General features: G+C 51.0%; 101 protein-coding genes, 1 riboswitch and 1 other annotated feature (1 of these 103 cut by a window edge). Of the genes, 43 read left to right on the top strand and 58 right to left on the bottom strand.

The annotated features are described in order from the left end of the window. Window positions 1–115: 115 nt before the first annotated feature. A complete protein-coding gene (locus KQI79_RS05660) occupies window positions 116–823 on the top strand; it encodes an MFS transporter (protein WP_367398140.1) in 708 nt (235 codons plus the stop codon). 66 nt (window positions 824–889) lie between these two features. Here the strand turns inward: KQI79_RS05660 and trxA are convergent, their stop codons facing one another. Continuing rightward, entirely contained in the window at window positions 890–1,207 is a 318-nt protein-coding gene (gene trxA / locus KQI79_RS05655) for a thioredoxin (RefSeq protein ID WP_216537238.1), read from the bottom strand. 271 nt (window positions 1,208–1,478) lie between these two features. Between trxA and KQI79_RS05650 the strand changes: the two genes are divergently transcribed. The 3 genes from KQI79_RS05650 (at window position 1,479) to KQI79_RS05640 (ending at window position 2,266) form a co-directional block, all read left to right on the top strand. Next, complete coding sequence (locus tag KQI79_RS05650) at window positions 1,479–1,640, top strand: YqzM family protein (protein ID WP_216537237.1); 162 nt, start codon at window positions 1,479–1,481, stop codon at window positions 1,638–1,640. A gap of 124 nt (window positions 1,641–1,764) precedes the next feature. Then, window positions 1,765–1,914 (top strand): hypothetical protein, encoded by a 150-nt coding sequence (locus tag KQI79_RS05645; RefSeq protein ID WP_216537236.1) that lies wholly within the window; start codon window positions 1,765–1,767, stop codon window positions 1,912–1,914. 19 nt (window positions 1,915–1,933) lie between these two features. Further along, complete coding sequence (locus KQI79_RS05640; RefSeq protein ID WP_216537235.1) at window positions 1,934–2,266, top strand: hypothetical protein; 333 nt, start codon at window positions 1,934–1,936, stop codon at window positions 2,264–2,266. Between the two features lie 4 nt (window positions 2,267–2,270). Here the strand turns inward: KQI79_RS05640 and dnaI are convergent, their stop codons facing one another. Further along, window positions 2,271–3,224: a primosomal protein DnaI gene (gene dnaI, locus KQI79_RS05635; protein WP_216537234.1), complete on the bottom strand. Its 954-nt coding sequence runs from the start codon at window positions 3,222–3,224 to the stop codon at window positions 2,271–2,273. A gap of 39 nt (window positions 3,225–3,263) precedes the next feature. After that, on the bottom strand, window positions 3,264–4,793 hold the full coding sequence (locus tag KQI79_RS05630) for a DnaD domain protein (protein ID WP_216537251.1): 1,530 nt from the start codon (window positions 4,791–4,793) through the stop codon (window positions 3,264–3,266). 217 nt (window positions 4,794–5,010) lie between these two features. On the opposite strand from KQI79_RS05630, the gene KQI79_RS05625 reads away from it, so the two are divergent. The 5 genes from KQI79_RS05625 (at window position 5,011) to KQI79_RS05605 (ending at window position 7,739) form a co-directional block, all read left to right on the top strand. Further along, window positions 5,011–5,856, top strand: a complete 846-nt coding sequence (locus KQI79_RS05625) for an SPFH domain-containing protein (RefSeq protein ID WP_216537233.1) — start codon at window positions 5,011–5,013, stop codon at window positions 5,854–5,856. Between the two features lie 21 nt (window positions 5,857–5,877). Next, window positions 5,878–6,084 carry a type II toxin-antitoxin system antitoxin gene (locus KQI79_RS05620; RefSeq protein WP_216537232.1) on the top strand — a complete coding sequence of 69 codons (207 nt, stop codon included), beginning with the start codon at window positions 5,878–5,880 and terminating at the stop codon, window positions 6,082–6,084. 74 nt (window positions 6,085–6,158) lie between these two features. Continuing rightward, window positions 6,159–6,482, top strand: coding sequence for a YbjQ family protein (locus KQI79_RS05615; protein ID WP_216537231.1), 324 nt, complete (start codon window positions 6,159–6,161; stop codon window positions 6,480–6,482). Further along, window positions 6,479–6,721 (top strand): HD family phosphohydrolase, encoded by a 243-nt coding sequence (locus tag KQI79_RS05610; RefSeq protein WP_216537230.1) that lies wholly within the window; start codon window positions 6,479–6,481, stop codon window positions 6,719–6,721. The genes KQI79_RS05615 and KQI79_RS05610 overlap by 4 nt, the downstream gene beginning before the upstream one ends. Before the next feature lie 127 nt (window positions 6,722–6,848). Continuing rightward, window positions 6,849–7,739: an aldo/keto reductase gene (locus KQI79_RS05605; RefSeq protein WP_216537229.1), complete on the top strand. Its 891-nt coding sequence runs from the start codon at window positions 6,849–6,851 to the stop codon at window positions 7,737–7,739. Window positions 7,740–7,819: 80 nt separating this feature from the next. Here KQI79_RS05605 and KQI79_RS05600 read toward each other — a convergent pair whose 3' ends face one another. The 9 genes from KQI79_RS05600 to KQI79_RS05560 all read right to left on the bottom strand — a co-directional run bounded on the left by KQI79_RS05600 (window position 7,820) and on the right by KQI79_RS05560 (window position 18,683). Next, entirely contained in the window at window positions 7,820–9,841 is a 2,022-nt protein-coding gene (locus KQI79_RS05600) for a leucine-rich repeat domain-containing protein (protein ID WP_216537228.1), read from the bottom strand. A gap of 75 nt (window positions 9,842–9,916) precedes the next feature. Further along, complete coding sequence (locus KQI79_RS05595; protein ID WP_216537227.1) at window positions 9,917–10,576, bottom strand: transaldolase family protein; 660 nt, start codon at window positions 10,574–10,576, stop codon at window positions 9,917–9,919. Window position 10,577: 1 nt separating this feature from the next. Further along, the gene (xylB, locus tag KQI79_RS05590; RefSeq protein ID WP_216537226.1) at window positions 10,578–12,113 is read right to left on the bottom strand and encodes a xylulokinase; all 1,536 of its coding nucleotides are present in this window, start codon (window positions 12,111–12,113) and stop codon (window positions 10,578–10,580) included. Window positions 12,114–12,142: 29 nt separating this feature from the next. Beyond that, a complete protein-coding gene (locus KQI79_RS05585) occupies window positions 12,143–12,904 on the bottom strand; it encodes a GntR family transcriptional regulator (RefSeq protein WP_216537225.1) in 762 nt (253 codons plus the stop codon). A gap of 227 nt (window positions 12,905–13,131) precedes the next feature. After that, complete coding sequence (locus KQI79_RS05580) at window positions 13,132–13,500, bottom strand: LPP leucine zipper domain-containing protein (protein ID WP_216537224.1); 369 nt, start codon at window positions 13,498–13,500, stop codon at window positions 13,132–13,134. 198 nt (window positions 13,501–13,698) lie between these two features. Then, window positions 13,699–14,916: an S-methyl-5-thioribose kinase gene (mtnK, locus tag KQI79_RS05575; RefSeq protein WP_216537223.1), complete on the bottom strand. Its 1,218-nt coding sequence runs from the start codon at window positions 14,914–14,916 to the stop codon at window positions 13,699–13,701. 26 nt (window positions 14,917–14,942) lie between these two features. Then, complete coding sequence (locus KQI79_RS05570; protein WP_216537222.1) at window positions 14,943–15,947, bottom strand: ABC transporter permease; 1,005 nt, start codon at window positions 15,945–15,947, stop codon at window positions 14,943–14,945. Next, entirely contained in the window at window positions 15,944–17,464 is a 1,521-nt protein-coding gene (locus KQI79_RS05565) for a sugar ABC transporter ATP-binding protein (RefSeq protein WP_253297955.1), read from the bottom strand. Before KQI79_RS05565 ends, KQI79_RS05570 begins: the two co-directional genes overlap by 4 nt. 82 nt (window positions 17,465–17,546) lie before the next feature. Next, the gene (locus KQI79_RS05560; RefSeq protein ID WP_230191026.1) at window positions 17,547–18,683 is read right to left on the bottom strand and encodes a sugar ABC transporter substrate-binding protein; all 1,137 of its coding nucleotides are present in this window, start codon (window positions 18,681–18,683) and stop codon (window positions 17,547–17,549) included. 202 nt (window positions 18,684–18,885) lie between these two features. Between KQI79_RS05560 and KQI79_RS05555 the strand changes: the two genes are divergently transcribed. Further along, window positions 18,886–19,536, top strand: coding sequence for a metal-dependent hydrolase (locus KQI79_RS05555; protein ID WP_216537221.1), 651 nt, complete (start codon window positions 18,886–18,888; stop codon window positions 19,534–19,536). An 89-nt stretch (window positions 19,537–19,625) separates the two neighbouring features. Here KQI79_RS05555 and KQI79_RS05550 read toward each other — a convergent pair whose 3' ends face one another. Genes KQI79_RS05550 through KQI79_RS05540 form a run of 3 tightly spaced genes read right to left on the bottom strand, consistent with a single transcriptional unit; the run spans window position 19,626 to window position 22,433 of the window. Further along, window positions 19,626–20,381, bottom strand: a complete 756-nt coding sequence (locus KQI79_RS05550) for an SDR family NAD(P)-dependent oxidoreductase (RefSeq protein ID WP_216537220.1) — start codon at window positions 20,379–20,381, stop codon at window positions 19,626–19,628. Between the two features lie 53 nt (window positions 20,382–20,434). Beyond that, window positions 20,435–22,090, bottom strand: coding sequence for an alpha/beta fold hydrolase (locus KQI79_RS05545; RefSeq protein ID WP_216537219.1), 1,656 nt, complete (start codon window positions 22,088–22,090; stop codon window positions 20,435–20,437). A 52-nt stretch (window positions 22,091–22,142) separates the two neighbouring features. After that, a complete protein-coding gene (locus KQI79_RS05540; protein WP_216537218.1) occupies window positions 22,143–22,433 on the bottom strand; it encodes a YuiB family protein in 291 nt (96 codons plus the stop codon). A 227-nt stretch (window positions 22,434–22,660) separates the two neighbouring features. Here KQI79_RS05540 and hemQ point away from each other — a divergent pair, with 227 nt between their 5' ends. Both hemQ and KQI79_RS05530 read left to right on the top strand, forming a co-directional pair. Beyond that, window positions 22,661–23,410 (top strand): hydrogen peroxide-dependent heme synthase, encoded by a 750-nt coding sequence (gene hemQ / locus KQI79_RS05535; RefSeq protein ID WP_216537217.1) that lies wholly within the window; start codon window positions 22,661–22,663, stop codon window positions 23,408–23,410. 233 nt (window positions 23,411–23,643) lie between these two features. Further along, the gene (locus KQI79_RS05530; RefSeq protein WP_216537216.1) at window positions 23,644–24,573 is read left to right on the top strand and encodes a polysaccharide deacetylase family protein; all 930 of its coding nucleotides are present in this window, start codon (window positions 23,644–23,646) and stop codon (window positions 24,571–24,573) included. Between the two features lie 851 nt (window positions 24,574–25,424). Here the strand turns inward: KQI79_RS05530 and KQI79_RS05525 are convergent. Together KQI79_RS05525 and KQI79_RS05520 are read right to left on the bottom strand one after the other, a co-directional pair. Then, a complete protein-coding gene (locus tag KQI79_RS05525; protein ID WP_216537215.1) occupies window positions 25,425–25,679 on the bottom strand; it encodes a hypothetical protein in 255 nt (84 codons plus the stop codon). Continuing rightward, window positions 25,680–26,876 (bottom strand): NAD(P)/FAD-dependent oxidoreductase, encoded by a 1,197-nt coding sequence (locus tag KQI79_RS05520; RefSeq protein ID WP_216537214.1) that lies wholly within the window; start codon window positions 26,874–26,876, stop codon window positions 25,680–25,682. A 415-nt stretch (window positions 26,877–27,291) separates the two neighbouring features. On the opposite strand from KQI79_RS05520, the gene KQI79_RS05515 reads away from it, so the two are divergent. Both KQI79_RS05515 and KQI79_RS05510 read left to right on the top strand, forming a co-directional pair. After that, the gene (locus KQI79_RS05515) at window positions 27,292–28,296 is read left to right on the top strand and encodes an NAD(P)/FAD-dependent oxidoreductase (protein WP_216537213.1); all 1,005 of its coding nucleotides are present in this window, start codon (window positions 27,292–27,294) and stop codon (window positions 28,294–28,296) included. Between the two features lie 94 nt (window positions 28,297–28,390). Beyond that, window positions 28,391–28,660 (top strand): hypothetical protein, encoded by a 270-nt coding sequence (locus tag KQI79_RS05510; RefSeq protein WP_216537212.1) that lies wholly within the window; start codon window positions 28,391–28,393, stop codon window positions 28,658–28,660. Window positions 28,661–28,676: 16 nt separating this feature from the next. Here the strand turns inward: KQI79_RS05510 and sda are convergent, their stop codons facing one another. From sda to KQI79_RS05495, 3 genes are all read right to left on the bottom strand, one after another. Beyond that, window positions 28,677–28,808 carry a sporulation histidine kinase inhibitor Sda gene (gene sda / locus KQI79_RS05505; RefSeq protein ID WP_216537211.1) on the bottom strand — a complete coding sequence of 44 codons (132 nt, stop codon included), beginning with the start codon at window positions 28,806–28,808 and terminating at the stop codon, window positions 28,677–28,679. Window positions 28,809–29,082: 274 nt separating this feature from the next. Next, the gene (locus tag KQI79_RS05500) at window positions 29,083–29,745 is read right to left on the bottom strand and encodes a YheC/YheD family protein (protein ID WP_216537210.1); all 663 of its coding nucleotides are present in this window, start codon (window positions 29,743–29,745) and stop codon (window positions 29,083–29,085) included. Window positions 29,746–30,081: 336 nt separating this feature from the next. Next, a complete protein-coding gene (locus tag KQI79_RS05495) occupies window positions 30,082–30,435 on the bottom strand; it encodes a HesB/IscA family protein (RefSeq protein WP_216537209.1) in 354 nt (117 codons plus the stop codon). Between the two features lie 368 nt (window positions 30,436–30,803). Between KQI79_RS05495 and mqnE the strand changes: the two genes are divergently transcribed. Both mqnE and KQI79_RS05485 read left to right on the top strand, forming a co-directional pair. Next, window positions 30,804–31,910, top strand: a complete 1,107-nt coding sequence (gene mqnE, locus KQI79_RS05490; RefSeq protein WP_216537208.1) for an aminofutalosine synthase MqnE — start codon at window positions 30,804–30,806, stop codon at window positions 31,908–31,910. A gap of 39 nt (window positions 31,911–31,949) precedes the next feature. Continuing rightward, window positions 31,950–33,011 carry an NAD(P)/FAD-dependent oxidoreductase gene (locus KQI79_RS05485; protein WP_216537207.1) on the top strand — a complete coding sequence of 354 codons (1,062 nt, stop codon included), beginning with the start codon at window positions 31,950–31,952 and terminating at the stop codon, window positions 33,009–33,011. A gap of 11 nt (window positions 33,012–33,022) precedes the next feature. Here KQI79_RS05485 and KQI79_RS05480 read toward each other — a convergent pair whose 3' ends face one another. Then, on the bottom strand, window positions 33,023–33,277 hold the full coding sequence (locus tag KQI79_RS05480; protein WP_216537206.1) for a YuzB family protein: 255 nt from the start codon (window positions 33,275–33,277) through the stop codon (window positions 33,023–33,025). 81 nt (window positions 33,278–33,358) lie between these two features. Here KQI79_RS05480 and KQI79_RS05475 point away from each other — a divergent pair, with 81 nt between their 5' ends. Further along, window positions 33,359–33,604 (top strand): NifU family protein, encoded by a 246-nt coding sequence (locus KQI79_RS05475; protein ID WP_216537205.1) that lies wholly within the window; start codon window positions 33,359–33,361, stop codon window positions 33,602–33,604. Window positions 33,605–33,669: 65 nt separating this feature from the next. Here KQI79_RS05475 and KQI79_RS05470 read toward each other — a convergent pair whose 3' ends face one another. The 11 genes from KQI79_RS05470 to KQI79_RS05420 all read right to left on the bottom strand — a co-directional run bounded on the left by KQI79_RS05470 (window position 33,670) and on the right by KQI79_RS05420 (window position 44,714). Next, entirely contained in the window at window positions 33,670–34,443 is a 774-nt protein-coding gene (locus KQI79_RS05470) for an SDR family oxidoreductase (RefSeq protein WP_216537204.1), read from the bottom strand. 172 nt (window positions 34,444–34,615) lie between these two features. Beyond that, window positions 34,616–35,470: a MetQ/NlpA family ABC transporter substrate-binding protein gene (locus KQI79_RS05465; RefSeq protein WP_216537203.1), complete on the bottom strand. Its 855-nt coding sequence runs from the start codon at window positions 35,468–35,470 to the stop codon at window positions 34,616–34,618. A gap of 245 nt (window positions 35,471–35,715) precedes the next feature. Continuing rightward, window positions 35,716–36,387: a methionine ABC transporter permease gene (locus tag KQI79_RS05460; protein WP_216537202.1), complete on the bottom strand. Its 672-nt coding sequence runs from the start codon at window positions 36,385–36,387 to the stop codon at window positions 35,716–35,718. Then, window positions 36,384–37,400, bottom strand: coding sequence for a methionine ABC transporter ATP-binding protein (locus tag KQI79_RS05455; protein ID WP_216537201.1), 1,017 nt, complete (start codon window positions 37,398–37,400; stop codon window positions 36,384–36,386). Before KQI79_RS05455 ends, KQI79_RS05460 begins: the two co-directional genes overlap by 4 nt. A gap of 113 nt (window positions 37,401–37,513) precedes the next feature. Continuing rightward, a riboswitch (SAM riboswitch) is annotated at window positions 37,514–37,640 on the bottom strand. 96 nt (window positions 37,641–37,736) lie between these two features. After that, entirely contained in the window at window positions 37,737–38,465 is a 729-nt protein-coding gene (locus KQI79_RS05450) for a Cthe_2314 family HEPN domain-containing protein (RefSeq protein WP_367398141.1), read from the bottom strand. Beyond that, a complete protein-coding gene (locus KQI79_RS05445) occupies window positions 38,455–40,227 on the bottom strand; it encodes a UbiD family decarboxylase (protein ID WP_216537200.1) in 1,773 nt (590 codons plus the stop codon). The genes KQI79_RS05450 and KQI79_RS05445 overlap by 11 nt, the downstream gene beginning before the upstream one ends. Beyond that, a complete protein-coding gene (locus KQI79_RS05440) occupies window positions 40,224–41,159 on the bottom strand; it encodes a COX15/CtaA family protein (RefSeq protein ID WP_253297954.1) in 936 nt (311 codons plus the stop codon). Before KQI79_RS05440 ends, KQI79_RS05445 begins: the two co-directional genes overlap by 4 nt. 192 nt (window positions 41,160–41,351) lie before the next feature. Beyond that, window positions 41,352–41,699 carry a thioredoxin family protein gene (locus KQI79_RS05435; RefSeq protein ID WP_216537199.1) on the bottom strand — a complete coding sequence of 116 codons (348 nt, stop codon included), beginning with the start codon at window positions 41,697–41,699 and terminating at the stop codon, window positions 41,352–41,354. Window positions 41,700–41,779: 80 nt separating this feature from the next. Continuing rightward, window positions 41,780–43,405 (bottom strand): putative polysaccharide biosynthesis protein, encoded by a 1,626-nt coding sequence (locus tag KQI79_RS05430; protein WP_216537198.1) that lies wholly within the window; start codon window positions 43,403–43,405, stop codon window positions 41,780–41,782. A gap of 53 nt (window positions 43,406–43,458) precedes the next feature. Further along, the gene (locus tag KQI79_RS05425) at window positions 43,459–43,944 is read right to left on the bottom strand and encodes a DUF456 domain-containing protein (RefSeq protein ID WP_216537246.1); all 486 of its coding nucleotides are present in this window, start codon (window positions 43,942–43,944) and stop codon (window positions 43,459–43,461) included. Window positions 43,945–43,976: 32 nt separating this feature from the next. Then, window positions 43,977–44,714: a Cof-type HAD-IIB family hydrolase gene (locus KQI79_RS05420; protein ID WP_216537197.1), complete on the bottom strand. Its 738-nt coding sequence runs from the start codon at window positions 44,712–44,714 to the stop codon at window positions 43,977–43,979. 741 nt (window positions 44,715–45,455) lie between these two features. Here KQI79_RS05420 and KQI79_RS05415 point away from each other — a divergent pair. The 3 genes from KQI79_RS05415 (at window position 45,456) to KQI79_RS05405 (ending at window position 48,068) form a co-directional block, all read left to right on the top strand. Further along, window positions 45,456–46,202 (top strand): metal ABC transporter ATP-binding protein, encoded by a 747-nt coding sequence (locus KQI79_RS05415; RefSeq protein WP_216537196.1) that lies wholly within the window; start codon window positions 45,456–45,458, stop codon window positions 46,200–46,202. Further along, window positions 46,199–47,059 (top strand): metal ABC transporter permease, encoded by an 861-nt coding sequence (locus KQI79_RS05410; RefSeq protein ID WP_216537195.1) that lies wholly within the window; start codon window positions 46,199–46,201, stop codon window positions 47,057–47,059. Before KQI79_RS05415 ends, KQI79_RS05410 begins: the two co-directional genes overlap by 4 nt. Window positions 47,060–47,126: 67 nt before the next feature. Then, entirely contained in the window at window positions 47,127–48,068 is a 942-nt protein-coding gene (locus tag KQI79_RS05405; protein ID WP_216537194.1) for a metal ABC transporter substrate-binding protein, read from the top strand. A 76-nt stretch (window positions 48,069–48,144) separates the two neighbouring features. Here KQI79_RS05405 and KQI79_RS05400 read toward each other — a convergent pair whose 3' ends face one another. The 4 genes from KQI79_RS05400 to KQI79_RS05385 all read right to left on the bottom strand — a co-directional run bounded on the left by KQI79_RS05400 (window position 48,145) and on the right by KQI79_RS05385 (window position 54,769). Then, on the bottom strand, window positions 48,145–50,250 hold the full coding sequence (locus KQI79_RS05400; protein WP_216537193.1) for a peptidoglycan D,D-transpeptidase FtsI family protein: 2,106 nt from the start codon (window positions 50,248–50,250) through the stop codon (window positions 48,145–48,147). Between the two features lie 174 nt (window positions 50,251–50,424). Further along, window positions 50,425–52,836 (bottom strand): peptidoglycan D,D-transpeptidase FtsI family protein, encoded by a 2,412-nt coding sequence (locus KQI79_RS05395; protein WP_216537192.1) that lies wholly within the window; start codon window positions 52,834–52,836, stop codon window positions 50,425–50,427. A gap of 354 nt (window positions 52,837–53,190) precedes the next feature. Next, a complete protein-coding gene (locus tag KQI79_RS05390) occupies window positions 53,191–54,339 on the bottom strand; it encodes a transglutaminase domain-containing protein (protein WP_216537191.1) in 1,149 nt (382 codons plus the stop codon). A gap of 1 nt (window position 54,340) precedes the next feature. Continuing rightward, a complete protein-coding gene (locus KQI79_RS05385; RefSeq protein ID WP_216537190.1) occupies window positions 54,341–54,769 on the bottom strand; it encodes a hypothetical protein in 429 nt (142 codons plus the stop codon). 205 nt (window positions 54,770–54,974) lie between these two features. On the opposite strand from KQI79_RS05385, the gene KQI79_RS05380 reads away from it, so the two are divergent. The 3 genes from KQI79_RS05380 (at window position 54,975) to KQI79_RS05370 (ending at window position 56,994) form a co-directional block, all read left to right on the top strand. Continuing rightward, window positions 54,975–56,171, top strand: a complete 1,197-nt coding sequence (locus KQI79_RS05380; RefSeq protein WP_216537189.1) for an MFS transporter — start codon at window positions 54,975–54,977, stop codon at window positions 56,169–56,171. 257 nt (window positions 56,172–56,428) lie between these two features. Next, window positions 56,429–56,527: a YjcZ family sporulation protein gene (locus tag KQI79_RS05375; RefSeq protein WP_216537245.1), complete on the top strand. Its 99-nt coding sequence runs from the start codon at window positions 56,429–56,431 to the stop codon at window positions 56,525–56,527. A 119-nt stretch (window positions 56,528–56,646) separates the two neighbouring features. Beyond that, the gene (locus tag KQI79_RS05370; protein WP_216537188.1) at window positions 56,647–56,994 is read left to right on the top strand and encodes a toprim domain-containing protein; all 348 of its coding nucleotides are present in this window, start codon (window positions 56,647–56,649) and stop codon (window positions 56,992–56,994) included. Window positions 56,995–57,008: 14 nt separating this feature from the next. Here KQI79_RS05370 and cyoE read toward each other — a convergent pair whose 3' ends face one another. Continuing rightward, window positions 57,009–57,944 (bottom strand): heme o synthase, encoded by a 936-nt coding sequence (cyoE, locus tag KQI79_RS05365; protein ID WP_216537187.1) that lies wholly within the window; start codon window positions 57,942–57,944, stop codon window positions 57,009–57,011. A 201-nt stretch (window positions 57,945–58,145) separates the two neighbouring features. Beyond that, the gene (locus KQI79_RS05360; RefSeq protein WP_216537186.1) at window positions 58,146–58,442 is read right to left on the bottom strand and encodes an MFS transporter; all 297 of its coding nucleotides are present in this window, start codon (window positions 58,440–58,442) and stop codon (window positions 58,146–58,148) included. Window positions 58,443–58,551: 109 nt separating this feature from the next. Between KQI79_RS05360 and KQI79_RS05355 the strand changes: the two genes are divergently transcribed. Next, on the top strand, window positions 58,552–59,535 hold the full coding sequence (locus tag KQI79_RS05355; protein ID WP_216537185.1) for a metal-dependent hydrolase: 984 nt from the start codon (window positions 58,552–58,554) through the stop codon (window positions 59,533–59,535). A gap of 95 nt (window positions 59,536–59,630) precedes the next feature. Here the strand turns inward: KQI79_RS05355 and KQI79_RS05350 are convergent, their stop codons facing one another. Beyond that, window positions 59,631–59,852: an alpha/beta-type small acid-soluble spore protein gene (locus KQI79_RS05350; RefSeq protein WP_216537184.1), complete on the bottom strand. Its 222-nt coding sequence runs from the start codon at window positions 59,850–59,852 to the stop codon at window positions 59,631–59,633. Between the two features lie 133 nt (window positions 59,853–59,985). Here KQI79_RS05350 and KQI79_RS05345 point away from each other — a divergent pair, with 133 nt between their 5' ends. After that, entirely contained in the window at window positions 59,986–60,174 is a 189-nt protein-coding gene (locus tag KQI79_RS05345) for a DUF5325 family protein (RefSeq protein ID WP_216537183.1), read from the top strand. 12 nt (window positions 60,175–60,186) lie between these two features. On the opposite strand, the gene trpS is transcribed toward KQI79_RS05345, so the two are convergent. Next, on the bottom strand, window positions 60,187–61,179 hold the full coding sequence (gene trpS, locus KQI79_RS05340) for a tryptophan--tRNA ligase (protein WP_216537182.1): 993 nt from the start codon (window positions 61,177–61,179) through the stop codon (window positions 60,187–60,189). Window positions 61,180–61,235: 56 nt separating this feature from the next. Continuing rightward, window positions 61,236–61,540 (bottom strand) — a binding site (T-box leader). 424 nt (window positions 61,541–61,964) lie between these two features. Here trpS and KQI79_RS05335 point away from each other — a divergent pair. Beyond that, entirely contained in the window at window positions 61,965–62,930 is a 966-nt protein-coding gene (locus KQI79_RS05335; protein WP_216537181.1) for an aldose 1-epimerase, read from the top strand. 53 nt (window positions 62,931–62,983) lie between these two features. Here KQI79_RS05335 and KQI79_RS05330 read toward each other — a convergent pair whose 3' ends face one another. Further along, on the bottom strand, window positions 62,984–63,769 hold the full coding sequence (locus KQI79_RS05330) for a DeoR/GlpR family DNA-binding transcription regulator (RefSeq protein WP_216537180.1): 786 nt from the start codon (window positions 63,767–63,769) through the stop codon (window positions 62,984–62,986). 274 nt (window positions 63,770–64,043) lie between these two features. On the opposite strand from KQI79_RS05330, the gene KQI79_RS05325 reads away from it, so the two are divergent. Both KQI79_RS05325 and pfkB read left to right on the top strand, forming a co-directional pair. Further along, complete coding sequence (locus tag KQI79_RS05325; RefSeq protein WP_216537179.1) at window positions 64,044–64,916, top strand: class II fructose-bisphosphate aldolase; 873 nt, start codon at window positions 64,044–64,046, stop codon at window positions 64,914–64,916. 16 nt (window positions 64,917–64,932) lie between these two features. Continuing rightward, a complete protein-coding gene (gene pfkB / locus KQI79_RS05320; protein WP_216537178.1) occupies window positions 64,933–65,874 on the top strand; it encodes a 1-phosphofructokinase in 942 nt (313 codons plus the stop codon). Window positions 65,875–66,484: 610 nt separating this feature from the next. Here the strand turns inward: pfkB and KQI79_RS05315 are convergent. Continuing rightward, a complete protein-coding gene (locus KQI79_RS05315; RefSeq protein WP_216537177.1) occupies window positions 66,485–66,892 on the bottom strand; it encodes an O-methyltransferase in 408 nt (135 codons plus the stop codon). 193 nt (window positions 66,893–67,085) lie between these two features. Here KQI79_RS05315 and KQI79_RS05310 point away from each other — a divergent pair, with 193 nt between their 5' ends. Continuing rightward, entirely contained in the window at window positions 67,086–68,345 is a 1,260-nt protein-coding gene (locus KQI79_RS05310; RefSeq protein ID WP_216537176.1) for a methyl-accepting chemotaxis protein, read from the top strand. 75 nt (window positions 68,346–68,420) lie between these two features. Here the strand turns inward: KQI79_RS05310 and KQI79_RS05305 are convergent, their stop codons facing one another. Further along, window positions 68,421–70,211, bottom strand: coding sequence for a M3 family oligoendopeptidase (locus KQI79_RS05305; protein WP_216537175.1), 1,791 nt, complete (start codon window positions 70,209–70,211; stop codon window positions 68,421–68,423). Between the two features lie 60 nt (window positions 70,212–70,271). On the opposite strand from KQI79_RS05305, the gene KQI79_RS05300 reads away from it, so the two are divergent. Both KQI79_RS05300 and KQI79_RS05295 read left to right on the top strand, forming a co-directional pair. Then, complete coding sequence (locus KQI79_RS05300; protein WP_216537174.1) at window positions 70,272–70,436, top strand: YycC family protein; 165 nt, start codon at window positions 70,272–70,274, stop codon at window positions 70,434–70,436. After that, window positions 70,433–70,699, top strand: a complete 267-nt coding sequence (locus KQI79_RS05295; protein ID WP_216537173.1) for a hypothetical protein — start codon at window positions 70,433–70,435, stop codon at window positions 70,697–70,699. Before KQI79_RS05300 ends, KQI79_RS05295 begins: the two co-directional genes overlap by 4 nt. A gap of 20 nt (window positions 70,700–70,719) precedes the next feature. Here the strand turns inward: KQI79_RS05295 and KQI79_RS05290 are convergent, their stop codons facing one another. Together KQI79_RS05290 and KQI79_RS05285 are read right to left on the bottom strand one after the other, a co-directional pair. Further along, a complete protein-coding gene (locus KQI79_RS05290) occupies window positions 70,720–71,433 on the bottom strand; it encodes a DUF2225 domain-containing protein (RefSeq protein WP_216537172.1) in 714 nt (237 codons plus the stop codon). Between the two features lie 23 nt (window positions 71,434–71,456). Next, entirely contained in the window at window positions 71,457–71,834 is a 378-nt protein-coding gene (locus KQI79_RS05285) for a globin domain-containing protein (protein WP_216537171.1), read from the bottom strand. A gap of 221 nt (window positions 71,835–72,055) precedes the next feature. Here KQI79_RS05285 and KQI79_RS05280 point away from each other — a divergent pair, with 221 nt between their 5' ends. The 3 genes from KQI79_RS05280 to KQI79_RS05275 are packed head-to-tail and all read left to right on the top strand — an operon-like array spanning window position 72,056 to window position 74,225. Continuing rightward, a complete protein-coding gene (locus KQI79_RS05280; RefSeq protein ID WP_216537170.1) occupies window positions 72,056–72,745 on the top strand; it encodes a response regulator transcription factor in 690 nt (229 codons plus the stop codon). Beyond that, on the top strand, window positions 72,742–73,311 hold the full coding sequence (locus tag KQI79_RS27455) for a hypothetical protein (RefSeq protein WP_230191007.1): 570 nt from the start codon (window positions 72,742–72,744) through the stop codon (window positions 73,309–73,311). The genes KQI79_RS05280 and KQI79_RS27455 overlap by 4 nt, the downstream gene beginning before the upstream one ends. Then, window positions 73,236–74,225, top strand: a complete 990-nt coding sequence (locus KQI79_RS05275; RefSeq protein WP_253297953.1) for a sensor histidine kinase — start codon at window positions 73,236–73,238, stop codon at window positions 74,223–74,225. The genes KQI79_RS27455 and KQI79_RS05275 overlap by 76 nt, the downstream gene beginning before the upstream one ends. On the opposite strand, the gene KQI79_RS05270 is transcribed toward KQI79_RS05275, so the two are convergent. After that, window positions 74,164–75,381 carry a DUF418 domain-containing protein gene (locus KQI79_RS05270; protein WP_216537169.1) on the bottom strand — a complete coding sequence of 406 codons (1,218 nt, stop codon included), beginning with the start codon at window positions 75,379–75,381 and terminating at the stop codon, window positions 74,164–74,166. The two genes, KQI79_RS05275 and KQI79_RS05270, sit on opposite strands and share 62 nt — an antisense overlap. A gap of 420 nt (window positions 75,382–75,801) precedes the next feature. On the opposite strand from KQI79_RS05270, the gene ylbJ reads away from it, so the two are divergent. Together ylbJ and KQI79_RS05260 are read left to right on the top strand one after the other, a co-directional pair. Further along, window positions 75,802–76,857, top strand: coding sequence for a sporulation integral membrane protein YlbJ (gene ylbJ, locus KQI79_RS05265; RefSeq protein ID WP_216537168.1), 1,056 nt, complete (start codon window positions 75,802–75,804; stop codon window positions 76,855–76,857). Between the two features lie 98 nt (window positions 76,858–76,955). Then, window positions 76,956–77,777, top strand: coding sequence for an NAD kinase (locus KQI79_RS05260; protein ID WP_216537167.1), 822 nt, complete (start codon window positions 76,956–76,958; stop codon window positions 77,775–77,777). Window positions 77,778–77,841: 64 nt separating this feature from the next. Here KQI79_RS05260 and KQI79_RS05255 read toward each other — a convergent pair whose 3' ends face one another. From KQI79_RS05255 to KQI79_RS05245, 3 genes are read right to left on the bottom strand one after another with little or no spacing between them, the layout of a single operon-like run. After that, a complete protein-coding gene (locus KQI79_RS05255) occupies window positions 77,842–78,720 on the bottom strand; it encodes a glycine betaine ABC transporter substrate-binding protein (RefSeq protein ID WP_230191004.1) in 879 nt (292 codons plus the stop codon). A 7-nt stretch (window positions 78,721–78,727) separates the two neighbouring features. Further along, window positions 78,728–79,558: an ABC transporter permease gene (locus KQI79_RS05250; RefSeq protein ID WP_216537166.1), complete on the bottom strand. Its 831-nt coding sequence runs from the start codon at window positions 79,556–79,558 to the stop codon at window positions 78,728–78,730. Beyond that, window positions 79,551–80,759: a quaternary amine ABC transporter ATP-binding protein gene (locus KQI79_RS05245; RefSeq protein ID WP_216537165.1), complete on the bottom strand. Its 1,209-nt coding sequence runs from the start codon at window positions 80,757–80,759 to the stop codon at window positions 79,551–79,553. The genes KQI79_RS05250 and KQI79_RS05245 overlap by 8 nt, the downstream gene beginning before the upstream one ends. Window positions 80,760–81,018: 259 nt before the next feature. On the opposite strand from KQI79_RS05245, the gene KQI79_RS05240 reads away from it, so the two are divergent. Next, a complete protein-coding gene (locus tag KQI79_RS05240) occupies window positions 81,019–81,588 on the top strand; it encodes a GbsR/MarR family transcriptional regulator (RefSeq protein ID WP_216537164.1) in 570 nt (189 codons plus the stop codon). Window positions 81,589–81,653: 65 nt separating this feature from the next. On the opposite strand, the gene KQI79_RS05235 is transcribed toward KQI79_RS05240, so the two are convergent. The 4 genes from KQI79_RS05235 to KQI79_RS05220 all read right to left on the bottom strand — a co-directional run bounded on the left by KQI79_RS05235 (window position 81,654) and on the right by KQI79_RS05220 (window position 84,771). Beyond that, entirely contained in the window at window positions 81,654–81,953 is a 300-nt protein-coding gene (locus tag KQI79_RS05235; protein WP_230191003.1) for a YutD family protein, read from the bottom strand. Window positions 81,954–82,085: 132 nt separating this feature from the next. Further along, window positions 82,086–82,997, bottom strand: a complete 912-nt coding sequence (gene lipA / locus KQI79_RS05230) for a lipoyl synthase (RefSeq protein WP_367398139.1) — start codon at window positions 82,995–82,997, stop codon at window positions 82,086–82,088. Between the two features lie 113 nt (window positions 82,998–83,110). Beyond that, the gene (locus tag KQI79_RS05225) at window positions 83,111–84,166 is read right to left on the bottom strand and encodes a CotH kinase family protein (protein WP_216537162.1); all 1,056 of its coding nucleotides are present in this window, start codon (window positions 84,164–84,166) and stop codon (window positions 83,111–83,113) included. A gap of 389 nt (window positions 84,167–84,555) precedes the next feature. Next, window positions 84,556–84,771: a hypothetical protein gene (locus tag KQI79_RS05220; protein ID WP_216537161.1), complete on the bottom strand. Its 216-nt coding sequence runs from the start codon at window positions 84,769–84,771 to the stop codon at window positions 84,556–84,558. 25 nt (window positions 84,772–84,796) lie between these two features. On the opposite strand from KQI79_RS05220, the gene KQI79_RS05215 reads away from it, so the two are divergent. The 4 genes from KQI79_RS05215 (at window position 84,797) to KQI79_RS05200 (ending at window position 88,011) form a co-directional block, all read left to right on the top strand. Continuing rightward, the gene (locus KQI79_RS05215; RefSeq protein WP_216537160.1) at window positions 84,797–85,522 is read left to right on the top strand and encodes a hypothetical protein; all 726 of its coding nucleotides are present in this window, start codon (window positions 84,797–84,799) and stop codon (window positions 85,520–85,522) included. 221 nt (window positions 85,523–85,743) lie between these two features. Further along, window positions 85,744–86,418, top strand: coding sequence for a DUF2642 domain-containing protein (locus KQI79_RS05210; RefSeq protein ID WP_216537159.1), 675 nt, complete (start codon window positions 85,744–85,746; stop codon window positions 86,416–86,418). Window positions 86,419–86,472: 54 nt separating this feature from the next. Continuing rightward, complete coding sequence (locus KQI79_RS05205; RefSeq protein WP_216537158.1) at window positions 86,473–86,631, top strand: hypothetical protein; 159 nt, start codon at window positions 86,473–86,475, stop codon at window positions 86,629–86,631. A gap of 27 nt (window positions 86,632–86,658) precedes the next feature. Further along, on the top strand, window positions 86,659–88,011 hold the full coding sequence (locus tag KQI79_RS05200) for an arsenic transporter (protein WP_216537157.1): 1,353 nt from the start codon (window positions 86,659–86,661) through the stop codon (window positions 88,009–88,011). A gap of 54 nt (window positions 88,012–88,065) precedes the next feature. On the opposite strand, the gene KQI79_RS05195 is transcribed toward KQI79_RS05200, so the two are convergent. From KQI79_RS05195 to KQI79_RS05180, 4 genes are all read right to left on the bottom strand, one after another. Next, a complete protein-coding gene (locus KQI79_RS05195; RefSeq protein ID WP_216537156.1) occupies window positions 88,066–89,121 on the bottom strand; it encodes a CotH kinase family protein in 1,056 nt (351 codons plus the stop codon). Between the two features lie 1,976 nt (window positions 89,122–91,097). Next, window positions 91,098–92,138, bottom strand: coding sequence for an ABC transporter permease (locus tag KQI79_RS05190; protein ID WP_216537155.1), 1,041 nt, complete (start codon window positions 92,136–92,138; stop codon window positions 91,098–91,100). Then, entirely contained in the window at window positions 92,107–93,108 is a 1,002-nt protein-coding gene (locus tag KQI79_RS05185; RefSeq protein ID WP_216537242.1) for an ABC transporter ATP-binding protein, read from the bottom strand. The genes KQI79_RS05190 and KQI79_RS05185 overlap by 32 nt, the downstream gene beginning before the upstream one ends. Window positions 93,109–93,140: 32 nt before the next feature. Beyond that, complete coding sequence (locus KQI79_RS05180; RefSeq protein ID WP_216537154.1) at window positions 93,141–94,289, bottom strand: COG1470 family protein; 1,149 nt, start codon at window positions 94,287–94,289, stop codon at window positions 93,141–93,143. Between the two features lie 232 nt (window positions 94,290–94,521). Here KQI79_RS05180 and KQI79_RS05175 point away from each other — a divergent pair, with 232 nt between their 5' ends. Both KQI79_RS05175 and KQI79_RS05170 read left to right on the top strand, forming a co-directional pair. Further along, window positions 94,522–95,106: an RNA polymerase sigma factor gene (locus KQI79_RS05175; RefSeq protein WP_216537153.1), complete on the top strand. Its 585-nt coding sequence runs from the start codon at window positions 94,522–94,524 to the stop codon at window positions 95,104–95,106. Beyond that, a complete protein-coding gene (locus KQI79_RS05170) occupies window positions 95,099–95,863 on the top strand; it encodes an anti-sigma factor (protein ID WP_216537241.1) in 765 nt (254 codons plus the stop codon). The genes KQI79_RS05175 and KQI79_RS05170 overlap by 8 nt, the downstream gene beginning before the upstream one ends. Before the next feature lie 74 nt (window positions 95,864–95,937). Here KQI79_RS05170 and KQI79_RS05165 read toward each other — a convergent pair whose 3' ends face one another. Then, a protein-coding gene (locus tag KQI79_RS05165) for a GAP1-N2 domain-containing protein (protein WP_216537152.1) crosses the window boundary here: on the bottom strand, window positions 95,938–96,222 show its 3' portion. Its footprint extends 2,703 nt past the window's final position; only the last 285 of its 2,988 coding nucleotides appear in the window; the start codon falls outside the window, past its right edge; its stop codon occupies window positions 95,938–95,940.

Below are 96,222 nucleotides of genomic sequence, written 5' to 3'. Positions count from 1 at the left end.
GTCCATGTTCATCAAAGAAGATTCGTTTTAGCACGTTCGTCTCCATATCCTAACCTTACCAAAAACAAAAACGAGGCGGAAGCCCTGCCCACCCCAAAATTTTATAAATTCTATAATGTCAAGCAAAACTTCCGTACCGTTCGTCTTTACGTGCGTTGCGGCGATCGGGCTTCTACTCGCCCTCCTGTCCGCCGTTTTTCTGCGCAAGTACAACATGGCGAAAAAAGAAAAGGACGTTGCCGCCGCGCAAGCATCGGGTTCGTTCTTCAACGCAGGGGTGGCAAAAGCTTATGGCGGCGCTTTTTTCTTAATGTTCTCGCAAGGCGCAATCGCCTATCTGCTGCCTTTGCATGTTCAAACGCTGGGACATGATTCGAAATTAAGCGGCACCTTGATGAGCGCATTCGGAATCATTGCGGTCCTTATATTTGTACTTCCTACGAACCGTATTTTCGACCGTGTCGCCCCATCGGGAACAATGGCGGCAGGCATCGGTTTGATGGGATTGAGCCAACTGCTCATAAGCCAATCAACGACGGTATGGGCGCTTTACATCGTGTTAGGTCTGTATGGGGTAGGCTTTGCCTTCCTGTTCCCGTCTATTAATACGATGCTTATAAGAGCGACGCCCGCCAAGCTGCGCGGGAAAGCATACGGTTATTTCTACGCCTTCTTCTCGTTAGGCGTCGTCGCCGGATCTTCCGTATTGGGCTGGCTGCCCTTCCCTATTGCCGGAGGGTTTCTGTTCACAGGATCGATCCTCCTGCTCTATGCTGCAATCGTCGCCTTCGACAAGCAAAGCGATTACGCGTTGAACCATTAGCGGACCTCGCTTCAGGCAACAAATAAGCAAGCCCTCCAACCGGAGGGCTTGCTTATTCATCGTCAATTATTGATGTTTGCTCAACATATTTTTCAACGCGTCTTTGGAATTCAAGCCGACCACTTTATCGACCGGTTGACCGTCCTTAAACACGATTAATGTCGGAATGCTCATCACGCCAAACCGGGATGCCGATTCCGGATTGTCATCCACGTTCAATTTCGCAATTTTCACTTGATCACCAACTTCGGAGTCAAGCTCTTCTAAGATCGGAGCGAGCATTTTGCACGGTCCGCACCATGGCGCCCAAAAATCGACCAATACCGTACCTTGGCTTTCCACTTCCGTTTTAAAAGATTGATCCGACACATTGACAATTGCCATGACAATTCCTCCTAAAAGTTTTGCAAGCGACACATTCGATAGCCGGCTGCCGGCTTCGATGACATACGCTTACGAATTATTCTTATGTTCTTAATTATCATGTAAAGTATACCACAATGTTTTTCTTTTTGCGAAGATGACTCATATTTGTCACTTTCGGTTACTTTACAAATGAACGAGTAGTTCTGTATACTTGAAGTAAACATTTGGATTCCAATTTTGTGATGAGATTCATTGCACAAATCGGTGTCGAACGTTCAGGAGGTCAGTAATGAAAGCTAATGCGAATGTAAACATGGCGGATCCGCGGGAGCATGTGAACGAGAACCCGACCGACGATTTCGGCGATTTGATGAAAGGCTTCACTTACATGTTCGGGTTTATGTTTGTCATATTCTTTGCGATGGTTGCGATTAAGTATATGATCAGCTAATCCGAACGGCTTCATGGGCAAAACGGGAAAAAGTCTGACTCGACGTCTAACGGCGCGAATCAGACTTTTTTATTTGGACAAACTATTCACGTCAACTACATACCGAAGCAAAGGAGCGGTCGTTGTGAAAGAAGAGGAAAAGGATATGATGAACGAACAAAACTACGCCAACATGAAGAAGAATCCGATACTGAAAAACCCGGCGATTATTCCTTATTTCGTTCTCATCGCGATTGTCATTGTCGCGGTCGTCTATTATTCGATCAAATATTAAGCTTGCACCGGAGGTCCCCATGGAGAAACAAACATATTACGTATCCGTCCAATCGAGCTCGATCTTGACCGAGCAAGGCGCCACGCCTTACGAATTCGAAATACAGGCTACTCAAGAGGAAGTCGACAAATTGCAATCGCTGTTCGATTTCAAATCGGAAGCCGACCAGAAGACGTTCTATCGCGCGCATATTCCCGCTTATCCGTACCACGTCGATCCGGATAACGACATGTACGATTCGTATTTGAACCGGATATACGAACTGATCTACAAGCTTGGCACCGACGAAACGAAACAGGCGATACGGCAATCCCGTCTCATGCAACGTTTGGAAGGCCTTGGGGAACCGTAGAACGTTAGGAAGTTCCGCGCTTGTTCTCCCCGTTCACGACGACGACATCGACGAACGGGCGGACGCGGTCCATCAGCCGTTGTCCCTTGTACGCCTCTTCCCCGTCTTTGCTCGTAAAGCTGAAATGCTTCTCAAGCGCATCCAATTCATAATTGGAAGTATAGAAGGTAGGCTTGCGGTTCATCCGGTAATTCAATATTGCGCCCATCACATGATCGCGCACCCACGGATTCAAGTTCTCCGCGCCGATATCGTCAAAAATGAGCAGGTCGGTTTCCTTCATCAGTTCGACCGTTTCTTTCAGCTTCGCCCCGTCCGTCATCATGGACTTCAAATCTTCGACAAACTCCGGCATATAGACGATCACGCCCGAGTATCCCGCTTTGGCCAATTCATACAGCAAATAGCACATTAAAAACGTTTTGCCCGTGCCGAATTTGCCTACCAGATACAGTCCCTTTTTCTGCAGCCCTTGTTCCTTTGTTTGCAAAATATAGGTCAGCACTTCGCCGGCCGCCGGCGCGCGCTCCAAATCCCGAACTAATATTTCGTCGGCGGAATAACCTTGGTTCAACGCCGTTTCATCGACATAGAAGCTGCGCACGCGATTGCGTATTTGTTCCTGGGATCTGCGCGCGTTAAATTTTTTGCATGATACTTTCCGGTCGTATAACTGCACCGAATCGTTCACCGTTTCGGCCGACAGCAGCGTATAATGCCCTTGAAAATCGTTCGGACATGCGTCCAGACCGGGACAATTCGAACAATGGTAATATTCCGATACGTATTGATACAACCGGTTCATATTCGCTTTCAGCGCCGATTCGTCCAGTTCGGGATACTTCGCGCGCAGCTTGACGATAAGCGGGTCGTTCAGCAGCTTCGCCGCTTTCTCCTCCGCTCTTTCCCACATTTCGCGGCTTGGTATTTGTTTCAGAAGTTGCCCTAACGATTCCATTTGACATGCACCTTTCTCGTTCGGATTCCTAGTTTGCGGCTATTCGTTTTTTTGATCCAGCTTGCGGGCGACTTTACGCATTTCCTCCAGCTGTTCCGGCGTTACGGCCCGGCCTTGCGGGACGTTCTGGATAATCGGAATATTCGGCTTTTGCTTGCCAGTTTTATCGTATCCGGTTCGTCCGCGCCGCGTCGTTCCGCCGCTTTTCTTCGCGGATTCCGCGTTCTGCCCTATTTTCTCCTGGTCGCGAATATGCCGCACCGCTTTCTCGTACGTATCGATTTGCTTCATCAGCATGTTCGATGCGATCGCATCGACGAAATTGCGGTTGATGCGTTGATTGGTCCCGCCAATCAGCAAAGACATCAAATAATGAATCAATACGTTGATCACTTCTTCGGGCAATTTATAATTTAAATCGATTTTCTCGAACATGTCCAGCAAGTTATCGGGAACCGAGCCGGGGAAAAATTTTTTGAGCATTTCCGTGTACGGTTCGTTGCGCATCATCATGTTATATTGATGAATGTCGCATTTGCCTTGAAATTGCACCGGCACGTCCAAGTAATACTCCATTTCCACCGCATGCTCGACGGATAAGCGCTCGGCCGCGGCGGCCGCTTCTTCCTCCCGGCGCATGCCCGCAACTTTATGTACGAGCCTTTCGGTTTCCTCAGCCCGCCTCTTCCCTTGGCGGTATTGCAAATTCGCCCGCCGCTGCAGTTCGTCGAGCCGAACCTCGCCTTGCTCGTCGAACATGCCGTCCTCGTCCAGTAGACTGCAAATATCTTGCAGCGTCAGCTTATATTTTTTCACCACATAATTGATGATTCCGAGCTGTTCCGGTTCGTAGCGCAATCGTTCGACATAGACGCGATTGGCGGATATGCGCGGAAAACGGGAAATAATATCCGCATAATTGAGCCCGGAATCGGCCAAACCCGAACCCATTCGAAAGGCGGCCTGCCGCGGCGGGGATACTTCCGTGAGCGCTTGCTCCAACTCATAATCGATCACATGCGTGTTGAGCGTAAACAATTCGTAGAACGGAATCGATAAATCTTCCTTATGCAAGGCGATATGCGTCAATTCCTCGGGCTCTTCCGCGCAAAATTGCTCCCGCAGCGCGAGTACGGAAAACTTGCCGACTTTGTCGCGCAGGAGAAGCGTCAAATGCTGTGTCTTGAAAAATTCGTTCGGCGAAAGCGGGGCATGCAGCTCATACTCGTAGATCGCATCGTCCGTTTCGGGAACGTAAATGCGGGACGTCTGCAGCAAGCCGACCGCTTCCAGCTTCGACGCTTGCTCGATCAAATATTTCCGTCCCTTCTCGCTCGGGTCGACCCCCAGCGTCAGAAACAAACGGCGCTGCTGCTCCATGCGGGAATATCCGACGCGTTCGCCGGGCACATGCTGATAGAGCAGTTGATAGAAGCCGATCGCAAAGGCTCCTACAAGCGGTTGATATATGAAGTTGAGCATTTTGTAATCGAGCGCGCTCAACGAAAAATCCCGGTATGTACAGTATCTGTGATTCTCAGTAAAATGCAGCAAATTCGTAATGCGCATCGTCCGTGTCACCTCATTGTCGTTCACGAATCCGTATCTATCCTATTCTATCATAAAAGGGATGTCGAACATACTAGAATGAAGGGGGTTAGCAAAGGAAATTGGCGGAATTGGATTTATTTACATTTTACATTTTTATGTAAAAGTGATATCATATGAATATCAAATGAGTATCAATATAATATATATCATAATGAACAGTAAAGGAGCATGTACGATGAAAGAGAAAAAAGCTTTTCGGGTGAATGGATTTTTGGCGGCTTTGTTTACGCTTGCTTGCGTAGTATTGGGAGCGTATCTTCTCTTGATGACGCAACTGGAGTTAGTCGGAATCGTCATTGCATTGATCGGAGCCGCCTCTTTCACGGCGCCGGTCGTCGTCCAGCCGAATCAGGCCGCGGTCGTCACGTTCTTCGGCCGGTATATGGGGACGATTCGCGAGAGCGGATTCTGGATTACCGTTCCTTTCTCCACCTACCGCAAGGTATCGCTGCGCGTCCGCAACTTTAACAGCGCGAAACTGAAGGTGAACGATATCGAAGGCAATCCGATCGAAATCGCCGCGGTGATCGTATTCAAGGTCGTCGATACGGCCAAAGCCACCTTCGATGTCGACAATTACGAACAATTCGTCGAAATCCAAAGCGAGACGGGCTTGCGCCATGTAGCCAGCAAATACCCGTACGATACATTCGAAGACGGCGGTTACTCCTTGCGCGGCAACGCCGAGGAAGTAGCGCTTGAATTAAGCCAGGAACTGCAAGCGCGGCTTGCCGTCGCCGGCGTGGAAGTGATCGAGGCGCGGTTGACGCATCTGGCCTATTCGACGGAAATCGCCGGCGCGATGCTGCAGCGCCAACAGGCGATGGCCATCGTGTCCGCCCGGCAAAAAATCGTCGAAGGCGCCGTCAGCATGGTTGCGCTCGCGATCGCCCAACTGCAGGCCGAAGGCGGGGTTGAACTGGACGAGGAACGCAAAGCGGCAATGATTAACAATTTGATGGTGGCCATTGTGTCGGATCGCGGCGCTTCGCCTGTAATCAATACGGGCAGCCTTTACTAACAAAGGCCAAGGGTAACCGCAATGCCAGCCAAAAAAAATTTCCCGCTGCGAATCGATCCGAAACTGTACGAGGCGCTGGAGCGCTGGGCCGCGGACGAATTCCGCAGCGTAAACGGCCATATCGAATTTCTGCTGCGCGAGGCCGCTTCGCGGGCGGGAAGAATCGGCGGAAGCGCAGGCAAGCGGGATAATGCGCCGCCGCAGCCGGATACGTCCGATCGTAAATGAATAATGATGAAAGTCACTTGAAACCGTAATATAAGGCAAGCGATCATTTCATGTAAAAAGGAGCGAACAGGATCATGCTAATTACGACAACGGAAAACATTAAAAATTACGAAATCACGGAAGTGTACGGAACGGCGTTCGGCGTCGTTGTGCGGGCGCGGGGGCTCGGCGGAGATATTATGGCGTCGCTGAAAGGGCTCGTTGGCGGCGAAGTGACGCAATATACGCAAATGATCGAAGACGCCCGCCGGCAAGCGATCGACCGGATGATTCAAAACGCGCATGCGATGGGAGCCAACGCAGTTGTTATGATGCGCTTCGACAGCGGCGATATCGGCAGCAACATGAGCGAGATCGTCGCCTACGGAACGGCTGTGCAAGCGAGGCCGCTGACGTGATTTGGGGAATCGCGTGGATCGTTCTGCAAGTCGCGGGCTTCCTGCTTATCCTATGGATCAGTTGGCGCTATTTCGATAAAAGGTACCGGAGCAATGGCCGCGATCCGAAGCAATCGTTGTACGGCGGCGATTTCGTCAAAACCAAGGAAATATTTTTCGATCCGAAAGACGGACAAAAATATCAAGTATACTACCATCCAAAGACCGGCGAGCGCGAATACGTTCGGGTCGAGGAATAACATAATCCCCGGAGCTTATACATCCGTATCGCCCCGGGGATTCGTTATTGGCGCCAGCGCCGTTTTTTATATATGATAGAAGTATCCAAAACATAGACGTAAAAACGAGGAAAGGTGTGCATCGCATATGAAATACCGCAAACTCGGCAAGACGGATCTGAACGTATCCGTAATCGGCATCGGAACGTGGCAGTTCGGCGGAGAATGGGGCCGCGACTATACGCAGCGGGAAGCGGACGAAATATTGGGCAGAGCGAAGGAATTGGGCATCAACTTGATCGACACTGCGGAATGCTACGGCGATCATTTGTCGGAATCGTTAATCGGCGAATTCGTGCGCAAAGACCGGCGCGAAGATTGGATTATCGCCACCAAATTCGGGCACAAGTTCCATTCCCACCTGAACCGTACCCCGCAATACGGGGCGCAGGAAGTGCTTCGCCAATTGGACGATTCGCTGCGGGCGCTGCAGACGGATTATATCGACTTGTACCAATTCCACTCCGGCGACGACAAAGCGTTTGATAACGACGATCTATGGACGGCCTTGGACAAGCAGGTGCAAGCGGGGAAAGTGCGCCATCTAGGACTGTCGCTGAATAAGAGCAACAGCATGCATCAGACCGAATCGGCGGCCCGCGTTGGCGCCGGCGCCATACAGTTGGTGTACAACCGGCTGGAACGGGAACCGGAAGAGCGGGTATTCCCCTCGTGCCGGGAGCAAAATCTCGGCGTGTTGGCCCGGGTGCCGCTGGCCAGCGGATATTTGAGCGGCAAGTACAAGCCGGGGGCGACATTCGCCGCCAACGACGTGCGGCAAAATCACGATCCCGCGGAAGTGAAGCGGAAGCTCGAGCAAGCGGAGGAAATCCGGCGGAACGAGGTTCCGCCGGGCGTCCCGATGGCGGAGTGGGCGCTTGCATGGTGTCTGCGCAACGATGCCGTCACTTGCGTCATACCGGGCTGCAAAAATGTAGAACAGGTCGAGAGCAACGCGCGCGCGGCCGAACTGGTGTAAACAAGCGCATAGATAAGAGAAAACACGCAGAGCGGCAACGGAACACCGTCTTGCGTGTTTTCTCTTATTGGGGCCAGCCGTCAAGATTGCGGCTGGTCTTCGAAGTAAACGCCCCGTTCTCTCAATTCCACAGCAATATCCGCTGCGGCTTTGCTTGCTCCGGCGTCCATCCCGTTGTAAGAAACGTTAACCGTGTTTAAATGTTTCAATTGCTTTAATACGGATATGTCTTTAATCCGGTTTTGGACCGCATACAATTCGGCTAAATTCGGCAGAGCGGCCAATGGCGACAAATCGCTTATCCGGTTGCCCGAAATGTCCAGCGACATTAATCCCGGCAAGGAGGACGCAAACGACAGATCATTGATTCCCGAGTAACTGACGCGCAGAACGTTCAAACGTTTCTGCTTGGCGATATGAGCGGAAACGTCTTTCATTTTGGCCGACTCCAGACGCAATTCCTGCAATTGAAAGCGGTCGAGCGCCGAGATATCGGTTAAATTCTCGCCGTTGACCGTAAGCCGTTTCAACTGCCGATGCAGCGGAAGGAGCGGCTGCAAGCTGTCGATATCTCCGCTCTCCAATGTAAGCGTGCGGACATTGGGAATATGGGAGATAAGCTTGTCGATCGAGCCGATTCGAACCGGAGTGTAGATTTGGAAATTGTCCATGTAGGGTAACGGCGTCGTTTCGACGGCGTCTATCAATCCGGATTTTTCGCTCGTCCACGATTGATACTCCACCCTTTGCAAATATTTCGTTTGTTTTAGAAAGCTGTAGTCCGACAAATCATCGAACAGGAACAACGTTCGCAAATGGGTCAGTTTCGCCAGCAGAGCGGCATCTTTCCCCGGATCGTCCATCAGCTCCAGGAAGCGGATTCTGGCCATTTCGGCTTCCGTTACGTCGTCTTCCGGCTTATTCAGCATGAGCCTTATTGCGGCTTCAAACTCTTTGTTCGCGAAACGCACTTTGCGGTCGGATCCGGCAGGCTTTCCGGAGCGAGACTTCCAATCCGCGATATACTCTTTGGTCATTCCGTCCGGCGGAAGATCGAAGAAACGGACTTCGTAGGAAATCGTCTTCTCGCTTCCTCCATTGTCCCGAATGCCGGAAATATGTACCTTGTACACATCGTAATCGTTAAGAAACATCAACTGGTCCGGACGAAATGTGATGCTGCCGGAGGCGGAATCGACGGCAAAAAATTTGGAAGCCCGGTCCCCCTGCTTTCCTTGATCCGCGGCGCTGAAGGACCATGTCTTGTTGTCGTTGATCCGCTGCAACGTTACTTTCACTTGGCTTGCGGATAAATTCCCATACTTATTCGGATTCAGGCGCACGGTCCAACCGTCGTATTCCGACATTTCGCTCAGCGGAAACGCTCCGGCTCCCGGCCAGGCGATATAATCGTAATCGGCCGCGCCCGAATCGGCAGGGGTGTTGAACGCGATGCTCCGGTAGTGAAGCGAAGGCGTAAATGCAAAGCCAAAGCCGAACCGCGTTCTCTCAGGCGCCAGAAACGTATTCCGTTTGCCGGAGAGCCGCTCAAGGGAAGAGGTATCTCTTATCGTTCCGCTCACCGCTTCTTGCAAAGACGGCAATCCCAACATCGGATTGGTGACATTAAATGTCAAATATCCGATATTGCCCGATCCGGCTTGTTGACCGAGCGCTGCGGGCAAATCGGGCATCGATTGCCCGGCGGATTTCAGATCGGCGACGGCGTTTCGAATGACGGATTGCATGGCTTGATCGTTCAGCGCTTCGTCCAACATCGCGTTTTCCGGCATCCCCGCCAAGAAACGCATAAAGTTGATGGTATGAATCCCGTCCTGCAAATAATCAGAGTCCAGCTTGCCCGTTCGATACGGGGGATACAAGCCGGGCTGTTCCGCATAAGGATTGCCGGCGTAGGCAGGGCGGTATTGCCGCCATTTCTCGACGACTTGTTCAATGGAATGGCCTGTCCGGCTCTCTTCGGACGAGGCATGGACACCGGCGGGATGCATGGCATAACCCGCGAGCAAAGCCAGCATCGAGGCAGCAACGATCCAATAGGCGCGCGGATGGAATCTAACGATAGATGCAAATCTTGGCACGATTGATAACTTCCTTTCCGTCAAATACTAGAATGATAGAATAGAACCATTTTATTATAGCTTAATTTTGGAAATTCAAATAGTGCCGGATTCGCCAAGCAAGGCTTCCCAATCGTCCGCGAATTGCCTGCTTCCTTTTTCCGTTAACGGATGTACCGCCAAATCCCGGAACACCTCGTACGACATCGTCATCGCGTCCACCCCGAGCTTGGCGGCGTCGACGACATGCTGCGTGCCGCGAATGCTGGCGGCGATAATTTTCGTCTCAAATCCGAGCGTCCGGTACATTTCCCGAACTTCTCGAACAAAGGCGAGGCCCGATGCGCCGACATCGTCGATCCGGCCCAGATACGGACTGATATAAACCGCCCCCGCCTTCGCCGCCAGAACGGCCTGCCCCGGTGTGTAGACAAGCGTCATATTCGTTTCGATTCCGTCCTTGGAAATGGCATGCAGCGCCTGCAAGCTGTCCATGCTCATCGGAAATTTGATGACCGGACGTTTGCATAGGCTCGCCGCTTCCCGCGCCTCCCGAATCATATCCGCCGCCGTCCGTCCCGTCACCTGGTACCATACTTTCCCGGGAACGATTCGGTCGATTTCCTTCAGCAATTCCATCGGCGCCTTTTTTTCTTTCGCCAAAATGCTCGGATTCGTCGTAATTCCATCCAAAAAGCCCAACTCCATGCCCGATCGTATATGCTCCAAATTTCCCGTATCGAGATAAAGTTCCATATTACCCCTCCGTTTTTCCGTTTACTTGTTTCAAAGATTGATAGATAGGCAGCAATTGGCGATAACTTTGTTCGAATATGTCGAACATCTCGTCATAGATTTGCCGATATTCCCGCGCCGGTTGATGCGTCGATACTTCCTTGATCCATCGTTTCGCCGCGGAGAAGGACGGAATCAAGCCGGCTCCGACCGCGCCGGCCATCGCCGCTCCCATCGAAGTAGCTTCTTCCAGATCGGCGGGAACCGATATTTCCGTATCGTAAATGTCTGCGAGAATTTGGCGCCATAACGGGCTTTTCGCACCGCCACCCAATACCCGCATCCGATCGATCGATACGCCTTGTCCGCGGAACGTATCGAGCACGATTTTCAGGTTATAGCCTACTCCTTCCATCACCGCCCTCGCCAAATCGCCCCGGTCATGCTTCATATGCAGGCCGATAAAGGCTCCCCGCGCATCGGGATTCCAGCGCGGAGCCCTCTCCCCCAGCAAATAGGGGAGATACAGCAGCCGATTCGCGCCGGCGGGAGAAGCGGCCGCTTCCGCATTCAACAGGTCATAAACGTTTGAAGCGCTTGCAGACTCCGCCGCGTAAAAGCGGTTTTTCAGCCATTGCAGCGAAGCGCCTCCGCATTGCATCGTTCCGGTAGGCACATATTGGGCCGGGTCCAAATGAACGAACGTAAAGGTTCTCATGGCAGGATCGAAAAGAGGTTCGTTCGTCGCAATCGAAATCCACGAAGACGTGCCGATGCAATTGAAAGACTCTCCTTCGTTCATGACACCCGCGCCGGCGGCGGCGCAGCATCCGTCTCCGCCCCCGATGACGACGCTCGTTCCTTGTTTCAAGCCGGTTGCGGCGGCGGCTTCCGCCGTCACTTCGCCAATGACGGTCGCTGACGGATAAGGGGCGGGCAATAGATTCATATCGAAACCGCATGCTTCGATGATGCGCTCCGACCAGCGCTTCGCGGACAAATCGAATAGATTGGTCGCGGAAGCGTCGGAATAATCGGTCGCGAATGCCCCCGTCATTTTGTATGCCAAATAATCTTTCGCTTGAAGCATTTTCGCCGCTTGCCCGTAAATGTCCGGACGACGCCGCTTGATCCATAGCAGTTTCGGCCCGGGGTAGGAAGAACTGATGCGATGCCCTGTCATCCGATACGCATATTCCATCCCAAGCCGGTTCAGCATCCAGTCCGCTTCCGCCTCGGCCCGCATATCCGCCCAAATGATCGAGCGTTCAAGCGGCACGCCCCGCTTATCCACCAACAAACAGCCCATCATTTGCCCGCTGAACGAGACGCAGCCGATATGGTCTTGTCCCGTTTGCGTCGTTTGCAGCAGCTTGCGGGTGGAGACGCATACCGCCTCCCACCAATCGTCGGGATTTTGCTCGGCCCAGCCGACTTGCGGATAATGCGTTTCATATCCGTAGAAGGCGCTCCCGATCTTTTCCCCGCCGCTTGTGTACAATGTCGCTTTGTTGCCTGTCGTGCCGATGTCATGAGCCAATATATATTTGGTCGACATCCCGCATCCATCCTCCTCCGATTTCATTGTTAAGGCCGCCGGTAAGGAACGGTAACCGTGAAATTGCTGACATCTCCCCGATATCGTCCGATCGTATATTCGAACGGCATATCCGAATCCAAATAGCCGACGGTGCTGATTTTCTGAATCGCGTCCCGGTGTTTGATCCGAAGCATCGCAGCCAGTTCCGGGGTTGCATGCTCGGATTCGATCGTTCGGCGAGCATAACCGATTCGGTAATGATATCTGTCCTCCATAAGCCGATATAACGATACTTGCTCGAAATCTTCGCCCTCAATGCCCGGCGCGAGCGCCAGCGGAACGTAAGTCGTTGCGACAACGTACGGCTCGTTCTTCACAACGCGCAGCCGCTCCAGCAATAGGTACGATTCGTATCGATTCGCGAAAATTTCTTGCGGCGCTTGATCGGCAGGCACGATCTTCTGTTGTACGACGACGGTTGCGAACGGCAGCCCTTGCAGTTCCATTTCATGTTGAAAGCTCCCCAACGTTTCTAGAAACCGTCCCGTAATTTTCGGACTGGCCACGAACGTCCCTCTGCCGTGCTCTTTGCGCAGCAGCCCTTCGTTTACAAGCTCCGCGACCGCCTGTCTTACGGTCGGACGGCTAATATCGTAGCGTTCCATCAGTTCCCGCTCCGACGGAATCAGATCGCCTGGCCGCCATTCCTGCCGTTCGATCGCCCGTTTCAAAATCTCCTTTAATTGATAGTACAAAGGAACCGGGGCTTGCTTCGATATTTCGTTGCCGTTCTTGCCGATTGAGTTCAACGCTGTTTGCCACCTCGTTTCGCATATTTTCATCGATCGATCCTTCTCAACTCATCAGGTCGTCATTACCAGTTACAGTCTATTACATCATACGATGCCGTATTCGTCAATCGCGAATCTTACCGATGATTGGATTGCTATCGATGATGCGGCTTTATGCGCGACCGAATAAAAACGGACCGGGAGTTGCGGATATTACGAATCCGCTTCCCGGTCCATCTACAGGGTCACACTTGTCTAATCAGCCTTTGTTGCAAAACATGAATATCATGGTCGTGTTTATTCGATTTATCCATTAGATAAGTGATCGTATCGTGAAAAGAGGCGTTTTGCTTCTCTATGCGATCCAGCCGCTGATTCACGACGCTCATCTCCTCTTTTAACGCGCTCACGTCGCTCTTCAACGTGGCAACATCGCTCTTTAGCGTTCCAACGTCGCTCTTCAACGTGGCAACATCGCCTTTTAGCGTTCCAACATCGCTCTTCAACGTTGCGATATCGCTCTTCATCGATTGCTGTTCATTTAATACATTGCCTACCATACCGATCAGTTGCGTCATCATCCCTTCCAGACGATTAAAACGTTCTTCTGACATTTACGCTCATCCTCCTTAACATGTAATCGAAATCGAATCTCGTCGATATCCCGCTTCGGAAACATACACTTCGTTTCGTGAGACGATAGATGCAGGAAAACGCCTTGTCCGACTATTGCGATGACCACGATATAAAGCCGGTATGGAAGCCTACGATGATACGAGATAAAACTATTGTACCCAATGGATCTATGGGATTCAATATCGGATTTCGTTCCGTATTGCTCTCACATAATCGGCGCCGGTTGTATAATGCCCGCGCTCCATAATAAATTTCTTGCCGAGAATGAGACAAGCTCTCTCCGCCTTTTCTCTGGCTGTCGAATCGGCGATAGAGACGATATCCTTGACATGCGCGATGCCGAGCGTTCTGCGGCATAGCTCCAAACCGGCGGCGGCTGCCGTGTCACGCAAAATCGCACCCAAATAATATTCCCGGAAGCCTTTGTAGCCCGCTGTCCGTTCGGTTGCATGCTCTTGCCAGGCTTGCGCGAATTTCTCCTGGAACGTATCCACGATGTCTTCAATCGTCGCAAGCAGCCATTCCATATGAACGTCGCGCCGCTCGCCTTCTTCCAACGTCGCATCCGCGTACAGATAGGCGAAGACGAGATTGGCAATTACATTGCCGACATCGTAGCCGGCCGGACCGTAGAAAGCAAACTCGGGATCGATCATTTTCGTCGAGTCGGGCTTAATGAAGATCGAGCCTGTATGAAGATCGCCGTGCAGCAGCGATTGGGCATTGCTCATAAATTCGAATTTCAGCTTCGCCGTTTCCAATTGCAGCGCCTCGTCCTCCCATAAATGCCGCTTCGCGAACGCGCGCGTAGCCGGGAAAATATCGTTGCGCGGACAATCGTAGAACGGCTCGGTATATACCAGATCTTCGGTGATTTCGCATAAATCCGGATTGACGAAACGTTTAACGAGTTCTTTCTTTTCTTTATGATGCAGCACGACATCGCTGGTCAAAAGCAGCGTATTGACCAGAAATGTCGTAATATGGTCGGCAAACAGCGGAAATTGCTTATATTCCATCAGCGCTTTTCGCATAATTTCGTGATCGGACAAATCCTCCATCGCGCAGCAGTTCATTACGACATCGTACTTATACACTTGCGGCACCAAGCCGGGAGCCAGTTTATATTGCATTTGCAAAATTTCGCTCTCGATCCGGTTGCGATCCGTCGATACTTTGAATTCGTCGGAAATTCTCGCGACAGGTCCGGCCTGTTTAATAATAACGGATTTCCCCGTGTTTTCGTCGACAATTCGGAACACATAGTTCAAATTGCCGTCGCCGATTTCCTCGCATGTCAGCTTGGCGCCTTCCGCGAAAAAATCCAATTTTGTCCGCGCATACTCGATCGCATCCGGTTCTTTCATCGTAAAGTAAGCTTGAAAGTCGCTCATGCCCCATTTTTCCCCTCTCGTTTCCACTAATTTCTCCTATAATAGGTGATCGCCAAAGCAAAAGCAAGAACGGCGCCCTTCACAATATCCATCGCATAGTAAGGGACGGACAACATGACGAGCCCATTCTGCAGAATACCGATCAACACGGCGCCGACGAACGTTCCGATCGCATTCGGCTTCCCCGCCCCGAGAACGGAAAATCCGATAAATGCGGCCGCCACGGCGTCCATCAAGTAAGGCGCTCCGGCATTCACTTCCGCGGTCATGACGCGCGCGCCGAGTATAATGCCGCCGATCGCGGCGAATAGAGCCGACAGCAAATAAGCGAGCACGCGGTAGCGATTGACGGGAATTCCCGACAGCTTCGCCGCCTCCATATTGCCGCCGATAACATACATGAAGCGTCCGTGTTTCGTATAGGTCAGGAACAGATGCACGAGAACGACGATTGTCAGCATAATGACAATAATCCACGGCACCTGGCCGATTTTGCCGAATAAAGCCGGAATTTGCCCTGTTGCGAAATTGCCGTCAGGCATAATCATATTTTGCGATATCGTCGCCCCGCGGGTATACGTCAAAGCGATCCCTTGAAAGACGAACATCATGGCGAGCGTAATCAGCATATCTTGAATTTTGAATTTGACGATGAAAAAGGAGTTAACAACGCCCACGGCAAGGCAGACGAGCAGCGTCAAGACGATGCCGGCCGGGACGTTCAGCCCATGCCACACGAACATCGAGATGACGAACGCGTTGGCGATCGAGGCCGTCGATCCGACGGAAAGATCGAATCCGCCGACGGTTAACGATATCGTAATTCCGGTTGCGATAATCGTTACAATCGAAATAGAGCGCAATATGTTAATAATGTTGGTCGGTTGCAAAAAGCTGCTGGACATTGCGCCGAACACGGCAATGAGCAGCAAGATAGTGAGGATCGTTCCGTATTTGTATAGAAACCCGATAAGATGAAATGAAGCGTTCATCGATCCGGATTTCGTTCGGACGGGCTTTGGCGAATTCATGCCGGCATGCCTCCTGTCGAATAGAACAGCAATTCTTCTTCGTTCGTATTTTTCGTTTCCAGCTCTTTTACAATTTTGCCGTCGTACAGCACATAGGTTCGATCGGTGATGCCCATCAGCTCGGACAGCTCGCATGTCGCATAAATAACGCACTTCCCGCGTTTGGCGAGCTCGGCGATAAGCGTAAATATATCTTTTTTCGCCCCCACGTCGACGCCTTTCGTCGGTTCGTCAAAAATGTAGACTTCGGCATCCGCAATCAACCATTTGCCGATAGCCACTTTTTGCTGATTGCCGCCCGACAAGTTGCGCACGACGGTCTGCCCATGCGGCGTTTTAATTCCCAAGTCGCCGATCATTTGGGCCGCCGCCGTCCTTTCCCGCTTGCCGCTGACGATCTGTCCCCATGTGCAAAACTGCGCAAGGCTCGCCGCCGTCAAGTTCGCAACGACCGATTCGCCGACGAGAACCCCTTCTTTTCTCCGCTCCTCCGGAACGAGGGCGATCCCTTGCCTCACCGCATCGTACGGCGTTCTCACGCGAATGTCGGCGCCGTGCAGAAGGCGCTCCCCGGAAGCGGATTCGGACGCTCCGAACAACGCTTTGCATAGCTCCGTCTTGCCGGCTCCGACGAGCCCGGCCAAGCCGACGATTTCCCCTTTGCGAACATACAAATCGATATGATCGATTTTGCCGGGATCGGTAAATCGGCGCGCTTCAAAACCGATCTCCCCGATGACGCGCTCTTCCCTCGGAAACTGCTGTTCCAGCTTGCGTCCGAGCATATGCTCGACGACCTCATGCTGCGCGATATCGGCCATATTCGCTTTGGCGACGAATTTCCCGTCGCGCATGACGGTAATTTCGTCGCATATTTCGTATAATTCCGGAAGCCGGTGGGAGATGAAAATAACGCCGACATTGTCCCGCTTCAGTTCGCGGACGATGCGGAACAATTGATCGGTTTCCGAACGGCTGAGCGGCGCCGTTGGCTCGTCCAAAATAAGAAACCTGCAAGATTTGGAGATCGCCCGGGCGATTAGCACCATTTGCTTTTCGGCCAACGACAGCTCGCTAACCGTTGTTTTCGAAGAAACCCGCACATTAATTTTGTTCAATATATCCTGCGCGCTGCGATGCAGCCCGCGCCAACGGATCAACTGCTTCTTCCCCATGCCCGCAACCATGTCGTCCAGCATAATGTTCTCGCCGACCGTCAAGTACGGGATCAACGCCGTATCGACTTCCTGATAGACGATTTGAATACCCAAATCTTTCGCATCTTTAGGCGAGCGGATATTCACTTCCCGTCCGCCGATTCGTATTTCGCCCGTATAATGGCCGTACGCGCCGGAGAGCACTTTCATCAACGTCGATTTGCCCGCGCCGTTCGCGCCGATCAGCGCATGGGAACTTCCGGTCGCCGTCCGGAAGTCGACGCCAGCCAGCGCCTGAACGCCGGGAAAAGCAATGGATATATGATTCATCTCCAGTTCGATTTGCTCCGATTGTTTCATCCACTTCTCACCTCCAACGGGAAATAACCATTAGCAAGCGCTCTTACATGCATAAGAGCGCTTGGCGATAACATATTTTCTATTACTTTTTGTTCGCTTCCTTCAAAGCTTTCATCCAATCCGTCTCGAAAGCGTCCGTAGTGCCCCAACCCGGGATAATGTCGGCCAAGTTAACCATGTTTACAGCTTCGCTTGCCTGTTTCAATTTATCCTGTGTAATAAGAGCGGCTTCCAGGTCATATTTTTGCGGCGTTTCTTCGCCGGCAATTTTGCCGGCGAGAATTCTTACATTCACCGCTCCGATCATTTTCGGATCGACCGCGGCTGTCGCCGCCCACGGGCTGCCTTCTTCCTGCATCGCTTGCAGATCCGCATTGGACACGTCGATGCCGTAAATTTTGATTTCATCTCGGCCCGCTTCCTTGATCGCGCGGGTAGCGCCGATCGCAAATGCGTCCCAAGCCGCGAAGATCGCGTCGATCTCGCCTTTCGGATGCTTGGTCAGCATGGCCGCTACCGCATTTTGCGTTTGCACCGAAGTGTCGGCCGAGGCGATGCCGAATCTTTCAACTTCCTTGATGCCGGGGTTTTGCTGCAGCGTCTCTTGATAGACGTGATTGCGTCTGACCATCGGCGGGAAGCCGTCGACCCATAAATAGACGATCTTCGCATCATTTCCTTGTTCTTGAATCAATTGATCCAAAGCGAATTTCGCCAGAGCCTCGTCGTCCTGGGACGTGAGAGTCACGCCTTCGATCTGCTCCAAATCCGGCGTCGAGTCGAATGTAACGACCGGAATGCCTTTTCCGGTTATTTTCTTGACATCTTCCACCGTAGCCGCATCGTCGCCATGCGAAATGATGAAGCCGTCATAGTCTTTCTCCAGCGCTTGCGCGATGGCGTCATGGAATTTGGCCGTGTCGCCGTTAGCCGAGAACGAATCTACGGTGAAGCCGAGCGATTCGCCCTCTTGCTTTGCCCCGGCCAAAAATTGCGCCGTATGGTCGTCCCCGCCGATTTTGCGGACCACCATAATTTTCACCTTATCTTTTTGCGCTATTTTGTCCGGCAAGTTCTCTACCTTTTCATTAACCGCCGGAGTTTCTCCTTCGGAAGCAGTCGGCGCAGCTTCCCCGCCTCCGCCGTTCGAGCATGCTGTAGCGATCAACATAACCGCCAGCACCAAGATGATCCATTTGTTCTGTTTCCATTTGTGCATCCACTATACACCCCTTCAGTCATCACTTGTAACACAAAAATATAATTACTAGTAATCCTATCGGATATAAATTTAATAGTCAATAGTTTTTTCATTTTTATCCAAGGTTGTATGGACAAGAGCTGGCGTGTATAATGGATAAGCAAACATATGTTTGTCATGTGTTCGCGATCTACCGACATCTTCAGTCATAGGAGGAAGCATGAAAGGAACAACACATCTCGCAATCGGCGCAACCATCGGCTTGGCGGCCGCCGCCTACTACCCGTTCAGCTTCAATCATGCCGTCTTGTACATATCGATCGCGGCCTTCTCGGCTTTGAGCGCGGATCTGGACGGACCGAGCATGCTTAGCAGCAAGCTCGGCAAATTATCGAAGATGCTTCATGAACTTATCCTTTGGTCCGGCGTCCTCTCTTTCGCGGGCGTCATTTATATGTATTTCGTACATCAATCGATAGACAGGGCATTCGCAACCGTCACGGTCGTCCTGTTCCTGCTCGGCTGCGTCGCGAAAGCCGGCGTCATTCGCAATGCGCTGATCAGCCTGATCGGCGCCGGATTGATAGCGGCGGGATGGATCGCCTCTGCAAGCTGGCTGATCGGTTTAGGCTTGTTTATCGCTTGCGCGCCATGGCTGAAGCATAGAGGCATGACCCATACCGTATGGGCTGTTATCCTATGGACGGCGATCGGATCAGGCATGGAGCGCGACTTGCAAATCGAAGGGATCGCAACCGTTGCGGCAGCCGGCTATTTGTCCCATCTGCTGGCCGATACGCTGACGCCGAGCGGCGTCAAATGGCTATACCCCTTATACAAGAAAGCGATCAAAGTTCCTTTGAAGCGATAGTCCTGTCAGGAACAGCTTTAGACCATGGCGGCCAAACGGCGAAATCCCGTTCTCCTATGCGAAGAACGGGATTTCGTTCATGAAGCCTATTATTGTGCCGAATAACCGCCATCGACCGGCAGTTCAATGCCTGTGATGAACGAGGAGGCGTCGGATGCCAGGAACAGCACGCCTTCCGCCACATCGATCGCTTTGCCGAGACGCGGCAACGGTGTTTGGGACAGGAACCATTGCATCATCCGCTCATCCGCGAACAATCCGGTCGTCATTGGCGTTTCGATATATCCCGGATGAACCGAATTGACGCGAATGTTGTCTTTCGCATAGTCGACCGCCGCCGCTTTAGTTAACAGACGCACCGCTCCTTTGGATGCCGTATAGGGTCCCGCTCCGCTGCCGCCCGTCAAACCGGCGATCGAAGAAATGTTCACGATGGACCCGCCCTTATTTGCCAGCATGTGAGGAATGACGTATTTCATGCCGAGGAACGTGCCCGTCAAATTGATGTCCATAATTTTATTCCACGTTTCCAGCGTAATTTCATGCATCCGCGTCGCATCGCCGGAAACGCCGGCGTTGTTAACGAGAATATCCACCTTGCCGTATTTTGCGATCGTCTCTTTCACAATCTGAGCCCATTGATCTTCCGAAGCGACGTTATGGGAGAAGCCGGCCGCTTCGCCGCCGTTTTCTTGAATGAGGGCGACAACTTCGCGAACAGTCTCCTCCCGGATGTCGGTGGCTACGACTTTGGCACCTTCCCTCGCGAACAGCAGCGCTTCTTCTCTTCCCATCCCGCTGCCTGCGCCTGTTACGATCGCTACTTTATTTTCTAAACGAGCCATCTCTGTTGACCCCCTATTTATATGAAGAAATTTGTGGTCTTTTCATTGTTGCCCTATTTTGTTTCTTTCACCCATTTCGCCAAGTCCTCGATGACTGTCTCGGGCACATTGGCGGGAATGCCATATTCTTCGCCGGTCGACGGTTTGTCGTACGGCGTGAAGAAATGGTTCAATTTCTGATAAAGCTTATACGTCACGTTCTTTCGTTCCGCCAGAGCCGATTTCCAGCCGTCCAAGTGGGTTTTGTCGACCTGCACGTCATTGTCGCCTTGGGCGATGAATAACGGTACGCTTTGAGATTTGGCGATTTCGCCGCCTTTGTAATTGCGGAAATCGAACCACCAGTATGCGTTCGGCATCGGGAACGACGGTGGAAGATTTGCCGCGGAATAAGCCGGATTATTCAATAGCGCCAGCACTCCGTCCCATTGCTTCGCTTGCGCTTCCAGTTGAGCAATCGTCTCTTGGGGCGCCCCGGCTTGTTTCGCCCGGTCGACCATGCCTTTAAATTGCACCGCCATCACATCTTCGATCGAACCGGCCGGGCCGGCCATAATCATCGCGCCCGCAATGGCCTTGTCTTGGTCCTGCTCGATCATTCTCGGCACCAGCATGCCGCCTTGGCTATGTCCCAACACAAAAAGCCGCTTCGGATCGATTTGCTTTTTCGTTTTCAACACTTGAATCGCCGCAATTGCATCGTCGATCGTTTCGTCCCGCACCGAAAATTTCGGATGCTGCGATTTGAACGGATGCTCGCGCGTGCGTTTCTCGTAACGCAGCACGGCGATTCCGTGATTCGCCAAGCCGCCCGCCAAGTCGCGGAACATTTTGCTGCCGCCCATCGATTCGTCCCGGTCATTAGGCCCCGATCCTTGCACGAGCACGACGGCCGGGAACGGCCCCTCGCCGACCGGGATCGTCAGCGTTCCCGGCAACGCCAATTTGCCTGTGCCGACAACGACTTCCTGCTCCGTAAATTTGGCCGGATTGTAATACGATGGCGATTTATATGTATCTGCCGCCATGGAATACGGGATATACATATCGTTCAGCTTGTTGTCCGCGTCGAACCGCAGTTCCAGGCTAACATGCATGCCTTGGCCGTTCTGGTACAACAGCCGTACGTTCTGGTGAACGGCCGTGATTTCCTCCGAGCGTTCCTTCAGCGCGGTCAATGTGCCGAACATCGCTCCAAGCTGCTGCCACGTCGCTTTCAGCATGCTTTCCGGCAGCGCTTTTTTCAGATCGTCGCTCATCATGCTGCGCGCTTGCGCCGTTTGCCCCGATTCAAGCAATTTCACGAAACGGCTCGCTTTCGTCTTCACATCCGTCGGGCGGATGATCGGTTCGCCCTTGGCGCTCCAATCGATCTTCACGTCGAGCGCTCTATTGAAATCGTCGACCGGAACGAGCAGCACCGCCTTATCGTCGTAGCTTGCGGCAGCGCTCAATTCGAACGGATCCCCGTCGATTTCCGACTGCGCTTCGCCCGGACGAACGGCCCATTGATGCCTGTCGTACTCAACGGTAACCCGCTTCTGCTGATTGTCCCACTTCACCTTGGCCCCGATCGATTCGGCAGCTTGACGAAGCGGCAGCATCGGCGCATGCGCGGAGGCGTCATGCATTTCCACCGCATACGATGCGGGCGCGGCCGAGAACATGGATATTGCGGCGAATAAAGCGATAACCAGTTTTTTGTTCATCTGAATTCTCCCTTCTTGTTTGTCGCGAAGATAACATTCTTATTTGCTGCTGTCAGAACATTTTGAATCCGGCTCGGCGCAGCTTGCGAATGGCGGCGCCGCTGGCCCAAGCGCCCACAAGTCCGCCAACGGCCGTCAAATAGTCGACGACGGAATAGGCGGCTAAATTGTCAAGCAGCGAGCCTTCTTTCCAAAACGAGAAAAACACGATCGGCAAAATGACGATAACAAACAAATAAGACGGGAACCAAGTCGTTTTCATCAACATATTTAAAATGAAACCGATACCGAACATCATGACGAAAAATAGTACAAACAAGACGAATACGGGAATAAAACCCATTTTGACGACACTCTCCTTCTGCTGTCAGACCATATCATGCATATACAATGATTTCCTAAGATGTAGTGTACTAAAAAAAAATTGGCGAAGCAACGAACATTCCGTGACTTTTCGTCACACTTCTGCCATATTTGCCCTTGTTTCGCGAATTGGCTACAATGAAGGCAGCGTCTATAATGAAATCGTTCATAGACAAATGCAAACAAGCATATGGAGGAGTGAATGGAATGAGCGAAGCGTTGCTAACTTTGGAAGGCTGGTATGCGTTGCACGATTTTCGCGCGGTCGATTGGCATGCCTGGAAAAAAAGCAGTGCGGAGGAGCGGCGCCAGGCGCTTGCGGAGCTGAAAGCGTTCATGCGGGACTGGGCGGGCGTCGAAGCGGATAACCGCGGCAGCACCGCCATCTATTCGATTGTGGGGCAAAAGGCCGATTTCGTCTTTATGCATTTGCGGGAAACGTTGGAAGAATTGAACGAGCTCGAGAACGAGTTCAACAAAACTTCGTTCGCGCAATACACGATCCCCGTCTATTCTTACGTCAGCGTCGTCGAATTAAGCAATTATATGGCCAAGCCCGGTTCCGATCCGATGGAAAATCCGGAGGTCGTCAAACGTCTGAAGCCGATTTTGCCGAAGAGCAAACATATTTGCTTCTATCCGATGAACAAAAAACGCGATCTGTCCGACAACTGGTACATGCTGTCGATGGACGAGCGCCGCGAAATGATGCGCAGCCACGGATTGATCGGCCGCTCCTACGCCGGGAAAGTGAAGCAGATCATTACCGGATCGGTCGGTCTCGACGATTGGGAATGGGGCGTGACGCTGTTCTCCGACGACGCCCTTCAATTCAAGAAACTCGTCTATGAAATGCGGTTCGACGAAGTAAGCGCGCGTTTTGGCGAGTTCGGATCCTTCTACGTCGGGAATTTGTTAACGGAAGAGAAGTTCGATCAAATGCTGCATGTGAAATAGATCCAAGGCAAGCCGCCGAATCTTGATTCGGCGGTTTTGTTTGCGGATTGACGCCGCCGCCAAATCGGCATATGCTTACTATAACGCGGACAACCGCAGCAACAGAACGTACAGGCATAGAAGCGCCGCTACACCCCGTATAAATAAATAAAGAACATCTTTCATGTAAACGGTGTCATCATGGCGGCTTGTTCGCCAAGCGCAAGTTTCTCTTGAAAGGAGACCGATACGGTATGACGAAACAGCAGGTGAAAATGGGTTATGGCGAGAATGAGCGGTTATTGCTCATAAACGCCGACGATTTCGGCATGTGTCACGCATTTAACAAAGCGACGAAGCGGCTTCTGCTCGAGCGGGCGATCTCGTCCGCTACTTTGATGGTTCCCTGTCCTTGGGCGAAGGAAGCGGCCTCCTTCAGCCGCGATCATCCCGAATTGGATGTCGGCGTCCATCTGACGTTTACAAGCGAATGGCCGCTGTACAAGTGGGAACCGACAACCCGCAGCAGCGGCGTAGAATCGCTCCGTACGGAAGAAGGGTGGATGTATCCGGATTGCGAAACGTTCGAAAAAAACGCATCCGCTGAAGATGTAGCGGCAGAAATATCGAGCCAAATCGAGCGCGCAATCGCTTGGGGAGTCGATCCGACCCATTTGGACATTCACATGGGAAGTTTGTACGGTCTGGCGACAGGGCGCGATTTCTTGGACAGCGTGTTCGACGCATGTCTCCGTTTCGGCCTTCCGCTCCGGCTTCCGCGCGCATACGCCGAGCATCCCGATCTGCCGCCGCCGCTGCTTGATGTGGCCAAACAGCGCATTCAAGACGCCGAGCGGAAAGGGATTATGATCATCGACGATTTGCTCGGCCTGACCTTCCAATACGATGGTACGGAAACGTACGACACCGAGAAAGCCAAAATGGTCCAAATACTGCGCGGCTTGAAGCCCGGCATTTCGGAAATAATTATACATCCGGGATTCGATACGGAGGAGCTCCGCTCCATTATGCCGCATGCCCCGAAACGGGACATCGAAGCGAGATTGTTTCTTGACGAGGATATCCGGGCGCTGATCGCCGCGGAAGGCATCCGCATGATCACATGGCGGGAACTGCGCGACTTTCAACGGGGAGCCGGCGGGCAAGTTTCGACGGCGGAGTAAACATTCGGGACACTTGGCAGGCGCATGCGATATATTGCGCCGATTAGCAGGTAAAAACCGGAGGTAATTTCCCATAGTCGACCGAATGATACATACTAGCGGACATTTCTACATCTAAGTTACATCCGTACGATCAATAACGGCGATAACGGCGAACTAACGCCAGTTTCTCCATGTAATGAGGGCAAGGAGCCATTAGCGGTGCATCGAGCGTATTGCTGCTCTTCAAGCCCGAGGAAGCCGAAGCTGTATAGCGTGCTGGCAAGCGATTCCCGTGGGGTAAAAAGGTAAAGCCTGCGATCAGAGTCCACTTCATCATACCGCCGGCGGCTGACGATCCGCCCGAGCGGGCTAACGAAACTTAAACACGCTAATCGCCTGTAAATCATCATGTTGCAATGTCTAACGAAACTCAAACACGCTAATGAGGGGAAAAAGGCGGTGCAATCGCCGATTTCCAATGAATAACGATGCGTACTTTCGCTAGAATGGGGACGTCTTCATTTTGAGTCGAATAAGAATTTCCAGTTTCGTTTAGCGCCAAACAAGGAGCGTAGGTCCGCGCGATCGCCTTCGAAATGTAGGAGATATCCCCTTCTAAATGCGCGATAAAGCCAGTACATCAACGGTGGCGAATGATGAAGCAGACTCCATTGCGGGTTTTCGAAGCTATCAACTTCTCGATGCAACGCTAGTGGCAAGGAGCCGAATTACATTCATTTAGCGCCTATTTTTCCATTTAATAATGTCTAGCGACACTTGACGCATGCGCCCCGTCTAATCGGACGCATCCGCCAGCCGCTATATATAAAAGGGTTGAAGATACGATTCTTCAACCCTTTTGCACTCTTTTATTGATCGTCTTCTGCCCGTTCCTGCCTCATCGACTGCATGAACTCTGCCGTAGCTCGGTCGCGGGCGCGTCCTTTTTCTTTCAGCCTTTCAATCGCCGGCATGATCAACAGATCGACTTCCCTCTGCACGGTGTAGGCGAGATCGTACCGATTTTGCGATTCCAGGAACGAGCCGACCTCCATCAACGCATTGTAGCGGTCCAGTTCCTCACGGGTTAATAGACCTCTAACTTGTACGCTGCAGTGGCGCATTTAGAAGAACTTCCCTTTTTTGAGCACTAACGGAATGCCTCCGATAATGAACAAATATCGAATATCCACCGCTTTTTTCAGTTGGGCGGCGATAAATCCTTTAAATTTGCGGTTGCCGACGACGCCGATCGCTTCGCCTTTCCCTAAGGAAGCAACCGTTCCTTTATTGCTGAAAACGAATTTTTTCGGCTGCTGATTCCGGATCGAAGCGACGATGTTATGCGCGCATGTGACGCCTTGCTGCATCGCGATTTGCGCTGTCGGCGGATACGGACGCCCTTCCGGATTGAACATGAGCGAGTTGTCTCCAATAATATAGATGTTATCATGGCCCGGCGCGCGCAAATATTCATCGACCTTCACCCGTCCGCGCATCGTCTCGAAACCGGCTTCTTCGATCATATGGTTGCCGCGGATTCCGCCCGTCCAAACGACCGTACCGGCTTTAATAAATTCATTTTCTCCGACAATGACGCCATCCGGCGTGCATTCTTTAATCGCGGTGCCGATTTTGAACGTAACGCCTTTCTTTTTCAGCACATCCATGGCGTACTCCACCAATTCCGGATCGAATCCCGGCAAGGCGCTCGGAGCCGCTTCGATATTATATATTTTCACCAACTCAGGGTCGACGTCATATTCTTTGCAAAGCTTCGGAATGCGGTCCGCGAGCTCCGCGACGAACTCGATGCCCGTAAAACCGGCGCCGCCAACGACGAAGGTCAGGCATTCCGTACGCGATTGATCGCGCTTATAGCGGGCGAATTGAAACTCGATATGTTGACGGATAAAGCGAACAGAGTTGATGCTCCGAATGTTCATCGCATGCTCGGCCATTCCCGGAATTCCGAACGTTTCAGGCTCTCCGCCCATTGCGATGATTAAATAATCGAAAGACAACGCGCTGCCGTCTTCAAGCAGCACTTTTTTGTCCTGGAGACGAATTTGTTGAACCGTCGCTTTGACGAAATCGATTTTGAATTCGTCAATCAGCTTGGATATCGAAACGCGGGCGTTTTCCATTTTATCCGTACCGGCCGCGGGCATATGAAGATGCGTCGTAAAATAATGATAATCATGCTTATTGACCAACGTAACGTCGGCCTCGTTATAATTCAGTTCTTTTTGCAACCGCTGTGCAGTCAGTATCCCTCCGTATCCGGCTCCGAGGATGACGATTTTCGGTATGTTACTCATCAACAATCCCTTCCATTTCGTAAAATTTGTGATTTTCTCTAATTTTTTTATAAAAGTTTGTGAAAAATTACACAATAATAACCAAAAGTTTTGTTTTCCATCTTGGAAATAGGATCAACATTTTGTGAACAATTTATGAATAAACCGTTACAAAATATCGCAAATTACGACACCTAATTTTTATAATTCAAATGAAATCATATCATTTTTCAAAATAATATCAAGTCTTTTTTCAAAATCAATGATCAATTTATCATATCGGCATTTGAAGTTTGATATTTATTAACAATTGGCACGCCAAATGAGGTTTTCTTTCCCTTCCCACTAAGCTTATAATAAGAGAGGTTGTTCAAAAAGCTCCCTTTTTGAACAAGCGGAAAGAAACCTATTTTATAAGAACTTCGGAGGTGCTTTTGTGGATCAGCAACAACATACATCTCACGATATCGTAGACATCGTCATTATCGGCGGCGGACCCGCCGGAATGTTTGCCGCATTTTACGGCGGCATGCGACAAGCGTCCGTCAAAATGATTGAAAATATGCCGCAGTTAGGCGGTCAATTATCCGCTCTCTACCCGGAAAAATACATTTACGATGTAGCCGGCTTTCCGAAAATTACGGCACAGGAGCTTGTCGACAATTTGAAACAGCAAATGGCGCTCTTCGATCCGCAAATCTGTTTGGACGAAAGAGTTCTGAACGTTGCAAAAAAGGACGAGCGTTTGTTTGAGATTACGACCAATAAAGGGGTACATAAAGCGAAGGCGGTTATTATTACGGCAGGAGTCGGGGCTTTCGAGCCGCGCCGTCTCGAATTGCCCGAAGCCGCTTCGTTTGAGAATAAAAATTTGCACTATTTCGTCAACGATTTGGGGCAGTTCTCCGGCCAGAACGTCCTGATCAGCGGCGGCGGCGATTCGGCCGTCGATTGGGCCCTCATGCTGGAGCCAATCGCGAAGCAAGTTACGCTCGTACATCGCCGCGACAAGTTCCGGGCGCATGAACATAGCGTGGAACGGCTGATGGCGTCCAAAGTGAATGTCGTCACATTCGCCGAAATTACGGCGTTGCACGGCGGCGACCGGATCGAGAAGGTAACGCTCACCGACATGAAAACGAAGCAAACGCAGCAAATCGACGCGGACGCGGTCATTGTCAATTTCGGCTTCGTCTCTTCTCTCGGACCGATTGCGGAATGGGGGCTGCAAATCGAGAACAACTCGATCGTCGTCGATTCCCGCATGGCGACGAATATTCCCGGCATTTTCGCCGCAGGCGACATTACGACGTATCCCGGCAAGCTCAAACTGATTGCCGTCGGATTCGGCGAGGCGCCTACGGCGGTTAACAATGCCAAAGTGTATATCGATCCGAACGCCCGGCTTTCCCCGGGCCATAGCAGCAATATGAAGTTGTAGATCTCCGATCGTTGTAAAAACGGCTGTATTGGGTATCCTACTCCTTAACAATCGACGCATCGCATGATGCCGGAATGTAAGGAGAGGATACCTTTTGTTTCATTTGTGCCCATTATGTAATGGTCTCACTTCGTTAGAGGTTGCTTGCCCGGTCTGTACGCATCAGACGATCGATTACGGGAAATTGGACGATTTCGCCGGCCCGTACAGCCCGTACGAACCGTTGCATCAAGCCGCGGCAATGTCCCAAATTTTGCTCGCCGAAACCGACCGCGAACATTACTGCGTGCATGTGCTGTATTGCGCGAATTGCAACAGGGATTATCGCTGTAAAATTCAAGAATGGGGATCGATTGTTACGTGAAATGAAGGGGGAATCGTTACGAAAGAATAACCGGCAATTTTCTTCGATCAATTTCATTGAATAAAATTTGTATGAATTCTTTGTCCAGTTGCAATTCAACCGCTTTGTAATAAGATTCGAGCAACATGGTGTCGGAAAGCAACGCCATAGATTTTCACACCCTTTCCTAATATTTCCTACGAATCTATCATAACATGCCCAACTTTAACAGAACAAGCGTTCCGGTTATCCACAATTCGCTGTGGAAATCCTGTGAATACTTTGTGAGCAAGTAATGAAATCCCTTTGTTATTCGGGTGGATAATGTGGATAGACTTATTCACAATCGATAACCGGAACGTTAATAATAAAAAACTTCTATTAATCTATCATCCGACAACAACCGAAAACTATCGACCAACCCGCCCCCACCGACCGACCGATCATTGCGGCCGCGTGTTAACTTCGATAATCCAAACTTTCCCGCTTCGATCAATGCCATAATCGAATCCCAATTCGCCGATCCCCGGAAAACGCGCTTCCAGAATCTCAGTACATTTTCGCGTTAAGATCCGCATCTCGTTTCGTTTCGGTTTGACCATCGCTTTCGAGAAAGAATGGCGGACCGCCGGCGCGAAACGGATCATCGTCCCGCCTTTGCACAAATTGGTGACGAACAAGCCTTTGCGGGCGAGACGTCCCAACATCGAGCGAAACACCCATCTCCCTTCGGTTTTGACATATTTCACGCGGTAATCGATCGGCCGGCCTTGGATCGTCGCCAAATGGATTCCTTGCTGGATGATGTAGCCCCGTTTTTTCTTCACCCGTGCCAATGAGTGGAACAACCTTTCAAAACCTTGAAACGATCTTTTATGGGAAAGATACGTATAGGAATACATGTCGCCTTTCTTACTGACCTTAATCACGCCGTAACCGCCGCCACCTACGACCGGCTTTATAACTACCATTCCGTAAACGGATAACATGTGCCGCAAATTGTCCGCATTGAATTTTTTCGTCTGAGGAATATGGCCAGCTACCATTGCATCGGAAAGCAACGCTTCCGTTTTTAGCCATTTATTGGCTAACTGTCTTCCTGGCATATGCGTCTCTCCTCTCTGGTGGTATACTTATTCATACTCAAACGGGACGTGCACCTCTTGTATGTTTATCCAAGGCTAGCGCCTTATTTTAATAGAAAACTAGACTAAGAGCCTAGAAGAGAGGGCGGTTGTCGGCAGAACGCAGGACTTTCGTCGATTTAATTGAAAGAATCGTGATACTCTGAAGGAAGGGGATAGCGGCAAAAGGAAGGGAATTAAACGAGGCAAAAAAAAAACGCCGCGTAACGCGGCGCTCTCTTCCTAACGAGACATTCGTCTGCTTGCTTATAAAGTTTATATTGCAGTTTCCCGGAATTTCCCGTGCACGAGAGGGAGTTAACATTCGCTTGGCGTTCCCGCTTCTTCGCGCGTGCGGAACGACGATCCGCAGCCGCATGTCGCGATGGCGTTCGGATTATGAATAGTAAACCCTCCGCCCATGCCTGATTCTTTATAATCGATTTCAACGCCGTACAAATATTTCGCGCTGTCTTCGTCGACAACGACTTTCATCCCTTTAATATCAAGAACTTTATCGTTATAATTCTGCTCGTTGTCCAGACCCATGCCGTAGGAGAAACCGCTGCATCCCCCCGCTTGCACCGCAATCCGCAGAAATAAATTCGGCGTTTCTTCCGCTGCAAGCATTTCTTGTATTTTCTCAATCGCCGTATCGCTGATTGTAATCACGGCAACTACCTCCTCCTAAACCGTCTTATTAACAGTATACCGAACTATTCATTCTCTCTCAAGTGACATTCGCTAAGTTGGAAATATACTCGCTTTTTTATGGTAACCGTATTGCCCCTCTCCTATGTGAGGTTTATAATAGAAATCAGATTCACGAACCCAACCCTATGGCACAGCCGCGGTTAGCGGTTGTTTTTGCGCGAGTCGGCGCGCTTTTTTTATGCAAGCCGTACAGGCGCTGTTTTATTGCATTATTTTTAACCAGCGGTTTATTTTCCAATGGCAGCTTATTAAGTATTTTTTTTCACATGCCTGATCACTTGTTGTGATAGGCTGTAATCAAAACACCCGCAAAAGGAGGAGCCGAAATGTCGACAATCGTGACAAGCAATACCGACAATCAAATGGCTGAAATTATTGAAAAAGTAAGACATGGACAACGTTTAAGTCTTGAGGACGGCGTTTATTTGTACCAAACGGACGATTTGCTTACGCTTGGCCAGCTAGCCAACGAAGCGAACTTGAAGAAAAACGGGAAGAAAGTCTATTTTATCGAAAATATGAGCTTGTACTTTACGAATGTCTGCGAAGCGCATTGCGCATTCTGCAACTTCCGCAAAGACGAGGGCGACGAAGGCGCTTATACGCTCAGCGGCGAGCAAATGATCGAATATATCGAGCAGCATTATCATCCCGGCATCCGGGAATTCCATATTGTCGGCGGCCACAATCCGCATGTCCCTTTTCAATATTACGTCGATTCGCTTAAAGCGTTGCACGAACGGTATCCCGATGTAACATTGAAGGCATACACTGCGGCGGAAATCGAATTTTTCACCCGCATTAGCGGATTAAGCACGAAGGAAGTGCTTCAAGAATTGATGAAAGCCGGCCTGAAGTCGCTGACCGGAGGCGGGGCCGAAATATTATCGGATCAATACCGGAAAAAAATGCGTGTCGAAAAAGCGAATGTAGAACAATATTTGGAAGTGCACCGGACAGCCCATCAATTGGGATTGCGCACGCATACGACGATGCTGTACGGTTCGATCGAATCGCATGAGGATCGCGTGCGCCACATGCTCCATATTCGCGAACTGCAGGATGAAACGAACGGTTTCATGGTATTCATTCCGCTGTCAATGCAGCCGAGAAGCCCGAAAGCCGACATCCGCCGCAGAAATTCCGCGTACGAGGATATGAGAACAATCGCGATCAGCCGACTGATGCTGGACAATATTCAACATATTAAAGCCTACTTCATTAATATCGGCACGCAATTAACTCAAATGGCGCTCACGTTCGGCGCATCCGACGCGCACGGCACGATCGTGAAGGAACGCATCAGCCACGCCGCGGGCGCTTTGACGCCGGAAGGTTTGACGCGGGATGAATTGATTTGGCTAATTAAAGGCGCAGGACGCATTCCGGTCGAGCGCGATACGTTCTATAACGAAATGAAAGTATACGAATAGGGCATCCTAATCACTGACAAACTAGAAAGGAAGCAATTCATGAAGAAATTCGTCATACTTGGAGGGGGATACGGCGGGCTTGCCATCGCGAACCGGTTGCTGGAAGGCGATATTCCGTCCGATACGATCATCACGTTGGTCGACAGAATGCCTTACCAAGGATTAAAAACGGAATTTTACGCGCTGGCGGCGGGTACGATATCCGATCTTGACGTTCGCGTCGCCTTTCCTTCCGATCCGCGTATCGAATATAAATACGGCGCCGTAACCGGGATCGATCTGGAGAGCCGAACCGTTACCATGGATCAGGAAGAAACGATCGAATATGAATGGCTTGCCATTGCTTTGGGTTGCACCGACAAACATCACGGCATCCCCGGAGCCGATCAATATACGGCGAGCATTCAATCCTTGGCGAACACGAGAAAAACGTATGCCATCTTAAACGATGTGAAGCCTTACGGCGAAGTTAATATTATTGGCGGAGGGCTAAGCGGAGTGGAAATTGCGGCCGAGCTGCGCGAAAGCCGTCCCGATCTGAACATTCGGATTTTGGATCGCGGCCCGCGGGTGTTGTCCGCTTTTCCGGAGAAGCTTTCGCAGTTCGTTTCATCCTGGTTTGTCGAACACGATATCGCGCTCTGCTCTCATATATCCGTAAGCAAAATCGAGCCCGGCGTCATCTACGATCAGGAGAGACCTATATACGGAGACGTCGCGGTATGGACGGCCGGCATTCAACCGTCGGAAGTCGTGCAGAAGCTGAACGTGCCGAAAGATGCGCAAGGCCGCATCTTGCTGAACGAGTATTATCAAATACCGTCCTACCCGGAAGTATACGTGGCCGGAGACTGCGCGAGCCTCGCCTTCTCCCCCAGCGCGCAAGTTGCGGGCGTGCAAGGGGATCAGATCGCGCAAGTCGTGCAGGCGATATGGCAAGGCCAGACGCCGCGCCTGGACAAAATCCGCTTGAAAGGCGTGCTCGGTTCGTTAGGCAAAAAATCCGGATTCGGTTATATGGGCAAAAGAACGTTTATCGGACGGGTGCCGCGCCTGCTCAAAATGGGCGTGCTGTGGAAATCGAAGCATCACTTCGGGTAAGCTAAACCCGCTCATCCGATATGATCGTCGGGCCAAGCTTCGATTTCTTTCACCTTTTCCATGATGGCGTCGTACAGCTTCTCCGCCGATTCGGCCGCGACGATTTCGCCGTTCACATAGGCGTAAGGAAACAAATAACACTCGCCGCAATTGCCGAGGCAACCGTACTCGATGACGTCGTATTCGGGGTTTCGTTCCAATCTGCGCATCGTTTGATCCGTTCCGTGATGCATATTGCCGGCGCAAAACTCGATCACAGGGCGCATGCTTTCGTCCCCCTTCTTCGTTCGGGCATTTTATTTTACAATACTTTATAATATAATATATAGAGAAAGGAGTTGAAAGATATGAGCCAAGAAGTACAAAACAACATGTACGATGAAGTGCTTGAAGTTCTTGATAAACTTCGTCCGTTCTTGCAGCGCGACGGCGGCGACGTTGAGCTGGTTGACGTCGAAGACGGCATCGTCAAATTGAAACTGATGGGTGCATGCGGCAGCTGCCCAAGCTCGACCATCACGCTGAAAGCGGGAATCGAGCGCGCTTTGATCGAAGAAGTTGACGGTGTGCAAGAAGTCGTACAAGTATTCTAATTTTCATAAATTTGAAAGGGCCTTGCTTCGGCAAGGCTCTTTTTCCGTTCCGGCGCCAATCCGCCTCAAGCCCGCTTGACGACGGCGCGGATCGGATCAAGCCCCCCGGAGACATCCAAGATGTTGCCGGTAATAAAATCCGACTGCGGCTGGCATAAAAACCGGATCACCCTGGCGACATCCTCGCCCGTGCCCGGCCTGCCGCGCGGCGACTCGTCGTCCCTGACATGTTCCGCTTCGGCAATTGTCTTCTCCTTATTGTCGCCCCGAATATCGCCCGGGCAGATCATATTGACCGTAATGCCGTAAGGGGCCTCTTCGACCGCCAGCGATTTCGTGAAGGACACCAGGCCGACTTTGGCAGCGGCATATACGGCCCGATGCGGCCATGCCCTCGCTTCGGCAGCATGCCCGAACCCGAAATGGATAATCCGGCCCCATTGGTTCCGGCGCATTCCAGGCAATACGAGATGATCGAGCATCATCGTGCCGACGAAATTGCCATTCAGCAAATAAGCGATCTCATCCGGCGTATATTCCGCAAAGGTTCGCCGTTCGCGAATAAAAGGTCCCGCATTGTTTACCAATATATCGATCGCGCCGAATTGCGAATAAGCCGTTTCGACCAGCTTCTCGATATGTTCCTGCTTGGAAACGTCGCCATGAACCGCCGCGCATCGGACGCCTTTCGCTTCGATATCCGCCTTAAGCGCCATCGCTTCGCGCTCGCTATGCACATAATTGACGACCGTATCGCAGCCTTGATCGGCCAACGCAAGGGCGGCCATCTTGCCGAGCCCTTTGGCGCTCCCCGTAATGAGGGCCACTTTTCTACTCAACGTCTTACCTCCTTCAAAGTTGTACAACATAACCGCTGCGGACAGAACATGCGCGTCCGGAGCCGGTACATGTTCAAGTATAAAAGATTGTCCGGTAAACGGCAAATCCCGCAGAGGGCCTGCCTCTGCGGGATGATGTTTTCGCTATGCAATTGATTGCTGTCTTTGTTCCTTAGAATGCCGGAACGATCGATCCTTCATAAGTCTCTTCGATAAATTTCTTCATATCGTCGGAAGTAAGCGCCGCTGCCAGCTTCTTCATTGCGTCGGAATCTTTGTTATCCGGACGGGCGACCAAAATGTTGGCGTATGGAGATTCTTGATCCTCGATAAAGAGGGCGTCCTTCGTCGGAACAAGTCCCGCTTCCAACGCATAGTTCGTATTGATCAGCGCTACGTCCACTTCATCCAGTTGGCGAGGCAGCATAGCCGCTTCCAGTTCGATAATTTGCAGATTTTTCGGATTTTCGGTAATGTCGGCAACGGTCGACGTGATGTTCGTATCGTCTTTTAACGTGATCAAACCGTTTTTCGCCAGCAGAATCAAGGCGCGTCCGCCGTTGGTAGGGTCGTTCGGGATCGCCACTTTCGCTCCGTCCGGAATTTCCTCTACGGAGCTAACTTTTTTGGAATACGCGCCGAAAGGCTCGACATGCACCGCCACCACGGAGACGAGGTCCGTGCCGTTTTTCTCGTTTTGTTCGTCCAAGTAAGGCTGGTGCTGGAAGAAGTTCGCATCCAGTCCTTTCTCCGCCAATTGCGTATTCGGCAAGATGTAGTCGGTAAACTCTTTAATTTCGAGTTTCACGCCCTCTTGCTCCAATTGCGCTTGAATATGTTTCAACATATCGCCGTGCGGCGTAGGCGATGCGCCGACCGTCAGCGTCACCGTTTGTTCGGCAGCGGAGCCGTTCTCGTTCTGAGCGGCAGGCTGCTGCGAAGCGCCGTTCTGAGCCGGCTTATTGCCGCAAGCGGCCAACACCGCCACAAGCGTCAAGCTAACAATTGCAAGTACCCATTTTTTCATCTTTGTTTCTCCCCTCAATCATCATTTTTTAAATAAGGATTTATATATATGCGTGTTCAAAAAGTCGGCTTTTCAGCACCGAGAAGGTTGCGAGAACCCGAAGAAGGAGGAGCGCAGTGTAGGCAAAACCTACATGAGCACCGGACTTCGAGGGTGAACGCAAGATTCGATGTCGAATCTGCCACCAGTCACGCTTCGTGATCAAAAGTTGACTTTTTGAACAACCTCTAAAATGGAATTTCTCCTTATTTTCTCGTAAAGTGCCGCACTAACCGGTCGCCCGCCATTTGCAGCAATTGCACCAGCAATACCACGAGCACGATAGAGACGATCATCGTTTCCGATTGATAGCGGTGATATCCGTATCGGATCGCCAAATCGCCCAGTCCGCCTCCGCCGACCATGCCCGACATCGCCGTATAAGAGACGAGCGTGACGACGGTAATCGTGATGCCCGCAAGGAGGCCTGGCCTTGCTTCAGGCATCAGCACTCGCATAATGATCTGGAACGTGCTCGCCCCCATCGCTTGCGCGGCTTCGAGCACGCCGCGGTCCACCTCCCGCAGCGACGTTTCCACCAAACGGGCGAAGAACGGAGCCGCGCCGACGACGAGCGGCGGAATCGTTCCGAGCACGCCGATCGATGTGCCGACAATCGATCTGGTGATCGGAATCATCGCAAAGATTAATATAATAAAAGGAATGGATCGCAAAATATTGACAATAAACGAAAGTACGGCGTATACCGCCTTTCCCCAGAACGACGAGGACCGGGCTGTAAGAAACAATACGATCCCGAGCGGCAGGCCGATCATAATGGAGAACAAGGACGAAGCGCCCAGCATACGCAGCGTATCGAGCGTCGCCTTGCCCATTTCCGGCCAATTGACGATCGAAAAATCGAGCGCGGCCGTCATCGGATCACCTCCACATCAAGCCCTTGCGCCGTAAGCTTGTCAATCGTCAGGCCGATATTGTCGGCGCTGCCCTCTAATCTTACGATTAGCTGGCCGTACGGCGTATCTTTGATCGTCGATATCGTGCCTTGCAATATCGCGAAATCGACATTCGTCTCCCGCGTCGTCTGCGACAGCGTGGATTCATACGTTTTCTCTCCGAGAAACGTAATCTTCACCGCCCGGGACGAAGCCGACTGCGACGTCGCGATCGCCGCCCGCAATAACTCGCCCCCGATGCCGTCGCGGGCGATAAAGTCTTTGGTCACTTCATGCTTCGGCTTCAGGAACACGTCCGTTACCTCGCCTTGTTCGACGATGCCCCCTGCATGAATGACAGCCACGCGGTCGCAAATGCTCTGAATGACATGCATTTCATGCGTAATCAGGACGATCGTGAGATGAAACCGCCGGTTAATATCCGACAGCAGCTTTAAGATCGAATCCGTCGTCTGCGGATCGAGCGCCGATGTCGCTTCGTCGCATAACAGCACGTCCGGATCGCTGGCGAGCGCTCTTGCAATGCCCACCCGCTGCTTCTGCCCGCCGGAGAGCTGGGCCGGATACTTGCTTGCATGCTGCTCCAATCCGACGAGCGCAAGCAATTCGTTCACTTTGCGCTCGATTGCGCTTGCAGGCGTTTTCGCCAGGCGCAGCGGAAATGCGATATTGTCGTATACGTTCGCGGAAGAGAGCAGATTGAAATGCTGGAAGATCATGCCGATTTTGCGGCGGCGCGTCTGCAGTTCCTTTTTGTCCAGCGACGTAAGTTCGATTCCGTCTACCCACACTTTCCCTTCCGTCGGTCTTTCCAGCAAATTGATGCAGCGGATCAGGGTGCTTTTGCCCGCGCCGGAATGGCCGATCACTCCGAATATTTCGCCTTTGCGCACTTGCAGATCGACATGCTCCAATGCCGTCGTTTGGCGGGCGCCTTTGCCGTATTTTTTCGTCAAACCTTTTAATTCGATCAATTTATCACCCTCTTATTTCGAAGAATGCTAGATTCATTGCCGTATTCCAATATGAAAAACCCTTTCGCGGACAGATGCGCAAAAGGGTTGTTAGTCATGTTCAGCAACAGCCTCTCTCATCTGCCGGAATGATCCATTCCGAAGGAATTAGCACCATGACATTAACGGCATGCGAACCGCTTGCCGATAATCGGTTGCCGGGCTTCATCGGGCCTTTCCCTCCGCCGCTCTCGATAAGAAACGAATTATGAAATTAGTTTGAGTATACTAGGTCTTTACGTATGAGTCAATGGAAATTAGATGAAAATTACAATAAAAATTTTCACAAAGCGAAATTTACGATTTCGCGCGCAACAATCGATCGATATGCAGAAACGACGCCAACAGCGTCTTGCATACCATGTCCAACGCCTGATCCAAATCGGCGAGATTATGCCCGATGTCTTCCAGCTTGACTCTGCCGTCCAGTGCTTGATGCCGCTGCCATAAATCGTCCTGCATTTCGCTGTTCATATAATGAATTTCGGTATTCCGCTGTTTGCGCAGCCGGCTCATCGGATCTTTGTAAGATTCCTTAATCGCTCCAAGCTTATCGGCAAGCCCGGATTCCGTCCCCGTATATCGCATTTGCCGCAAAACGGTGAAGTAGGAAAACCGCTGCTTCACCTTCCCGGTATTCAGCTCAAGCACCCCGTTGAGCAACGTGCCGAGCTTGTCCAACACCGAGAACACGCGAATAAGCCCGTTTTTGTAAAAATAAAGATGACGGCGGTAATCCGTTTCTTCCTCGGGCGTCATTTCGTCCTGATACGTTTTCGTTACCCGCGACTGAAAGCGTTCCGCCGCATACCGGCTCTGTTCCAGCTCGTCCAGCGACGTGATCAGCCCGCGCGCCCAAATTTCGTACTTGCGCCATATGTGCTTCGGATCGTTGCCCGCATTCGTCAGTCTTTGCAGCTGAAGAACCGTCCGCTCCATCGCTTCGAACGCCGAGCGGAGCAGCCCTTCATTATGTCTCGGCGCTTCGCCGAACAAGCCTCGCAGCATTAACGTCTCACGCTCCATGGGCAAAATACGATTTCCAACGGTCATCCACCAATTTCACGATATCTTCGCGCGGGAATAATTCGTCCGGATAGCCGGGCTTCATGCGCGCGTCGATGACGATCGGAAGATCGTATCCGAGATGATGCTGGTGCACTTCCGCGTGCGCGAACATATCCGTGGCCGGGTTGAACCGTGTAAATACCGTCCACAAGAACGAAGCTTGCGTCGCGGCAATCCGCGCATCGTCGACTAGAACGACGAGCGGCCAAGCCGTTCCTTTCGCGCGCAATCGCGCAAGCAGCCTCTGGGCCAGCTCCGGTTCCGCTTCGTAAGAAGCGCCGGATACGACGAGACAGCCGCCGCAATATACTTCAATGTTGTCGATTTCCTCGATGTCGCCCTCGCCGTAACTGCGCGGCAATTCGCGCACCGGCTGGCCGACGCCGAGCATGATCGCCTTGCTGCCGTGATTCAATCGCAGTCCGGTATAATCGAGCGTATCATGCGATGTTTTATTGATAATGAACAAGTCCGTCTTCGGATCGAAGCGTTCCAGCACCGTTTCCATCAAATGCGCGAAATTCGCCAAGTCGAGCGATTGATCCGTTAAGATTAAAAATTTCGTCAGCGTCAGCTGCCCTTGGCCGAGAATAGCGAAGCCGCTCGTCAACGCTTCCCGCGAATAGCTCTCGCGCACGATCGCCGCCGCAAGCGGATGAACGCCCGTTTCCGCATACGCCCACAGCGATTTGACGCCCGGCAGCGCCAGCGGATAGGCCGGCGCGAGCAGGCGCTGCAAAAATTCGCCTAAATAATAATCTTCCTGACGCGGTTTGCCGACGACGGTCGCCGGATAGATGGCGTCTTTCCTGTGATACATATGGCTGACGTTCAGCACCGGAAAGTCGTGCACCAACGAATAATAGCCGTAATGATCGCCGAACGGCCCTTCCGGCCGGCGGACATGCGGCGGCACCGTCCCGCGGATCACGAACTCCGCTTCGGCCGGCATGCGATGGCCCCCGAGCGGATCGTCCACCATCGGCAGCTTCTGTCCCATAATGAGCGAGGTCAATAGCAGTTCGGACAATTGCTCCGGCACCGGTGCGATCGCCGAGGCGATCAACGCGGGCGGGCCGCCTATGAATACCGATACCGGCAGCGCCTCGTTCCTTTGTTCCGCGATATGGTAATGAAACCCGCCGCCTTTATGTATTTGCCAATGAACGCCGGTCGTCTTGTCGTCGTATATTTGAATGCGGTACATTCCGAGGTTGTTGTCGCTCTTATGATCCGGGTGTTCCGTATAAACGAGCGGCAGCGTCACGAACGGCCCGCCGTCTTCTTGCCAGCTCGTAATGGCCGGCAATCCCGCGAGCGGCGCCTCCTTGCGGCAGACGTCGAGAATCGGCGCCTGCTCTTTGCCGACCGTCTTCATGCCGACCTTCAGCAAATCTTTAATTAAGCCGCGCTCCCCCCATAACGCCTTCGGAGTGGGAGGGAGCAGCGATTTCGTCGCCCCCATAATTTGCCGCACCAACGCCTCCGGACGCGGGCCGAAGGCAAGATCGACGCGCCGGCTCGTTCCGAACAAATTGGTGACGACCGGAAACGGGCTGCCTTTCACGTTCGTAAACAGCAGGGCAGGCCCTTCCTCGGAGATGACGCGGCGGTGAATTTCCGCAATTTCCAAATACGGATCGACTTCGGCTTCAATGACCGCCAATTGCTTCTCCCGGCGCAGCACCTCGATATATTGGCGCAAATTCGTATAAGTCAACGAGATTCCCCCTTTCCTAATAGCAAAACGCGGGCGCTTAAATAACATAGAACGCCGAACAAGCCCGAAACGAGCACCGTATGCAGCAGACTCGCATACAAATGCGCGTTCTCGTTATGCATTGATAGTACGAGCCAAGCGCCGCTCAACACTTGCGAAGCGCATAAGACGAGCGCCCAGACGCCCGCGATGCGAATTTCGCGTACATGCTTATGTCGATGATAAGCGAAATGGGCCATAACCGCAACAACGATGAGCAGCAGCAGCGCCGCCACGCGGTGCAGAAAGGCGATCAGCGTCGATCCGTGCAGCGTCGGGATCACTTCGCCGTTGCAGAGCGGCCATCCTTGGCAGCCGCCCCATGATTCCGTATGCCGCACGAAAGCGCCGACATAGACGACAATATAGGAGTAGATGGCGACAAGCCATACGGAATTGCGGAACCGCTTCGACACCGCGGGCAACGTACGGGGCGGAACCGTCAGCCCTTTGCTTCTTCGGTATAGCGCGATCGACAGCATCAGCGTACCGGCGAACGCCAGCAGCGAGAAACCGTAATGCAGCGCCATAACGGCCGGGACTTGTCCTTTGACGACGGCCAAAGCGCCCATCACCGCTTGCACATATGTGAAAAAAAGCGCAATAGAAGCGTACCATAGCGTATCTTTGCGTTCTTTGACGTATTTCCATACCAAAATAAATAACACAAGCACTAATATGCCTACGATTCCGCTAACCGCCCGGTGCGAGTATTCGATCAGCGACTCGATCGTTTTGGCCGGAACGAATTTGCCGTTGCACAGCCAAATCGTCCAATCGCTGCCGCAGCCTTGGCCGGAGCCGGTCTTCGTTACGAGCGCCCCGTTCAGCAGAACGAGCACCATGCCGAAACAAGTAATATAGGACAGCCAATTCAATTTGTTCGTTTTCAATTTATGTTCACCTACTAGTCCATAAAAAATGTCACAACCGATGAAGAACTAATTCTCATTATACCTGATTTATTAAGGGAATTTACATCCCAATTGTGACAAAAAGTAAAAGCTGTGGCCCCCGAATCGGCATTTTAAAAGAAAAACGTCCCTACTTGATGTTGTAGGAACGTGTCGATGAACGAAATCAGATTATCCTTGTTGCAGCGTTTCCGCCACTTGCAGCGCACGATCGAAAAATTGCTCGATTTCTTCGCGCGTTTTCCGCAATTTGCTGACAAAGCGCACCAGTTCTTTGCCTTGCGAGAAAGCAATAAAACTCGGGATGCCGAGAATTTGGTAATGATCGCATAAATCCGGAAATTCGTCGCGGTCGATTTCGATCAGCGTCAGCTTATCCGCATATTTCTCCTCGACGTCCGGCATAAACGGATCGATAAAATGGCAGTCTTTGCACCAATTCGCCTTAAATACGGCCATCACCGGTTTTTCGCCTTGAATCAACGTTTCAAATTGTTCAGTGGACGTTATTTTTTCCATCGTGATTCACTCCATTTCATACTTCTAGGTTGTGCAAAACATTGCTTGAAAACACAATATATCAAAATATTCCTTCCCTCTTATCTCATTGCCGATTTCGAACGCTGCAGCCGCATGAACGGTTTCAACGCTTTGCGCAGCGGAGCCGGGTAGTTGTTCAATTCCTCTGCCGTAACAATCCGCAGCGCGACAAGCAGGGCCGGATAAAGTAAGAGCACGGCCAGGCCGACCAAGCCGGACGATAGAAAGAAGGCGACGCGGTCGGGAAGCAGATGCACCAGCAGATTGCCGGCCCATTCGACCCCGCCGCCGACAGCCGCAAGCACCGCTACCGTTGCCGCAAATCCTGCCCAGCGGTTGCCGAGAATTTGGAACGGCACAATTTTCTTCAATGTTCTAATATTCAATAACGTAATGATGACGAAACATAGCGTCGTCGCGGCGATAATGCCGTAAATGCCGAGCCATGGCGCCAGAATGAAGCTGAAGGCAAGCTTGCCGGCAATCCCGATGATGACATGGACCATCGCGGCATTCGGTTTGCTGACGCCGAGCAGGATCGAATTGGTCACCATCATCGTAATTTGGAAGATCGTCCCCGCCGTCAGCATGCCGACAATCGCCGCACCGTCCTGGGTGCTGAACAAGAGGCCGTTGACCGAATAAGCGGCGACGCTGAGCGCGAGCACGATCGGCATGCCGGTAAATATCGAAATGCGCATCGCCAGCGTCACTTGCCGGTTCAAATGCTCTTGATCGCCCCGCGCAAATGCGGCGGAGATGACCGGCAGGAGCGATGTGCTAAGCGCGATCGCAAGGATCGGCGGAATGCCGGCGACCGCTTGCGCGCGCATGCTGAGAATATCAATCGCTTGCATTGCTTGCTCGTAGCCGTGCCACGGTTCCAATAGCCGAATGCCGATCGTGCCGTCAACCGTATATACGGCTTGCACCGTAATGGCTGTAAAAATAAGCGGCACCGATATTTTAAATATATCCGCATATATTGTCCGCAGCGGGACGGGCGGCGAATGTCGAGCGACCGTACGCCGGCTCTGTCTGTCCGCCTTCTTCAGCTTGCGGGCGTAATAGATCATCACGAGAAGCGCCGCAATTCCGCCGAGCACCCCGCCGAAAGAAGCGCCCGCGGCGACCCACTGATCGCTGTAGCCCCATTGCAGCAGCGCAAAAGCGATGCCAAGCGCCGCGACGACGCGTACGATCTGTTCGACGATTTGCGAAACGCCTCCCGGGGCCATCATGTTGCGCCCTTGGAAATATCCGCGCATCATCGCAATCGTCGGAAACATCAGCAGGGCGGGCGCCAAAGCCCGTATGGCCGACACCGATTCCGGCACTCTGTTGAGCGCGGCGTAGGCAGGCGCGAACGCGTACAATAATACCGTAATGACCGCGCCTGTGGCAAAGCCGAACAGTAGAGCCGCGCGGTATACCCGCTGCGCTTCTTCTTCCTTGTTCAATGCGTAACGTTCCGAAACCATCTTGCTGATTGTGCTCGGAATGCCGGCGGTGGCTACCGTTAACAACGTTAAATAAACGTTTGAGGCTGTAGCAAAAGATATATTTCCCGCATGCCCCAGCATATGCTCCAGCGGCACTTTTTGGGCGATCCCCAGCACGCGGGCGATTAACGCGGCGGCGGCCAATATAAGCGTACCTTTAATAAACGACTCTTTCTTCGACAAAACCGTTTCCCTTCCTTCTCCTTAACCGCGACGAAATCGCTTCCCCCGAGACGTTAATTCCAGATGATCCAAATGACGAACAGAACGATCATAACGATTTGCAAAATAATTTTCATCGCCGTGCTGGCAAACAGGCCGACGACCGATCCCCAACCGGCTTTGACCGCGCGATTGAAATCCGACCCGACGAGCAATTCCCCGATGACCGCGCCGAGGAACGGGCCGATAATCAACCCGAAGGCCGGGATGACGAACGGACCGATAATGACGCCGATCGTGCTGCCGATGACGGACGCCTTCGTTCCGCCGTATTTTTTGACGCCCCAGGCGCTAACCGCGTAATCGGATACGAACAAGACGACAAGGATCAATGTCTGCAGCGTCCAGAACCATACCCCGAACGGCGCAAACGAAATACATAACCCGTATACGAAAAACGCGGCGTAAATCGCAAGCGAACCGGGCAGCACCGGAAAGATTGCTCCGGCCATGCCGACGGCGAACAACAGAATGACCAGAATCCAACCAACAATTTCCAACACCATGCGAACCGCGCCTCCCGTAAGTTACCCTAATTCAAAATATACTCGCGAATGACTTGGGCTACACCGTCTTCTTCGTTCGTTGCGACAATGACGTCGGCGTTTTCCTTCACCACGTCCTGCGCATTCCCCATCGCTACGCCGAGCCCGACGGCGCGAATCGCCGCCAAATCGTTCAGGCTGTCTCCAACGGCGACGACTTGATCCATGCCGATCCCCATCAATTCGCACACGGATCGAAGGCCGCTCGCCTTGGAAACGCCCGCCGGATTGATCTCGATATTGACGGGAGCGGAGTTCGTAACCTCCAGCCCTTCCCACTTCGCAAGCTCTTCCCAAATGGCCGATAACGCCGCCCGATCTTCCGAATAGTAGCCGAATTTGGTCCACTCTTGTTCCGCGATGCGGTCTGTCCACTTCTCTTTATTGAACAGCCCCTCCGGCGTATACCCCCAGAACCATGTTCCATGCGACTCGGCAAGTTCGTACAACTTCTGTACGACGGCGCCGTCCAGCGTACGGCGGTACAGCAGTTGGTCCGGCGCTTTCCATACTTCGCTGCCGTTCGCCGTAATCATCGGGCTTTGCAATTGCAACATTTCCGCGTAAGAGATTGCGTTCTGGTACCCGCGTCCCGTCGACAGGCTTACCGTCACGCCGGCCTCCCGGGCGGCGGCAATCCATTTCGCCGTTTCCGGCGTCACTTCCAGCGCTTCGTTCAATAACGTCCCGTCCATATCCAATGCCAACAACTTGTATTTTGCCATGATTGCCTCCTATCGCAACATCGAACGTGTCGTAATATAAAGCCATTTTAGCATACCCGGTCAATAGGAACAAAAATATTCCGTTTACCGCTCGAATTTGTCCCATTCCACGCATAAAAGAGCCGTCTTGCCGCGGAGGAGCGCCGCAAAACGGCCGATAATCCACCGGCGTTGCATTCACTTTTTTCAACATTCCAGGATCGCGGACACAGGAGACGCTAATTGTGACAAAAGGCCCGATTTCGGACAGTTCGCGGACATACGATCCTCTATTCGCGGTAAAAGCGTAAAAATAAGCCCTTCAACGAAGGAATAACGGAACCAGTGTCCGCCTAAACAGCGAATAAGGGGTTTTAACGCGAAATAACGGCCCTGCGGTCCGGATACCAATTTCCCGAAGCAACGCTAGTGCCGATAATCGCAATTAAAATGCATCCTGAGGCATTGCTTGCCTCCTCTACATCATACTTAGTCCAAACCCTACGGCAGCCGCCAAAAAAACAAGCGTCATAATGAATCGCTTGAAAGAAGAATCGATTTTTTTTGTTTTTTTCACGATCTCACTTCCCCATTATTTTCTTTATTCATTGTTTTGTATCCGTTTTTTGCATTATACGCATATATGCGCAGAAAGTTTACCTAATGAAACTTTTTTATTGTAATACAAAATAGTTTTACTTGATTAAAATTGTTTTCCTAGGTAAAATAGGGTGACAAGGACTTAGGTGAGGAGAGATAGATATGTCTTATATTTTAACAGTGAAGGATCTGCACGTTTCGTATTACGGGAGCGAAGCTCTAAGAGATATCAGCTTTTCCGTCGAGAAACAAAAACTTGTCGGCATCATCGGACCGAACGGGGCAGGAAAGTCCACTCTCTTAAAGTCGTTATTGAAACTAATCCCCCGCGACAAAGGTGAAGTAACCATTATGGGCAAGGAAGTGGAGCAAGTCCGTAAGCAAATTGCTTATGTGCCCCAACGCAGCAATATTGATTGGGACTTTCCGATCTCAGTATTAGAGACGGTGGTGCTGGGCACGTATCCAAGGCTGGGAGTTTTTCACCGGCCTAAGAAAAAGGAGAAATTATGGGCTTTGGAATGTTTGGAAAAGGTAGGGATGAAGTCTTTTGCCGATCGGCAAATCGGCGAATTATCCGGCGGACAGCAGCAGCGCGTGTTCTTAGCCCGGGCGCTTGCGCAGGAAACGGAAATCTTTTTCCTCGATGAGCCGTTTGTCGGAATCGACATTGCCAGCGAAGAGACGATCATTCAGATTTTGAAAGAACTGCGCGACGGCGGAAAAACGGTGCTTGTCGTGCACCACGACTTGAGCAAATCGGATGAATATTTTGACGAGTTGGTGCTGCTCAATAAGGAACTGGTACGCTACGGTTCGGTGGGAGAAGTGATGAATCCGAACATGATCGCCAAAGCTTACGGAGGGCAACTCTCATTTCTAAAAGATATGGTGGTGACGGGAGCATGAATTTTTTTGAGGCGGTTATGCAGTATGGTTTTTTGCAAAAGGCGTTAGTCACATCTATTATGGTCGGCATCATTTGCGGCATCATTGGCTGCTTTATTATTTTGCGCGGCATGGCGCTCATGGGGGACGCCATATCCCATGCCGTTCTTCCGGGGGTCGCTTTATCCTATCTTTTCGGCGTCAACTACTTTTTTGGCGCGGTTCTAACCGGCGTTTTAACGGCGATAGGCATCGGATATATTAGCCAGAACAGTAAAATCAAGAACGACTCGTCCATCGGCATTATGTTTACGTCGGCGTTTGCATTAGGGATTATATTGATCACGATTCTCAAAAGCAGCACCGACTTATACGACATATTGTTCGGCAACGTGCTGGCCGTACGGCCTTCGGATATGTGGACGACGTTTGGCATCGGTATTTTCGTCTTGGCGGGCGTGTACATCTTTTATAAAGAACTGCTTGTCAGTTCCTTTGACCCTACGATGTCCCAGGCCTACGGGTTGCCCAACAAGCTGATTCATTATTTCTTGATGACACTGCTGACGATGGTGACCGTAGCTTCCTTGCAAACGGTAGGAATCGTTCTCGTTGTGGCCATGTTGATTACACCGGCGTCAACCGCTTATTTATTAACGAATCGGCTTTGGAAAATGCTGTTTATTGCAGCAGGCTGCGGGGCGCTTTCCGCAATACTCGGGCTGTACGTCAGTTTCCGGTTTAACTTGGCTTCCGGGGCCACGATCGTAATGGTCGCAACGATTCTGTTCATTGCGGCATTTATGTTTTCGCCGAAACAAGGTCTCGTCTGGCGTTCGCTGAAAAGCCGGAAACAAAAATCCGCAGTCAATTATTAATTTTAATAAACGAAATAGGAAAGGGAGGGAGCACAGAACATCCACACGATCTCTGTGCGAAAACGCGATGAAAAAAAGAAATATTCTATTAACGGCATTCATAGGGATTTCCATGCTTGCGCTTGCCGCTTGCGGCGGAAAAGCGCCCGCCGAATCGAATGATAAGGAAAAATTGCAAGCCATAACTACGTATTCCGTGATATACGATATTGTTAAAAATGTGGGCGGCGATCGGCTGAACGTTCATAGTCTGGCGCCCATCGGTTCCGACCCTCACCAATACGACCCGCTTCCTGAAGACGTGAAGAAAACGGCCGATGCGGATATTGTATTTTATAACGGGCTGAACCTGGAAACGGGGGACGGTTGGTTTGAGAAAATGATCGAGACAGCGGGGAAAACGGGAGATAACGCCCCCGTCTTTAAAATTAGCGAAGGAGTCGAGCCGATGTATTTAAAATCGGGCGGACATGAAGGAGAAGAAGACCCGCATGCGTGGCTGAACGTAGAGAACGGAATCATATATGCCGAAAATGTCAAAAAAGCGTTGATTCAAGTCGATCCCGAAAACAAGGAAATTTACGAGCAAAATGCCGAAAAATATATCGCTCAATTGAAAGAATTGCATGAATCCGTACAACAAAAAATGAATGAACTGCCTAAAGAGAAGCGAATCCTGGTGAGCAGCGAAGGTGCCTTTAAATATTTCTCCAACGCTTACGGTTTCGAAGCCTATTACATTTGGGAGATCAACTCCCACGATGAAGGGACGCCGGAACAATTAAAGGCGATTATCGACATCATCCGCAGTCATGACGTCAACGCTTTGTTTGTTGAGACGAGTGTCGACCCAAGAAGCATGGAGACCGTTTCTTCCGAGACGGGAGTTCCGATTGCCGGAACCATCTTCACCGACTCGCTCGGCAAAACGGGCGAAGACGGGGATACTTATATGAAAATGATTGAATGGAACGCGGATGTCATTTACAACGGATTAAAGAACAAATAGAACGATTTACGATTTATGGGTCGGAAGAAATGAGGGCCGGGCTTCTCAGCCGGCCCCCTTTTTTTATGATGAAGGATTAGTATTCTCTTCGGGAGAAGCGATGCACAGCCGAAGCGGCAATGTTCGCAGCCCGTTTCCCCGCAGGATTGCGAGGTTTGCCCCGCAGACCGATCCTCTCGTCATACGCGTCGAAAATTTTGCGGGCGATCGGGGCCGCGCCGCGTCCGCCGAATCCGCCCTCCGGCACGACGACCGCAACCGCCAGCACCGGATCGTCGGCCGGAGCGTAGGCGATAAATACCGCGTTCTCCACCCTTTTGCCGCCGACATCCTGCTGGCTCGTTCCCGTTTTGCGCGCAAGCGGATACGGAAAATCGTCAAATCCGCTTACTTTTACTTTGCGCATCCCTCGCTCGACAATATCCCAATATTGCTTCTTCAACTTAACTTCGTTCAATATTTCGGGCTTGTCGAACTTTTTGACCGTCTTCCCTTGGGCATCCGTAATTTTGCTTACGAACAACGGCTTTAATCGTTTTCCCCGGTTCGCCAGCATCGCCGTATATTGCGCAAGCTGCAAGGTCGTGTATTTTCCCTGCTGCCCCCATGACGCGAACACCAGCGCGGATTGCGCGCTTAGTTCGGCTTCGTGGAAATATTCTTTCGTACCCGGCTGCTCCCCTTGCAGCCCGCTGCCCGTCGGAACTCCCAAGCCGAATTGTTCCATGTAACGGTCCCATAAATCGACGCCTTTCTTTCCGTTGCGCATGTATAGCGCATTGCCGATCAACTCCGACATGAAGGCGTTGGACGATTTTTCAATCGCGCTCGAAGGCGTGAGCACCCCGTTCGGCACGCTGAAAGCGTTGGAAACTTTCCGTTCGTAGCCCCTTTTTCCGAACGTAAACGAACCGCGATCCGAATAGGTTGTGTTCGGGGTTATTAATTTTTCCTCCAAGCCGATCAGCACGGACAACGGCTTCATCACCGAACCGAGCGGAACGACGGAGGATGGATGCTTGAATTGCTCCGTTTCGCTGTCGTATTTTTGATACACTTCCCGGATCGTCCCGTTCGCCAAATTCGCCTCGAAATTCCGGTAATCTTCATTGCTGATTTTGCCGCCGCGCCATATATTCGGATCGTAATCGGGCTGGCTCGCCATGGCGACAATTCGTCCGGTCTTCACTTCCATCGCGACGGCATATCCCGCACGGGCGTGCGGTGCCGCATCAAGGCTGCTGCGCGGGAGGCTTCGAATATATTTGATATGATCCATGATCGCTTGTTCGGTTTTGAGCTGCACATCTTTATGAATCGTCATCCATATGTCGTTTCCTTTGACCGGCTTCGTCAGCTCCATATGCCCGATAATGTTGCCCGAATAATCGACCGGGTACGATTTCAACCCGTTTTTGCCGCGCAATTCGTTTTGAAACAACAATTCCAGCCCGTCGTACCCGACATCTTCGTTTTCCAAATACCGGTCGACCGGCGGTACGTCGGCATTGTCGATTTCCTTGTAGTAATCCAAACCGCCGTTCTCGCTGCTGGCGGCATTATATTTTTTCAAATAGCCGACCAACTGCACCGCGACCGTATCCGGATCGTAATTCCGCACGCTGTCTTCCACGATGTCCAATGCGGCAAAATCATGCTTATGCTGCATAAAATAGGCGATTTCCTCTTTCGTCAGTCCCGATTTGATCCGCCTCGGCACATAGCCGTAGTTCATTTTCGCATCCAGATCCATCTGTTTGACGATATCGTCCGCCGTCATTCGCGGCAATTTCGGATCGCCGTACTTAGCGAATACGTTCTCTATTTTCCGCGCCAGCTCGATCGCCTCGGTTTGATTGACTTTTACGCCTTTCACCGTCTTGCTGTAATCTTTGTCAAAGCGAAAATAAAGCGATTGGGTCGAAGTGGAATAAGCGATTTTGCGATGGCTTGCATCGTAAATCGTACCGCGGATCGGAGGAATCAATATGTCTTTCGTCCCCGCTCTTACTTCCATTTCCTTCAGCCTCGGACTGTCGACAAACTGCAGCGTAGCGAGCCGGACAATTAAGACGGAGAACAAGACGAACGTCGCAAAGAAAAACAGGTTTAACCGGAACGAGAATGTACGCTGATTGCGCAGCTGCCTTTTTTGCTCTTCATTCATCATCTGGTCTGTCATCGCATGCCGTTCCTTTCCAACTCGATCTCCGGTATAGTGTGCGCAATTCCGCGCAAATTAGAAGCGAATGGAAAGATTGAAACAACGTGTCACGATTTGCTCGAGGTCTTCAGACGACAAAAAAGACCGCCCCGCTTGGCGTGATGCTCAAGCATAAGGCGATCCTGATGGTCGTTAACCGTCCGTAGGCGTTTCCGATTGCTGCTCCGTATCCGGTGGCGGATCGTTGTTGGGAGGCGGCGTAGAAGTTTCTCCTTCATTCGTGCGCCGCTCACCCGTGCCGCCCTCCTGCTGCTGGGATTGGCCGGGATTCGTGCCGCTTTGCCCATCCGTCTGATTGCCGCCGTTTGGCGCGGATGTGCCGGAATTCCCCTGCGTATCCGGATTCGTCGATTGTTGATTTGACGATTGGTTCGTCGTTTGTTTGTTCGTCGCTTGCCGGTTTGCCGCTTGATTGGACGTTTGTCGATTCGACGACTGTTGATTCGTTGCCGACTGCTCGCCGGATTGCGTGCCCGCCGCATCGTCGTCGGGCGGCGCTGTTTGGTCCGTCACAGGCTTGCGCGGCACGCCGCGCAGCCCGACCGCCTCGTCGTAAGCGTCGAAAATTTTACGCGCAATCGGCGCGGCGCCGCGACCGCCGTATCCGCCTTCCGGCACGACGACCGCGACGGCGAGCACCGGATCGTCCGCAGGCGCAAAGCCGATAAATACGGCGTTGTCGATAATTTTCCCGCCGCCTACGGATTGCTGCGACGTTCCCGATTTACGGGCATATTCGTACGGGAAGCCTTCGAAGCCTTGCACGCTGCTTCGCATCCCTTTATGGATGATGTCCCAATATTGGTCTTTATAGTCCACTTCGCCAAGCACTTCCGGTTGAAATTCTTTCACAATATTGCCGTCGACATCGGTCACTTTGCTGACAAATTGCGGCTTCAGCCGTTTGCCGCGGTTGGCGAGCATCGTCGTATACTGGGCCAACTGCAGCGTCGTATATCTCCCTTGCTGGCCGAAGGAAGCATAGACGAGCGCTGACTGGGGACTAGATTTTTCTGCATCATTGAAATATTCTTTTGTTCCCGATTGCTCTCCTCGCAGCCCACTATCCGTTGAAACCCCTAGACCAAACTGTTCCATATACTGATCCCATAAGTCGACTCCTTTTCTACCATCCCTCATGTATAACGGATTCCCGATCTTTTCCATCATAAAGGCGTTGGAAGATTTTTGAATCGCAGTAATAGGAGTGAGCACTCCTAGCGCTCGGCCCGAAGCATTATGAATTTTACGTTCATGTCCTTTCTTCCCAATCGTAAACGAGCCTCTATCTGTATATTTAGTTCCCGGTGAAATCAACTTCTCCTGCAATCCGATAAGAACGGTCAACGGCTTAATGACCGAACCGAGCGGAACGAGAGAGGAAGGATGCTTATTTTGCTCTTCTCTCGTTGCGTATTTCTGATACACTTCGCGAATCGTACCGTTGCCCATTCTCGTTTCGATATTGCTATAATCTTCGGAGCTAATGCTGCCGCCCTGCCATATGTTCGGATCGTAATCCGGCATGCTGGCCATGGCTACCACTCTGCCCGTTTTCACTTCCATCGCCACGGCATAGCCTGCTTTTACATTCGGAGCGTAATCGGGGGAACTAGGCGAAACAGACGTCAAATATTTGATCTGATCCATGATCGCTTGTTCCGTTTTCAACTGCACGTTTTTGTCGATCGTCGTCCAGATGTCGTTGCCTTTCACCGGCTTCGTCAGCTCCATCGGGCCGACGATATTGCCGAGGCCGTTGACTGGGAACGTCTTTAACCCGTTCTTGCCGCGCAGTTCGTCCTGAAACATAAATTCCAAACCGTCATACCCGACGTCCTCCGTCGAAATATACTGTTCTTCCGCCGGCAGTTCGCTATTGTCGATATCCTGGTATTTTTTCAATCCCCCGTCCGGATTGCTGGCCGCGTTGAATTTTTTCAAGTAACCGACCAATTGAACGGCCACCGTATCCGAATCGTAATTTCGAACGCTATCCTCGACGATATCGATGCCGGGAAAATCGGCTTTATGTTGCATAAAATAAGCGATTTCTTCATTGCTTAGGCCCGATTTGATGCGGCGCGGAACATACCCGTAATTGAGCCTTGCGTCCAAATCCATCTGCTTGACGATATCGTCCACAGTCATTTTCGATCCGTTGATGTTGCCATACTTATCAAATACTTCCTTAAGACGATAAGCAAGTGCAATCGCCTCAGGCTGATTCTCCTTCTTACTAAAGTCTTTATCCATATTGATTGAAAAATATAATGTTTGCGTAGACGTCGAATAGGCGATTCTCTCGCCGTTGGCGTCCAGTATCGAACCGCGGATTGGCGGGATTTTGACATCCTTCGTCCCGATTCTTGCCTCCATTTCCCGGAAACCGGGACCTTCGACAAATTGCAATATGGCGAGCCTTACAATGAGCACCGAGAAAATGACGAATGTGGCGAAAAAGAATAAATTTAAACGAAACGAAAAATTGCGGCGGTTAATGATTTCCCGTTTTTGCTGATCATCCATCGAATGGTTGGTCATCTTACATAAATCCTTCCTCGCTTAAAAATAATATTAGACGGCTAACGGAACTAGCGGACGCTATTTGCGCAAAATCGAGACGTTTCAAAATGTAACGGAAGTGGTGGACCTTATTTGCGGTCATTCACTCATTTCCTGCTAGAAAAACAACAAATAAGCGCGCTGGCTTCCGTTAGAATTCGAAAAGGCCGTTTTTTGCCGCTTTAAGGTCCTCCAGATCCGTTAAAAATGGATTGCGAGCCTGAAAAATCCCGATGCGGCGCTATTACCCGGATGGGATTCACCCGGTAATGATCCAAGTGAAAGCGGCCTAACCCGCTCCTTCTATCTATCTTTCTACTAGTTTATCATAATTTAGGCCGAGTCTAAAGTAGAGTAATATGCATCTTTGCGATGCGTGTCGTAAAATCCGGGCGGGTCGAACCAATCGCCTGCGCCGGCCCATGTCGGATCGAGCGGAACCCATTCGTTCCGTTCGGATAAATACACTTCGTTCCAGGCATGCGCCCCGAACCCGCCATTGCCGTCGTATCCCAAGCCGGTCACGACTTTCACTTGCAGCCCGACCGAACGGGCCATGACGGCGTATAATCTTGCATAATCGATACAAACGCCTTCCCGCGAATCAAACGTATGCTGCGGCGTCTGCTCCTTCCACTCGCCGCGCTCCTCGTACGCTCGCACTTTATCCCAATCATAGCGAATGCGCGTACCGACCCAATCGTAGAGCCGTCGCGCCTTCTGCTCGTCGCTCTTCGCGCCGTCGGTCACGCTGCCCGCGGCCAGGGCGATATCGTCCGGTATCGCATGATCGATTACCTCATATTTACGCTGCAGCACCGCCTGAAATTCCTGTTCCGCCGCTTTCGTCAGAACGGGCAGCTGCTCCTTCATCCAACGGCCCGTCAGCGGTTCGACAACGAGCGCCGCCCCCCGGCTATATACGGACGACTCTTTAATATAATCGCTGATCCATAATTGCGGGTATAACGAGACGACAACGAATAATAGAGCGATCGCCATGATCGACCGCCCCGCACCGATCACCGTTCCGATCAACGCCCCAATGACGCGGCTAAACAATCCTGCCCGCTGCGCGGCGTCCGCCGTCGGCTCAGGCGAGAAGCGATGCGCTCCCCAATTGCCGAACATATCGAGAATCATGCGAATGAGAAGATAGAGAAGGATGAAGATAACGGCAAATCGAAGCAAAGAAAAATCGCGCAGCGCGGTCACAAGCGTGTAATAAAATTGCTCCCACACCCGCAGCGCGCGATCCGGGACAACGATCTCCCGCGCCGTCAACCAGCGCTGCGCGAGCGGCGACAACGAGCGAGCGAGGTATGCGGCAAGCGCAATGCTGATTAACGCGCTCGCTCCGGACACGATAAAGAAAAAAAGATGCCTCGCAGAACCCGACGCACCTCGAAACATTCCATACAAACACGATACGATGACGATCAAGATCAAAATCGCGGAGACAATATTAAGATCGGCAAACATGTTACTTGCCCGCTCCGTCGATTAACGTCTTGACGGCTCCGCTAACGCTCCATTCGCCGAGCGAAATGCCGCGGAACGTAACGTCCACCTTATCGGCACCGGGTTTACCCGTCAATACTAACTTCGACGGCGTTTCTACCGTAAAGGTCCCGTCTTCGTTCATCGTATATTTGGCATCCTTCGCTTCCGATGCCATCAGCTTCATCGCCTCGTCCTTCAACTTATCGACGTCCGTAACGGTGGAGACGACTTTCGAAATATCGTTGATCGTATATCCCCCGTAAATGGCGATGCCGACGATAATGCCGATCACAAGCACCCATTTCAAGACGGTCTTCACAAAGCTGACGATCAGGAACAGCACGACGACAGCTATGGCGATAATGAGCCAGTTTTCTTGCAAAAACTGCAAAACGGCTTCCGTATTCAAACCAATTCAACTCCTTCCTATTCCATCTATTGATTATACATGATTCCCAGTTTCTACGTAAATGTTACTTTAGACTGCGCCGCTTCGCATAAAAGAAACCTTTACCGGAAAAAGGAATAACTTCGTCCCATAAGACGTACAAGTATAGCATGCGCAGCTATTCGACGAACGTACGGCTTCGCGCAACGATGAGGGGGGAGCTTCATTGAAAACCGCCGTTTGGCTGTATTTATTTCTGTTTATCGCTTTTTTCGACTTGCATGCGCAATACCCGATATTAACGCCCTTCGCCATTTCTTTGGGCGCCGCGCCGTCGTTTATCGGGTTAATGATGGGCATCTATTCATTTACCCATTTGCCCGGCAACATTATCGCCGGCTTCAGCGTCGACCGCTACGGCAGCCGGATTTTCATCGTGTTGAGCTTGGCCGGCGCCGGTGTGATCATGCTGCTGCAGGGGATGGCGACGAATCCGTGGCAGCTGCTCGCCCTCCGATCCGTAAGCGGATTTGTGCTGGCCTTCTTGTCTCCGGCTTGTTTGGCGCTGCTGGCGCGGCTGGCCAAGGATCATATCCATCAAGGCAAGCTGATGGCGGGCAACGGCCTGGTTCATACGCTCGCTTCCGTCGTTTCGCCCGCGGCGGGCGCGTACTTGGTCGCCAAAATCGGCTTTTTCCACGCTTTTACGGCGCTCGGATACGTTTTGATCGGCATCGCCTTGCTGGCCGTTTTTTTCATACATGATTCGCCCTCTCCGGCCCCTTCTTCTACAACTAATGCGGAGGAGACAGCTATGCCGGCGGGCGGGGCGGCGATCGCCGAACAGAATGTGACGAAGATCCCTTGGCGTTTTTTCCTGTTGCCGATTGCGATTTCATGCTCGCAAGGCATCTTGTTTTTCGAGCTTCCTTTAATGCAAATCGCGCTTGAATCCATTATGACGACGGGAATTTTATTCTCCATCGTCAGCTTCGGCGCTTTGGTGACGCTAAGCCTTTTGTTTCTCAACCGGTATTCGTCCTATTTCCGCACATGGTTCGGGTGCTTGGCCCTTGCCATTTGCTTTTTCACCATCGCCGTGGGGTGGCCGATCCCGCTAACCGCCATTTTGCTCGTCATCGGCATGGCCAAAGGAATCGTATTCCCCGCTCTGTCGACACTGTTGATCGAACTAAGCGGCGGAACGCGGTACGGACGCATGTTCTCCGGGCTTGCGATCGCCATGTCCGTCGGATCGTTCCTCGGTCCGATGCTGGCGGGACAGTTGCGCGACTTCGTCTCGTCTTATTATATCGCCTTTATCGTCCTGATGCTCGGCCTTTGCTTTTTGCCGGGCCAGCCCGCTTCGCGCACGACCGCTTTCGTCCCCGGCAATAAAAACGGCAATCCGGTTCATTCTTGACGTTCTTCTACGGAATGGTCCATTGACCTATTTTCTGGGACATAGGTATGCGCACAATACCTGTACTTGCCTACCACATAGTATGCATTGTGACCTAGCACAAATAACTATGAGGAGGTTTCTTGAAAGTGGAATATAAAAAAGATTGCGGATGCCATGGCCCGAGTTATGCCACCCCTTATGCGCCGACGGCCGTTTCGCCGGCAGCCGTTTCGCCGGCTCCATACTGTCCGCCGCCAATCGTTTCGCCTGCAGCCATAGGACCGTCCTTCGGTTGCGGCGGCTTTACATCGGTCGGCGTGATTCTTGTCCTGTTTATTTTGCTCGTCATTATATCCAGAGCGCGTTTATATTAATTTTGTTTCGTCCGCTCGCGGTTTGCCCGTTTGGCAAGCCGCTTTTTTTCATGTATAATCGCTACCGAAGATGCAACATTTCGGCCATTTCCCGGGGAATAGAACAAGGAGTGAAACCGATGTCGATCGTCATTGTCGTCGAAGGAAAAAACGACCGCAACAGATTGCAGAAGCTGCTCTCTTCCGAAATCGCCATATTATGCACTTACGGGACGTTAAGCACAGAGCGGATCGAATCGTTGAAAAAGAAAATCGGCGATTCCGCCGTTTATTTGTTTATGGATAACGATGCGTCGGGCAAAAAAATAAGAGCCATTCTGCGCGACACTTATCCGGATGCGGAACATATATACACGCGGCGCGGCTATGCGGGCGTGGAAGGAACTCCGGACGAATATCTCATTCAACAATTAGAAAAAGCGGGGCTGGAGGAGTATATCATATACCCGGATCCGACCCCGCTATAAACGTAGCAACATATTTATTTATGCACCGTGTCGATGATCATTACGAGAAATGTAATCATTAAATAGTTGATGGAGAACAGGAACGTCTTCTTCGCCCAAAGATTTTCGTCCTTCGCCTTAAATCCGGAAAGCGAAATCCATAGCCATGCGATTCCGGTAATTAAAGCCACGATCAAATAAAAAACGCCTACATATCCGAATGCATATAAAAGAACCGATGCGACAATCAACAGTACCAAGTAAGGAATCATTTGATATTTGGTGCGCTTGATTCCTTTGACGACAGGCAATAGAGGATATCCGGCCTGACGGTATTCTTCCAAGCGGCGGATGCCGAGCGCCCAGAAATGAGGCGGCTGCCATAAAAACATGATGGCGTACACCAACAACGCTCCCTGATCGACCACGCCCGCGGCGGCGACATAACCGATCAACGGAGGCATCGCGCCGCCGATCGCACCGATCGAAGTGCTCCACGTCGACGAGCGCTTTAACCACATCGTATACACGACATCATACCCAATCATGCCGAGGGCGCCGATCGCTCCCACCAGAGGATCCAAAATAAATAAAATCGCTAATCCGAGCACCCCAAGAATCGTTGCGTACCAAATCACCGTCTTCGGCTGCAGCCTCCCGGCCGGCAGCGCACGTGTGCGGGTTCGTTCCATTTTGGCGTCCAGCTCGCGATCGTAAACGTTATTGAACGCGCAAGAAGACGCTAATACGAAAGCGGTCCCGAGCAGCATCCATAGTAAAGTGGGAATATAAATTTCCCATTGCGAAGCTACCCAATACCCGGCAAAAGCCGCAAATAAATTAGAACGGAGTATCCCAGGTTTCGTCACACGTATAAATTCTTTCCATTTGCCCTCCTTCTTGCTTGCAATCGAAGGATTGGGAATGGATACGGAATCGGACGGAACTTGGTAACCTAATTGTTTGTCCACTGATTCGTTCCTCCTAAAAGTTTTGCGAAAGACTCGCTTCCACGCGAGGCCAGCCGAGAAACAACATTGCCTCGCAATCATTCGCTTCGCTTGTACTCGCGAAAGCGCAACTTTCACGGCTTTGCTATGATGTTTATCATATCAAAACCATTCGACGTTTGACAACGTTCGCGCGAGAACATTCATCAATTTGACAATTCCTTAGCATTTCGCATCTAACACATGAATAAACTCCCAGATATGTATTTTATCCTTACCGCCGACGATAAAATCGGTCATGCGCTCCCATTCGCTGCCCGCGGTAAGCCTATCCCGTTTTATGCGTTCGAAATCTTCGGGGCAAGTCAAGCTCCACGTCTCGACGAACAAATTCGGTTGATCGGCGCCTTCATACAGCGTGACGTTCCCCCCGCAATCCGCCAGCAGCCTTTTCATCGTTTTCAAGTAAGCTTCGCGGCGCTCGGGATCGATTTTATACTCTACAAAGCCGACATTCATTTCTTCATTCCGCCTTTCTTGCTTTCATCCGTCTTATATTTTACATGCTTTCGGCCAATACTAACATTCGTTGCATAAGTTTTCTAGTCAAAAGGGAGGAAATTTCAAAATGGATACGGGAACACATCTGGTCATGGGACTCGGACTCGCCGGGCTCAGTTATATCGATCCGGCCGTTGCGGCGAATTCCTCGCTTGCGGCCGCCGTGTTGCTCGGGACCGTCATCGGCTCGCAGGCCCCCGATTTCGACGATGTGCTGCGGTTAAAAAGCAATGCGTTCTATGTCCGCCATCATCGCGGCATTACCCATTCGCTTTTGTTTATTCCGATATGGACCTTATTGGTCACGCTAGTCGTCACTTTCTTTTTTCGCAACGTGCCGGTCGATCACGTCGCATTCTGGGTGTTTTTCGCCGTTTGTTTGCACAACTTCACCGACCTGTTCAATCCGTACGGCACGCAAGCGTTTTGGCCCCTGATGAATAAGCGGGTTTCTTGGAATATTATCCACCTGTTCGACCCGGTTATTTTCGCAACGCATGTCGTCGCGATTTTTATGTGGGCCTTCGGTTTAAGCCGGCCAAATGTCATTTTCCCGTTATTGTACGGGTTTCTGATTCTTTACTATTTATGGCGCACCTTCGACCATAACCGGTTGGAACGGAATTTGCCCAAGCTCGATTCCGAATACGAGCAAGGCGATACCTATGTTCTTATTCCTACCGTATCGCTGTCCCGTTGGCATGTCGTGAAGACGAAGCCGGATCGAAGCTATATGATCGGAAAGTTTCATCCGAATCAGTTGGAATGGATCGAACATGTGACATGCTCCGATCATCCGGCCGTGAGCGAATCGAAACAGGACGAATGCGTGCAAGCAATGCTGCATCTATCCTCTTACGCTTGCGCCGAAGTGAAGAAAACCCGTGTCGGGTATGTGGTGCGCTGGTCGGACGTCCGCTTCCGTCACCGGAGACAGTTTCCGTTTGTCGCCGTCGTGATGATGGACAAAGAGTTTCAACCGCTGGAATCCTATGTCGGCTGGATCAACGATAAACGCATCGAAAAACGGCTGCGGTTAAACAGCTATTGACGATCGCCCCAACTTGCGTCACAATCAACATTATATAATGAAAAAAAGAAAGCTCAAGGCGCAGCCTCGAGCTCTTTTGAATCTTTGCCGATCGATTAGCGGTTCGTACGGCCGGAAAGTTGTTGTTCAGCCATTTGAACCAAATGTTTCGTGATGTATCCGCCAAGAGATCCGGCGTCGCGCGATGTAACGTGACCGTAGTAACCGTCTTGAGGAATCGTAACGCCTTGTTCTTGAGCAGCTTCCATTTTCATGCGCTCCAAAGCTGCATTCGCTTCTGGAACTAATAACTGGTTAGAGCGACGTGATTGACCCATACAATAAAATCTCCTTTCACGCTGCGATAAAATGTGTTCTTGCAAGCTTGCAAGCTTATTATTACCCGCCTTGAAAATGTTATTCCCATATCCAAAGAAAACGTACACGAAATGTCATTGGAGGTTTTATACAATGAGTAAAGGTCTCTCTTTATGGTTTGCCGTCAGTTCGGTGGTGCTAATGATCGCCACGGCCGTCTCGATAAGCCATTATGCGTGGCTTGCCGTGCTGCTCGCCGTCGTCACGCTCGCCAACATCGGTTTCGGCTTTGTCGTCAAGGCGCGAATGGGACGGCGCCAGTCCGGCAATTCGACGAATTAATATTGCCGATCGTTAACGCGGCATTCTTGGCAGGAAGCCCATCATCTCCTTCACTTGCTTGAGCGTCGCTTCGGCGACTTCCGAAGCCCGCTCGGCTCCTTGCCGCAATATATCATGGATATCGCCCGATTCGCGAATATCGCGATAACGCTGCTGCAACGGCTCAATTGCCGCAACGACCCGCTCCGCCAAATCCTTTTTGAACGCTCCGTATCCTTGACCTTCGTAATTCGCTTCGATCTGTTCAAGCGATAAGCCCGCAACATGCGAATAGATGCTCATCAAGTTGCTGACTTCCGGCTTATTCGCCGGATCGTAACGGACTTCGCGTCCGGAATCGGTCGTGGCGCGGCTAATTTTTTTGCGAATCTCGTCCGGCGTATCGAGCAGGGCGATGTAGCTGCCAGGATTCGGATTGCTTTTGCTCATTTTTTTGGTTGCGTCGTCAAGCGACATAATTCGCGCGCCCACTTTCGGAATGTACGGTTCCGGAACGGTGAAGCATTCCCCGAACCGATGGTTGAAACGTACCGCCAAATCGCGTGATAATTCCAAATGCTGCTTCTGGTCTTCCCCGACCGGCACCAAATCGGCATTGTACACTAAAATATCGGCCGCCATCAATGCCGGATAGACGAACAACCCCGCTCCGACCGATTCTTTCCCCTCGGATTTATCCTTAAATTGAGTCATTCGCTCCAATTCGCCCATATACGTTAACGTCGTTAGCAGCCATCCCAACTCCGGATGCGCAGGCACATGCGATTGCATGTAAACGTTCGCCTTCGCCGGATCGATTCCCGCCGCTATGAACAATGCCGCCACCGCTTCCGACTGCTCTCTGAGAGCCTCCGGTTGCTGCGGAACCGTAATTGCGTGCAAATCGACAACCATGAAGAAGCATTCATGGTCCTCCTGCAATTTCACGAAATTCAACATCGCGCCGATGTAGTTGCCGAGAGTCAGCTTGCCGCTTGGTTGAATGCCCGATAATACTCGTTTCATTATTTGCTCCTCCTTGTGCTTGCAACCTATTTTCAAATCAAAAAGGCCTCCCGTCCGCAAGGGACGAAAGACCGTGGTGCCACCCTAATTTGTTCGTTCGGAACCATGCAGCAAACGATCCGAACAAACCTTCTCACCCCTTAACGCGGGGCGGACGACCGGCATACTTCAATTCGGCCTAGAACGGGCAACTTGCCGCTGCCGCCGTTCCTCCGCCGTTTCACGGCGTTACCTGGCCTCTATCGTTTCCGCTTCGGCGCTCAAGGGTCCATTTCAATCGATAGGCTCCGCCGGTTCGCAGCAACCACCGGCTCTCTGCAGGGTCCGCCGACCGTTTACTTATCCCTCTCATCGCTTTTCGTTTCATTGAATTTTGGGGTTATCATAACAGATTGCCGCATAGAATGTCAAATGGCGGTACGTTGCCCCCGGCAGTCGTCTTGACCCGCGCCGATACATTTATTATGACTTTCTTCTTCGAATTTGATATGATGAGAAGAGATTATATAAAAATGCGTGTTCAAAAAGTCAGCTTTTCAGCACCGAGAAGGTTGCGGGAACCCGAAGCCATGCTTCCGAAGCGAGTTTTGCTGCGCAAAACTTTCAGGAGGAGCGGAGTGTAGGCAAAACCTGCATGAGCACCTGCAATGTTTCCGGAGGAAACATACTTCGTAAGCATAAGCTATTCGAGGGTGAACGCAAGATTCGATGTCGAATCCGCTCCAGTAATACTTCGTGATCAAAAGAGGACTTTTTGAACAACCTCTAAAAGGAGTTAATGCGCTATGCCCCAAGTAACAAAAGGACAATGGAACGGCCATGATACGTATATCCTACATAGCGAACAACTTGAAGTAACGCTTCTTCCCGGACTCGGCAACAACGTCATCCGCATTTGGGACCGCACGAAACAGCGCGAAGTGCTGCGCGTACCCGATGCCGCCGATCTCGATTTTTATATGCAGAAACCGTATCACTTCGGCATTCCGATGTTAATTCCGCCCGGACGGATCCGCCGCGGCGCCTTCGAATATGACGGAGTGCAATACCAATTCGATCAAAATACGGCCAACAACAACCATATTCACGGTTTGCACCGTACGCAGTCGTGGAAAGTGGCCGATATTCAAGAACTGGACGAATATTGCACCGTTACGGCAACGTTCCTGACGGACAGCGATCCGAACTGGGCGCGGCAATATCCGATCCCTCTCAAGCTTGAGATGACGCTCGAATTGCGCGGTTCGACGTTGTCGCAATCGCTCCAGGTGCACAATCTCGGCGAGCATGCCGCTCCCTTCGGCTTCGGGCTGCATACCTGGTTTATGATCGACGGAGAACCCGAAAAGTGGAAGCTGGAACTGCCGGTTTCCGCCATATACGAACTGGACGCGGAATTGCTGCCGACCGGCAACGTTTTGCCGCTCGGCGAACACGCTTTATTGCCGCAAGGGATCAAGTTGAAAGGAACGAATTTCGATACCGCCTTCCAAATCGGCGCCAACCCGGTCCGCGCCGTCTTAACGCGCGACGACGGATTGAAGCTAGTGTACAGCGCGGGGGAACGATACTTTAAACATTGGGTCGTCTATACGAAGGGCGAGGCCGATCAATTCATCTGCATCGAACCGTATACTTGGCTGCCGGATGCGCCGAATTTGCAGCTCGATCGATCCGTTACCGGGTTAATCGATATCCAGCCGCATGATAAGGTCGATTTGCAGGTCAACCTCGACATCCGTTACGAATAAGAAAGAAGCAATGCCTCGTTCGCCGGAGGCATTGCTTCTTTGCATTTGCGGCGCTATAGCGCGTAAGCGACCGTTATGCCGTGGCGGTCCAATTCGGCTTCCATCGCCGCGTCCATCCTCGTATCCGTAAGGCAAGCGTGCAGTTCGGTAAGCGGCGCGATCGAGAATAAGGAGGCCTTGCCGACCTTTGTATGGTCGAATACGGCAATGGTGCGCTTGGTGCGGGCCATGAGCATTTTGGCCGTCTGGGCCTCAAGCTCGGAATACGTCGAAATTCCTTGTTCGATCGATATGCCGTCAATGCCGATAAAGAGCTTCTCGATATTGAGATGCTCGATCGTCTTCTCCGCAAGCGGCCCGCTGAGCTCGTAGCTTTTGCTGCGCATAACGCCGCCGACGACAACGACTTGGATGCCGTCGGAATCGGCGAGTTCCATCGCGATATTGACCGCGTTCGTCACAACCGTCACGCCCTGCATTTGTTTCAGCTCGCGCGCGATCAGAAACGTAGTCGTACCGCCGGTTAGACAGACGCTATCCCCTTCTTCGATCCATTCGACCGCCTTGCGCGCGATCTTTTCTTTTTCCAGCCACAACTGCTGTTTCTTCTCGGCGAAAGGAACCTCGCGCACGGAATTCATTCCTTCGAACAAAGCTCCGCCGATCGTCCGGATGATGGCGCCTTGCTTGTCCAACAAGTCCAAATCGCGGCGCGCGGTCGCTTCCGAACAATCGAAATTTTCGATGATCTCCTGTATCGTGATTCGTCCTTTTTGCTTAATAAATTGTAAAATTTGTTGACGTCTAAGCTCGCCTTTGGTAAGAGCCGGTCCGGTCATGATAAGTCACTCCGCCCATTGGTATTATTTATTCGTTGGTGCCGTCCATCCGATCGCCGATGATGCATTTGATTGAAAGGCTCACATCATTATAGCATATTGGAGCCCTCGCCGATAAGCTCGGAAACGCAGGAGGCCGTTGATTGGCAGCGATTTGATGTACTTGCCGTTCATCGCAATTGACACTTGCTTTATCCTACACTATAATCAACTTAAATGAAAGTATAAATCATTATTTTGATCGTTTCAATCATTTTATTGGAGGGGACATTCAATGGGACATTTAATTTCATCAACATCGATGTTGGAAACTGCAAGAGCGAACGGATACGGCATTACCGCGTTTAACGTTCATACGCTTGAAATGCTTCAGGCCGTCGTCGAAGCGGCCGAAGAGGCGCAAGCGCCTCTCATATTGCAAACGACGGTAGGAACCGTCAAGCATCTCGGGCCTGAATATATCGTTGCAGCCGCTTCGGTCGCGGCCAAAACATCGTCGGTGCCGATCGCGCTTCATTTGGATCATTGCACCGATTACGATTTGATTGTGCGCTGCATTCGCGCCGGATACACATCGGTCATGATCGACGCTTCGATGCATCCGTTCGAGGAAAACGTCCGCAGAACGGCCGAAGTGGTTCAAGTGGCCAAAGCCGCAGGCGTCAACGTCGAGGCCGAGCTTGGCAAGGTAGGCGGCGTTGAAGACGATATCGTCGTTGAAGAGGAAGACGCCCGCTTGGCCGATCCGCAGGAATGCGTCGTATTCGTGGAACGGACCGGCGTACCGACGTTCGCGCCCGCGATCGGCACCGCGCACGGCATTTATAAAGGCGAGCCAAACATCGCCTTCCATAAATTGGAGCAAATTTTCAATTCGGTGCAAGTCCCGCTCGTTCTGCACGGCGGCTCGGGCATTCCCGCCGACCAAGTGAAGCGTTGCGTCAGTCTCGGCATGGCGAAAATGAACGTTGCCACGGAACTGCGCATCGCTTTCTCCGATGCGATCAAGCATATATTCGCACAGAACCCGGAAGAGAACGATCCGCGCAAATATATGGTTCCTGCGAAAGAAGCGGTAAAACGTTTGGCGATCGAGAAAATGCAGCTTACCGGCTGCGTGGGACGCGCCAACGAATGCAAAGCGTAAGTTAGGAGCATAGACGATGATTACGACAGTCACTTTAAATGCGGCAATCGACAAAACGTATACGGTTCCCCACTTCGGCACGGACAACGTATTCCGGGTCCAAAGCATGACCGCCGTTGCCGGCGGCAAAGGCATTAACGTCGCCCGGGTTACGAAGGCGTTGGGCGAGGACGTGACGGCGACCGGCTTCGTCGCCGGCTCCCATGGATCGTTTATTACAAGCGGCCTGGATCGGGAGAAGATCGCCCACGATTTTGTCCATGTCGACGGCGAATCGCGCCAATGCATCACCGTGCTCGATCCGGCGAACGCGAACCGGCAAACGGAATTGCTCGAGCCCGGACCGACAATCACGAGCGGGCAATTGGACGCCATGAAACGGAAAATCGGCGAGTTGGCGAAACGGTCGACGCATATGGTGTTCTCCGGCAGTTTGCCGAAAGGCTGTCCTGCCGGGACGTATGCGGAACTGATCGAAGAGGCCCGCTCCGCGAACGGAGCGTTGCGGCTCATTCTCGACACGAGCGGCGACGCCTTGGTCGCCGGAATCGAGGCGAAGCCGGCGCTCATCAAGCCGAACGAGCATGAAATCCGGAAGCTGCTCGGCAAAGCGGCCGGGACGGAAGCGGATCTGATCGCCTGCATTCGCGACATCATGGGACGCGGCATTCCGTACGTCGTCGTCTCGCTCGGCGGCAACGGCGCTCTGGCCGGTTGCAACGGCTCCGTCTATCGCGTCCAATTTCCGCCGATGGACATCGTCAATCCGGTCGGCAGCGGCGATTCGATGGTCAGCGGCATGGTTGTAGCGATGAAGCGCGGCTATTCCGACGCCGACTTGCTCCGTTTCGGCTGCGCCTGCGGCAGCGCCAACGCGCTGACGCCGAGTGCCGGCAACGTGCGCCCGGAGGATGTCGACCGGCTCTTCGCCGGCATGAGCGTCGCCGAGCGAAACTGATCGCGCAACAGGAATACGTATAAGCTCCGCGGCGGCATCCGAGATTGTAACAATTGCTGCCTGAACGAAGTAGCGGTAAAAACTACCGCTACTTTCCTTGTTTTTAAGGCCGCAGCGAAAGCAACTCCAATTTCTACCTCTAATTAGGCACATTCCCGGCTAAATTTATTTTTCGTAAGAATTAACTGTAGGAAATACCGTTATTTTATGCCGCAGAGCATAAATGGAGGAATTAACGCCGGTTTTTACCGTTAGCATTGGTTAGCATAGCAATTACATTGACTAACTGGGATGCGGATGGTAACGTGCCGCAAAAAATAACGGATTTCCAAGGCCCTATTTTCCAGTTTTCGGAATTAGGGGATTTTCGATCCGTTAATATGCCGCAATTTACCCGAGAATGTTTAATTTTAATAAGTTTCGGAAAAATAACGCCCTCAAAATCCGTTAACTCCGCCAAAACAGCATTTTCGGACAAAATAACGCCCCGAAAATCCGTTAACCTAAACGCATCAGGTACCGTCGTCGGATCGTTTGGCGGGGTAAGTAGTCCATAACATGAATCGCCCCTAGTACTTTATAATACTAGGGGACGTTGATATAAAAATTGCTATAAGTCCAAATTTTTCTCGCGGTATGTATGCCGTTGATTCATGCGGATTAATAAATTCGCCATATTATAATGGGATTCAAATTGTACGCTAATAACGACAGCCTGTTGCCTCACCGTAAAATCGAAACAAATTTCTCCGTGCGTCCAACTGGTTTTGTACTTGAGCGCTTCAATGGCCATGTTGCGGAACGACCGTTGCTGAACGGACGTCAAACCTTGCTGCGGCTGCTGCATCTCACCGTTGCGGCTTTCGATCGGATTATGCCGGATGCCGAATTTGCCGATCGCATTGTTGCGAATTTGCACAAATACCGTACCCGAAGAGAGGGAAGACAATTCATCGCTCAGTTCTCTAACCACCATATCCATCTGCCTCGCCAAAGAAAGTTGGTTCAATTCCATCATTTCCCTCCTTTCATCTCCTAAATTTTCTATTTATTAATAGTGCTTATTTCACATTATACGGAACGAATTTCCTAATATCAACATATTTCTGCATTTTATGGGTCTATTCAACAAAAGACTTCATTGGGTCTTGTAGACCATTTATCGAACCGATGTTATAATATGGATATCATTTTAGAAAAGGAGCGTTCCTATGAACTGGTTCCATTCTCTCTCTTTCAAACAGAAACTTCTCATCGGCTGTTACTCTATCGTAGGCGTATTTTCGATCGCGACGATCGTATTGCTGCTCACGGCTGGAGGCGCTTTCGTACCGGGACTTATCGTGCTTCTCGTTCTCATTGCGGCCAGCTATCCGTTTATCGGCATGCTTGAGAAAGCGCTGACCGAACCGATCGAGAATATTTCTCGCGTAGCGCTCAGCATTTCCAAAGGAGACTTTTCGAACAGTGTCTCGATAACGTCCGACGACGCATTAGGCCAACTAGGGCGTTCGTTCAACAGCATGATTGACAAACTGAAAGAAATTTTGAAAGAAACGTCGAATATTTCCCGCCACGTAGCGGATACAAGCAGAGACATTTTCAATAAAAACAATAATATGAAGCTTGTGATGGAACAAGTCGCATCCTCTTCCAACGAACTGGCGACAGGCGCGGCCGAGATTTCGGAAGAAGTCGGCTCCGTGTCCGAATCGATTAAAGACATCGAACAGAAGGTCGCAAGTTATGCCGCATCGACCAAAGAAATGAACGCCCGTTCCGAAAGCGCCTTGATGCTAGTCGAAAAAGGAAGATCGGCTGTCGAAAGCCAAAGCGCCGGCATGCAAAGAAATATCGAAGCGACGGAAACCGTAGCTTACACAATCGAAGAACTGGCCAAACAAGCGGACGGCATTACCAAAATCACGAAGACGATATCCGAAATTGCGGAACAAACGAATTTATTGTCGCTTAACGCCTCCATCGAAGCGGCTCGCGCCGGGGAGCACGGCAAAGGGTTCGCGGTCGTCGCCTATGAAGTGCGGAAATTGGCTGAAGAATCTTCCGCTTCGACCAAAGAAGTGTTCACCTTGGTGCGGGGAATCGAGCAAGGAGTAAGAAAAGCGATCGAAAACATAAGCGTGAACGAAGAAATCGTAAAAATGCAAACACAGCTCATCCAGGAAACCGAGAAAGTGTTTGCCGAAATTGTACATAGCGTAAAATTTATTACCGATGAAATTTATAATTTCGCCCAGCAAAGCGATCTGATGCTGGCGAACGCTCAGAAAATATCGGGCGCAATCGAGAATATTTCCGCCATTACGCAGCAATCGGCCGCCGGCACGGAGCAAGTGTCCGCGTCGATGAACGAACAAATCAATTCGGTTGTCGAAATGGTGCAGGAAGCCGAACGAATGCAGCAAATGGTCATCCAGTTGCAGCGAACGATTCAAATTTTCAAGCTATAGTCGTTAAAGTCGAGACTATGAAAAAAGCGATCGGACAGAGCGCACCTCTCCCCGATCGCTTTTCTATTGGGCGGATTATTCCGTAATCCGCAAAAACTCGCGAACGTCGTTCACGGTCAAATCGACCGCGCTTTGCCAGAAATCCGGCTTCGTCAGGTCGACGCCGAGATGCTTCTGAGCCAATTGCTCTACCGTCATCCGGCCCGTATCGCGCAGCAAATCGATATATTGCTCTTCGAAGCCGGCGCCGCGGCGCAGCGCTTCGGCATAGATGCCCGCGCTGAACAAATAACCGAACGTATACGGGAAATTGTAGAATGGAACGTCCGTAATATAGAAATGCAGCTTGGATGCCCAGAAATGCGGATGATATTCGGATAACGCATCGCAGTACGCTTCTTTTTGCGCTTCCGCCATCAATTCGCATAATCGGTCCGCGCCGACCAATCCCTGTTTGCGCAGCTCATAAAAACGGGTTTCGAACAAGAAGCGAGCATGGATGTTCATATAGAATGCGATCGAATTTTGAATTTTCTCATCGAGCAGCACGATCCGTTCTTCATCGCTCTCGGCTTGCTTCAAGGTCGAATCCATCATGATCGCCTCCGCCAGCGTCGATGCCGTCTCAGCCACATTCATCGCATATTCCTGCGACAATGCCGGCAAATCGTCCATCACAAGCTGATGGTACCCATGGCCAAGCTCATGCGCCAATGTCGAAACATTGGACGGCGTTCCGGCGAACGTCAAGAAAATGCGCGTTTGCCTGCTGACAGGCAGCGAAGTGCAAAATCCGCCAGGACGCTTGCCCGGGCGATCCTCCGCCTCGATCCACCGCTCTTCAAATGCCCGAACCGAGAAATCGGCCATTTTAGGGCTGAATTTGCGGAATTGCTCCACGATCGATTGCGCGGCCTCGTCGTACGACACCTTCTTATGCAAAGAGCCGACAGGCGCCTCGACGTCTTCCCAGCTTAACTTGTCTTTCCCCAATAACTTGGCCTTCCGTTGCAAATATTGGACGAATACAGGTTTGCTGCGGACGATCACGTCCCACATCACTTGCAGCGTTTGCTCCGACATGCGGTTGATTTCAAGCGACTCTTTCAATACCGAGTCCCAACCGCGGTGTTCGTACAATTTCAACCGGAAGCCGGCCATATAGTTCAGCGTATCCGCGAATAAATCGGCCTGTTCCCCCCACGTTTGTTCCCATTGCTTGAAAATGCGCGAACGAACTTCCGGATCGGGGTCATGCATTTTGTTCGACGCCTGCCCCGCCGACCAATGAACCGTCTTCCCGTCTTCCGTGGACGGAATGCGAATCCGGCTTACGAGCGTATTATAAAACTCTCCCCAACCGTGATATCCGTCAACCGCCAAATCGCCGGCTAACGCCTCCTGTTCCGGCGGAAGCTTGTCGCGCGCTTGTTCGCGGCGTTCGTTCAAATTGAAGGCGAGCGGCTTCACCTCAGCCGTTTCCAGCCAAGCGTTCCAGACTTGTTCGTCCATCTTGCTCAATATTTCGTCAAATCGCGTAAAAGCGGCCAACAGTTGCGCGTTGATCGATTTGACGCGGCCGGTTAACAAGACCGCCTGGCGGTCTTTCTGATTTTCCGCCGTTAGGCATTCCGTAAATGCGCTTGCCTCGCGCAGACGCTGCATCGCGCTCTGAATCCGATCCAATAATTCGTTTAATTTGCCGGTTTCCTCTACATTGCGCGGCAACTGAAACTCCTTGAACTGTTGCTGCAAAGAAGACAAATCTTCTTGCAGCGTCTGCAGAAAACTAGCGAAAGAAGCAGAGCCGGATCCCCCTGCAAAAATCGAATCTAAATCCCAAGTCGGTTGTAAAGGCTGCTTCACCTTCTTCACCTTTCCTTTCGTTATTGATATAATGGTGGAAAAACTTTCGGGAGGCGTCCTATGAAACCTCTGCAAATATCGCCTGAAACGGCCGTCATGCTAGCCAAAAAATTAAACGTTCCGCTCGAGCATCTGATGCATATGCCTCGTCATATTTTATTGCAAAAAATAGCGGAATTAACCGACCAGCAAAAAAATAACGAAGAGACCGGGGAACAATCATGATCCCGTTCGAAAAAACTTGGCCGTATGAAATCATCATGAACGATCTCTATGTACAAGATTGCCCGTTCTGCGGCGAATCCAACGTTCTGCTTCCGCTGAAGCCGAAGGAATTGGCAGCTATCCACGACGGCAAGAAAAAATTGCTTGTTTTCCCCTGTTGCCGCAACAAAGTAACCGTGGTTGACACGGACAGGGATTATTTGTTAACGGATACCGTCCTGCGGAAACGGCCTTCGTCCGGTCAATCGGAACATTCGCGCTAATCGGAGATTGATCGCCCGCGCTACATTCCTTGTTCCGCGGCTTTCATTTCTTCGGTCGGCTCCAGTTTACGCTCCGCCATTTCTTCGCGAAGCGCTTGCCATTGCTCGCGGCTCGCCCGAATCATGGCGCCGTCCATAATTTTTTTGTCATGCACGACACGGGAGAACCATTTGACCGCCTCATTGTAATTGCCCAGGCGGCGATTGATCTCGCCGATCAAATATAACAGGCGCGCGTTGTTGGCGCCCACCCCTTCCAACTCGTAGACGCGAATGTATTCCTGCAGCGTATATTGCATAAACCGTTGCTCTTGCTCGTGATCGTTCCGGTAACGGTATAGCCAGGCAATATGGTGCAGGAGACTTGCGATCAGCCGCTTTTTCTCGCTGACGGCTTGCGCGCACAACAATGCCAGCTGATACGTTTCGAGCGCTTGTTCCCAGGAACGCTCACCCTCGTAGGCGCGGGGAACCCAGCGCTCTTTAATCTGCGATTCAAAATCTTTGCGCTGCTTATCCGACAATTTATCTCCGAAATTTTCCGTAGAAGCGAATCCGCAAGCCGGACAAACTCTTACGACGTAATAATCGGGATTCATCGTTTTGTAATACGCGCAAAAGTCGGTATCGGTTTTATATGCTTTTTTTAAACTATGGCGCACTCGCGACGTTTCAAACACATTCTCGCAATACGCGCACTTCACTTTCATTTTATATAGCGGCTCCAGAGCCATGCGCCCACCTCCAGTCCCGTTTTTTACGGTGTATTTACAAAATGAAAAGCGGGGCCGGATAATCTTTGAATCGTAAATTGTCTAAGCTCCGGCTCGACTCCGATTTCCTCCAAAGCTTCCTCCATACAGCCTAGCCATGCTTCAGCCCGTTCCTTCGTCACTTCGAAAGCGAGATGTCTCGCACGCATCATCGGATGGCCGTATTCGTCGGAATACAGCGACGGTCCGCCGAAAAATTGCGTCAAAAACATATACTGCTTCTCCATCACCGGGTTAATATCCTCCGGAAACAACGGTCCTATCAAAGGATGCTTCTGCACTCGCGGGTAAAAAGCTTCGACTAGACGGCGTACAGCAGGCGCGCCGCCCAGCGCTTCGTAAATCGTACCGTATTTGCTCATCGTTTCTCCCAGCTTTCCATTATGTTATGAATAGAACGCTCTAAGAGGCAAATTTATTGAACACAGTTCTATTCGCTCTATATTAGTATACCAAAAAATTAAGAAAAAGGCCTAACGGTATCCTTTACGTTCGTTCAACTGAACCCCTATCGACGGAGTTATGCTATAATTCCCATAACATCGTTTCGAGCTAGACAGTAGGACATACAGAGGGGAAACCAATGAAGGAAAAAATACTGATTGTTGATGATGAACCGGAAATCGTGGAGTTTATTCAAGATGCGTTGACAGACGAAGGTTATGATGTGATCACAGCTTTGAATGGGGATCAGGTATTCGAACTGTTGGGAGCCAAACCGGATCTGATCATACTCGACGTAATGATGCCTGGGCTTGATGGATGGGAAGTATGTCGGGCGATTCGCGGACTTGTCGCTTGTCCGATTCTGTTCCTAAGTGCAAGGCAAAGCGAAGAAGATCGCATTCAAGGGCTGATGGTCGGCGGCGATGACTATTTGCTCAAACCCTTCAGCATCAAAGAGATGAAAGCGCGAATTCGCGCGCACTTGCGGCGTGAGCAAAGAAACGGCATGGGCCGGACCCGTTCGATTATTCACTATGGCGAATTGACGCTGGATGCTGGGAGCTATCAAGTATTTATACGAAATCGCCAGGTGCCGTTAACCGTCCGCGAGTTTGAAATTGTCCAATTTTTACTGATGCATCCGCACCAGGTTTTTAGCAGGGAGCAAATTTATGAAAAAGTATGGGGTTTCGATGCAGAAGGAGATTCAAGTACCGTCACGGAACATGTTAAAAAAATCCGGGCGAAATTAACCGAGTTGGCACCGGATCAAAGCCATATTTCCACCGTATGGGGTGTCGGCTATAAGTGGGGTGGGCAGTCGTGAAGAGGAACTCATCGTTTCGCAGACAATTTATATTTGCCTTAATCTTGACGCTTGTACTCAGTATGGTATGTACTGCAGCCATATGGGGGGCAAGCCTCTATTATCTCCTTTCCAATGAGGGTGATTTCCTTCGTCCGGCTAATTACTACGAACGGAAAATTCCGGAGATTATACAGTTTGCCAAACAGAATCAGGACATGCTGCTCTCCCCATCGTTCCAGCCAGAATTGGAGCGGATCATTCCGTTAGAAGTGATAAACTATCAAGTGGTTGATTTATCCGGCCAGATTATCCATGGATGGGAAGGCCGCCGCTTCTTGTCCGAACCTGGGGATATCGTACGCAAGGTGAACACATCCGAGCAATTGGACGGATACTTTATTCGTTATTTGCCCATATTGGATCAGGAGGAACGGTTATCCGGCGTCTTCGTGCTTCGATATGCCCTTAGCCTGTTATACAGCAACCAGCCGGTTGATGCGAAACTTCCTTGTTTATATTCGGAAACATGGCCGCTCCCTTCCTGTTTATTCTGCTGTTTACCATTCTGTTTGCCCACAGAATAGGCAAGCGGTTGGAGCCTCCGATCGCGAAACTGATCGATGGAGCCGCACGGATTCGCCAGAACGATCTTGATTTTACCTTGTCCGACGTCGGCGGCTCAAAGGAATTGACACAGCTGGCCAGCGCTTTCGAGGACATGCGTCGGGCGCTTCATACTTCCCTGACAACCCAATGGCAGATGGATCAGGAGCGCCGGGATATGGTGGCCGCGATTGCGCATGATCTTCGGACACCCTTGACGATCATTCAAGGCCATGTCGACAATTTGCTGGAGAGGAAAGACAAGCAAGCCGAGCGGCTGGACAAATATTTGCATACGATTCGGAAAAGCACAGACCGAGCCGTCCGATTGCTGGACGATATGAATCTTGTTTCGGAAATCGATCAGCCCGATTTTATTCTGACTAAACGGCCGATTGACTTGATGGCCTTCTGTCAGGAAAAAGCGGAGGAATACCAGATGATGTGCGCAGCTAAACGGATCGATTTTCAATCGTCGTTTCATATGTCCGATGATGATCCCGGGAGAATCGATGCCGATGTCCACCGATTGGAGCAAATGATGGATAATGTGATTGCCAACAGCATTCGGTTCACTCCTGAGGGCGGGCAGATTCGTTGGCGGATAAACATCGGACCGGAAACCGCCGTTATTGAAACGGCCGATTCCGGTCCAGGGTTTACTGAAGCTGACCTGAGCTATCTGTTCAATAAATTTTATCAAGGCGATCCTTCACGATCCGCGGCCAAAGGTCATGCCGGTCTTGGACTGTATATCGTCAAAACATTGGCGGAAAAGCACGGGGGAAGCGTTGCTGCCGGGAATCTCCCCGAGGGCGGGGCTTATGTACGGATTATCCTGAAAGTTCGGCACCCGGCCTTTTCTTGCGAATCGGTGAAATCGATAAATAAGTAAGCATCCTCCAGATCCACTCCAGCGGACCCATTTGGAATCTCCGCAGCCAGAGGGCGCTGATCGCCATTTGGCAAGCAAATAGGAATACGGACAAGAGCAGGCCTTCCAGCACGTTGAGTTTCCCGTACCAGCCCAATCCGTAACTGTAAAAGATCAGCGTGCACAGGACGGACTGCATGATATAGTTGGTGAAAGCCATCCTGCCGACATTCGCTAATGGCCGCAAGGTTTTCTCCCCTGTTTGCTTGCGGACAAGCAAGGCAAGCAGGGCAATGTAGAACAAGCCGAGCAATGGACTGCCGATCAAGTGCCTGATGACATTCAATTGATTGATTAGCCCCGAATGGGCTCGGACTAGCTCCAGTCCGACCGGCAGCAAGGTAGACACAAGCCCTATTGCTCCCGACCAGAGGCAAATCCGAATCCATACCGGTTGATATGCGGTTACATCATGAAGCAGTCTGCGCTTGGCGAAGTAAGCACCCAACAGAAATAAGCCGAGAAGCTGCGGGTAAAACAGGAGCTGGTTGCCCAGCGAAATATTCCAATCCCACACTCGCTGCTTCTGAATTTCCCCATAAGTGCCGGCCCCATAAATCATCTGATCCCGTTCAATCATTTGACCGACGTACTGCTGGAATTCAGGACTCAACTGCACAGTTCCTGCTCCTTCCCCTCCAGTGGCTAGGAGCAATACCGGAATCAGCATGATTAGCAAGACAGCCCAAATCAGCAGCGTTCTTGGTTTGCATTTGTGGAACAACAGCAGAACAAACCCAAGCAAGGCATAGTGGAGAAGAATATCCCCGAACCAGATAAACCATCCGTGAATCCATCCAAAAAGGAACAGGGCAAGCAGCCTTCGTAAATACAGCGGCACGAAACGCCTGCCTTTGGTTGCCGCCCGGTCTTTCAATAGAATCATGCCATAACCGAACAGGAAGGAGAACACAGCGATGAACTTGCCGTTAACGAATATTTCAAGAAACTTATTCGCTGCTTGGTTCCAGAAATCCGGCCACTGCTCGATCTGAAATTGAATCGCCTGTAAGGAAATAGAATAAAACGCCATATTGGCGAGAAGGATGCCCAGAATAGCCAGTCCTCTGGCGATGTCGAGAATAGGAATACGTTCCTGAGCAATAACAGGTTTCATAAAAAAATCACCCTTTCCATGATCTGCAGCCGGATTGCGTCCGAGTGCAGATTCATTGTAAGGGTGAATTCTAAAGAAATTATAAAAGTAAACTTCGACTTACGTTTAGCGTCTCGCAGGTCCGTTCATTTCGCTTTCATAATCTTCTTCCGCCGGTACGGTTAACGATTCGCGAATGACATATACGAAAGCGCATACGAGTATTCCGGCAATAATGCTCATATTCATCACTCCACGTCCATATTGTCGATCCGTTCGACATATTCCATTTCCTATAGTCTAACATAGAAGCGCTGCAATGTAAACGTTTTCTTTCCGCATTCTTTAAGGAAGCTTGACCTTCTTCAGTACTGTTTGTCCGGTCCCGGTCATAACAATAGAAGAAAGGCAGTTGAAAAATCCAAAGGAGTTATTCACATTATGTTTCCCTTACGATTATCCGCAACGCCGCTATTGACATTAATCGCCTTTTCGTTGATCGTACTCATGATCGTTTTTCCGGAATCGACATTGGAAGCTGCGGTGCGAGGGCTTGCCATTTGGTGGGACGTGTTATTTCCCGCTTTATTTCCTTTTTTTGTTATTTCGGAATTATTGCTCGGTTTCGGCATCGTCCATTTTGTCGGCACGCTGCTCGATCCGTTCATGCGTCCGCTGTTCCGCATTCCCGGAACCGGAGGTTTCGTTTTTGCCATGGGCTACGCTTCCGGCTATCCGGTCGGCGCCAAGCTGACTTTGCAATTATGGGAGCAGAAGCTTGTTACGCGCGAAGAAGGAGAGCGGCTTGTCGCCATTACGACGACATCCGATCCGATTTTTCTGATCGGCGCCGTTTCCGTCGGATTTTTCCAAGATGCGAAGATGGCTCCTATATTGGCGCTGGCGCATTACGGAGCCGGCATATTGATCGGCCTCCTCATGCGGTTTCACGGACGCGGAGCGCCTCCCACGCCGCCTGAACATGCGGGCCAAAGCGGAGAGCGGAGCAGGCTTAAGCGGGCATTCGCATCGATGCATCAAGCCCGCATTCGGGACGGGCGCAATTTGGGCGAATTGATGCGAAGCGCGCTCGAATCCTCCTTGAAACTTATCATCGTCGTCGGAGGCTTGGTCGTTTTCTTCTCCGTCGTCTTGCAATTGTTGACCGATGCGAATGCGATGCGCGGCTTCTACGCGCTCATTCGCAGTGTGCTCGAGTTGTTCGGCATGCCGCAATCGTTATCGGAGGCCATTGTTAACGGCATTTTCGAAGTGACGCTCGGAGCCCAATCCGCCGGGGAAGCAGGGGCGAATATTGCGATTCCGTTTAAAGCGGCCGTCGCCGCCTTCGTCTTGTCCTGGGGCGGATTATCGGTGCATGCGCAAGTCGTGAGCATATTAAATTCAACCGATCTCCGGTACGGGCCTTTCTTGCTTGCCCGTTTCGTTCACGGCATATTGGCGATGGCGATCGTTTTCGTATATTACGCATTGTAATCCTCGTTCAGATTGATTATGATCTAAAGAGAGTAATTTTAAGAGGTTGTTCAAAAAGTCCTCTTTTGAACAAACATTTTAAAGGAGTCGTTATTACGTTGAGATACTTCGTGCAAACACGCAGCGACAGCGTTTCGAAAGAATTGACGGACAAGTTTCACCGCCTCGCGGCCGAGCGAGGCTTGCAGTGCGACGAGCAAACCCCGGAGATCGTCGTATCCATCGGCGGGGACGGAACGATGCTGCACGCATTTCACCGTTATATCGAACGGTTGGACGAAATCGCATTTGTGGGCATACATACGGGACATCTAGGATTTTACGCCGATTGGCAAGCAACGGAACTCGAAGATTTGGTCGACCTCATGTCGGGCGTGAAGAAATCCGATCTCCTCTCGCCCCGCATTGTCAAATATCCGCTAGTCGAGCTGGAAATTCATACGGATAGCGGAGTGAGGAAATATTTGGCTTTGAACGAATTTACGGTCAGAGGCATCGACGGAACGATCGTCGCGCAAATCGATATTAACGATCAACTGTTTGAAATGTTTCGCGGAGACGGAATATGCGTCTCCACTCCGTCCGGCAGTACCGCCTATAATAAAAGCTTGGGCGGCGCCATGCTTCATCCGGCGATCGAAGCGCTGCAGTTGGCCGAGATCGCCTCGATCAACAATAGAGTGTATCGTACGCTCGGCTCGTCGTTAATATTGCCGAATCATCATCATTGCGATATTTACCCCCGCAACGAGCAGCGCCTTTTATTAACGGTGGATCATCTGTCCGTGCCGCTCGGAAATCTTCATTATGTGCGCTGCAGCGTCGCCAAACAGAAGGTGAGCTTCGCGCGCTACCGTCCTTATCCGTTCTGGAATCGCGTGCGGCGGGCGTTCATCGGCTATGAGAATACCGAAGATTAATCCCGCCAACATATAGAAAGGGGGAGAAACTCCTTCGAGTTTCTCCCCCTTTCTCCTTACGTCGTTATTCCACTCCGGCGAGCCATTCCTGCACTTTCGCATCGTTTGCTTCGATCCATTTGACCGCAGCGTCATCCGGCGAAGTTCCTTCCTGGATATCGACCATAACAGCAGCCATATCTTCCGGCGTCCAATGGAACTGGTCGAGGAATTGGTAGGCTTTCGGCTCGTTATCCTTCAATCCTTTCCGTACGATCGTATGAATTTGTTCTTCGTCCCCGTATACGTTTTTCGGATCGTCCAAATACTTCAAGTCCATTTTGGCGAACATCCAGTGCGGCGTCCAGCCTGTAATAATAATCGGCTCTTGCTTGTCGTAAGCTTTTTGCAATTCCGTAGCCATCGCTGCGGAAGAGCTTTCGACCAAGTTCCATTTATCTTTCAAGCCGTAATCCTCCAGCGCCTTTTCCGTGGACATCATAATTCCGGCGCCCGGTTCGATGCCGATCACTTTATAATCGACGGCGGCGCCGACTTCGTCTTTACTCAAATCCTCAATGCTTTGAATATCCATATAGGAAGGCACCACTAATCCGAGCTTCGTTCCTTCCAGATTAGACCCGAGATCCTCGATTTTGCTTTCGTTTTTCTCCAAATAGCTGGCATGCGTGACAGGGAGCCAAGCGGCAACCATCGCATCGGCGCTGCCGTCCGCAACCCCGCTCCACATCGGCCCTGCATCGACTTGCAGCATTTCCACGTCATATCCTAACTTGTCTTGCAGTATATGCTTAACGACATGCGTACTGGCAATTTCGGAATCCCAGGCGACGTAAGCCAGCGATATTTTGCCGCCTTTCGCCTGACCTCCGCTTGCGCAGCCTGCTAGTACCAAACTTAACATGAGAATAAACGCCAGACCTTTCCCCCAATGTTTCTTCAATGCTCCATCAACCCTTTCTTTTTTTCTTCATCATATTTTGAGTTAATCTATCGAGAACGATAGCTAAAACAACAATCGCCAATCCCGCTTCGAAGCCGACTCCCGTCTTCGTTTGCGTCACCGCGCGGTATACGTCGGCCCCGACGCCTTGCGCCCCGATCATCGAAGCGATGACGACCATCGACAACGACAGCATAATCGTCTGGTTGACGCCGGCGAGAATCGTCGGCAGCGCAAGCGGCAGTTGCAGCTTCCACAACTTCTGCATCGATGTCGAGCCAAACGCGTTGGCCGCTTCCACCAAATCGCCCGGCACTTGGCGAATTCCTAAATTCGTCAGCCGAATCGTCGGCGGAATCGCAAAAATAATGGAAGAAATAACTCCCGGAACGACGCCCAAAGAAAAGAACGAGACTGCCGGCAGCAAATAGACGAACGCGGGCATCGTCTGCATAAAATCGAGGACGGGCGTCACAACTTTTTGAACGCTATCCGATCTCGCGCACCATATTCCGATCGGAATGCCGAACAGAACGGATATAAGCGCAGCCGTCAACACAAGCGACAAAGTTTGCATCGTATGGTCCCAATACCCCAGATTCAGCACCAAGCCGAATCCGATCAGCGTAAACAGGGCAATTTTCCAGCGGCCGATCAAATAAGCGATTGCCGTGAACAATACGATTAAAACGAGCGGATGAATTCCTAAAAAGATAAATTCAAACCATTGTACGATGCTTCCAATAATCAATTTAATAAAGCGAAATAATGGATCTACGTTATTACCGAGCCAGGTCTCGAGCGATTCGATCCAAGACCCGATCGGAATTTTAGGCATGTTCAAGCGTTCCACCTACCTCTATATCCGAGTTGCCTGACAATGCTGCCAAGACGGAACCTCTAATAATAATCCCTCTCAACCGTCTGTTCTCGTCGACGACGGCAACCGGCACTTTGGAACTGCTCATCGTATCGAAGAAGTCGTGCAGCACCGTATCCGGCGAAACCGTCGGGACATCGGTTACGATAATATCTTCCAACTGCAAACCTTCGCGTACGGCCTGCGACGCCCCGTCCGCGGTAATGACCCCGAGCAGCGATTTCGTTTTGTCCACCGCGTACAAATTGGATATGCCGAGATCGCGCATCAATTGCAGCGCAACCCGCGGACCGCGCTCGGGCGTAATCGTCTCCGGCCGAATCATGACATGCGATGCCGTAAGCACCTTGGACAAGTCTACATCCTCTACGAATTTCTCAACATAGGCGTCGGCCGGCTTCGTCATAATTTCCTCCGGCGTGCCTAGCTGCACGACCGCCCCGTCTTTCATCAAAGCGATCCGGTCGCCGATTCGCAGCGCTTCGTCCAAGTCATGCGTAATAAAGACGATCGTCTTTTTCATTTTCGTTTGAAGCTCCAACAGCTCATCCTGCATTTCCTTGCGAATGAGCGGATCGAGTGCGCTGAACGCCTCGTCCATCAGCAATACGGCCGGATCGTTGGCAAGCGCCCGGGCCAACCCTACGCGCTGCTGCATGCCGCCGCTCAACTGATCGGGATAACTGTCGGCCCAGCCTTCCAAACCGACCAGCGCCAATGCTTGAATGGCTTTTTCTTTGCGCACTTTACGCTCAATTCCTTGTACTTCGAGCCCGTATTCCACATTTTGCAGCACGGTCCGATGGGGGAACAGAGCGAACTTCTGAAACACCATGCTAATTTGCTTTCTGCGGATTTCCCGCAGTTGCTCCGCGTTTTTCTTGGTCAAATCTTCCCCGTTAATCAACACCTGGCCGGACGTCGGATCGATCAATCGATTGAACAAACGGACCAACGTCGATTTGCCGCTCCCCGACAATCCCATAATGACAAAGATTTCGCCGGGTTCAATGGAAAAACTCACTTGGTTCACCGCTACGGTCTGCTTCGTCTCTTTTAAAATCCGATCTTTAGACCACCCTTGTTCAAGCAGCGGAAGCGCGAGTTTGGGGTCGTAGCCAAATATTTTCGTTAATTGCTTTACCTCAATAATCGGCATCGTCACCCTCCTCAATGTTCTTTTGTTTAAGTTTAGAGATGTTACCGACGATCCGTCAAAACGGAGAATCCTTTGTAATCTTTGTACAGTTTTAACTTTACAAGCTTTATGTACTGTATACTCTGTTTTCCTCCCTTTTCCTTCCTTACCCCTTTCTTTACATCGAAGGATTGTTTTTTTAGAATAATGATATATAATAGGGCGTGTTCAAATAGATAGAAAAGATTAATAGCTACTTACATCCGTGGGAGGATCAATCATGAAGGAGTTCGAGGGACTCAGCGAAGAGCAAATCGGGAGAATACAAAAATCGCGCCAAAGAGTGATCGAGTCGATCGGCAAAAATATGGATCTTTACGGAGTAACCTTATCCATCGGTCACTTATACGGGCATATGTATTTCTACAACCATCCCGTTACGCTCGACGAAATGGGCGAAACGATGGGAATGAGCAAAACGAGCATGAGCACAGGCATGCGTACGTTGATGGATTTGAAAATGGTAAATAAAGTGTGGGAAAAGGGAGCACGCAAAGACTTGTACGAGGTCGACCCGGATTGGCACCAGAATTTTACCGATTATTTCTCGGTCAAATGGAGAAAAGCGGTGGAGTTAAACGCAAACGCCTTGAAGAAATCGCTGCTTGAACTGTCCAATCTTCGCAAGGAATATGAAGGGGACGAGAAGCTTGAAGCTGTGTTGAAATCCGATATTGATAAAATCAATGAAGCTCTGAATTATTACCGCTGGCTGCATCGATTAATCGATTCCTTCGAAACCGGAGAAATCTATTCCTTTATCCCGAAAGAAGCGGCTGCAACCGATTAGCGCCTCTCTATTATAAAACCCCTCGTTTGTTGACTTTCGTCAGCATGCGAGGGGTTTCTTGTCGGTTACGATCCGCCGTTCGGCCGCGGTTCGCGGTTTTTCTCCAGGACGAAATACGCGCAGCCGAAGTTGCAGTATTCGTTAATGTAATCGACGATTCCGGATATGGCCGTGTCTTTGGACGCTTTCGGATGATTGTCGCGAAAGAACCCTTTCAATCTCAACTGATTATATCCCCAATCGCCGATAATGTAATCGTAACGGTCAAGCACATCGCTGTACCGGTCGCGGAACGCTTCCGGATTCCAGCCGTTTTTATGATCCTGAACCAGTTCATATGTTTTGCCGGATACATGTATCAACATGAACACAACTCCCCAACATCAAATTACGAGAGGTTGTTCAAAAAGCCCGCTTTTGATCGCGAATAAAGTTGACTTTATGAACGCGTATTACAAGAAAGGCGCTTCTATGGCAGATACGAACCTCAACTTAACTTATCGCACAGAAGCCGCATGATTAGCCTGCAGCGTCTTCGACGCCGATTTCACTTGCTCATGCGCATGATAGGAACTGCGAACGAGCGGTCCGGATTCGACATGGCTGAATCCGCGCCGCAGCCCTTCTTCCTTCAATGTCGCGAATTCTTCGGGCCGGTAATATTTCTCGATCGCCAAATGCTTCTTCGTCGGCTGCAAATATTGGCCGATCGTCAAAATATCGCAGTCGACCGCGCGCAAATCGTCCATCGCCTGCAAAATTTCATCCCATTCTTCGCCGACGCCGAGCATGATGCTGGATTTGGTCGGAATTTGCGGCTGCATTTGTTTCGCACGCTGCAGCAGTTCAAGCGAACGGCGATACTTCGCCTTGGCCCGAACCCGGTCCGACATGCGCTCCACGGTCTCGATATTATGATTCAGAATGTCCGGCTTCGCATCCATCACGACGCGAAGCGCATCCCAATTCCCCATAAAATCGGGGATGAGAACTTCCACGCTGCACAAAGGCAGTTTGCGCCGCAACGCCTTGATCGTCTCGGCGAAAATCGCGGCTCCGCCGTCCTGCAAATCGTCGCGGGCGACCGAAGTCACGACGCAATGACGCAGCCCCATCTTCTCCGCGGCATCGGCTACCCGCTCCGGCTCCTGCAAGTCAAGTTCCGTCGGCATGCCCGTGTTGACGGCGCAAAAACGGCAGGCGCGCGTGCAAATATCGCCCAAAATCATAAACGTTGCCGTACGGTTGGCCCAACATTCGTAAATGTTCGGACAACGCGCTTCCTCGCATACCGTATGCAATGTTTTGGAACGCATCATATTTTTGATCTCGTTATAATTATCGCCGGTTGTCAGCTTGATTTTGATCCAATCCGGCTTGCGTTGTGTATCGTTCACAGCCATCTTCACGCCTTCTTTCGTCAGTATCGCTCTAGCAAGATTGCCATTATTATATCACGAATGACGAATGATTAGAAAGCGCCGGTTCGCGCTATGCCGCAATCATGCGCAATACCGCCGGATTACAGCTTTAATATCGCCCGCGAAATCAGCTTCCGCCGTTCCTGGATATAGTTTTGAATGACCAACGGCTCGTTCTCATATACGTATAGCGGCCATTTCCGGCCGTAATCCGCATAAATATACGGCGAAATTTGCCGATACATTTTGTAAATAACAGGCGATATCTTGGACACGGTAAACGTCTCCTTGAGTATTTCGCGCAATATTTCTTTATATCTGCTCCGCAGACTGCCAAATTGCAGCAATTTCTTCGTTAATTGATTATATCCCGTTACGCGGACCAAACTGCTTTCCACCTGTTTCCCGTAACAGTTGCGTCCCCACGTCCCCTCATAATCCCACGGAATAATGCGGTACATATTGCGGGTTTTATGGCGGTACAGGGCATAGTTTTGATCGAAACCGTCGTAGTTGCCCGTAAACACCGCGCCGGCAAGCCAGCGCAGATAATTTTCGATATCGACCTGCCTGGACAAGAAGGAGAGCAGTTCCTTTCCTTTTAGCGTATTCAGCTTGTAAACGAACCGGGACAATTTGCGGCCGTCCGCTTCTTTTCCGATTTCCAATTCGTATCCTTTAAACAGCGATTGCTTTCTTTTTCCGGTTTTATAATGAAACAGGCTGAAATTGGCGTGATTGTTTACCGCAAACACCAAAGATTCCATAGGAATGCCCCGCTTCGCGAAGAATTGGCGGTTAACCGCTTCAATCTCAAGGTAAACGCCTCTGTTCACCCCATTGATCACGAGACGGCAATGCTTCGTTTGCGGGCAAGGGACGCCGATCCATTCGAAGAATTGAAAGGAAAGCGCGTTGCGAATCATCGAAGGATCGTCGTATTCCGCGTTAAGGTGAAACATTTGCGTTCCATGCAAAATGTCGTAGGATCTTTTGGGATATTCTCTCGTATGCCCTCCGCGATACCGCAATTTCACGATTTCCCTCATCCCACTGTTCCATAAATAGGCCTTTACGTATTCATTGCTCCATATATCCTCTTCCAGTGCGCGCTCTTCATCCTGATGGATCTCAATAAAACGGGTTGGCAAGCTCATAGGGACATCCGCCTTTTTGATGTTACGTTATGCGGCCGGGGCGAATGCGGACACGGCATATGTCCCGTACTTCGCACAGGAAAAGGGGATTCGCTCCAAATCTTCTAAACCCTCGTCCAACATACTAAGATATTCATGGATTTTCGAGAGAATAGATTGAAATCTAGTACCTTTTGATGCGGTATACATATAAATAAATTACAAATAAACATCAATGACACCTTGAGGGAATCATTCGTCCAACCGGTCCATTCGATGTTGCTAAAGGAAGGTGATCGTTTATAGCATTATGGCAGAAGTACCTATCAAGCAGTGAGCGACAAGTTCGCAAATCCATATTAAGTGAGAGGGGAAATGTTTAAAATGGCATACCGTGCCCGTTTAACAAGTCAATCCCATAGATCTTCGAGTTCCTCGAGATCCTCGAGATCGTCCAAATCCTCCAAATCCTCTTCCTCTAAATCCTCCAGATCGTCGTCGTCATCGCATTCCAAGTCAAGATCCGCCCATTCAAGTTCCACTTCGTCGAGATCGGCGGGCGTACGCAGCTTTCTCGGCAAAGAGGTAATCATCAACCGCGGCGGACCGGATTTTATTACAGGCATCCTGAAAAAGATCGGAAGCGACTACGTGGTCGTGCTGGCTCAATCGAACAATAATAACAACAACAATAATAATAATAAGAACAATAATCAAGGACAAGCGCAGGCACAAGGGCAAGGAAACAACCAAAATTTTTGCGAAATCGTTTATGTCCGCAATTCCCATATCAAAAGCATGAGCCTGAGCTCGCAATATTCTAAAGACTCCTATACTACCGATTACGATATTATTTCCGCACCCGATTTCAATTCCGTCATGAAAAAATTGAATCATAAATTCGTACAGCTCAATAACGGCGGTCCCGAAAAATTAGACGGCTTTGTCGTGCAAAGCGACGACCAATACGTGTTCTTGGTATCCGATCGCGAACCGATCAAAATCGCCAATTATCATATTAAAAGCGTTAGAGTATCATCCAAAACGTACGGCTATACCGGGAACAATAACAATAACAATAACAACAATAAAAATAACAACAATAACAACAATGGCAATGCAAACAATAATAACGGCGCAAACGCCAACAATAAGTCCGGCTACAGATCCGGCAACCGGTCGGGCCATCGTTCCGGCAGCAGATCCGGCCGCCACAGATCCGCTTTCGATTGGGGCAGCTACGGCCGCCGCAGAGCCGGATCAAGCAGACGAACTGGCGGCAGAACGAGAACGAGATCCAGAGTCGTTAAGAGAAGCGGCGCCAGAGCCTCGGCAAGAACAAGAACAAGAACAAGAACAAAAACAAGAACGAGATAACGTTCCGTCCTCTCCCCTAATATCCCGCAGCGCCGCTCTTCCTCTTTCGTTACGAATTTCCTATCGTGATTCCTTACCTGTGCTCCTATTCTCCCCTTGTAATCCAACAAAAAATTGCGGGATTCATCATTCTCCCACCCTGACACGATGCGTTGGAACTCCACACTTCCAACGCATCTTCCAAAACGAACGAATCCATGTTGTTGAGAGGAGGTTCACAAGTGAATGATTTTAAATCTTTGCTGGGCAAACAAATCGAACTTGATATTCCCGGTAAAATACCGATGATCAAAGGTGCGCTTGTTGACGTAGGGAGCGATATATTCGTCGTTTACAACGGCGAACAGTTTCTGTATATTCCGACGTTTCATATTCATTTGATGAAGCTCGCCAAACATATTAATCCGGAATTGAACTTTATTCCCGATTCCCCGTCGCCGTTCGAAAATCAAAATGAAGAAATCTCGTATCGCAAAATTTTAATGAACGCTAGGGGAGTCTTTCTTGAGGTTTATATTACCGGCAATCAATCCATCTCCGGCTATATTACGAGCATCATGACCAATTATTTTATATTCTATTCTCCGGTGTTTCACACCTTAATCATCCCTCTGCATCATCTCAAATATTTAATTCCGTACAATCCGAACGCAACACCGTACTCCTTGAGCCAGGAGCATTTCCCGCTCATTCCGACCAATATGTCCTTGGCCCGCTCCTTCGACCAGCAGCTCAAAAAATTGGAAGGAACTTTGCTCGTTCTGGATTTAGGGGACAACCCTCATAAGATTGGGGTATTGAAAAAGGTCGAGAACAGCAGAGTCGAGTTAATCACCGCAAACGAAGAATCCGTATATCTTCATATCGATCATATTAAGACGGTCCATTTGCCTTAAAAACGCGCAGCTTGCGCGAGTCATAAATTCATGATGAGGAAGGAAGGGTGATTTATGTTCATTACACTGATCGCTTTTACGATATCCGGCGCTGCGATCTACTATCTCATTAAACCGCCTGCGATTGCCAGCATTCACTCTTATAGTGCCGAAAGCGCCGATGAAGCGTCCCCAGACCCTGCATTGCGCGAAACCGAACTTTTGCAACATTAACGCCTGGCTGCAAAGGAGAATGAGTAGATGCATGGGTCCGCTATGGTAACGCTAACGGTCATTTCCTTTTTCCTTACGCTCGTGCTTATTCTGTGGCGGCCTCGCGGTTTGAACGAAGCCATTCCCGCCATGGGCGGAGCGATCCTTGTTATATTAAGCGGGAGCGTTTCATGGTCCGATCTGGTCACGATCGGAGATACGGTCAGCGGCGCCGCCATTACCATTATGTCGACGATCGTCATGGCAATCATATTGGAAAGCTTCGGTTTCTTCACCTGGGCCGCTGAAGGATTGGCCGCGAGAGCGAAAGGCTCGGGAATTCGCCTGTTCTGGTACGTGAACCTGCTATGTTTTCTAATGACGCTTTTCTTTAACAATGACGGAAGTATTCTAATAACGACTCCCATTCTTTTAATTTTGCTGAAAAACCTCGGTCTGAAAAATAAGCAAAAAATACCGTATTTGCTTTCCGGGGCGTTAATTGCTACCGCTTCGAGCGCGCCGATCGGCGTCAGCAACGTCGTCAATCTGATCGCTCTGAAAATCGTAGATATGGATCTATACAAGCATACCGAAATGATGTTTATCCCTTCCACGCTCGGATTATTGCTCCTGCTGTTCATCATCTTTTTGCTCGTGCGCCGGGAACTGCCCCGCAAACTCCCCTCGGCTTGGAGAGGGATTCATCCGGATCCCCGATCGCACCCGTTAAAACCGCATTCCCCCGCCGTTCCGAAAATTAAAAATCGCTCAAGATTTATGTTGTATATTCTGCTGTTCGTATTCACCGTGCGCGTCGGCCTATTTATCGCTTCCTTTGTCGGAATACCGGTTTGGTTTGTAGCGGTTATCGGCTCAGGGCTGCTGCTCGGCTGGAGATGGGTCTATCTCAACATTTCGCCGGCCGACATGATCAAAAAGACGCCTTGGCATATTCTCATCTTCTGTTTCGGGATGTATGTGATCATTTACGGCTTGCATAACATCGGTTTAACCGAACGGCTTATTTCCATCTTTCAACCGATCGTCTCCGGAAATCTTCTCAATGCCAGCCTCTCAATGGGCAGCTTAATCAGCGTTATGTCGATTCTATTCAACAACCACCCCGCTTTGATGGTAGGGACGCTTACGCTAACGAATATGGGGCTCGATCCGCTCACTTTGAAAATCGCCTATCTTGCCAATGTTATCGGCAGCGACATCGGATCTTTGCTCCTCCCGATCGGTACTTTGGCGTCGTTAATGTGGATGCATATCTTGAAACAGCATCATGTGAAAATCAACTGGAAAGATTATATTCGCGTTACCTTTATTGCGATTCCGCCAACGGTCATATTCACGCTCGTTGTGCTCTACTACTGGGTTTCGTGGCTGTTCTAATTCGACTCCTCTTTTAAAGTCCCGGTCTTCCGTTAGAAGGCCGGGTATATCCTGCTATAACGCATCGATATCCCGTAAAATAATTTTTCTGCGTTCCCTGATATACTCCAATATGACGCCGGGTTCGTTAAGAAATACCGAGGCAGGCCAGCGGCGGGTCCTGTCTTCCAAAATATACGGGGCGATTTTCGCGTACATTTGGGCGATGACGGGGGCAAGCTTTTTCTCCGTAAACGCATGCTTGGCGATATGGCCTACGATCGTTTTATATTTTTGCCGTACCGATTTGTAGGATAACAATCGTTTCGTCAAATGGTTGCGCCCGGTCACCGGCACCGGATTGCTCCCGAAAATTTCCCCATAGCTGTCCCGTCCCCAAGTTCCTTCATAGTCCCATGGGATGATACGGTAATAGCCGCGCCCTTTATGGCGGTATAAAGCGTAATTATGGTGAAATCCGTCGTAATTTCCCGTAAACACCGCTCCCGCAAGCCAATGCAAATAGTTGTCGATATCAAGACGAGAACGTAAATAGGGAAGCAGTTGCCGATGCGAAAGCGCGTTCACTCGCGATACGAATCTTTCCAGACGTTTCCGTTCCGCATCGTTTCCGATCATGAGTTGATATCCGTCAAATAACGAAGTTTTGCGCCGATTTGTTTCCGGGCTGATCAGACTGAAATTGGCATCGTCATTCGTCGCATACACCAAAGATTGCATCGGGATCGCTCTTTGCTTGAAAAAATACCGGTCGACTCCTTCGATCTCAAGATAAACCCCCATATTTTTCCCGTTGAGCTTGATCAAGCAATGTTTCGTTTTCGGGCTTGGCACGCCAATCCGTTCGAAAAACCGGAAAGATAATGCATTGCGTATCATGGAAGGATCGTCGTATTCGGCATTGTAATGATACGTTTTATTTTTTTTTACGATCTCGTACGATTTCTTACTATAGTCGCGCGTATGTCCTCCGCGGTAGCGCAATTGAACGCGTTCCCGCATCCCTTTGTTCAGAATGTACGCTTCGACGAACTTATTGCTCCATATATCCCTGTTTAGTTGCCTTAATTGGTCTTCAGAAATATAAATTTGCCGTACCGGAAAGCTCATAGAGCAATCACCTTTTCCCAGGTAGATCAATAAGCCTATCGACACGATAGGCTTATTGTTTCATTACTCTATGCCATTACTGCATCCGCTGACACGGCAATTGTCCGTTAACTGGCAAATGCGAATGTTTCGATGTCCGGTAATGTCTTCTTATTCTCACCCACGTGTGCCGCGAGTGCCGCGAGTACCGCGGGTACCGCGAGTGCCGCGAGTGCCGCGAGTACCGCGAGTGCCGCGAGTGCCGCGGGTGCCGCGAGTACCGCGAGTGCCGCGAGTGCCGCGAGTGCCGCGAGTGCCGCGAGTGCCGCGAGTGCCGCGGGTGCCGCGAGTGCCGCGAGTGCCGCGAGTACCGCGAGTGCCGCGAGTGCCGCGAGTGCCGCGAGTGCCGCGAGTACCGCGAGTGCCGCGAGTGCCGCGAGTACCGCGAGTACCGCGAGTACCGCGAGTACCGCGAGTGCTGCGATGGCTGCGATGGCTGCGATGGCTGCGGTCGCTGCTTGTTTCAGCTACTTCTTCGGAAACATTTCTCATTTCAGTATCCATACTTTTCCCTCCCCCGTTGTAATAATATAATCTATGATTCGCATCGGCCTTTTGATAGAGATAACAGTGTAGTGATATAAAAATAGAAGATTGCCATTCCAGTAAAAAAACCCATGGGCGGCGGGCATAATACACTTCCCCTGCCGGAATTTGATCCGTACATGCCTCTAACCCTACCCCCGTTGCACCCATTGTAAAAGGGGTTGGGATAACGAAACGATACGGCCAACCATACCGCACCAGCGCGAAAGAATAACCAGGCAATGAAGGACCTTTCATTCTCATTCTGATTGTAGTCGGTTTCGTTCACACAAAAAGGGGATGGACGGATCGAATCCGTCGATTTGTACGAAATTTCATACACAAATCGCAATTTTAGCCCTCAATCCTGCTAATGTATGCGAAAAATCATACACAATGTGCGGCGCATGAGCCCTAATCCCTGTACATTGTATGAAAAATCACACACTATCAGCAGCGCACGCATCCAACTAGTCGATTTTGTGCGAATTTTCATACACGAATCGCGATATTCGGCCCTGATCCCGTAAACGTATGCGAAAAATCATACAAATGTGCGGCGCACGATGGGTTGATGCACAGATCGGGGAAAACAGGCCAATTCTTGCGGTTTTTTCACCGGCGTTGCATTCATTTTAAAACGGGCTAGGATGACGAAGCAGTGTATTCGTCTTTTCAAACCATCCGCCCCAGCGGAAGGAAAAGAGCTTAGGCGATGAAGGAGTTTGATTCGGAAACCCGCAATTGTGCATCTTCTAACCCGTTTTGATCGATCAAAACTGCGACAAAGCTTGTGAAAAGGCATCTTTTTTCACGCTTTCAATGGGGGATGGGACGGTTCGGGGCGGATTTCCTGCAATTCGCCACCGTTGATGTAACTGGCTTTATTACGCATATCGAAGAGGTAACCCCCTATTTCGAAGGCGCTCCCCGCGGACCTACGCTTCTTGTTTGGCGCTAACGAAACTGACCATCCTTATCGGGCTCAAAATGAAGATATTCCCAATTTAACGAAAGTACGTATCGTTATTCATTGGAAATCGGCGGTTTGAGCGTCTTTTTCCCCTCATTAGCGTGTTTCAGTTTCGTTGCACGAGCAACAAGGTGATTTCCACGCGATTAGCGTCTCTACGTTTCGTCCCACCCGAAGGAACGTCAGCCGTCAATGGTATGATGAAATTGATTCTAATCGCAGGCTTTTCCCCTCTATTACCTGCATATTTACACGAATTAGTATTTGACACGGTGAGTTCCCGGCCAATCGCGCATTGGCAGCTTCCATGAACTCGAATCCGCTGCCTTTTCGATGCTACGCCATAGCCCTAATCGCCAAAATTGATATATTTCACCTTTCATCACCAAAAAAAGGCGCAGAAACGAACATTCCGTTTCTGCGCCCTGCGAGGCGGCTTTTAGCGGGAACGAATCTCCTGCCGCATAAACCAAACATATGCGATGATAAAACAGACCATAACGGCCGCGATCAATCCGGTCAGCTGCGGCCATACGAGCAGCAAGCTCTGGCCGAGCGGCAGCGGGCTCGGCAGCGCGCCGTACGCTTGCTCCGGAGTGACGAACAAACTTAGCGTGCGCACTTCGGGCATAAGCAGCGTCGTTGTCGCTTCGCCGAACAATTGGCTCGGCGACAATCGCTGCAGAAATTGCACCGTTTGTTGAAATCCGAGCACTTGATCGATATGCGTCGGATTGACAGGCGCAATTCCTTTGGCGATTAAATCGACAATCATCGAATAGAAAATGGCGAAGAAAATCCAAAGGGCGATGCAGGTCAGTGCCGATGTTGCCGGTTGGCGGAACCTGACCGAGAACAAGATCGACAGGTTCAACCAAAAAGCGACGTAAAAGACGCTCAGCGCCAAAAAGCACAGCATGCGCAAAAACTCTTCCAACGAAGGCGGAATGCCGATCGTCAACAAGCCAAGGCCCATAATGAAAAATCCCAAGCCGAAGAACAGAATGGCAATGACGCTGATCGCCGCCACGAATTTGGCGTTCAGGACATAGTCCCGATGAATCGGCTGCGCCATCATCCTTGACAATGTACCCTTGTTGCGTTCGGAGTTGACGGCGTCAAATCCGAGCGCAATGCCGATCAAAGGGCCGAGAAAACTAATAAACGTCATAAACGCGGGCATCGTTCCGTCGGACACCGTAAACAATTTCAAGAAAACGAACGAGTTTAAATCGTGATCCGCCGGAACGGCCGCGCGTATGCTTGTAATCGCCGTATACAGCGAACCGATGCATGTCAGCGTCATTAAACCGAGCAGCACCATATAGCGCCAACTGCGGATCAAATCGGACATTTCCTTGCGAACGATTACCCAGAACGGATGGGGCGCCGGCGATTGGGTTCGCGGCTTGCGCACACGGTCTTCCCATGCTATCAAGTTTCGTATTTTAACGAGCATGCCGTTTCCGTTGATGGTCATCTGACTCCCCTCCTTCGAAGTAACGATGGTAAATTTCGTCCAACCCGTATTCCTTTTTGTTCAAATGATACAGGGAGCTTCCCGATTCAATGATCGCCCGCGCCAGTTCGGCGGCTATATCTTCCGTGCAGCCGATGTGAAGAAGTTCGCCATGCTCTTCGATTCTGGCGACGCCCGGCAGCGCCCGCAACGTCTCCATCAAACCGCTATGAAGCGGCCGAACGCCTGCCTCCAACGTGAACGTCTCCTCGAGGAACAGCGCTCTCGCCAAAGACGGCACATCGCCTTCGGCAAGGAGTCGTCCCTTCACGAAGAGACCTACGCGGTCGCAAATTTGTTGAACCTGATGCAAATGATGCGACGACAGCAATACGGTTATGCCTTCATCGCGGCTCAATTGTTTAATGAGCAGCAACAGCTCCCGCACCCCTTCAGGGTCGATGCCGAGCGTCGGCTCGTCGAGAATGATGACTTCCGGCTGTTTCACCAGCACATCCGCCAAACCTAACCGCTGCCGCATGCCGCGCGAATACGTGCCCGCCTTCTTGCCGGCCGCATCCGCCAATCCGACGCGCTGCATCAGTTCTTCCACCCGCTTGCGCGCTTCCGTCTCGGGAATGCGGTTTAATCTCGCGGTATACATCAAGTTTTCCGCCCCGGATAAATCTTCGTAAAACCCGACATCGTCCGGCAAATATCCGACCCGCTTCTTGACGGCGATCGGCTGGCGGATCGAGTCGATTCCGCATACGCGCACTTCGCCCGATGTCGGCTCGGTAAGCCCGAGCAGCATCAAAATCGTCGTCGATTTGCCCGCTCCGTTCGGGCCAAGCAATCCGAAAATTTCGCCTTCTTGGATGGATAACGACAAATGATCCACCGCGACGTAATCGCCGTATTGCTTCGTTAAATCCGTCATTTCAATAATCGGTTTTTTCCCTTCCGTTTGTTCCGTCAAAGCGTTCGTCATATCAACGGCTTCCTTGCTGGGCTGACTCACGTTTACCTCCTCCCATACTTGCGGAAAATATAGTACATGCCGACAATGACCGCGGCGATGATGAGAACTCCGATCCATCCCCATAACATGGACGTTTTGACCGTCATCCGAAACTGAGCCATAGACGACGATTCCGGCGTGTTCGCATTGATATTCAACTGATAATCGCCCGCGATCGCCTTGCCGTCCGCTTTCACCGTTGCCGTTACGTTCGCCGTTTGCCCTGCTTCCAGGCTCGCAATTTTTTTCTCGTCGAACGTCACTTCCCAATCGACCGGCGTCGAAGCCGTCAATTCGATATCCTTCAACGCCGCCGTGCCGGTATTTTTCAACTGCAGTTCGATCTTCTTCTCTCTTCCGGCCGTTACGTCCGCGCTAAGCAATCCGTTCGGAGTGCTCAATTCGAGACCGTACGTCCCGGTAATGACCGCTTCCAGTTCCGTTTCCGCGGAAGTGGAGTTCGTAGCCGCTTTGACCGGAATTTTGTAGCTTCCTTCCTTCACTTGCGCCGGCGGTTTGATGTTGACGCTAATATCTTCCGCCGAGTTCGCCTTGACGTCGACGGAAGTGACTTTTTTGCCGCCATGCACGAATTCAACCGTCCAGCCGCGCGGAGCAGACGATGCGATGGCGTATTGCTGGTCGCTGGCGGTTCGATTCTTTAAGGAAAGCGTGTAGTCGAACGACGAATTCGCATCTCCTTGCAAATTCGGCTGTTCCGTAGCCAGTTCCGTCTTATACGTTCCCTTTTCCGTTACGTTAACGGTGAGCGGCAAAGACGATTCTTGCGCGTTCACTTTAAAATGATACGTTCCTTTATCGACGGCTAACGGCACGTCAATTTGCAAATTAATATTTTTCTCGTCGTTCGGTCTGACCGCAATTTGCCGAATCGCCCAGCCGCCCGAAGTAAGCTCGGCCTTCCATTCCGCCGGAATATTGTCCAAAGACAGGCTCATATTTTGCACTTCGCTCGTATTGTTGATCAGATCGATCGAATAAGAGATGGATTCTCCCGGCGTGACGGAAATATCGGTATACGGCGTATACATCACGACGCCGCTGGCCGCGTATACGCCGGTTCCTCCGAATAGAAACACCCCCGTCATCACCGTTAGCAGCAGACTTAACGCCAACCTCCATTTGCGCATGCTTAGACCCTCCCATATGTTTTGTCCAAGCGGACTCTTCGGCAATTTCCCTTTGCCGCCTTGCGAGAGATCCGCTCGTTGATCATCACTCTAAGTACGCACGGAGAAGGCCTTTGGATTTATTAAAACAACATAAAATTTTGCTTAAAACAACTTAAATTTTGCGGAACTCCCGTTCCCTTTTCATCAAAAATTTTGTAAATATGAAATGAGGGAATGCGAGGTGAGTCGGATGATTGCAAAGGATACAACGTCATCATTGCTGCAAGAGATGCATAACGGTTCTATGGAAGCTTTCGAAGTTTTTTACGAGCGGTACGCGCCGCTTATCTTTCATATTGCGCTGAAGCTGACAAAAGACCGGATGGAAGCGGAAGATATTTGCCATGACGTATTTCTCGAAGTGTTTCGCAAGGCCGATCGATTCGATCCGTCGCGGGGGAGCCTGGAAGCATGGCTTTCGGTTATGACGCGCAGCAGGTCGTTAGACCGGTTGCGACGCAAACAGCGGCTCGTTTATAATGAACCGCAAGAGGAATATGCTGCGCCGGCCGACGCCAATCCGGAACAGCGGGCCATGCTGGAGCTCGATAAAGAACGTCTGTACGCCGCCATCGACAACATTCCGCAACCGCAAAAGGAAGCGTTGATCGGATTTTACTGCGAAGCGCGAACGCAGAAGCAATTGGCGCAAAAACTGAATTATCCGCTAGGAACGGTAAAGTCGTTAATCCGTTACGGAATTCGTAATATTCGCAAACAATGGAACGACCGCAAACAGTTATCGAAATCGGAGGAGGCGAGGCAACATGAATGAACGGCAATGCGGCTTTTCCGAGCAAGAACTCGTCGATTATATATTAGGATCGCTGCCTGAAGAACGTTGCGCCCGGTTGCGGGACCATGTTGCCGGCTGCCTTTCGTGCCGCGACCAAATGCGGGAATGGATGGAGTTGCTCTCTTCCCGCCAGGAAGAGGCCTTGCCCGGCCCGCCCCCGCGCTTGAAAACCGGGTTAAAGCTCAAATATATATGGCTCAAGAAGCTGCCCGCATTCGCCCGCGGGATGATGCGTTCCGGCAAGGCAGCCGCACTCGCGGGAGCCGTTGCGCTTCTGTTCATCTTCTTAGGGTTGTTTCAAACGTTCAAGGATTCGGGTGAAATCCGCGCACCGTTGACTGCCTCGCTCGATCGCATCGCAACCGAATTTCATCCCGAAGACCGCAGCCTGACCATGCTGGTCGATCCGAAGACCGTCCAATATAAAATGACCGCGCTCAATGCGAAGGACGCCGAAGGCTACGCCTGGGTCAACCGGTTGTCGGATGAAGTGTTTCTGTTGATTGATGGGCTGGAGCCCTCGACAGAGAAAGATTATCAAGCCTGGTTTACATTCAATACCGCCAATATCCGGGAGAACGGGGGCATACTGAAATGGAAGAAGGGAATGGCGCATCTGTATGTGCATGGCGGGAAAATTAGCGGCGCCGACAACATTACGATCAGTCTCGAGCCGAAGGGCGGCAGTTTCGCTCCGATCGGGCCGGATACGCTGCTTGTCATATTGGAGAAATAATGCAACGCCTCCGAATGGGGGCGCTGAAAAACCGTCCGAGAACATGATCCCGGACGGTTTTGTTTGTAATCTATTTATTGTCCGCCTTGTTCAGCCTCTCCCAGCGTTTCGGTCCCCTGTTCGGGTTCTTCTTTCATAGCGGGTTCCAGCTTATTCGCGATGGGATACGCGATCCCGTCGATCCAAAGCTGCTCGTCGCCTATCCAGCGATAAGACGGATCAAGCGGAATCGTGATACGGCCGTCTTCACAATCCTTCGGCAGGGAGATCGGCGCCTCGTTCGACGATCCGGCTGGCGGCATCTCCGGCGTTGTGTTCGCATCGCCATCCTGCGCTGCGTCCGCCCCGGCATCGGGCGC

This window comes from Paenibacillus sp. MSJ-34 (genome assembly GCF_018918005.1).
Classification (GTDB): Bacteria; Bacillota; Bacilli; order Paenibacillales; family Paenibacillaceae; genus MSJ-34.
Note: the sequence above shows the minus strand (reverse complement) of the source record. Positions and strands in the feature narration are given on the sequence as shown.

Coding starts and splice junctions, on each gene's coding strand:
- KQI79_RS05660 (WP_367398140.1), top strand. CDS start 116: ATGTCAAGCAAAACTTCCGTACCGTTCGTCTTTACGTGCGTTGCGGCG.
- trxA (WP_216537238.1), bottom strand. CDS start 1,207: ATGGCAATTGTCAATGTGTCGGATCAATCTTTTAAAACGGAAGTGGAA.
- KQI79_RS05650 (WP_216537237.1), top strand. CDS start 1,479: ATGAAAGCTAATGCGAATGTAAACATGGCGGATCCGCGGGAGCATGTG.
- KQI79_RS05640 (WP_216537235.1), top strand. CDS start 1,934: ATGGAGAAACAAACATATTACGTATCCGTCCAATCGAGCTCGATCTTG.
- dnaI (WP_216537234.1), bottom strand. CDS start 3,224: ATGGAATCGTTAGGGCAACTTCTGAAACAAATACCAAGCCGCGAAATG.
- KQI79_RS05630 (WP_216537251.1), bottom strand. CDS start 4,793: ATGCGCATTACGAATTTGCTGCATTTTACTGAGAATCACAGATACTGT.
- KQI79_RS05625 (WP_216537233.1), top strand. CDS start 5,011: ATGAAAGAGAAAAAAGCTTTTCGGGTGAATGGATTTTTGGCGGCTTTG.
- KQI79_RS05620 (WP_216537232.1), top strand. CDS start 5,878: ATGCCAGCCAAAAAAAATTTCCCGCTGCGAATCGATCCGAAACTGTAC.
- KQI79_RS05615 (WP_216537231.1), top strand. CDS start 6,159: ATGCTAATTACGACAACGGAAAACATTAAAAATTACGAAATCACGGAA.
- KQI79_RS05605 (WP_216537229.1), top strand. CDS start 6,849: ATGAAATACCGCAAACTCGGCAAGACGGATCTGAACGTATCCGTAATC.
- KQI79_RS05595 (WP_216537227.1), bottom strand. CDS start 10,576: ATGGAACTTTATCTCGATACGGGAAATTTGGAGCATATACGATCGGGC.
- xylB (WP_216537226.1), bottom strand. CDS start 12,113: ATGTCGACCAAATATATATTGGCTCATGACATCGGCACGACAGGCAAC.
- KQI79_RS05580 (WP_216537224.1), bottom strand. CDS start 13,500: ATGTCAGAAGAACGTTTTAATCGTCTGGAAGGGATGATGACGCAACTG.
- mtnK (WP_216537223.1), bottom strand. CDS start 14,916: ATGAGCGACTTTCAAGCTTACTTTACGATGAAAGAACCGGATGCGATC.
- KQI79_RS05570 (WP_216537222.1), bottom strand. CDS start 15,947: ATGAATTCGCCAAAGCCCGTCCGAACGAAATCCGGATCGATGAACGCT.
- KQI79_RS05565 (WP_253297955.1), bottom strand. CDS start 17,464: ATGAAACAATCGGAGCAAATCGAACTGGAGATGAATCATATATCCATT.
- KQI79_RS05560 (WP_230191026.1), bottom strand. CDS start 18,683: ATGCACAAATGGAAACAGAACAAATGGATCATCTTGGTGCTGGCGGTT.
- KQI79_RS05555 (WP_216537221.1), top strand. CDS start 18,886: ATGAAAGGAACAACACATCTCGCAATCGGCGCAACCATCGGCTTGGCG.
- KQI79_RS05550 (WP_216537220.1), bottom strand. CDS start 20,381: ATGGCTCGTTTAGAAAATAAAGTAGCGATCGTAACAGGCGCAGGCAGC.
- KQI79_RS05545 (WP_216537219.1), bottom strand. CDS start 22,090: ATGAACAAAAAACTGGTTATCGCTTTATTCGCCGCAATATCCATGTTC.
- KQI79_RS05540 (WP_216537218.1), bottom strand. CDS start 22,433: ATGGGTTTTATTCCCGTATTCGTCTTGTTTGTACTATTTTTCGTCATG.
- hemQ (WP_216537217.1), top strand. CDS start 22,661: ATGAGCGAAGCGTTGCTAACTTTGGAAGGCTGGTATGCGTTGCACGAT.
- KQI79_RS05530 (WP_216537216.1), top strand. CDS start 23,644: ATGACGAAACAGCAGGTGAAAATGGGTTATGGCGAGAATGAGCGGTTA.
- KQI79_RS05525 (WP_216537215.1), bottom strand. CDS start 25,679: ATGCGCCACTGCAGCGTACAAGTTAGAGGTCTATTAACCCGTGAGGAA.
- KQI79_RS05520 (WP_216537214.1), bottom strand. CDS start 26,876: ATGAGTAACATACCGAAAATCGTCATCCTCGGAGCCGGATACGGAGGG.
- sda (WP_216537211.1), bottom strand. CDS start 28,808: ATGGCGTTGCTTTCCGACACCATGTTGCTCGAATCTTATTACAAAGCG.
- KQI79_RS05500 (WP_216537210.1), bottom strand. CDS start 29,745: ATGCCAGGAAGACAGTTAGCCAATAAATGGCTAAAAACGGAAGCGTTG.
- mqnE (WP_216537208.1), top strand. CDS start 30,804: ATGTCGACAATCGTGACAAGCAATACCGACAATCAAATGGCTGAAATT.
- KQI79_RS05485 (WP_216537207.1), top strand. CDS start 31,950: ATGAAGAAATTCGTCATACTTGGAGGGGGATACGGCGGGCTTGCCATC.
- KQI79_RS05480 (WP_216537206.1), bottom strand. CDS start 33,277: ATGCGCCCTGTGATCGAGTTTTGCGCCGGCAATATGCATCACGGAACG.
- KQI79_RS05475 (WP_216537205.1), top strand. CDS start 33,359: ATGAGCCAAGAAGTACAAAACAACATGTACGATGAAGTGCTTGAAGTT.
- KQI79_RS05465 (WP_216537203.1), bottom strand. CDS start 35,470: ATGAAAAAATGGGTACTTGCAATTGTTAGCTTGACGCTTGTGGCGGTG.
- KQI79_RS05460 (WP_216537202.1), bottom strand. CDS start 36,387: ATGACGGCCGCGCTCGATTTTTCGATCGTCAATTGGCCGGAAATGGGC.
- KQI79_RS05450 (WP_367398141.1), bottom strand. CDS start 38,465: ATGGAGCGTGAGACGTTAATGCTGCGAGGCTTGTTCGGCGAAGCGCCG.
- KQI79_RS05435 (WP_216537199.1), bottom strand. CDS start 41,699: ATGGAAAAAATAACGTCCACTGAACAATTTGAAACGTTGATTCAAGGC.
- KQI79_RS05420 (WP_216537197.1), bottom strand. CDS start 44,714: ATGGCAAAATACAAGTTGTTGGCATTGGATATGGACGGGACGTTATTG.
- KQI79_RS05415 (WP_216537196.1), top strand. CDS start 45,456: ATGTCTTATATTTTAACAGTGAAGGATCTGCACGTTTCGTATTACGGG.
- KQI79_RS05410 (WP_216537195.1), top strand. CDS start 46,199: ATGAATTTTTTTGAGGCGGTTATGCAGTATGGTTTTTTGCAAAAGGCG.
- KQI79_RS05405 (WP_216537194.1), top strand. CDS start 47,127: ATGAAAAAAAGAAATATTCTATTAACGGCATTCATAGGGATTTCCATG.
- KQI79_RS05400 (WP_216537193.1), bottom strand. CDS start 50,250: ATGACAGACCAGATGATGAATGAAGAGCAAAAAAGGCAGCTGCGCAAT.
- KQI79_RS05395 (WP_216537192.1), bottom strand. CDS start 52,836: ATGACCAACCATTCGATGGATGATCAGCAAAAACGGGAAATCATTAAC.
- KQI79_RS05390 (WP_216537191.1), bottom strand. CDS start 54,339: ATGTTTGCCGATCTTAATATTGTCTCCGCGATTTTGATCTTGATCGTC.
- KQI79_RS05370 (WP_216537188.1), top strand. CDS start 56,647: ATGTCGATCGTCATTGTCGTCGAAGGAAAAAACGACCGCAACAGATTG.
- KQI79_RS05360 (WP_216537186.1), bottom strand. CDS start 58,442: ATGAATGTCGGCTTTGTAGAGTATAAAATCGATCCCGAGCGCCGCGAA.
- KQI79_RS05355 (WP_216537185.1), top strand. CDS start 58,552: ATGGATACGGGAACACATCTGGTCATGGGACTCGGACTCGCCGGGCTC.
- KQI79_RS05350 (WP_216537184.1), bottom strand. CDS start 59,852: ATGGGTCAATCACGTCGCTCTAACCAGTTATTAGTTCCAGAAGCGAAT.
- KQI79_RS05345 (WP_216537183.1), top strand. CDS start 59,986: ATGAGTAAAGGTCTCTCTTTATGGTTTGCCGTCAGTTCGGTGGTGCTA.
- trpS (WP_216537182.1), bottom strand. CDS start 61,179: ATGAAACGAGTATTATCGGGCATTCAACCAAGCGGCAAGCTGACTCTC.
- KQI79_RS05335 (WP_216537181.1), top strand. CDS start 61,965: ATGCCCCAAGTAACAAAAGGACAATGGAACGGCCATGATACGTATATC.
- KQI79_RS05330 (WP_216537180.1), bottom strand. CDS start 63,769: ATGACCGGACCGGCTCTTACCAAAGGCGAGCTTAGACGTCAACAAATT.
- KQI79_RS05325 (WP_216537179.1), top strand. CDS start 64,044: ATGGGACATTTAATTTCATCAACATCGATGTTGGAAACTGCAAGAGCG.
- pfkB (WP_216537178.1), top strand. CDS start 64,933: ATGATTACGACAGTCACTTTAAATGCGGCAATCGACAAAACGTATACG.
- KQI79_RS05315 (WP_216537177.1), bottom strand. CDS start 66,892: ATGATGGAATTGAACCAACTTTCTTTGGCGAGGCAGATGGATATGGTG.
- KQI79_RS05310 (WP_216537176.1), top strand. CDS start 67,086: ATGAACTGGTTCCATTCTCTCTCTTTCAAACAGAAACTTCTCATCGGC.
- KQI79_RS05300 (WP_216537174.1), top strand. CDS start 70,272: ATGAAACCTCTGCAAATATCGCCTGAAACGGCCGTCATGCTAGCCAAA.
- KQI79_RS05295 (WP_216537173.1), top strand. CDS start 70,433: ATGATCCCGTTCGAAAAAACTTGGCCGTATGAAATCATCATGAACGAT.
- KQI79_RS05290 (WP_216537172.1), bottom strand. CDS start 71,433: ATGGCTCTGGAGCCGCTATATAAAATGAAAGTGAAGTGCGCGTATTGC.
- KQI79_RS05285 (WP_216537171.1), bottom strand. CDS start 71,834: ATGAGCAAATACGGTACGATTTACGAAGCGCTGGGCGGCGCGCCTGCT.
- KQI79_RS05280 (WP_216537170.1), top strand. CDS start 72,056: ATGAAGGAAAAAATACTGATTGTTGATGATGAACCGGAAATCGTGGAG.
- KQI79_RS05270 (WP_216537169.1), bottom strand. CDS start 75,381: ATGAAACCTGTTATTGCTCAGGAACGTATTCCTATTCTCGACATCGCC.
- ylbJ (WP_216537168.1), top strand. CDS start 75,802: ATGTTTCCCTTACGATTATCCGCAACGCCGCTATTGACATTAATCGCC.
- KQI79_RS05250 (WP_216537166.1), bottom strand. CDS start 79,558: ATGCCTAAAATTCCGATCGGGTCTTGGATCGAATCGCTCGAGACCTGG.
- KQI79_RS05245 (WP_216537165.1), bottom strand. CDS start 80,759: ATGCCGATTATTGAGGTAAAGCAATTAACGAAAATATTTGGCTACGAC.
- KQI79_RS05240 (WP_216537164.1), top strand. CDS start 81,019: ATGAAGGAGTTCGAGGGACTCAGCGAAGAGCAAATCGGGAGAATACAA.
- KQI79_RS05235 (WP_230191003.1), bottom strand. CDS start 81,953: ATGTTGATACATGTATCCGGCAAAACATATGAACTGGTTCAGGATCAT.
- KQI79_RS05225 (WP_216537162.1), bottom strand. CDS start 84,166: ATGAGCTTGCCAACCCGTTTTATTGAGATCCATCAGGATGAAGAGCGC.
- KQI79_RS05220 (WP_216537161.1), bottom strand. CDS start 84,771: ATGCCTGTAATAAAATCCGGTCCGCCGCGGTTGATGATTACCTCTTTG.
- KQI79_RS05205 (WP_216537158.1), top strand. CDS start 86,473: ATGTTCATTACACTGATCGCTTTTACGATATCCGGCGCTGCGATCTAC.
- KQI79_RS05200 (WP_216537157.1), top strand. CDS start 86,659: ATGCATGGGTCCGCTATGGTAACGCTAACGGTCATTTCCTTTTTCCTT.
- KQI79_RS05195 (WP_216537156.1), bottom strand. CDS start 89,121: ATGAGCTTTCCGGTACGGCAAATTTATATTTCTGAAGACCAATTAAGG.
- KQI79_RS05190 (WP_216537155.1), bottom strand. CDS start 92,138: ATGACCATCAACGGAAACGGCATGCTCGTTAAAATACGAAACTTGATA.
- KQI79_RS05185 (WP_216537242.1), bottom strand. CDS start 93,108: ATGACGAACGCTTTGACGGAACAAACGGAAGGGAAAAAACCGATTATT.
- KQI79_RS05180 (WP_216537154.1), bottom strand. CDS start 94,289: ATGCGCAAATGGAGGTTGGCGTTAAGTCTGCTGCTAACGGTGATGACG.
- KQI79_RS05175 (WP_216537153.1), top strand. CDS start 94,522: ATGATTGCAAAGGATACAACGTCATCATTGCTGCAAGAGATGCATAAC.
- KQI79_RS05170 (WP_216537241.1), top strand. CDS start 95,099: ATGAATGAACGGCAATGCGGCTTTTCCGAGCAAGAACTCGTCGATTAT.